General features: G+C 44.5%; 91 protein-coding genes, 4 tRNA genes, 3 rRNA genes and 2 pseudogenes (2 of these 100 only partly in view). 12 read left to right on the top strand and 88 right to left on the bottom strand.

Annotation, left to right across the window (positions count from 1 at the left end):
• The 33 genes from NQ565_RS05965 to NQ565_RS05805 form a co-directional block, all read right to left on the bottom strand.
• Positions 1-273: the 5' end (the start) of a hypothetical protein gene (locus NQ565_RS05965; RefSeq protein WP_005658218.1), read on the bottom strand. 1,617 nt of this gene lie to the left of the window's left edge; only the first 273 of its 1,890 coding nucleotides appear in the window; it begins with the start codon at positions 271-273; its stop codon lies off the left edge, out of view.
• A 23-nt stretch (positions 274-296) separates the two neighbouring features.
• Positions 297-2,099, bottom strand: a complete 1,803-nt coding sequence (locus tag NQ565_RS05960) for a BACON domain-containing protein (RefSeq protein ID WP_005658220.1) — start codon at positions 2,097-2,099, stop codon at positions 297-299.
• A gap of 24 nt (positions 2,100-2,123) precedes the next feature.
• On the bottom strand, positions 2,124-3,419 hold the full coding sequence (locus tag NQ565_RS05955) for a DUF4302 domain-containing protein (protein WP_005658222.1): 1,296 nt from the start codon (positions 3,417-3,419) through the stop codon (positions 2,124-2,126).
• Positions 3,420-3,431: 12 nt separating this feature from the next.
• Complete coding sequence (locus NQ565_RS05950) at positions 3,432-4,313, bottom strand: zinc-binding metallopeptidase (protein ID WP_005658224.1); 882 nt, start codon at positions 4,311-4,313, stop codon at positions 3,432-3,434.
• 28 nt (positions 4,314-4,341) lie between these two features.
• Entirely contained in the window at positions 4,342-5,916 is a 1,575-nt protein-coding gene (locus tag NQ565_RS05945) for a RagB/SusD family nutrient uptake outer membrane protein (RefSeq protein WP_040316380.1), read from the bottom strand.
• A 21-nt stretch (positions 5,917-5,937) separates the two neighbouring features.
• The gene (locus NQ565_RS05940) at positions 5,938-9,522 is read right to left on the bottom strand and encodes a SusC/RagA family TonB-linked outer membrane protein (RefSeq protein WP_005658228.1); all 3,585 of its coding nucleotides are present in this window, start codon (positions 9,520-9,522) and stop codon (positions 5,938-5,940) included.
• Between the two features lie 158 nt (positions 9,523-9,680).
• Positions 9,681-10,826 (bottom strand): FecR family protein, encoded by a 1,146-nt coding sequence (locus tag NQ565_RS05935; RefSeq protein ID WP_005658231.1) that lies wholly within the window; start codon positions 10,824-10,826, stop codon positions 9,681-9,683.
• Positions 10,827-10,906: 80 nt separating this feature from the next.
• Entirely contained in the window at positions 10,907-11,395 is a 489-nt protein-coding gene (locus NQ565_RS05930) for a sigma-70 family RNA polymerase sigma factor (protein WP_005658234.1), read from the bottom strand.
• A 157-nt stretch (positions 11,396-11,552) separates the two neighbouring features.
• Positions 11,553-11,762, bottom strand: coding sequence for an exodeoxyribonuclease VII small subunit (gene xseB, locus NQ565_RS05925; RefSeq protein ID WP_005658237.1), 210 nt, complete (start codon positions 11,760-11,762; stop codon positions 11,553-11,555).
• A gap of 8 nt (positions 11,763-11,770) precedes the next feature.
• The gene (gene xseA, locus NQ565_RS05920; RefSeq protein WP_005658240.1) at positions 11,771-13,018 is read right to left on the bottom strand and encodes an exodeoxyribonuclease VII large subunit; all 1,248 of its coding nucleotides are present in this window, start codon (positions 13,016-13,018) and stop codon (positions 11,771-11,773) included.
• Positions 13,019-13,050: 32 nt separating this feature from the next.
• Positions 13,051-14,424: a S8 family peptidase gene (locus NQ565_RS05915; RefSeq protein ID WP_005658243.1), complete on the bottom strand. Its 1,374-nt coding sequence runs from the start codon at positions 14,422-14,424 to the stop codon at positions 13,051-13,053.
• A gap of 37 nt (positions 14,425-14,461) precedes the next feature.
• Positions 14,462-15,529, bottom strand: coding sequence for a tRNA 2-thiouridine(34) synthase MnmA (mnmA, locus tag NQ565_RS05910; RefSeq protein ID WP_040316382.1), 1,068 nt, complete (start codon positions 15,527-15,529; stop codon positions 14,462-14,464).
• A gap of 379 nt (positions 15,530-15,908) precedes the next feature.
• Complete coding sequence (locus NQ565_RS05905) at positions 15,909-16,997, bottom strand: acyltransferase (protein WP_005658247.1); 1,089 nt, start codon at positions 16,995-16,997, stop codon at positions 15,909-15,911.
• 79 nt (positions 16,998-17,076) lie between these two features.
• Positions 17,077-18,993: a beta-L-arabinofuranosidase domain-containing protein gene (locus NQ565_RS05900; protein WP_005658249.1), complete on the bottom strand. Its 1,917-nt coding sequence runs from the start codon at positions 18,991-18,993 to the stop codon at positions 17,077-17,079.
• Positions 18,994-19,180: 187 nt separating this feature from the next.
• The gene (locus tag NQ565_RS05895; protein WP_005658250.1) at positions 19,181-20,539 is read right to left on the bottom strand and encodes a transposase; all 1,359 of its coding nucleotides are present in this window, start codon (positions 20,537-20,539) and stop codon (positions 19,181-19,183) included.
• 144 nt (positions 20,540-20,683) lie between these two features.
• Positions 20,684-20,824 carry a hypothetical protein gene (locus tag NQ565_RS05890; RefSeq protein WP_005658252.1) on the bottom strand — a complete coding sequence of 47 codons (141 nt, stop codon included), beginning with the start codon at positions 20,822-20,824 and terminating at the stop codon, positions 20,684-20,686.
• An 8-nt stretch (positions 20,825-20,832) separates the two neighbouring features.
• Entirely contained in the window at positions 20,833-22,317 is a 1,485-nt protein-coding gene (locus tag NQ565_RS05885; protein ID WP_005658254.1) for a glycoside hydrolase family 125 protein, read from the bottom strand.
• A 35-nt stretch (positions 22,318-22,352) separates the two neighbouring features.
• A complete protein-coding gene (locus NQ565_RS05880; RefSeq protein WP_005658256.1) occupies positions 22,353-23,357 on the bottom strand; it encodes a glycoside hydrolase family 43 protein in 1,005 nt (334 codons plus the stop codon).
• A gap of 129 nt (positions 23,358-23,486) precedes the next feature.
• Entirely contained in the window at positions 23,487-25,793 is a 2,307-nt protein-coding gene (locus NQ565_RS05875) for a GH92 family glycosyl hydrolase (protein ID WP_040316341.1), read from the bottom strand.
• A gap of 20 nt (positions 25,794-25,813) precedes the next feature.
• Positions 25,814-28,306: a glutaminase domain-containing protein gene (locus NQ565_RS05870; protein WP_005658259.1), complete on the bottom strand. Its 2,493-nt coding sequence runs from the start codon at positions 28,304-28,306 to the stop codon at positions 25,814-25,816.
• 58 nt (positions 28,307-28,364) lie between these two features.
• Positions 28,365-30,545, bottom strand: coding sequence for a hypothetical protein (locus tag NQ565_RS05865; protein WP_005658261.1), 2,181 nt, complete (start codon positions 30,543-30,545; stop codon positions 28,365-28,367).
• 116 nt (positions 30,546-30,661) lie between these two features.
• Positions 30,662-31,477, bottom strand: coding sequence for a DUF3823 domain-containing protein (locus tag NQ565_RS05860; protein ID WP_040316342.1), 816 nt, complete (start codon positions 31,475-31,477; stop codon positions 30,662-30,664).
• Between the two features lie 28 nt (positions 31,478-31,505).
• Positions 31,506-33,572, bottom strand: a complete 2,067-nt coding sequence (locus tag NQ565_RS05855; protein WP_005658267.1) for a RagB/SusD family nutrient uptake outer membrane protein — start codon at positions 33,570-33,572, stop codon at positions 31,506-31,508.
• Positions 33,573-33,602: 30 nt separating this feature from the next.
• Positions 33,603-36,773 carry a SusC/RagA family TonB-linked outer membrane protein gene (locus tag NQ565_RS05850; RefSeq protein ID WP_005658269.1) on the bottom strand — a complete coding sequence of 1,057 codons (3,171 nt, stop codon included), beginning with the start codon at positions 36,771-36,773 and terminating at the stop codon, positions 33,603-33,605.
• A gap of 18 nt (positions 36,774-36,791) precedes the next feature.
• Positions 36,792-38,246, bottom strand: coding sequence for a glycoside hydrolase family 76 protein (locus NQ565_RS05845; RefSeq protein WP_040316386.1), 1,455 nt, complete (start codon positions 38,244-38,246; stop codon positions 36,792-36,794).
• A 92-nt stretch (positions 38,247-38,338) separates the two neighbouring features.
• A complete protein-coding gene (locus tag NQ565_RS05840) occupies positions 38,339-40,180 on the bottom strand; it encodes an MSCRAMM family protein (RefSeq protein WP_005658271.1) in 1,842 nt (613 codons plus the stop codon).
• 524 nt (positions 40,181-40,704) lie between these two features.
• Positions 40,705-43,116: a hypothetical protein gene (locus NQ565_RS05835; RefSeq protein ID WP_231292999.1), complete on the bottom strand. Its 2,412-nt coding sequence runs from the start codon at positions 43,114-43,116 to the stop codon at positions 40,705-40,707.
• A 664-nt stretch (positions 43,117-43,780) separates the two neighbouring features.
• Positions 43,781-43,933: a hypothetical protein gene (locus NQ565_RS05830; RefSeq protein WP_005658276.1), complete on the bottom strand. Its 153-nt coding sequence runs from the start codon at positions 43,931-43,933 to the stop codon at positions 43,781-43,783.
• 300 nt (positions 43,934-44,233) lie between these two features.
• Positions 44,234-44,593: a hypothetical protein gene (locus tag NQ565_RS05825; RefSeq protein WP_005658279.1), complete on the bottom strand. Its 360-nt coding sequence runs from the start codon at positions 44,591-44,593 to the stop codon at positions 44,234-44,236.
• 11 nt (positions 44,594-44,604) lie between these two features.
• Positions 44,605-44,823, bottom strand: a complete 219-nt coding sequence (locus NQ565_RS05820) for a hypothetical protein (protein ID WP_005658280.1) — start codon at positions 44,821-44,823, stop codon at positions 44,605-44,607.
• A gap of 10 nt (positions 44,824-44,833) precedes the next feature.
• Positions 44,834-45,040 carry a hypothetical protein gene (locus NQ565_RS05815; RefSeq protein ID WP_005658282.1) on the bottom strand — a complete coding sequence of 69 codons (207 nt, stop codon included), beginning with the start codon at positions 45,038-45,040 and terminating at the stop codon, positions 44,834-44,836.
• 27 nt (positions 45,041-45,067) lie between these two features.
• Positions 45,068-45,547, bottom strand: a complete 480-nt coding sequence (locus tag NQ565_RS05810) for a beta propeller repeat protein (RefSeq protein ID WP_229127206.1) — start codon at positions 45,545-45,547, stop codon at positions 45,068-45,070.
• A gap of 3 nt (positions 45,548-45,550) precedes the next feature.
• Positions 45,551-45,694 carry a hypothetical protein gene (locus NQ565_RS05805; RefSeq protein WP_005658285.1) on the bottom strand — a complete coding sequence of 48 codons (144 nt, stop codon included), beginning with the start codon at positions 45,692-45,694 and terminating at the stop codon, positions 45,551-45,553.
• A 282-nt stretch (positions 45,695-45,976) separates the two neighbouring features.
• On the opposite strand from NQ565_RS05805, the gene NQ565_RS05800 reads away from it, so the two are divergent.
• The 4 genes from NQ565_RS05800 to NQ565_RS05785 all read left to right on the top strand — a co-directional run bounded on the left by NQ565_RS05800 (position 45,977) and on the right by NQ565_RS05785 (position 51,023).
• Positions 45,977-47,128 (top strand): IS110 family RNA-guided transposase, encoded by a 1,152-nt coding sequence (locus NQ565_RS05800; RefSeq protein ID WP_005654610.1) that lies wholly within the window; start codon positions 45,977-45,979, stop codon positions 47,126-47,128.
• A 489-nt stretch (positions 47,129-47,617) separates the two neighbouring features.
• Positions 47,618-48,673 (top strand): porin, encoded by a 1,056-nt coding sequence (locus NQ565_RS05795; protein ID WP_040316343.1) that lies wholly within the window; start codon positions 47,618-47,620, stop codon positions 48,671-48,673.
• Positions 48,674-48,709: 36 nt separating this feature from the next.
• A complete protein-coding gene (locus NQ565_RS05790) occupies positions 48,710-49,561 on the top strand; it encodes an exodeoxyribonuclease X C-terminal domain-containing protein (RefSeq protein ID WP_005658288.1) in 852 nt (283 codons plus the stop codon).
• Between the two features lie 103 nt (positions 49,562-49,664).
• On the top strand, positions 49,665-51,023 hold the full coding sequence (locus tag NQ565_RS05785) for a glycoside hydrolase family 28 protein (protein WP_005658290.1): 1,359 nt from the start codon (positions 49,665-49,667) through the stop codon (positions 51,021-51,023).
• On the opposite strand, the pseudogene NQ565_RS05780 reads toward NQ565_RS05785, so the two are convergent.
• Positions 51,024-51,806, bottom strand: a pseudogene (locus NQ565_RS05780) (metallophosphoesterase family protein); the annotation flags it as partial. It abuts the gene before it with no gap.
• Positions 51,807-52,092: 286 nt separating this feature from the next.
• Here NQ565_RS05780 and NQ565_RS05775 point away from each other — a divergent pair.
• A complete protein-coding gene (locus NQ565_RS05775) occupies positions 52,093-53,328 on the top strand; it encodes a site-specific integrase (RefSeq protein WP_005658293.1) in 1,236 nt (411 codons plus the stop codon).
• 20 nt (positions 53,329-53,348) lie between these two features.
• Positions 53,349-54,587: a site-specific integrase gene (locus NQ565_RS05770; RefSeq protein ID WP_005658295.1), complete on the top strand. Its 1,239-nt coding sequence runs from the start codon at positions 53,349-53,351 to the stop codon at positions 54,585-54,587.
• Between the two features lie 199 nt (positions 54,588-54,786).
• On the opposite strand, the gene NQ565_RS05765 is transcribed toward NQ565_RS05770, so the two are convergent.
• The 6 genes from NQ565_RS05765 to NQ565_RS05740 all read right to left on the bottom strand — a co-directional run bounded on the left by NQ565_RS05765 (position 54,787) and on the right by NQ565_RS05740 (position 58,047).
• A complete protein-coding gene (locus tag NQ565_RS05765) occupies positions 54,787-55,191 on the bottom strand; it encodes a GNAT family N-acetyltransferase (protein ID WP_005658297.1) in 405 nt (134 codons plus the stop codon).
• Complete coding sequence (locus NQ565_RS05760; RefSeq protein WP_005658299.1) at positions 55,188-56,108, bottom strand: DUF5712 family protein; 921 nt, start codon at positions 56,106-56,108, stop codon at positions 55,188-55,190. Before NQ565_RS05760 ends, NQ565_RS05765 begins: the two co-directional genes overlap by 4 nt.
• 4 nt (positions 56,109-56,112) lie before the next feature.
• Positions 56,113-56,697 (bottom strand): BfmA/BtgA family mobilization protein, encoded by a 585-nt coding sequence (locus NQ565_RS05755; RefSeq protein ID WP_005658301.1) that lies wholly within the window; start codon positions 56,695-56,697, stop codon positions 56,113-56,115.
• A 254-nt stretch (positions 56,698-56,951) separates the two neighbouring features.
• A complete protein-coding gene (locus tag NQ565_RS05750) occupies positions 56,952-57,302 on the bottom strand; it encodes a helix-turn-helix domain-containing protein (protein WP_005658304.1) in 351 nt (116 codons plus the stop codon).
• Positions 57,303-57,431: 129 nt separating this feature from the next.
• A complete protein-coding gene (locus tag NQ565_RS05745) occupies positions 57,432-57,842 on the bottom strand; it encodes an RteC domain-containing protein (RefSeq protein ID WP_005658305.1) in 411 nt (136 codons plus the stop codon).
• Positions 57,805-58,047 (bottom strand): hypothetical protein, encoded by a 243-nt coding sequence (locus NQ565_RS05740; protein WP_040316345.1) that lies wholly within the window; start codon positions 58,045-58,047, stop codon positions 57,805-57,807. Before NQ565_RS05740 ends, NQ565_RS05745 begins: the two co-directional genes overlap by 38 nt.
• A 116-nt stretch (positions 58,048-58,163) precedes the next feature.
• On the opposite strand from NQ565_RS05740, the gene NQ565_RS05735 reads away from it, so the two are divergent.
• Positions 58,164-58,934, top strand: a complete 771-nt coding sequence (locus NQ565_RS05735; RefSeq protein WP_005658310.1) for a LuxR C-terminal-related transcriptional regulator — start codon at positions 58,164-58,166, stop codon at positions 58,932-58,934.
• Here NQ565_RS05735 and NQ565_RS05730 read toward each other — a convergent pair whose 3' ends face one another.
• The 8 genes and pseudogenes from NQ565_RS05730 to NQ565_RS05695 form a co-directional block, all read right to left on the bottom strand.
• Positions 58,935-59,114 carry a hypothetical protein gene (locus tag NQ565_RS05730; protein ID WP_005658311.1) on the bottom strand — a complete coding sequence of 60 codons (180 nt, stop codon included), beginning with the start codon at positions 59,112-59,114 and terminating at the stop codon, positions 58,935-58,937.
• A 33-nt stretch (positions 59,115-59,147) separates the two neighbouring features.
• Entirely contained in the window at positions 59,148-60,311 is a 1,164-nt protein-coding gene (locus tag NQ565_RS05725; protein WP_016660807.1) for an IS4 family transposase, read from the bottom strand.
• A 95-nt stretch (positions 60,312-60,406) separates the two neighbouring features.
• Positions 60,407-61,591: an MATE family efflux transporter gene (locus NQ565_RS05720; RefSeq protein WP_005658312.1), complete on the bottom strand. Its 1,185-nt coding sequence runs from the start codon at positions 61,589-61,591 to the stop codon at positions 60,407-60,409.
• A 1-nt stretch (position 61,592) separates the two neighbouring features.
• Complete coding sequence (locus tag NQ565_RS05715) at positions 61,593-62,180, bottom strand: hypothetical protein (RefSeq protein WP_005658313.1); 588 nt, start codon at positions 62,178-62,180, stop codon at positions 61,593-61,595.
• Positions 62,181-62,438: 258 nt separating this feature from the next.
• Positions 62,439-62,672, bottom strand: a pseudogene (locus tag NQ565_RS05710) (metallophosphoesterase); the annotation flags it as partial.
• Between the two features lie 30 nt (positions 62,673-62,702).
• Positions 62,703-63,182, bottom strand: a complete 480-nt coding sequence (ispF, locus tag NQ565_RS05705) for a 2-C-methyl-D-erythritol 2,4-cyclodiphosphate synthase (RefSeq protein WP_005658315.1) — start codon at positions 63,180-63,182, stop codon at positions 62,703-62,705.
• A 157-nt stretch (positions 63,183-63,339) separates the two neighbouring features.
• Positions 63,340-63,957 (bottom strand): fumarylacetoacetate hydrolase family protein, encoded by a 618-nt coding sequence (locus tag NQ565_RS05700; RefSeq protein WP_005658316.1) that lies wholly within the window; start codon positions 63,955-63,957, stop codon positions 63,340-63,342.
• A complete protein-coding gene (locus NQ565_RS05695; RefSeq protein WP_005658317.1) occupies positions 63,957-64,613 on the bottom strand; it encodes a redox-sensing transcriptional repressor Rex in 657 nt (218 codons plus the stop codon). The genes NQ565_RS05700 and NQ565_RS05695 overlap by 1 nt, the downstream gene beginning before the upstream one ends.
• 169 nt (positions 64,614-64,782) lie before the next feature.
• Between NQ565_RS05695 and NQ565_RS05690 the strand changes: the two genes are divergently transcribed.
• Positions 64,783-65,142, top strand: a complete 360-nt coding sequence (locus NQ565_RS05690; protein WP_016661615.1) for a translation initiation factor — start codon at positions 64,783-64,785, stop codon at positions 65,140-65,142.
• A 90-nt stretch (positions 65,143-65,232) separates the two neighbouring features.
• Here NQ565_RS05690 and tsf read toward each other — a convergent pair whose 3' ends face one another.
• From tsf to NQ565_RS05615, 15 genes are all read right to left on the bottom strand, one after another.
• Positions 65,233-66,225: a translation elongation factor Ts gene (gene tsf, locus NQ565_RS05685; protein WP_005658319.1), complete on the bottom strand. Its 993-nt coding sequence runs from the start codon at positions 66,223-66,225 to the stop codon at positions 65,233-65,235.
• 126 nt (positions 66,226-66,351) lie between these two features.
• Positions 66,352-67,188 (bottom strand): 30S ribosomal protein S2, encoded by an 837-nt coding sequence (rpsB, locus tag NQ565_RS05680; RefSeq protein WP_005658322.1) that lies wholly within the window; start codon positions 67,186-67,188, stop codon positions 66,352-66,354.
• A gap of 177 nt (positions 67,189-67,365) precedes the next feature.
• Positions 67,366-67,752 carry a 30S ribosomal protein S9 gene (gene rpsI / locus NQ565_RS05675; RefSeq protein ID WP_004288304.1) on the bottom strand — a complete coding sequence of 129 codons (387 nt, stop codon included), beginning with the start codon at positions 67,750-67,752 and terminating at the stop codon, positions 67,366-67,368.
• Between the two features lie 6 nt (positions 67,753-67,758).
• Positions 67,759-68,220: a 50S ribosomal protein L13 gene (gene rplM / locus NQ565_RS05670; protein ID WP_005658326.1), complete on the bottom strand. Its 462-nt coding sequence runs from the start codon at positions 68,218-68,220 to the stop codon at positions 67,759-67,761.
• Positions 68,221-68,557: 337 nt separating this feature from the next.
• Entirely contained in the window at positions 68,558-69,049 is a 492-nt protein-coding gene (locus tag NQ565_RS05665; protein WP_005658332.1) for a DUF4488 domain-containing protein, read from the bottom strand.
• A gap of 156 nt (positions 69,050-69,205) precedes the next feature.
• On the bottom strand, positions 69,206-70,609 hold the full coding sequence (gene asnS, locus NQ565_RS05660; RefSeq protein ID WP_005658334.1) for an asparagine--tRNA ligase: 1,404 nt from the start codon (positions 70,607-70,609) through the stop codon (positions 69,206-69,208).
• A gap of 30 nt (positions 70,610-70,639) precedes the next feature.
• The gene (locus NQ565_RS05655) at positions 70,640-72,106 is read right to left on the bottom strand and encodes a pseudouridine synthase (protein WP_016661618.1); all 1,467 of its coding nucleotides are present in this window, start codon (positions 72,104-72,106) and stop codon (positions 70,640-70,642) included.
• Positions 72,107-72,237: 131 nt separating this feature from the next.
• A complete protein-coding gene (gene purB / locus NQ565_RS05650) occupies positions 72,238-73,584 on the bottom strand; it encodes an adenylosuccinate lyase (RefSeq protein ID WP_005658339.1) in 1,347 nt (448 codons plus the stop codon).
• A 151-nt stretch (positions 73,585-73,735) separates the two neighbouring features.
• Positions 73,736-73,810: transfer RNA gene (locus tag NQ565_RS05645), tRNA-Val, on the bottom strand.
• Positions 73,811-73,844: 34 nt separating this feature from the next.
• Positions 73,845-73,919, bottom strand: a tRNA-Val gene (locus tag NQ565_RS05640).
• Positions 73,920-74,049: 130 nt separating this feature from the next.
• Positions 74,050-74,610 carry a sugar O-acetyltransferase gene (locus NQ565_RS05635; protein ID WP_016661675.1) on the bottom strand — a complete coding sequence of 187 codons (561 nt, stop codon included), beginning with the start codon at positions 74,608-74,610 and terminating at the stop codon, positions 74,050-74,052.
• A gap of 29 nt (positions 74,611-74,639) precedes the next feature.
• Positions 74,640-75,272 carry an HAD family hydrolase gene (locus NQ565_RS05630; RefSeq protein ID WP_005658345.1) on the bottom strand — a complete coding sequence of 211 codons (633 nt, stop codon included), beginning with the start codon at positions 75,270-75,272 and terminating at the stop codon, positions 74,640-74,642.
• Positions 75,273-75,347: 75 nt separating this feature from the next.
• Entirely contained in the window at positions 75,348-78,575 is a 3,228-nt protein-coding gene (carB, locus tag NQ565_RS05625) for a carbamoyl-phosphate synthase (glutamine-hydrolyzing) large subunit (protein WP_005658348.1), read from the bottom strand.
• A gap of 355 nt (positions 78,576-78,930) precedes the next feature.
• A complete protein-coding gene (locus tag NQ565_RS05620; protein ID WP_005658350.1) occupies positions 78,931-80,070 on the bottom strand; it encodes a fimbrial protein in 1,140 nt (379 codons plus the stop codon).
• A gap of 53 nt (positions 80,071-80,123) precedes the next feature.
• Positions 80,124-81,287, bottom strand: coding sequence for an IS4 family transposase (locus NQ565_RS05615; protein WP_016660807.1), 1,164 nt, complete (start codon positions 81,285-81,287; stop codon positions 80,124-80,126).
• A 563-nt stretch (positions 81,288-81,850) separates the two neighbouring features.
• Here NQ565_RS05615 and trpS point away from each other — a divergent pair.
• Complete coding sequence (gene trpS, locus NQ565_RS05610; RefSeq protein ID WP_005658353.1) at positions 81,851-82,945, top strand: tryptophan--tRNA ligase; 1,095 nt, start codon at positions 81,851-81,853, stop codon at positions 82,943-82,945.
• Between the two features lie 76 nt (positions 82,946-83,021).
• Here trpS and NQ565_RS05605 read toward each other — a convergent pair whose 3' ends face one another.
• From NQ565_RS05605 to tig, 12 genes are all read right to left on the bottom strand, one after another.
• Positions 83,022-84,212: an OmpA family protein gene (locus NQ565_RS05605; protein ID WP_005658356.1), complete on the bottom strand. Its 1,191-nt coding sequence runs from the start codon at positions 84,210-84,212 to the stop codon at positions 83,022-83,024.
• Between the two features lie 131 nt (positions 84,213-84,343).
• Complete coding sequence (gene mutL, locus NQ565_RS05600; RefSeq protein WP_005658359.1) at positions 84,344-86,236, bottom strand: DNA mismatch repair endonuclease MutL; 1,893 nt, start codon at positions 86,234-86,236, stop codon at positions 84,344-84,346.
• 45 nt (positions 86,237-86,281) lie between these two features.
• Positions 86,282-86,572, bottom strand: a complete 291-nt coding sequence (locus NQ565_RS05595) for a hypothetical protein (protein ID WP_005658361.1) — start codon at positions 86,570-86,572, stop codon at positions 86,282-86,284.
• A gap of 4 nt (positions 86,573-86,576) precedes the next feature.
• Complete coding sequence (locus tag NQ565_RS05590) at positions 86,577-88,202, bottom strand: OstA-like protein (RefSeq protein WP_005658363.1); 1,626 nt, start codon at positions 88,200-88,202, stop codon at positions 86,577-86,579.
• Positions 88,187-89,554: a peptidylprolyl isomerase gene (locus tag NQ565_RS05585; RefSeq protein ID WP_005658365.1), complete on the bottom strand. Its 1,368-nt coding sequence runs from the start codon at positions 89,552-89,554 to the stop codon at positions 88,187-88,189. The genes NQ565_RS05590 and NQ565_RS05585 overlap by 16 nt, the downstream gene beginning before the upstream one ends.
• A 15-nt stretch (positions 89,555-89,569) precedes the next feature.
• The gene (locus tag NQ565_RS05580) at positions 89,570-90,412 is read right to left on the bottom strand and encodes a peptidylprolyl isomerase (protein WP_040316348.1); all 843 of its coding nucleotides are present in this window, start codon (positions 90,410-90,412) and stop codon (positions 89,570-89,572) included.
• 57 nt (positions 90,413-90,469) lie between these two features.
• The gene (locus tag NQ565_RS05575; protein ID WP_005658369.1) at positions 90,470-92,026 is read right to left on the bottom strand and encodes a peptidylprolyl isomerase; all 1,557 of its coding nucleotides are present in this window, start codon (positions 92,024-92,026) and stop codon (positions 90,470-90,472) included.
• 120 nt (positions 92,027-92,146) lie between these two features.
• Positions 92,147-93,622, bottom strand: coding sequence for an IMP dehydrogenase (guaB, locus tag NQ565_RS05570; RefSeq protein WP_005658372.1), 1,476 nt, complete (start codon positions 93,620-93,622; stop codon positions 92,147-92,149).
• A 103-nt stretch (positions 93,623-93,725) separates the two neighbouring features.
• Entirely contained in the window at positions 93,726-95,909 is a 2,184-nt protein-coding gene (gene recQ / locus NQ565_RS05565; protein ID WP_005658374.1) for a DNA helicase RecQ, read from the bottom strand.
• A gap of 174 nt (positions 95,910-96,083) precedes the next feature.
• Positions 96,084-97,328, bottom strand: coding sequence for an ATP-dependent Clp protease ATP-binding subunit ClpX (gene clpX / locus NQ565_RS05560; protein ID WP_005658375.1), 1,245 nt, complete (start codon positions 97,326-97,328; stop codon positions 96,084-96,086).
• Between the two features lie 2 nt (positions 97,329-97,330).
• The gene (gene clpP / locus NQ565_RS05555) at positions 97,331-97,993 is read right to left on the bottom strand and encodes an ATP-dependent Clp endopeptidase proteolytic subunit ClpP (RefSeq protein WP_005658378.1); all 663 of its coding nucleotides are present in this window, start codon (positions 97,991-97,993) and stop codon (positions 97,331-97,333) included.
• 133 nt (positions 97,994-98,126) lie between these two features.
• The gene (gene tig, locus NQ565_RS05550; protein WP_005658380.1) at positions 98,127-99,482 is read right to left on the bottom strand and encodes a trigger factor; all 1,356 of its coding nucleotides are present in this window, start codon (positions 99,480-99,482) and stop codon (positions 98,127-98,129) included.
• A gap of 674 nt (positions 99,483-100,156) precedes the next feature.
• On the opposite strand from tig, the gene NQ565_RS05545 reads away from it, so the two are divergent.
• Complete coding sequence (locus NQ565_RS05545; protein WP_004288279.1) at positions 100,157-100,405, top strand: RNA recognition motif domain-containing protein; 249 nt, start codon at positions 100,157-100,159, stop codon at positions 100,403-100,405.
• Between the two features lie 95 nt (positions 100,406-100,500).
• On the opposite strand, the gene lptB is transcribed toward NQ565_RS05545, so the two are convergent.
• A complete protein-coding gene (lptB, locus tag NQ565_RS05540; RefSeq protein ID WP_004288278.1) occupies positions 100,501-101,259 on the bottom strand; it encodes an LPS export ABC transporter ATP-binding protein in 759 nt (252 codons plus the stop codon).
• Positions 101,260-101,457: 198 nt separating this feature from the next.
• Between lptB and NQ565_RS05535 the strand changes: the two genes are divergently transcribed.
• The gene (locus tag NQ565_RS05535) at positions 101,458-102,201 is read left to right on the top strand and encodes an MlaE family ABC transporter permease (protein ID WP_005658388.1); all 744 of its coding nucleotides are present in this window, start codon (positions 101,458-101,460) and stop codon (positions 102,199-102,201) included.
• Between the two features lie 32 nt (positions 102,202-102,233).
• Positions 102,234-103,004: an ABC transporter ATP-binding protein gene (locus NQ565_RS05530; protein WP_005658390.1), complete on the top strand. Its 771-nt coding sequence runs from the start codon at positions 102,234-102,236 to the stop codon at positions 103,002-103,004.
• 252 nt (positions 103,005-103,256) lie between these two features.
• On the opposite strand, the gene der is transcribed toward NQ565_RS05530, so the two are convergent.
• The 12 genes from der to NQ565_RS05470 form a co-directional block, all read right to left on the bottom strand.
• Complete coding sequence (gene der / locus NQ565_RS05525) at positions 103,257-104,570, bottom strand: ribosome biogenesis GTPase Der (RefSeq protein ID WP_005658392.1); 1,314 nt, start codon at positions 104,568-104,570, stop codon at positions 103,257-103,259.
• A 45-nt stretch (positions 104,571-104,615) separates the two neighbouring features.
• Positions 104,616-105,497 carry a GTPase Era gene (era, locus tag NQ565_RS05520; protein ID WP_005658395.1) on the bottom strand — a complete coding sequence of 294 codons (882 nt, stop codon included), beginning with the start codon at positions 105,495-105,497 and terminating at the stop codon, positions 104,616-104,618.
• An 89-nt stretch (positions 105,498-105,586) separates the two neighbouring features.
• Positions 105,587-106,591 carry a beta-ketoacyl-ACP synthase III gene (locus NQ565_RS05515; protein ID WP_005658397.1) on the bottom strand — a complete coding sequence of 335 codons (1,005 nt, stop codon included), beginning with the start codon at positions 106,589-106,591 and terminating at the stop codon, positions 105,587-105,589.
• A gap of 120 nt (positions 106,592-106,711) precedes the next feature.
• On the bottom strand, positions 106,712-106,897 hold the full coding sequence (gene rpmF / locus NQ565_RS05510) for a 50S ribosomal protein L32 (RefSeq protein ID WP_004288267.1): 186 nt from the start codon (positions 106,895-106,897) through the stop codon (positions 106,712-106,714).
• A 12-nt stretch (positions 106,898-106,909) separates the two neighbouring features.
• On the bottom strand, positions 106,910-107,491 hold the full coding sequence (locus tag NQ565_RS05505) for a DUF177 domain-containing protein (protein ID WP_005658400.1): 582 nt from the start codon (positions 107,489-107,491) through the stop codon (positions 106,910-106,912).
• Positions 107,492-108,333: 842 nt separating this feature from the next.
• Positions 108,334-108,445 (bottom strand): 5S ribosomal RNA (gene rrf, locus NQ565_RS05500).
• Positions 108,446-108,529: 84 nt separating this feature from the next.
• Positions 108,530-111,410, bottom strand: a 23S ribosomal RNA gene (locus NQ565_RS05495).
• A gap of 112 nt (positions 111,411-111,522) precedes the next feature.
• A tRNA-Ala gene (locus NQ565_RS05490) sits at positions 111,523-111,596 on the bottom strand.
• 95 nt (positions 111,597-111,691) lie between these two features.
• Positions 111,692-111,765: transfer RNA gene (locus NQ565_RS05485), tRNA-Ile, on the bottom strand.
• A gap of 140 nt (positions 111,766-111,905) precedes the next feature.
• Positions 111,906-113,432: ribosomal RNA gene (locus tag NQ565_RS05480) — 16S ribosomal RNA — on the bottom strand.
• The 16S, 23S and 5S rRNA genes sit together here with 2 tRNA genes alongside, the layout of an rRNA operon.
• A 1,322-nt stretch (positions 113,433-114,754) precedes the next feature.
• Positions 114,755-115,093, bottom strand: coding sequence for a hypothetical protein (locus NQ565_RS05475; protein ID WP_005652346.1), 339 nt, complete (start codon positions 115,091-115,093; stop codon positions 114,755-114,757).
• Positions 115,090-115,343 carry the 3' portion of an FtsB family cell division protein gene (locus tag NQ565_RS05470; protein WP_005652348.1) on the bottom strand. 55 nt of this gene lie beyond the right edge of the window, so the window shows 254 of its 309 coding nt (coding positions 56-309); the start codon falls outside the window, past its right edge — the gene reads right to left on this strand; the stop codon is at positions 115,090-115,092. The genes NQ565_RS05475 and NQ565_RS05470 overlap by 4 nt, the downstream gene beginning before the upstream one ends.

Genomic DNA, 115,343 nt, shown 5'->3' with positions numbered 1-115,343 from the left:
AATAGCCCGTTGGATACTTGTCTCGGAGTTATCGGCCAGTATGCCTTCGTTAAGAATATCCTCCGCTGTAGGAGCCGTCTCGCCTTTTTTATAGCACATCCAAGCACATTGGTCTGCATGTTGGGGTGTGAGTGAGAACTCCAATGAATGACTGGTAGCTTTGATGGCGTTCAGGGTAGCAGCCGCCGGAACTGCCTTTTCATCATCGGAACATGATGAGAAAAACAATACCGATAGAATGGCTGATAAAATATAATATGTTAGTTTATTCATAACAAACGTCTTTTTAATGTGATTTATTGGGGATTATCCATATCGGTAACCTTAGAAGTGAAAGTACATACATAACGCTGTCCTTCCGTATCAGTAAGGTCTATCTTAAAGGTATATGCTTCACCGGATTTGTCGACTTCCACCTTGCCTGATTTAAATTTACGGGTAGTGAAACCATACGAATAGACTGAGATTTCACTGAATTTGCTGTCCAACGTTCCGACAGCGCCATCGTTACCGACGTTATAAGTTCCGGCGGGAAGAACCTTCTCCCCCACAGCTGCACGCAAATCAAGGGTTATTTCTGTATCCCAATTATTGAATGCAGCCTTGAGATAGAATTGTCCATCTACTGCGCCGTTAGGAAGTATGCGTTTCAGTTGTTCTATACTATTAACCTGAATTTGCAGTTCATCGAAAATGGCAAATCCTTTTCCTGATATTTCCCCCTCATACGTAGCATTTACTTTGCTGCCATCCTCCAGTATGAATTCCATGCTGATTTCATACTTTTGGGTTTCCGTATTAGCATTCAATTTCATTGCACCAGATTGGATACCTATCTTTTCTTCTCCTTTCATAAAGTATGTGTAATCGATATTCGTATCAATGCAGTATCCATCTTCCGCCCCTACCACATAAGTACCGCTTTTGGTATATTTATAATCTTCACCATAAATCTCAAGTGCAAGTGTGTAGTTCCCGTCACTGAACGTGATATCATCAGTACGCCCATAATTGGAACCCTCGGCCGAGGTAAATGCAACGTTATACGTCTTGACTATCTCTTGCGCTTCCCCGTTGGGTTTCAGCATCAATTCTTGCAGCAGATCCATGGCTCCCGCCAATTCGTCATTCTCATCCATAGCAGCTATGGCTATACTCTTGATTTTTAATCCGATTTTCTGGTCCATTTGCGGAGTCAAGACCCAATCCCCGTTTTCCAGTGCGCTGGGGGCTAACGTAAAGCTTATATCCGGATTCAATCCCCATTGATCGTTTTCAAAGATTACGCCCAAGTAGAGTTTAAAGCCATTAGCTGTCTTCAGAAATTGTCCGCAAGGCACGTTGAGCACACCGTCTTTAAGGACTCCTTTGAAAGTAAGTTCTGCATTCTTGAATGAAACAGTTACCTCATTACTCTCGGCTATAACACTTACTTCATCCTGTGTGGCAAATCCGTCCCTATTCTTAAAATCAGCTATCCAAGAACGGTTGTAAGAACTCCTGGAATACTGCATAAAGCTATACTCTTTAGCCAAACTACCGGATTCCAGCGTCACTTTACCCAATCTTTCCAGACTTTCTGTGTTCTCATCAGCCAAGATGTAATACCCATTCTCTGCTTCTTCGTAACTCAACCAGGTTTGGGCTTCTTCACTGATGCTCACCGTTATCGGCATTTCACTTTCAAAACGGATAAACTGTTTGAAAGCCTTGTTTTCGGCAAAAGAGAAAAAATCGTCAGTCTTATAGTTTGTAATGATACCCATCTGTGTGATGCCTATCTTGGCAGACGATTCGCCCATGACCAGTGAGATGGTGGCTGTACGGGTTTCCATTTCGTCGTTGGGAGCTATGTAGAAGCTTACCACTCCATTACTGCACGCCTTGATGGTACACCATTCTTCATTGGAAGTAGCCGTCAGAGTAGGATCAGCGTTGCCCACCTCAATGGTTCCATCACCACCAACAGATTTGAAATCAACCGTAGAAGACGTTATTTGCAGTTCTACCGGTGGCAGATATTGGGTATCGTCATCGTTGCAGGCACCTAAGAACAAAGAGCATCCTGCGATGAGTAGATAGATGATATTCTTTTTCATATTCACTTCTTTTTTTAATGTTTGTTATTTGGAAGCCGCTTGCTGTGTAAATGTACGAAAGAATCCTGTCACATAAGCCAATTGCAGGACATCCTTACCTGTGTTATTGTCTATTGCCACAAAAGAGTCGCACAAAAACTTGCCCCACATACCGTTATCCTGCAAGATGACGGTTTGGGTTACATCTTCCAAATGGCTGTCTCCAGGGTTGGGCGCTGCTTTTTCCTCCATGTAACCTTCCATACCAACACCCTGTGTCTGGCTCAAATATCCTCCTCCCTGCAAAGTCCATGGTACTAAGACAATGCCATCAGGCAACATTTGGTATTCCAGACTGATACTACCGGCCACTGCATTGTAGCGTATGCGCATATCAAACGGCAATCCTTTCATAAGATAACTTTCATTGAACAATTCTTCTTCCAGTGTTACAGGTAGCATGGTATTTCCTTGGTAATACACAAAAAAGTATTCACCGATGTATTTCTCATAGCGGGAGTAAGTTTTGGGCAATTCTCTGGCACGTATAGTTACTTTATCGTCTGTGAAGCTCATGCTACCCTGTTCCCAGCGCAACTCTTTCACATCCAAGGTAGCTAGCGACAACGGTTCATCGAAACTGATACCTTCCGGTGTATAGTGAAAAGGCAGATTTACCTGGCTGCCATCGGCATTTTCCAAGATAAATTTGCGATAACGCTGTGTCACTGTGTATTGTATCACTCCGTCTATCACCACCTCATAAGCGGCTGGATAAGCCTCATTGGTAATCTGTTTAACGCTTTGCAAGTAATCTTCCCAAGCTACATTCTCCGGCAGCGGATGCATTATCATTTTGTTACCGGTCTTCTTACCCTTCAACACCACTTCGTCAGAGGTACAGGACAAGATAAGAAAGTCACTGTCTCCCTCCATACCCATACCATCTTCGCCTATACCCAATGCATTGGAAGGCTCTGAGAAAAAATGGAATATTTCATTGTACGTACTAAACGTCAGCATGGGTCCGGCACTATTCACCATATCATAAGCACCTGTACTCACCTTATCGGGCTGGAAGAGATCGCATGACACATCGGCAGTGCCCTCTTTATGAAAGCGTATCAGCATAGTGTATCCCCCATAAGCCTTAGTAGCGGCAGGATAGTAATTCAGCACCCATCCGTTACCGGCAGAACGCAGTACTTCCTGATACTCGGCGATGGACTGGTTGATGCGGTTGGCGGCCGATTGGTCGAAAACATCGTCCACTTCAGAGGTACATGCTCCTGCTCCAATCAATATTAAAGCCAATATCCATAGATTATATATCTTTTTCATATATATGTTCTTTTAGTTTAATTCTGTCAAATCAATATATTTCACTTGTTCGGAACGGCGCTGTACAATATCGCGCAATTTGTCCAAGTCAATATTCCAGACTTCATTCATGTAGTTTCTCACAATTTCCATCTTTTGGTTAATGAATGTGGCTCCCTCATCGGCTATTTTCAACTGTTGTTGCCACCAGGCAGCATCATGGGTCACATAGTTCGCTACCAGCTCGGCAAAGTCCTCATGTACTTCCGAACCACCGTAGGCCGTAATGAATCCCATGCCCAAAGCCGCTTCATCACTGACATTCACCCATCCGTTACCAATATATTTTCCACTGGACACAGCATAGAAGTCTTGCGGAAATTCGATGGTCTGATGCAAGATGTGTGAAAATTCATGGTGCATGGTACTGAAATACCAGCGGTTCATCATCTCTACATCCACGCTGTTCGGGTTCAGAGCGTTGATATTATACAGAGTTACTTTCAAACCGCCTTCTGCCGTACCCAAGGTAATCTTTCCGTTATCATAAGCCGGAGAACCTATCAAATGAATCATCTTAGGACCATATGTACATATAAAATCGCGGTTGTTTCCCTGAACTTCTACATAGGCATCAATCCACAAGTATTTTACCAATTTGGCCATGGCTACTGATTTGGACAATTCGGCCGGTGCCAAGTTATAGTCGGTATCCGATTCCTTGTATTCGAATTTATATTTAAAATCGATATTATAAGGGGTGACATAGTTATCGAGCAACCATTCATCGAATGCCGTACGGTATGGAGTCATGTTGTCGAAGCTGCTCTCCTTTGTCAGGTCATCTTCGTTGCAAGCAGTGGCACCGCCGATAAGGGCTGCCGCCATCAGAAAATAGGTTATATATTTTTTCATATGTTATCGTATTCAGTAGATTATATACTTAGTATCTAGGATTTGGTTCCATGCCGGCAGTGATGACATCTTGTGGAAGTTGGATGGCGCGTCGCGGGTCTTCTTTTCCCAACACAATCGGACTGTTGCCGGCACGGTTGTGCGAAAACTCTATGCCATAGCGTTTCAGGTCAAACCAGCGAAGTCCTTCCTGCATGGTTTCCAAACGGCGCAGTTGCAAGATGAGTTGGATAAGATTCTCTTCCGTACCGGGCTCTACGGTAAATCCTTCAGGGTTAAGACGCTTTTTCACACTGCGTTCCTTGTCTTTGGTAACAATGGTGGGCTGATAAGGCAGGCTATTGTAGAAATTATTAACCTCTTGCTCTGTCAGATCGTGTCCTTCGTCCTTACTCAGCGCACTATGGCTTTCTATCCAAAAGTTTATGTCTTCCAAAGCCTTACTATAGTCAGGGTTATCACTCAACACATAAGCCTCTGCACGGCATAGTAGGGTTTCATCTACCGAAAACGGTACTGCTACCGTGTGCGGGTAGTACAGGCCATTGGCCTTGTCTACGTATTCAAAGTACAATTTCAGTTTCGGGAAAGGATTTTTCTGTACTACACTGAGGATGAAAGTACTCATAACCAGTCCACCCCTCCAATGCCAGGGACCGTCTGCGTCAATAGTCTCGTTAGTATAGATTGGGGTTCCGTGTCCGTAGCGTTTCAAAGTATTATAAGGACCTGTAATGATAGGTACTTGCGACCCTAAAGCAGCTAAAAGCAGATTGGCCGGTTTCTTTTCAGACACGTATTGGTTGCTGATGTCGTCCACCAAACTTACTCCGCCGAAATCAGCCTCCCAATTACGCAGTGCTGTGACCGGATTGCTGCCGATGGCAATGTTGGCACATTCTATCACCTTATCCCATTTTTGGTAATAGAGATAAAACCGTGCAGCAAAAGCGTTGGCTGCTTTACGGTTGAAGTGATACTTGGGAACCTCATAAGCAGCATCTTTAATGAGCGGAAGTCCAGCTTCCAAGTCAGCAGCAATCTGTTCATACGTATTCTTCAAGCTGCCTCGTTCAGTATTTTCCGGATAGACGCTGTCACCGGTCCGAGTACGGTAGGGTATTCCCAAATGACTTTCTGCCGTATTCGGATTATAAGGCATACAGAATACATTAGCTAATAGAAAATGGGAATAGGCGCGGCACACCAAAGCTTCGCCCCGTTGCGGATTGAGGCTGGCAGGCGAACCTAAGTTTTCGATACCTTCCAATGCCATATTAGCCGAAGCAATAGCAGCATAACATCCTTCCCAAAGGGCATAGGGACTATCGTAACTACTAATGCTGGGAGAATCCCACAAATAAAGTTTTTCGATGAGTTCGTCCGTATCAAATTGTCCACCGTTATCCATCACGTTATCCGATGACAACTCGCCAATCAACAGCGGAAGAGTAGTTGGGTATGCCGAAACCAACAGTGGAGATATTTTGTCGGTACTGTTGATTTCCGTGCGGCTATCGGGCAGTGTATCCAAAAAATCACTGCAAGAAGAGAATGCCAGCAATGAAACGGATAGCAAGGTTATGAATGATTTATTTTTCATGTGATTCATTATTTAAAAAAATTAAATGCCTAAGCGAATGGTAAAAGTGAACTGTTTAGCCATGGGAACGGCCACACCACCTGTGTTAAAGAATTCGGGATCCTGCCCGTTTAATTTGTCGTCTGCATAAAGCAAGAACAAATTAGTTGCCTGCAGTTTCAATCCTAAATTGGAAATTTTTAACGGTTCAATCCACTTCTTGGGCAGGTCGTATGAAAGCGAAATCTCTTTCAAACGGATAAAGTCACCCTTTGCGATGCGGTCACTGGAGTAATTATAAGCATTGTAGGCACGGCTCAGATAACTGTCGTTCACATTCATATACTTATCTGCTATCACCGGAATATTGGTACGATGCTCGTCGCCCGGCCTCATCCAACGGTTCTTGAATTCTTTCGGCATAGCATCAAGGTCGGTATATTGGTTGCTAAATACCGGATCCAAACGGATGACATTGCCAAAAGAATAAGTGATAAACACATTCAGTTTCAGACCTTTGTAGCTGAATACATTTCCCAAACTACCTGTAATGGTAGGATCTGTAGTACCTTCATAAATCAGGTGTGATTTGTTGTTGCGCTCCTGGAAGTTGATGTTGCTTGTGGTCAATTCGCCATTTTCATTAATGAAAGTAGGCAGACCTTCTTCATTCAGTCCACGGAAGTCGAGCGAAAACAAACTTCTTACCGGATAGCCTTGCATGGCAAATCCATATCCGCTCACCATGTCCATTACCGATGAGAATGCCTCCAAATCGGTTACCTTGTTCTTGGTTTTAGAGAAAATGAAGTCAGTGTTCCACTTGAAGTCCTTCTTGGCAATGTTACGGGTAGAAAGAGTCAGCTCTATACCGTGCGAACGCATGCTTGCCACATTGGCATACTTGCCAATTTCTCCATCCAGACCGGTAGTACTCAACCATCCTATCAGGTCATAGTTCTTGCGTTTGTACCAATCCATGCTGAAGTTGATACGGTTATCCAGAAAACCTAAATCGATACCCAGATTCAGTTCATGTTTCTTTTCGTAAGTCAGTTCAGAATTTTTGCCTTGTAGGATGCCCAGTCCCGACTCCATGACATCGGCATTGGGACGCCAAGGATTATAACTGCTCACCATTGCCAGCGAGTTACTCACAAAGGCAGGACCACGGTCGGCAGTCAGCGAGTAACTTGCTTTCAGCGTCAAGTTAGATAATATGGAATTCAGTTTGCTGAACCAAGTTTCTTCGTGCGCATTCCAAGCACCGGAAATATTCCATGTAGGCAACCAGCGAGCCGAACGGCTTTTACCTAGTTTGTTGGAACCTTCGTAACGCACTGTACCGTTCACGGTATAGCGTCCCTTCCATGAATAAGTGCCGGTAGCGAAAAAAGCCACTTGGCGTGCTTTGGTTTCGTCAACAGTATTATAAGGTGTATTTTCCTCGTTGCCTTGCTTGAAGAACAAATAGTCGTAACTGGAAAGCATACCCATGCCATACTGCATACCTGCACCGTTAAACCACACTTTGCTGCGGTCTGTGGCATTTAGTTCCATACCACCGAAAAAGTTTACGATATGATTTTCGTTGAATACATCATTGTAACTGACGGTACTACGCAAGTCATAGCTCGACATAGTATATTTCGTATCGCGATAGAAACCGCCTACGGGCAGTACCGATTCCGGTAGAGTATTGATTTTGTCAGGATCGGTATAGAGCCACGGATTGGCTTGCTGCATGGTAGCGTCATCCATAGCCCTATAAGCCCATGCCTGATTAGAATAATCTTTCACATAATGGTTTTGGGTAGTAGATGAGTACTTGTAAGCCCCCAATATGCTCAATTCTACCTTTTGAATAGGCTTCCATTTCATTTCACCCTGGAATCGCATATCAGTAACTTTTAAATCCATGTAGTTGTTATCCAGCTCGTGGAAAATATTAAACGGTGCATAGTTACGTACGTAGTATTCATTGGGATCCAATGTGCGCGAAGTATTCAGCGCAAATGAGTAAGGATTGATGTCGAAGTCACGTTTCACCTCACCACTTACGGGATCAGCTTGCGAACCAAGAGTACCGGGAGCCTGCTGCTTGCGAAAAGATGCATTCCCGATAAGGTTAAGTGTAAGGTTTTTGAAGATATTATACGTAGAATTAATGTTAGCCGTATAACGTTGCACTTTGCTCCTCTTAGTCCATCCCGGGTCGTTCATCACACTGATGGAAGTATAATAAGAAGCCTTGTCTGTACCGGTAGCCATACTCACAGCATGATTTTGTGAGATACTATTGCTGAACAACAGGTCGAACCAGTCGGTATTACGGAACTCGGCCTGCTTCAGATAAGCCCCCCGTGCTTCAGGCGTATTGGCTAAACCAAATACACCGCCTGTTGCCGAATATTGATTAATGAGATGATACATTTTACCATAGACACCACTCTGCGAAGCACGATAAGAATCAACAAAACTCAGGGAACCGTTTTGCTCCATATTCTTGTATACATCCATTTGCTCTTGAGAGTTCATGATGTTGAAATTGCTATAACTGGGTTTCATGCGCATGGTAAACTCACCTGTATAACTGATTTTGTTCGTACCTGATTTACCTTTTTTGGTAGTTACCACAATCACCCCTGCCATAGCACGTGCACCATAAATGGAGGTAGCCGAACCATCTTTTAGAATTTGAAAACTCTCAATATCATCGGCATTCAAACCGGCAATAGCTGAACTGATCAGAGTCTCAGCATCACCTGAGGACAGATCGTCAGCACCTATCTCAGCTACATCTTCCATGATAACACCATCTACTACCCACAGCGGCTTGGAACTTCCGTAAATGGAAGTTGCACCACGCACACGAATCTTAGGCGCCGTACCGAAAGTACCGGATACATTTTGCACAGATACACCTGCCGAACGTCCTTCCAGACCGCGACTGATATCTGCCATACCATCCATTTTGATGTTTTCTGCTTTCAACTGGTCGGTAGCACCGGTAAACATACGTTTATCCATACGCTGCATACCCGTCACAACAACTTCGGACAGCGTCTGTACATCCGATTGGAGAGTCACTTTCATAGTCGGCGAAGGAGAAAGCGACTGAGGAAGCATACCGACATAAGAAAACTCCAACTTGGAACGACTGGAAACATTAGGCAATGTAAACTTACCGTCTATGTCTGTCAGCACACCCGTAGAAGTACCTTTCACCATAACGGTAGCTCCAATAAGCGGCTCACCGTCATCGGCAGACAGCACAACGCCGTTTACCGTATACACTTTAGCCTGTTTGGAAGGACCTTTTGTTGTAATGGTAATAAACTCCTTATCGATAGTATACTCAAGTTTCTTACCAGAAAGCACAATATCCAAAATTTCCCGGATATTCTTATCCTTGATGGCACCGCTATACGTATATGACTTCACATCATCATACGTAAAAAGGATTTTATAACCTGAAATTTTGCTCAACTGTTTAAATACAGAAGACAACTCTTCATTCTTAAACTCTACTGTAAGTTTCTTCTCACCTACCTGAGCTTCCGCACAGAACGGAAGACAAAATAGAAAAAAGAAAAGCGGAAATAATAAGTACCTCTTTCTTCTCATACGTTTATTTTTAATAATATTAGCGAAGCTTCATTTATTAATAATACGTATGACTTGAATAACAAGATACCTTTTTACCTTATTTTTTTCAATTCATGAAACTTTTTCTCTAAAAAGCATCTACAATATGGAAGAAATTACACAAAACATGCCTCCATCTAGTCAACATAGACCGTATTCTCACAAAGTGTTAACGTTACTTTTTTTAAACGGTTCATCAAACGAATTGTTTCTTCAATACCACCCTGACGATTGGACATAAAATGTATGCGATATGTCATGGCTTCTTTATTTCTAAATATAACGTTCACATTATACCAACGTCCAATAGACTTCATAATATCCGCCAAAGTCAACTCATCAAAATAAAAATATCCATCTTTCCAATAAGTATAGGCCTCACTGTTTACTTCCTTCACCTCAAACTGCCCATTGGAAAGAAGTATGGCATCTTTACCTGGTTCCAAATCCACAAAACGTGCATTTTCATGGCTGCGAACCTGTACCTTACCGCTAATCAGCGTTACATGGCTGTCTTCGGCTGTATAACTTTTCACATTAAACTCCGTTCCGAGAACCTTAGTTTGCAAATAATCCGTCTTTACAATAAAAGGTTTTGTATCTTTTGTAACTTTAAAATACGCTTCTCCTTCAAGAAAAACCGTACGCTCCCTTTCTATAAAAGCTGTAGGATAAACCAATTTACTATTGGCATTCAGCCACACCTCCGTACCATCACAAAGAATCAATTTGAATGTCTCGCCTCTGGGGATTACAATAGAATGAGTCTGTAACATCTTTTTCACTACCGGAACGGAATTCCTCGCTAGATTAGTATAATCAAGAGTCCGCCGTTTTTCTACTTGTTTGTTTTCTTTTTTAGGCTCATCATCCAAAAAGAATTGCTTGCCGTCATTTAATTCCAAAACAATACGCTGTTCATTCGGATCCGCAGCAAATACCGTGACAGATTTAGGCGGGGCAACCGGTATATTAAATAAATAATTAAATGAAACAAAAGCTCCTACCAGGATAGCTGCTACCGAACTGCTCCATATCCAAAACATCTTAAGATATTTTTTCTTATTCTGTCTACCTTTCAAACGAGCTAATTCAGCCTCCACATCAACCATACCGGAAGCCTGGCACTTATGCAAAAGATATCTGACATCCATCAAATCCTTACAGGCATCTAATGTCTCCACATCTTTCAAATCCTCCCATTTCTTGTCAGAGCTATCGGATGAACTCTCCATTAAATCCAGTGCTTTATCAAATTCAGATGTACTATCTTGATTACTCATAAATCCGCTAGTTTAGTTAATACCTTATTATAAATGCGTTTATAAAACTTATTTTGAACCGTTTAGCCTATTTTTTATATTTATTTAGCAAATTCCTCACGAATAGCCTTCAAGGCTTTAACAATATGTTTTCTAACCGCACTTATGCTTATATTCAATTCTGCGGCTACTTCTTTATACTTCTTCTCATGTAGATAGCACTCTTCCAGGATATGCCTCGTATGCGGGGTCATTCCATCCAACACTTTCTGAATCTTCATCATACGCTCGTCTTGCTCCTTGAACTCCACTTCTGTATAATTTTCATACAATTTCTGAGAGAATTCAGCATAAGCATAATGTATATCCTGATGTCTCAGATAGTCGATAGCACGATTGCGTACATATATAAAGAGATACGACTTAGCTGTGGCCTTCTCTATCCTATCAAAATTCTTCCATATATATTCAAAAGCATCGCTCGCTATGTCACGGCTTACTTCCCAATTATTAATGAGAGAATGTGCATAGGAATAAAGAGAGACATAATACTCTTTAAAAAAGAAATCAAAGTCGGCAAAGTCCTCCACCCTTTTACAATTTATTATTCATCTTAAACAATTTTACCAGCGAAATTAATTATTATCATAATACAAAAAAAGCAGAATTAACTCTTTTAGCGTCCAAAAAAGTTATATAATATTAATACATCAAAAATCAAGCTAACAAAAAGCCACTCAAGGTTATTTAGCTTTCCTGCTTGTCCGATAGAAGTTTCTGGACCTCACGGTCTGCCTTAGTCAACTTATCACTGCAAAAAGCAATGATTTCATTTGCCTCCTTTATCTTTACGGCAAGTTCATCTATTTCCAGTTCATTGTTGTCTATCTGACTGACAATTTTCTCCAACCGTTCCATCGCTTGGGAATAAGTCTCTTTTTTCTTGGGTGCAGGCATAGGATTATTTATTTTTTTGACAGTTTATTTGTTACTACTGAAACCACTTCTCCTTTATACAGGCGAGTGATAATTTCATCACCCTCATTTAAGAGAGAAGCATTCTTTATTGCTTTTCCGTTTTTCAATGTAATGCTGTAGCCACGGGCTAATTGCTTTTCCGGAGAAGCATCCGCCAGCCGTTGTTGCAGTAACTCCAGCCGATGATGCTGACGAAACAAGGAGGCTGTTACAGCTTGTACAATGTCTTTTCGGACGGTAAGCAAAGTTAATTTTGCATCCGAAATGCAACCATAAGCAGCAGAGGGAATACGATTCCTGTATGATACTAACTTCTGTTGCTCTTGTACCAGCAAATTCCGGACACCATCGCATAGGCGGGCAGCCAGCGATTCCAATTCATCGGCAGCCTCATTCATGCAGTCTATCAGAAATTCGGCAGCAGCTGTGGGAGTCTTGACACGGGTATGGGCCACGGAATCGAGAACCGTATCATCGCGTTCGTGTCCGATACCCGTGATAACAGGCAAAGGAAACTGCGCACAGGCAGCCGCGAGCAGATAAGTATCAAATCCGGAAAGGTCGGAAGTTGCCCCACCGCCCCGGATAATAACTACTACATCAAAACTGTCCGAACGGGAATTTATCTTATCCAAAGCAGACAAAACGGATTCTTCAACACGATCACCCTGCATCAATGCCGGAAAAAGTTCCGTATAGAAGTAAAAACCTCCCGGATTATTCTGCAACTGGTGGCAAAAGTCACCGTATCCGGCAGCGGTTGGGGAAGAAACAACCGCAATACGCTGCGGCAAACGAGGCATTCTCAATTCTTTATTTAAAGTAAGTACCCCTTCTTCTTCCAATTGTTTCAAAATCTCTTTACGGCGACGGGCCATATCACCCAAAGTATAGGTGGGATCTATATCCTGTACTGTAAGGCTATATCCATACAGTTCATGGAAACTGACGGTCACTTGCACCAGCACTTTGATGCCCGAAACAAAAGCCTGTCCCGTAGCTTCCTCAAAATAAGGTTTCAACAAACGAAAGACGTTCGACCATATCGTTCCTCTCGCCTTAGCTATCAGACTATTACTACGGGCATCTTTCTGTACGAACTCCAGATAGCAATGTCCGGTGCTGTTGGTACGTACATCACTCAATTCAGCCTGTATCCAATAGGCATCAGGCAAACATTGCTCCAAGCTGCGACGCACCAGCGCATTTAATTCGTATAGTGATAAGGCATCCATTCTTTAAATATAAGTATGCAAAGTTCCTGTCCTTACTTCATTTTTAATTTATAGCTATTATATGCTTTCCACATATCCGGCACGCCATAACCGTAGATATTATCCGGATAGTCGGCACGGTCACCGGAAGCACGGACTAATTCAAGCAACTCTTTCGCTGTCAGCCGGGGGCATGCCTGCCATAAACAAGCCACCATTCCACACATGACGGGCGAAGAGAAAGAAGTCCCGTTTGCCTTACCCTGATTTCCGTCCGTGCGAATCACATCCGCTCCTTCGCCCACAGCTACAACATCCGGTTTAATCCGGTTATCAGCCGTGTTGCCGATAGAGGAAAATGGCGCCAACACCGCCTGTTTGTTGATAGCGCCTACCGTCAACACATTATCAGCATCTCCCGGCGGGGTTATTTTTTTCCAAGACCCCATTCCCGAATTACCGGCACTGCACACCAGTACCATACCCTTATCAGCTATATGCGAGGCTTGACGCGACATCAAGGCATGATGTCCGTCCAAATCACGATATTTGTAATTTTTCGATTTGTCATCGAACGCATAATACCCCAAAGAAGTATTAAGCACATCAACTCCCACACTGTCGGCAAACTCTACGGCAGCAGCCCAATAATCCTGTTCCACCAAGTGTTCGGAAGCCTCATCCTCACTGCGGAACAGCCAAAAGGAAGCTTCCGGTGCAGTACCTGTCATAATTCCCGGCTGATTCATTCCAATGCAGGAAAGCACACTCAGTCCATGACTGCTTGCCGCAAATAAATCCGCCTGAGGATTGACAAAATCTTTCATGCCCAAGACACGGATATTCCGCATAGCCGTTATCTTATCCAGATTATGAAATCCGGCATCAATCACGGCAATCGTCATTCCCTGCCCCCTGAATCCGGCATCATGCAACTTATCTCCATTGCTCAACTGAATTTGAGTGAGAGCAGGACCGTAAATACTGTCTGTATATATCTTCGGCTCATTGATTACAGAATCGCGCATTGCATCCCCCATTCCTTCATTCATTTTCGGAGCAGTCCATACTTTCTCCGTAGCGCGTACAAACGGCAATGCGGCAATATGTTCTATCAAAACGGAATCATTGCAGGAAACCGTAACAAAATTTTCCCATTTCCCTACAACTACAATATTCACTCCTTGTCTGCGTATTTCATCAATATACTGACGGCAAACCGGCAGGTCGGTGGAATCAACCGCCAGGTTCTGTTTTTGACGTCTTGCAATGGCTTTCTCCGAAAGGAACTGTTCAGGATGCTCCAATGAATAAACGGTAGCTGCCTTGTCTCTTAAACTAATACGGTATTTCAACGTATCTTGCTGTGCCGACGCACTTGCCAGAAACAACACTAAAGCTGAAAGAATAATCAATCTCTTCCCCATTAATCTCTTTTTATTTTCAAATTTCAGTTTTTAATTTTTAAATATACATGCCGATACCACGTTGTGAAGCAATGAACGAACCGCCTACCACCCTTTTTCCAATATAGAATACAGCTGATTGTCCGGGTGCAATGGCAGATGCTTCCGTCTCAAAATGCACCAGCAATCGCCCGTCTTCCAGACGCTTTACCGAACAAGGTATCGGTTTGCTCCGATAGCGGATGCGAACCGTCAGTTCCCCGCTTCCAAAAACTTCCCCCTCATCAATCAGATTATCCTGTTCCGCAAGCATATATTCCGCTTTGAGCTGCTCGGCATCTCCCAACATTACGGTATTCTTCTGCGGATTTATTTTCAGCACATAAGCTGGTTTTCCCAATGCGATTTCAAGTCCTTTCCGTTGCCCGATGGTATAGTAAGGAAAGCCCTTATGCTCTCCCAGCTTCACTCCTTCCGAATTGACAAACCATCCCGGGCCTACTTCATTGTCTATCTCCGGCGAATGCTCACGCAGGAAGTCCCGATAATCTCCTTTTATGAAGCATACTTCCATGCTCTCTCCTTCCTCGGCTTTCGGTGCATAGCCTTTATCCCTCAGATAATCGCGCACTTGCATCTTGGTATAGGTTCCCAACGGGAAAAGACAACGTCGCAAGACATCCTGCCCCAAGCGCCAAAGGAAATAAGACTGGTCTTTCTTATCGTCATCCCCGGCAACTATATATATTTTCCTATTCTGCTCTTCCAGACGGGTATAGTGCCCGGTAGCAATATACCGGCAATTCAATTTATCCGCCCACTCCGTTAGAATGCGGAACTTGAACAGAGGATTGCACATCACACAAGGATTGGGGGTACGCCCCTGCCGGTATTCATCGATAAAGTTCTGAACGATAATCTGCCGGAAAGCCTCACGCTCATCTGCCACATGGTGTTCAATTCCCATACTGTCGGCAAGGTTGCGGGCTTCCGCCGGTTCGTTTCCCCACACCCACATGGTGAGACCGACTATCTCATAGCCCTGTTCCCTCAACATCAGGCAAGTGGCGGTACTGTCTATACCTCCGCTCATTCCCACCAATACTCGCTTTTCGGATTTGTTCATATTCTGCCATTCATTCATATAATCTGCAAAAGTACACGTTTTCAAGCAGAATACACAGCTTTTCAGCTAAAGAGAGAGTATTTTCATCCTCCACCGCCTTCACCTTCTTCCTCAACCTTTCTATTCATCGTCTTTTTCGGTAAGACCTCTTTCCTTCGCACTACCGCACCTCATAGGTGTTCCGGTATTTTCTTATCAATTACGCATCTGTCCTTGATTATACTTCCTTCCCTCTTAGCATAACCATTTATGAATCAACAGATGATCAGTGCAAAAAATGCAGCCATTTTGCACTGATGATCCCCCCCTACTACAGTGAAGTTAGCAGCAGGCAATTGACAGCTCCCAAGCCTTCAACGGGAAAGCGAACGCAAGGAGCTTACCCGATAATCCACTTACTGCCCGGTATCAACGAGATGAGCTTGGTTACCACGAAACAACTGATAAATGTACATACCGCTATTACCGGAATGGCAGCCACAGTGGGTAATCCCAATGTAGACTTAAACACCGATACCCACAAGCCAAGCCAGAAAATGTGCATAAGGAACATGCCGTAGCTGAGTTTAGACATTTCGGCAATGATGCGCGGAGGCTGCGGAATGCTGATACAGCCGAACAACAAAAATGTGCCTGCCGTCAACGCCACGCAATTAAGGGTACAGAAAGCCCATCCCACCTCAATGACCGGTGTAGAATGCACCACTCCCGGAACAGCCTGGACATAGAACGACCATATGATAGCCGCCGCGCCGACCAGCATAAGCAGGAAACCGACCCGCAGACGCAAGGAGCGCCCCCAAGTAAGATGCACGCGGATATAATGTGCCAGCACAAGATAACCTAAATAACCCGAAAAATACCATAACATGTGATATTCGTTCCAGAAACACTGTCCCCATACTTCACCAAACCAACGGTTGAGGAAAGGTATACAAGTAGAAATCAGAAACAGTCCGATGAAGAAACGTTCTTCTTTGGCCGAAACCTTCTCCAGCCACGGTGAGATGACCGGAATGAACAGATAAAGACTTATCAACGGATACATAAACCAGAAGTGCCCGGCAAGCGCAGGAAAGTTCAGCCAGATACGTGAAAGGTCGTTCAGAGATTGTTCGCCGTCTATCTGTCCCCACAACATGGGCAACGTGCTATATAGTACCATGAAAAAGACGAACGGCGGCATGATTCGCAGGAAACGTTTGCGGTAAAACTGCCAACAGCTCTGTCCTTTCTTCATCGGTGCAAGCAGGTAAGCCGAAACAATCATGAACAGAGGTACAGACATACGAGAGAAGCCATCATAAACTGATACCCACAACCTATCGGCCTCATTCTGAAGGAAAGACTGCGGTCCTACCATATCTGTAGAGCCGGCAGCTCCATAAAAATTCTCGCTGGCATGAACCAACATGACCAAGAAGCACGCAAACACGCGCACGTAATCCAAAAAAGCAATACGTTTCATTTTATTTTAAGTTTTCTATTTATGCAAATCAAGAGTTAAAAGTGTCTGTACTTCACTCCTATTCGCATCATTCATCAATTTATTCTCTTGTATTCGGGAACGCAGATATCCTTAACCGCGCAGCTCCCATAGGGATGAGTGTGATTTCTTCTTTATCGCCTCTCACTGCATCCTCTTCGGGCAACACACCACACAACCCGGTTTCATCTATTTTCCATTCGGGAACCAACCGACCGACAGCCTTCACCTCCAAAGGTACATTGGCCACTGTAAAAGGGTAGTCGTCGGCTGGCCATGATTTACGGATCACCTCGAAGTGCTTCAAAGGTTCTGTCTTGTCCAACACCAGCGAATAATTCCACGGGCTGCCGGGATATATCTCAGTAGTGGGCCATTTTTGAGAGTCAGCATCTTTCTGCCATTTAGAATCACCGATGGCCGTTTCGCGGCTGTCCTTCTCTACATATTTCTCTGCAATCTTAAGAGAGAGCGTGAGAGGACCGTAATCCACACTTACGCTGTTTTTATTGACCTGCCAGGTGCGCATGGACAAAGACATCGGAAACGTCAATTCCACACGGTCTCCATCCGACCACTCGCGATGAATGCAGAGATACTTTCCTGCTACGGGAACCGCATCCACTTCCTCACCATTCACGCATACTTTCGCCTTTTGAGTCCATGAAGGGATTCGGAAATAGAACGGAAAGACGACTTTTCCCTCGGTAGAGACAGAAAAACGGATGTCTTCCTCAAAAGGATAATTCGTTTCTTCATGCAAAGTGATTTTCTTTCCATCAGCTACTTTCACCACAGCTTTGCAAGCTGCATAAAGAGCCGTTGCCACTCCATTGTCGGGAGTTGCCAAAACCAGATGTTCGGCAAAGTAGGGCCAGCCTTGTGCATGATTGTGCTGACAGCAACGACTGCTGAAAGGATTCATCGAAAGAAACGGTCCGCGATTGTCGATGCCCGGATGATGATTCTTGGAATCACTGACGACATGGTTCGGGCAAGTGATGTAACGCAACGCTTTAAAATCCGGCATCACGGCAACCGGATAAGAGTTAAATGCCACTTCTTCGCAATGCTCGGCCCATAAGGGGTCGCCCGTTATGCGAAGCATAATTTCATCGGAAGCCATCTGCTCAACCAGCCCGCAGGTTTCCACCCCTTGGCGGGGATCAATATATCCCAAACGGGCATTCTCATCTGCCCCGAACATGCCACCGGGCACTTGCCCGAAAGTACGACGAATCAGTCGATGGACATTATAAGAGGCTTTCAGCATAGCAGAATCACCAGTCTGCATATAATAAGTGGCAGGCTCACGGAAACATTGGGCAATGTTTACGTTGTGCCAGTTAGGCAAAGAGGTCGACTGAGTCCAGTCCGCAGTGTTGCGATGAATCTTTTCGGCCAATTCGAGCAAAAAAGCATCTCCCGTATGGCTGTAAAGCCAGTAAATGCTGATGATATTATCACCTCCACGACTATTCTCCCAAAAGTCTTCCAGAAGTCGGTCGTCGGGAACCGTCATCTGCCATTTAAAGTAGTTTGTCATTAGGTCTATGACACGCTGGTCTTGAGAATACTCGTAATAAGATTGCAGGCACCAAAGCATAATCATCTGTGCCCAAAGTTCGCGTTTCCCATTGCGTTCGTTAACCGGGCCGAAATAACCGTCCGGCTGGCGACTGGCAAATACGCCTTCGATCCAGTATTTGGTTTCTTCTATCATCTTCGGATCATTCAGAATATATGCCAAACTGCTATACCCTTTGAGCCAATAGGGAACCTCCTCCCAACCATGGTCCCCACCGGTCGTAAGCCAAGCATTGTCATCCTTTTCCAACCAAGCGCTGATTTCCCCTAAATGTCCGGTCAGGCCGTCGCGCTGCAACTCCAGAAACTTCCTTACCCACCCCTCGGGACGGATGCTGCCTACTGGCAATTTTATAAAGTTCAATGGCCGAAGCGGGGCACGATAACCCATATAATTAGGGATATTCAGTAAATGTCCCTAAAAAATAAGATGGCATATGAAGATGATAGGGCATGACCACTTCATATGTCATTCTTATTGCCATTTTTCCGTGCTTTCTCACATAATTCTATCCGACAGGAAATGACGTTCCGGAAGAAGTCTGATGACCTCTTCTGATTCTGTGAGTAACATCATATCATGCTGCTTTAGCTGTTTTGTTTCTGATTTTTTCTATCATCAGTATGGCATTTGCCGTATGTATTCCAAAGAAAATCCACAGTATTTCCGTCTTCCTGTTTCTGGCCTTTATCCTTGAGAGCGAGTAATGTTGCTTCTGAGTGCCGAAGCTTCCTTCAAGCCGTGTGGCCCTTTCTTTTGAGAGTTCGCTTCTAAGCACCTTCCTCAAAGGCTCATCTTTGGCCGCCCTTCCCTTGCGCACAAAGGATGTGGATATCCCATATTTTGTACAGAACTTTCTGTTGGCATTATTGGCATATATGGAATCGGTAGCCACACATCTTACCCTTACATTCATAAGCTTCTGCTGCATACGGATACAGTCCTTCAAGCGTATACCCTCATTGAATGCCTTGAACGATAGGTGTTCGATGAACGATATGCCGTCTATCTGTATATTATTGACCTTTGCACCAAACTCGACGGACTTGGTTTCCTTGCCTCTGACGATGGGACGTACATAATGACGGTCAATGCTGACGATACGGTCACTGACTTTCCGCCCTTCAAACATTTCCTTTTCCTGTACAAGGACCTTTCTGATGGTGGAAAGACGCTTATGGTAATCCTGGGTATATCGGAGTAAAGCACCGTACTCGCTATGGATCCCATCCCTTTGACTGAGGAGCTTTTCAAGAAGCTTGATCATACGGCGCTTAAGCATTCTTGTCCTTGAAGCTCTCCTCTTTCTTTTCTTGCAGTAGGACAGATAGGATTCCTCCACATTCCTGTATTTGTTGCGCGGACGCCTTATGCCCAGCTCCCTGCAATGCCGGCATATATGCCTGTAGAGCCATTCGAGGCTTTCCCAAAGAAGTTTCATGTCCGTAGGAAAACGCATGTGGCTCTCATAGCATGTGGCATCGGTCATGCAGACGTGAAGGTTATCAAGATAAGGTTTCCAGTGTGAAGCCAGGACCTCCTGGAAAGAATCAATGTCAAGGCGGGATGCTATCTCATTACGGATGGCACTGACTATCTTGAAGTTGGTTATGGGAAGGGACGGGGGGATCATAATTCCACAGAAAATCTGGTAGTGTATGTTCCCGTTCAGATGTTCCACCAGTTGCCTGTCGGAGAATCCGGTGTATTCCTTCAGGACCATAAGGGCGATCTTTGCGGAAGGACTGAATATGTTCCTGCGTCCCAGGCGCCGGTCCGACAGGCCTGCGGCTTTTGCCATACATTCAAACGGAAAGACCGAATGAAGCTTGCCAAGCTCACTCTCATTAAAACTCTTGCGGTATTTTTCCAGAATATCAAATTCTGTAAAACCCAAAGTAGGGTGAATTTCTGAAATATTTTGTATCTTTGCCATATCTTATTAGTTTGGATATTTCCCCCGTTTTGGCCGTCAAACCTTATTTTCGGGGGAATACCTAAAGATACAAAAAAGCCAACTAATTCGCAATACTTTGTGTATGAATTAGTTGGCTAATTTTGTAATATTTAATGAATGTCCCTAATTAGTATTGACAGCATGTATATTCGGCCGGTCAACCACCGTCACCGTACCAGCAGAAGAGGCAGAAGTACAAGCCATAACCGAAATTGCCAATGTCACAAAAAGGAGGGCAGCCACCCATGTATATAAGTTCTTCATGCTATATCTTAATCAATGCTATTCAATAAATCCACCTTTCCTTCATTAACCAACTTCAATATCAACTCACCGAAAAGGGTGTTCTGCCAAGCAAACCAAGGGCGGGTGAAGTTGGTTGCATCATCCTTATGGAACGACTCGTGCATGAAGCCCGTACCGGCATCCGTATCCATCAGCATCTTGATGCAAGTTTTGATTTCCGCATCATCCTGGCTTGTGAAAGCTTTCATCATAATGCTCATGGGCCACACCATATCATAGCCGATATGCGGTCCGCCTATACCCTCACCGGCTTTGCCGCTGAAGAAATAAGGATTGCTGTCGCTCCACACAAAACGGCGGGTATTCTGATAAATGGGGTCATTGATGTCTACATCTCCCAAATAGGGCATGGCAAGCAAGCTGGGCACATTGGCATCGTCCATCAGCAAATGATTACCGAAACCATCAACCTCGAAAGCATAAATGGTACCAAATTCAGGATGATTGTAGGTTGCATAACGTTTCAAAGCCATTTCCACCTCATTGGCCAAGGCACGGCAGTCGGCAGCCAAAGCAGTCTCCTTGTTCACTGTTTCCAAAATCTCGGCAGCCTTACGCAAGGAAGTGACAGCAAAAAAGTTGGAAGGTACAAGGAACTGAAGCGTTGTGGCATCGTCCGACGGGCGGAAGCAGGACACGATGAGTCCCACCGGACGGACAGGAGCACCCAGACCATCATTGTTCAGCGTATCGAGCGCACGCTCCGTCTTGCGTTGAAATTTGTAGGGACCGGCACCCTCTTTGCGCTGCTGCTGACAAAAAGTAATATAAATATTGCGGATGGCTTCCAGCCATTCAGCACCGAAAACCGAAGTGTCACCCGTCACCTGCCAGTAGTGATAAGCCAACCGTAAAGGATAACAAAGCGAGTCGATTTCCCATTTACGTTCATGCAGTTCGGGCTTCATGTCAGTAAGGTCACTCATCCAATGTCCATCGGGCAGCGCACCATCGTTGTAAGCATTCGCATATGGGTCGATATTGATACATTTGAACTGGCGTAGAATAACACCGGCCAACATCTCTTTCAGTTTCGGGTCGTTGTTGGCAAGCTGCACATATGGCCATACTTGCGCTCCTGAGTCACGCAACCACATAGCATGGATGTCACCCGTATACACAAAAGTATCAGGCTTTCCATCGCTACCTTTGCGGAAGTGCACAGTAGTATCCAGCGTATTTGGAAAACAGTTGGCAAACATCCAGGAAAGCTTGCGGTTCTTCAAAAGTTTCTGTACACGGACAATCTCTTTCTCCACGGCAGTGGAACGGAAAAGTCGTTGTTTCTCTTTAGGACGGTTAGAGGTATAGTTACCGGCAGATGCCGTATTATCCTGCACGGCCACAAAGCCCGCATCGGCAAGAAGGCAGCTACTATTGACAGCCTGAACCATCCCGGCAGCCGCAGCCAGAACAAGACTGAAACAAATCTTTTTGGAATTAATACTCATATTTCTTCTATATAAATTTGAATTGAAAATTGCTATTAGTCAAGTGGAGTTTTGGTAGCTTTCACTCCCTCGAAAGTCATGCGCACCGGTTTTATCTTTCCTTTTTTGTCAAAGTACATCCGGTCAATGCAGGTGGCACGGCTATTTGCTGCCGTTTCTCCCAACGGGCGACGGTGGTAAATGATGTACCATTCATCCTTACCTTTTCCACGCACCACTGAATGATGTCCGGCACCGGTAGCCACATCGACATCCTGCTGAAGAATGATTCCCTCGCGATGGAACGGCCCAAAAGGAGAGTCGGCAATGGCATAGGCCACACGGTAATCGGGACTTCCCCAACCGCCTTCCGACCACATGAAGTAATACTTTCCGTTACGTTTCAACATGAAAGGACCTTCCACATAGTCCTGAGGAGTAACTTCTTTATAGACTGTGCCATCATCAAAAGGAACGACACTAAGTAAATCGGGAGACAGTTTCACGATGTTGCAATGCCCCCATCCACCATAGTACATATAGTAAGTGCCATCGTCATCACGGAACACAAACTGGTCAATGGGCTGTGCGCCATTCACAATTTTATCAATCAGGGGCTTGCCCAGCACATCTTTGAAAGGACCTGCCGGATTGTCTGCCACAGCCACACCGATACCGCCAATCTCAGAGTTGTTCTGTATATCGTTCCCTCCGAAAAAAAGATAATAGCGGTCATTGGCCTCGATGACAGCCGGCGCCCACAAAGCACGGCGCAACCATGGGATATTTTCCTTTGAAAGCACGCGTGGATGTTTGGTCCAATGCACCAAGTCGGACGAAGAATAGGCATCCATAAAAGTCTGTTCATCATAAGGAGCGGAATATGTAGGATAAATCCAGAACTTCCCGTCCAGAACTACCCCCTCAGGGTCGGCATACCAACCGGGAAAAATCGGATTGCCGCTACGTTTCTTTTGAACTTCTTCACCGGATTGCGCATAAACAGAAGAAGAGGAACAAAACAATGCCAAGCAGTAAATAGTAAGTTTCTTAAGTTTCATGGTAAATAGGGGTTTCAAACAGTGATTTATCGTAAAAAAGAGAGGGTGTGTCAAAACGTTTTTCAGCTATCACTCCGTCAGACATTCGGCACACCCTCATCATTAATTGCTATGGTTTTGGCTTTGAGGTCACTTCTTCTTTTTAAGCGTTTTCGAGAAGGAGTAAGGAGCATCTTCCTCTCCTGTCCCACGCTGTTTGTTGGGCACATTGTCCATAGTGAAGCGCAGTGAGGAGCCGTTCGTCAATTGCTCGTGTGTCAGATAGTTGCGTGTATAATCAACGCCGTCCACAGTGAGTTTCTGCACGTAGCGGTTGGTACGACTATTTTCAGGAGCTTCAATCGTCACAGTCTTACCATTTTCCAAATGCAGACGCACAGAACGGAAAAGAGGAGCACCCAGCACATACTGGTCTGTACCCGGACAGACGGGATAGAATCCCAAAGCTGAAAACACGTACCAAGCAGATGTCTGTCCGTTGTCCTCATCACCGCAATAGCCGTCAGGATTGGCATTGTACATACGCTCCATAACCTCACGCAGCCAGTACTGCGCCTTCCACGGCTGGGAGGAATAATTATAGAGGTAAATCATGTGCTGTATAGGCTGGTTGCCGTGAGCGTAGTTACCCATATTCATGATCTGCATCTCTCGAATTTCGTGGATGACACTGCCATAATAACTTTCGTCAAATACAGGCGGCAACACAAACACGGAATCCATTATCTGGTTGAAGGAGTCCTTGCCACCCATCAGGTCAATGAGTCCTTGCGGATCGTGGAAAACCGACCATGAATAATGCCAACTGTTTCCTTCGGTGAAGGCGTCACCCCACTTCAAGGGATTGAACGGCGATTGGAATGTACCGTCTTCATTCTTGCCGCGCATCAACTTATGAACAGGGTCGAAAAGATTCCGGTAGTTCAGCGCACGTTTGGCAAAAGGAGCCAGTTCTTTCTTCGACTTGCCGAGCGAAAGTCCCAGCTGGTAGATGCACCAATCGTCATAGGCATACTCCAGCGTACGGGCTGCATTCTCGTTGATCCCCACATTATAAGGCACATAACCCAGCTTGTTGTAATACTCATGTCCCAAACGTCCGGTAGAGGAAACCTCGGGATGCACTTTCTCCGTACCGTTCTTCACAGCTTCCCATAATGTCTCGATGTCGTAACCGCGCAGCCCCTTCAGCCAAGCATCTGCCACCACAGAGGCAGAATTGTTACCCACCATGCAACCACGGTGTCCCGGACTGGCCCATTCGGGCAGGAAACCGCTCTCCTTGTAAGTATTGGCCAACCCTTCCTGCATCTTGACATTCATGGATGGATACATCAGGTTAAGGAAAGGGAAAAGACAACGGAAAGTATCCCAAAAGCCGGTGTCGGTAAACATATAGCCGGGCAGCACCTCACCATTATAGGGGCTGTAGTGCATTACCTGACCTTGCGCATCTATCTCGTAGAAACTGCGTGGGAAAAGCACCGAACGGTAGAAACAAGAGTAGAAAGTACGCAGACGGTCGAGGTCGGTATCCTGCACTTCAATGCGGCCCAGTACCCGATTCCATTCGTCACGCCCGGCTTTCGCCACCTCTTCAAGCGTCCGGTCACCCAGTTCCTTCAAGTTCAACTCGGCCTGCTCGTGACTGATGAATGAGGAAGCCACACGTACATTCACCTGCTCGCCACGGAGGGTATGAAAACCGATGATGCCACCAGCATGATTGGCACCTATCTCGGTAGTACGGGAGTCAATCTTTCCGTCCTTCACGGCAGCAGTATAAGTAAAAGGCTTATCGAACTGCAATACAAAGTAGTTCTTGAAATTGCTTGGCACACCACCACTGTTCTTGGTGGTGTAGCCTATGATTTTCTTTTCAGCCGGAATGATTTTCACAAAAGAGCCATTGTCCATGGCATCGATCACCACATAGGCTTCCTCCGTTTCAGGGAAAGTGAAACGGAAGGCAGCGGCACGCTCGGTAGGAGCAAACTCCGCCGTCACATCATGATCGGCAAGATAAACTTTATAATAATAAGGAGTGGCGGTCTCGGCTTTATGAGAAAACCAACTGGCACGCTCATCCTGGTCAAAAGCCACCTTTCCGGTGATAGGCATAATGGCAAACTGTCCGTAATCGTTAATCCACGGACTGGGCTGGTGTGTCTGCTTGAATCCGCGAATCTTGTCGGCATCATAAGTATAAGCCCATCCATCCCCCATAGTACCGGTCTGTGGTGTCCAGAAATTCATACCCCAAGGCATTGCCACAGCAGGATAAGTGTTGCCCGTAGAAAGGGCATGCTTGGATTGTGTGCCAACCAAGGTGCTGACGTAATCAACAGGAGTAATCGGCTCGCCAACCGGCAGTAAGGCCGCCTGCATACCGCCTACAAGAAGGAGGGCGGTTCCCCATGCAAAAAGTCTTTTCATTCGTTTAATAGATTTTGTCATTATTTATTTCCAATCAGCTTGCCTTCAAGCATTTTCATGTAATATCCGCCTACTACCGAGCGGGCCTTGAAGCCACGCCAGTTGGGCTTGTCGGTAAACACCCAGTCAGACATAGGCACGCGGTCTATCGTTTCGTTCATGAATTTATGCAGGGGGACGATGAATTCACGGAAAGTGGCTAGGTCAGGAGCCATTGTCGCAGTCCACATGATCCAGTCGGTCTTGGTATAAGTCTCACGACTGTCTAGAGGCAAACCATAAATATTCTGCTTCGTCAGATAATAAGGTATCTCCATTTCTACAATTTTTGTGTCAAATATGTTCATTCCGAGCAATTTATCCCAGACAAGGTTGTACTTCTGGCTCCAGGTACCCGGCTTGTCAAAGGTCAGACGATAATGGTCACCGTCGTTGGCCATACGCTCCCACTCAGCCGCCATCTGACGGGCCTTCGCTGTATAGCTTTCGGCAACATCCTTCTTACCGAGCATTTCGGCCAACCGACCATAAGAGGCCACCCCTAAAATTGCCTTGATGGAAAGATTCGTGTTATGGGCAAAGTGTCCGGCGAAGTCATCGGTACAGAGCTGGTTCTCAGGATCGAGTCCCTTTTCCACCAGATAGTCGGTCCAGGTGGTGAGCACTTCCCAATGTTTGGCCGCATAGCCGGCATTGCCCTCTACGGCAGCAATGGCAGCCGTAAGAATCAGCATGTTTCCACTCTCCTCAACCGGCATATCACCTCCGTAAACCTGTCCGTTGGCAAGAGGATAGGTACCCAAATCATGGGCGGCGAAGGGCTTAGTCCATTTGCCACTTTCACTATAATGGAAGATACCGTTCATCATGCCTTTCTCCAGTTCAGGATTATAGATCAGATAGAGGGGAGCCGAGGGGTAGGTCAGGTCCACCGTATTGATACAGCCGTTACTATTGTTTTCCTTCGACAACCACAAAAGGTCACCATTGGGGGCTTCCACCAGCTTGTGGGCGGCAATGGACTGACGGTAGGCCAACGCGCAGAGTTCGGCATATTCCTTGCCGCCTACAGCAGAAGCATCTTCCATTAACTTTTTATCGAAGGCATAGCAACGTGTCAGCAACTCGTCATACTCATTGTAGGCGGCCAGCATTTCCGACTCGATGGTACGGTCGCCTTTCGAGTTCCAGTAAGGACGCAAGTTTGTACCGAAGTATTGGATGGAATAGATGTCGTCATATCCCAGCATTATCTTGTCGGTGACCTTCCTCACTTTACCATAGTCACGCACCAAGGCCATATTCCCGTTTCCGTCCTCACCCGCAAGCGAAGCTGAATTAAAGGTGCCGTTCACGAAGTTCTTGCGCAGTTCGGAACTGTTGCCAATGCTGTATGCTGTGTTTTCTTTACCGGCAACCATGTAGAAATATCCCCAGTCAATGCGAAGGTCATCGCCCTGCTTAGCCAGGATATTCTGCTCTTTGCTTCCGCTCTTCAAGTAAAGCAGTCCGTCAGCTTCATATCCCTCGCTTGCAGATTGCTGGTAAGGCTGGTCGAGCGCCCAGCGCGGCGAGGCCTCAAAGTACACCTCCACATCGTGTTCCTTGCCGTCACGGGCAGCAACACTATAAGTAAGGTAATTCACGGGGCGGCTCAGCAGCTTCAGGTCTTTCATGAAAAGAGGTGCCGTGAAAGTGACTTTCAAGTCGACATCACCACAGGTAAAAGCGTAGTGTGTCTGCATGGGCTGCACGTCGGCAGAGGTCTGCACGGCTGTGTTGCCAAACACGGTTTCCTGATGTTTCGGAATCTGCAGACCAAAGTCGAGCAGACCGTTGCCTACCGGATTGATACACTCGGCGGCAATGATGTTGTCTCCTTGTTTCAAAGCAGCCAAAGCCTCATCAGAAAGTTTCACGACCTTGTTCTTATTGCATGTGGTTCCGGTACTGTGTATCTTCACTCCGTTGATATAGAATACGGCATCATCATCATTGGAGAATTCCAGATAGACAGGTATGCCGGTCAAATCGTGGTCGATATTTACCGTACGGCGCACCCAGATATTGCGGGTTCCCCATTGAGTCTTGGCTGTAGGTTCATTTTCTTTGGTACCAAAGGCACCACGGTCCGACTTCCATCCGGAATCATTGTAATCGGCAGATGCCCAGTCGCCAGCGGGCTTGTCTGTGACATACCGTCCAGTCCAGTCCCCTTGCTGAGAGGTGGGCACGATTGCATTCATCTCCAATTCTTCAGTCCCCATAAAACGGTAGGAAACACCGTCTACCTTCACCACGCCAATCAGAGGGAAATCCTTACCCGTCCAGTGGCGAACGGGGCTGTCATAAAGGTTATCGCTCATGGACCATGCACTGGCATAAGGGTCGATGGTAACAAGCGGGTAGGCTGGAGCTCTCAAGTCATTCTTGACGACTTCATAAGACATATCCTTGTCACTGCACGCAAAAAGGCATGATGCCAACAAGGGGTATAAAAGCTTTTTTCTCATATCGTTATATAATATAATTGTTTATGTTGTTAAATGCTAAAAAATAAAAGGTCCGAGATTACCAGCAAAACTTCACCGATACTCCGTCAGGATTATTCTCAAACTCTATCAAATAGGTATGACTTGCTGCATGCCAACGCTTGGTATCGAAAACTTCTTTGCCATCGACTGTTACACTCTTAGGACAACTCGGCAACAGTACCCGCGATACGTTTGAAGTCTCGGCAGGACTTTTCGCCACATAGGAGTACCAGCCTTTTCCGCATTCTTCCTGTTCTTCGCGACTTGCCGAAGCCAGCACTTGAGGCTTCTTCTTACCGGCTACACGTTCTACATTCAGCAACAAGGCTTGCTCACCCGGATTTATCTGCTTGGAAGTGTATATCGGTAATTGGGGATCAAAAAGGTCAATCAAACATCCTTCCACAGTAAACGGCTCGTCGCTCACACTCTCTTCAAGCACAGCAGCCAAGTCGTAATCTCCCCTTTGCAGATAGAAGTTGTTTTTGAACTCCAGCTTTCCCGCTTTCGCGTTCTGCTCGTACATCCGGGCCACAAGATACAAAAAATATTTGTCACCACCCTCATGCAGGACATAATCTTTAGGATCGGTACGGATAACACATACAGTTCCCTTACCGTAACTGTATTCTCCCTGATTCGGCCGGGCAGGAAGCCCCATCTGCTCAAAAAGATGTGCGGAAGGGGTAGCATAGTTATACCCATTGGTATTCCACCATTCCCTTACATTCTGGAAAGGGTCGTTGTCCATTCCACTATAAATCAATACTCCCCCTTTCTTCACCCAATCGGCTATGTGGCTGTGCGCTTCAGGCTCAAGCGGTTTCATGTTTGCATAAGTCATCAACAACACTTTTGTGCCAGCCAATGCTTCCTTATAGCCGAGGTTCTCGATGTGGACGGTCTTGACGGGTACCCCTCGTTTGAGCAAAGGCAACGCCTGACCGTAGAAGTTCGCCAATTGAGGGTCTTCATATCCGTTGTGTGTAGGGAAACGCTGGAACATCAAGGAGTTTGCCATCAGTACGCTGAAGCCTTTACTTCCAGTCAGTTCTTTATCAGTCAGAGGCATACGGTTCAAGGCATTAATCATCACCTGCATCTGTGTGGAATAGAAACGGGGAATACGTTCTTTCTTGTCGCTATTGGCACTTGTGCGATATAGTCCTTCGTAAATACGTTCCGGCCAAGGCATCACTTCGTAATCGGCTATATTGGGATAGAGTAATTGTGCAGTAAAGGTAGCCTGATAGTTTTTCTTATAATCTGCCCAGTCACGCGGCCAGTCTTCAATAGGGTCGGTCAGAAAGAACATCTTGCGACCGGTAGGAGCAGTCATTGATTCCATAGAACCATACTCCAGATAGGCAGTCTCGAATACACGCTCACGTTTGCGACCGTCAAAGAAATTCGGCTCACGCGAAGTTCCGGTCCACACCTGAGCAATGTAACCGTCCACACAAGGAAGTGAGGCAAGGCTTGCTTCTGGACTGACAATCTGCCATTGCGAATAGTTCACCAGCGAGTGGGTGGGAACGTAGCACTTCACGTCCATCCCTTTGCTTTTACCATATTCTTTGGCAAAAGTGAAAACTTCATTCAGTGCACGATAGTACAAGTAATACTTGAGCTTGTTCGACAGGTAAGTATTTTCCGGAGACTCGTGTTGCGGTCTCCACTCGAAGCCATAGTATTTTTTCCATTCCTTCTTAAAAGACTCACTGTAACCGGCTCTTGCCCAAAATTCAGGCTCTTCCATGAAGATGGCATCCACACCGGCGTCGATTACCCTCTTCACATGTCTCTCTTTCAGATAACTTAAAAAATTCTCCGATGGTACGATATAGGGCACCATGTGACCGTGCCATATCGTGTCTCCTGCCTGAGTGACCTGACCCTCGTCCAAATGCCATTTTCCATCCCATTGTCCGGTAAAATAGTCCTGATATTCACCCCAAGCAATACCGGTCATAAAGTGTATGATATATCCACGCTCCTTCCAAGACTTCACCCGCTCCTCAAAAGATAATTTGCGTGATTTATCCGAAGGATTTCCTCCTACTCCATACACCATCACCGCATCGGCCCTATTGTCTATAGAAGGCTTCCACTCGCGTGAGGTTTGAAAAGTGGTTTTAACATTGTCCTTGGTCTGAGCATCTACAGAGATGCCTATTGCCAAGACAGCCAAACTTATCAAAAAATGTTTTTGCTTCATATTGGTTTCTTGTTTTTATGGTATTAATCATTGTCTTTGCCACTATAATGGCAAAGGATTGCCCAACAGCCGAGGCTTTTGCTATAGTGCCAAAGCCTCGGCTGTATGCCATCAAGCTATGGAATAAGTACTTCCACCGGCTCACTGTAGTTCCAACGGCGTGTGCCGCTACCTACAGGTGTGTCGTAGTTAATACGTGCGGCAGCGCGTACAAATACTTTGCGGCCCGAAGGTATATTGCCGTTAGACTGGACAATAACTTCCTTACCCAGTAAATCCTCGAAACTCTTACCTTCATAGTTGATACTGCTCGACCAACGCTCGTCGCGCGCCCGATAGCCCACTGTATTTGAATAGCTTACAAAGAACTGAATATCGGTTACATTCAAGTATTCGTCTTTCCAATTGCCCATTGGCTGGATTTTTTCACGGAAAACTTCATCCGACACACCACGTGTCACGCGTACTTGTGCCTTGATGACCCCATTGCTCACCTGCGGATCACCTACAAACTCAACGTTCAGAAAGGGCTGTACTTCAAATTTCACTTTCGTTGTACCACTAATTTCAGTATTGACGGAACCATCATGGAGCAAGGTACCGTCTGTGTTTTCACGTACCAATGGAATGAACGGGCCGTCGATACGGACATTATACTCACCTTTGAAAAGCTTCGTGTTTTGGAATGTACCGTCCATCATACAGTAAAAATCAGGATTATGTTGCACATTGTCGCCCCAACTCAATTCGGTTAGACGAACACGGATACCTTCACTGCCCTGATCGGTCAATACACGCTTACCAGTTGCTTCATCTACCACTTCGCCCCAAATTGTTTCTGCTGGTTCCTCATAATTGTCTATTTCGAACATGCTGCATGAGGTTAACGTGAACAAGACGCTGAATAAGCTATAAAATATTGTCTTTTTCATACATTTTAAGTTTTTTAATTATTGAGTTTTATCGATTAGGCTGCTGGTCGATTACAGGACTCTTTGACACCTCACCGTCCGGAATCGAGAAATAATAGTCCACCGGAGTGTAACCAAAGTCCTTGTCACCGGCAGTCGTATAGTTGAAACAAACATCAAAGAACCACTTGCCGGTCGCCGTCGAATAGAACGGATAGATACCACGGAAACGATAACGAGTCGTGTTGCTGAAACGATCCTTATTGCGTTGCTCACCCCAAAATCCATCGCGACCTTCATAGTGATTCACACGCCAGCGACGCAAGTCCCACTTGGTCTTATGTTCGAAAGCCAACTCCTTGCGACGTTCCTTGCGGACAATATCACGGCTGTCTGTTGTACTAGTCAGCGAGGCAGTCAACAACTGGGCACCGGCACGCTCACGAATATCATTGATGGCTTTCGTTGCTACACTCAGCATATCTGTACCATCAGGAGAAGAGACGCTCGCTAACGAAAGCTCCACAGCAGCCTCGGCTGCATTCAGCAACACTTCGGCATAACGCATCAAAATAAAAGGTTGTGCACTATTGCCTTCCCGAGGAACAAATGCAGGATCAGGGTTCAACCATTTGCGTGCCAATAGACCAGTCATTGCGCTTCCACCATCTTCATAGAAAGGACCGTTCTGACCGGCAGCCGTCATCGTAGAACCGTCGGGCAGGGTCACAATTTCCTGCTGATCTTCAGGTTTCGGACTGAGATAAAGTGTTTTGGGTTTGTCTTTATAAGCACTCAGATGATTGTACTTGGTAGTGGCAGCACCATACGAATAGTCACTAAGAAGCGGTTTGACAGGCGCGGCCCCCGTATAAACACCGGCATAAATCTCAATTTCCTTACCCTTGAACACATCACCGGGGAAGATGACGTAAGCACGCAATCTAGGTTCAGCATTCTTGTAATAGTCCATGGGACTATCATACATAACGTAGTTACCTTCGGTACAAGAATTGCCTGTCGTCACCTTCAGGGTACCGTCGGGGTAACGGTCGAAACCATCAAACAACTCAACAAAGTCTGCTGTCGGACAAACACCACAGTTCAGCGGAGCCTTAAAGGTGAGCGGCAAGTTGTAAGAATCGTAAGCATGAGTACTGGTGGGGTAAACGTACTCCTTTACATAGATGTTCTCAGGATTATTGCTAAGATCGGAGAACATATCCACCATATTCTGATATTGTGCTTCCGGATCATTAGCAGCCCATTTCTTCTTGTAAAGTGAATATACATCACTTTTAATCACCTCGGAAGCAGCTTTGTAGGCTTCAGTGAAATACTTCTTGGAAGCCTCTTGCCAGCGGTCCTCATCGAATCCGATCACGCGTACTCCCGTTTTGGCACCTAAACCGGTCAAACGTCCGTTTACCGTTTCATTATACTTAGCTACACTACCGGCATAGAGCATAGCTTCTGACTTGAAAGCCAATGCTACATACTTATTACTGTAACCACTCTTGGGGCTACTAGGCATCATCAATTCAATGGCCTTGTCATAATCTGCCAAAACCTGGTCCCATGTTTCTTCCTCACTGGCACGGGGGACCTCCAAATTTCCGTCTCCAGGATATTGGATGACTTTTGTCACCAAAGGGATACCTCCAAAACGACGGGCCATGGCGTAGAAAACTGTGGCACGCACATAATAGGCTTCGCCCAAATAGTGGTTGTAAGTAATCTCTGCATAGGAACTCTGATATTTCGGCAGGTTCTCAAGCAGGAAGTTGGCGTCGCGCAACAATTCAAAAGCCTTGCCCCAGTAAACATTTTCTTCACCGGTAAACGCACAGCAAATACCATCCCGGTTCATGGCTTCACCAGTACCGTCAATACCCATGGCACTCAACCAGCCATTAAAGTTCATCCCCCGTTGTGGGAGATACTTAAAGTCTTCCCATGGCATATTGCTATACAAACGTGCCATATAGATGTCCATACCTGACTCGTTGGAAAGCAACGACTCGGAAGTCACGATATTTTTGGGAGTAATATCCATATCGACACATGAAGTGGCGAGAGTCATACACAGCATCGCGGATATCAGTTTATGTCTCATATTTATTATTTTTTAGGTTTATATCATTAATTAGAAAGAGAGGGAAACTCCCAGTGTATAGGTCTTGTTTAACGGATACATACGTCCCAAATCATCATCGGGATGCTCAGGGTCTACAAATTTCACACCCGTAAATGTCAGCAGGTTGTAAGCATTGGCATAAATGCGCAGACTGGCATTGGGAATCTGTTTCAATTTCGGGAATGTATAACCCAGCTCGATACTCTTCAGACGAAGGTAAGCAGTACTTACACGATTGAAAGCTGAATTGTTTTTCGCCCAACGGCCTGTATAAGCGTAATGACCGGAAGTCCAGACAGTAGAAGGGTCATAGGGATCGGCTTTCGGGTCTACGGGATGCCAGCGATCAAGAAATTGTGTCAATGCACCACCACCGTTCTTACCCCAAATTTCATGCAAAGGCTCTTTGTACTCCATAGAGCCCAGCGCAGAGCCTTGCAACAACATGTTGAAGTCGAAGTTCTTCCATTGCAAGCCGGCATTCAAACTGAACTGCAACCATGGAGTCTGGTCTAAGGCAAACGGATGTTCGTCCTGACCGTTAATCTCACCGTCACCATTCCAGTCTTCATATTTGTAGTCACCCGGCAGAATGTCACGTTCCTTGTAACCCGGATAGCTCCAAATATCGTTCCAACTGGTGTAGCGTCCGGCAGAAGTATAACCAAACTGTACTCCTTGATAACGGTTTGTCAAGTTATCATTACGCCAACGGTCGTAGGAGTTAGCCCAAGGGCCTTTTTCTGAAGCAGTCAGGTATTTCTGACGGGTTACGGTAGCAATACCTTTCAGATTATAGGCCACTTGTCCAATCTTGTTACGATGAGTCAATTCCAATTCCATACCGAATTGACGGTCACTATCCAGATTTTCACGTGGAGCAGAGGCACCTACCACTGTAGGCAAGTCACCGGTACGGCGAGCGAAACGGCCAGTACGCAGACGGTTAAAATAGTCGAACGAAACGCCCAGCAGACCGTTCCAAGCTTCAAAATCGAAACCCACGTCGAATGTCTTCGACTTGAACCAAGTAATATTCTCATTAGGTAATGCCATCGGACTTGCCGCACTGATGAACTTGCCACCGAAGATATAGCCCGGCGAATAACCGTTATAGTCGCCATTAGATATGTTACCGCTAGTTGCAGGATAAGTGTACCCCATAGCCCAGTCATAATTCAAGTCACCATCATCACCCAGCACACCGTAGCTGGCACGCAGCTTCAGCTGATTGACAAACTTCAAAGCATCTATGCTTTTGAAGAAAGGTTCTTCGGATACTCTCCACCCAGCCGATACTGAAGGGAAGAAACCCCATTGATGTCCTTTGGCAAACTTGCTGGAACCGTCGTAACGGAACTGTGCTTCCAGCAGGTATCGGTCGGCAAACGAATAATTGACACGACCTATCAAAGCTTCGTTGGCTTGTTCATACAAATCATTATTACCAGTCTGCATAGCGCCGATCTGTCCTTCAGTCACACCAGCCAGCAGGTAAGGCATAGAGAATGCCAGGTCGCGAACAGCGTAGAAGTTGTCACCGTTGCGCTTCTGTACCTCCCAACCGACAACACCACCCACATGGTGGACATCGTTAAAGGTGCGGTCGTAGTTCACTGTGAATTGTCCCAGCATCTGTGATTTGTCATAGAACTCGCGACGCATGTTGCTGGGCGAGCTTTCGTTATAGACCTTCTGATTGTAGGTGCCGGTCTGCTCGTCATAAGCATACTGGTAGTACTCTTTACGGAAAGTCTCGTTGTTATCGGCACGATAATCGTAACTGAACATAGCTTTGGCAGTCAATCCCTTCAATACCGGTGTGTATTCACTGAAATCTACCGTCAAAGTAGCCGAGGACTGGAAATATTTCTGCTTGTACTTCTTGTAACCGGAAATATCGGCTGTCATCATAGCCACAGTATTCTGTTCCATGTCCAAACCATTGTAGTTCAACATCGTCCCTTCAGGATCAGCGTATGCAGGATAAAGTACACCTTGTCTCCAATAGTTACGAATGATATCCTGTGCGCTGCTGTAAGGCGTATTGCGTTCGTCGGAGATGCCACTTACACCAAGTTCGAATTTTATACCTTTAGCAACTTCAGTTGAAATGTTGGAACGCAGGTTGAACTTATTATAATTCAAGTCTCCCGAACGGAAGATACCTTCCTGGTAAAAATAGCCCATACTGATATAGAACTTAGTCTTCTCGTTGCCACCGGAAATGCTGATGTCGTGTTGTGTCTGTGGAGCCACATTAGAGATAATCAAGTCATTCCAGTCCGTCGTACGGCGCGTACCGTTACGGAATGCTTCAAAGCTCTCTTCGCTGAAGACCCATGAACCGCCATTAATGTTATTCATCGACATTTCGTTGAACAGCGTCATAGATTCATAAGGATCACACAGTTCAGGCATACGTGAAGGTTGTTGGAAAGTGTAGGAGCCATTGTAAGAGAATTCCGTTTTTCCTGCTCCTCCTTTTTTGGTGGTCACCAACACTACACCATTGGCTGCACGTACGCCGTAAATAGCAGCAGAAGCATCTTTCAACACAGAAATATCATCAATATCCATTGCATTCAAACGCTGGAATTCTTCCGTACTCCGAGGGATTCCATCGATGATAATCAATGGAGATCCCATACCTCGAATATCGAAACTGTTATTGAAAGTTCCGGGCTCAGAACTCTTCTGCCATACGCGCAAACCAGGAATACGTCCTGTCAGCATATTCTGCGGATTTTCGTTCTTGGTCTTTATCATATCCTGCCCTTTGACGGCAGAAACAGCACCCGTCACCGATCCGCGGCGTTGTGTTCCGTAACCTATCACCACTACTTCGTCTATCATCTTGGAGTCAGTCTGCATAATGATGTTGATAGTGGTGCGTCCATTCACTTTCTCTTCTTTGTCCTTCAATCCCACATAAGAGAAACTGAGAATACCATCTGCAGGAATACTGATGGTATAACGTCCGTCAATGTCGGTAATGACACCTATAGTGGTGCCCTTCACCATGACAGCAGCGCCAATGACAGGTTCATTGGTGTCATCCATAACTATTCCTGAAACGGAAATAGAGTTTTGTGCGAAAACACCTGCCGGAATCAGCATCAGAAGGAATGCTATTACCACGCAGGATAATCCTTGTCGCATCTTGCTAAAATTCTTCATAGTCCATTAATTTTAAAATTATTTCTTGCTCCATTCATAATTCGCCAACACTGCATATTCGGCGGCAAAAGCAAAAGTGAACATTCCTTCCACGTTGTTCTTGTTCTTTTCAGCTTTGTACCACCCCACCAGCAGATTGGTGGGAAGCATATGTTTGTATTGATAGTTTTCGTAGGCATAATCCAGATTATTCTGGAATGCCTCGATACAGCTTGCGGCAGCAGTGTAGGTTGAATAAGCATCCACATACCCACGCATCAGTACACCGTTGAACCAGTTACAGAATCCGCTGACATCAAATGTATAACAGCCCGGTTTGGCTGCTTCAGGTTTGGCAAAGTAAGCAAAACTATTATCGGTCAATTCTGCCAAATCCGTCTGATAAGTCGCATCGCTTGTAACTCTGAAAAGGTCGGCAGCACCGGAAAGCATCGTACCACTATTGTAAGTGATGGCCGGACCTACACGATCACGCAGTTTGGAACCAGTCCGATAGCGTTCACCATCAATGGTAACATATTTTATGTCCGGTGAATCATAACCACCCATCATATCGTCGTACACCCCGTCTGGTCTCAGCAAATGTTTCTTTTGCCAATCGTAAACAGCTTTGGCAAAATTCAAGTAATAGTCAGATTTCTTCTCAGTACGTAGCTTGCGACTGTTGTCGGCAGCCACGTAGCCATAGGTCACTTCGTCGGGTTTTCCTTTGTAAATTTCGTGCAGCCACACCAGAGGACTGACAATAGGGCCATTACTGCAAGAGTGCTTGGTGATATACCCCGGTCCCCACGTAATGCCTCCCAATGGACTACCTTGCTCATCAAGGGTACAGTCCCAACCGTCAAGCACGTATTCTGTCAGGTATTCTGCCTTTTCCAGATAGCGCTGTTCACCAGTAATATGATAGGATTCCAACAGTTCACGCACCAGCCACATCTGGTCATCGTAAACATTGAGGGTACCTTCCACTTGTGCAGCTCCCTTGCCGTTGCCGCGGTTTACACCGTATACCGTCCACTGTTTAGTCTGCGTATAAGAGGTCAGCGTAAAAGTACCTGCATAAAACTCCAGATTGTCATAAAGTTGAGCTAAAAGTTCCTTGTAGCGGTTAAAGTGAGAGTCATAAAGAGCCGTCTCTCCCTTTGTCTTCCCGGTCTTCATGGCTTTCATCGCAGCATTCACGGCCTCAATGGAACTAGTGTACATCCACACACTGCCCAACTCACTGGAACGGTTTCCGGTATAAGGGTTATAATAACGTGACATAGCCATGCCCGTACCTGTAAAATAGCACTCTACAGCATTGTCAATCAGCTCTATGGCACGTGCCACATTCTGCACCGGCAGATTGCCTGGAACATACATACCTCCGTTGTCCGGCTTTTCATCAACAGCAGAGTCATTACTGCAAGCCACTAACGTCAATAAGAGCAAAGTCAATAAAGTAAATAAATTTTTCATTATATTCATACAATTAGTTTCTTCAGTCCCCATCTCTCCCCTCATAAGATACAAAAGAAGATAAAGAGGGAAAAACAAAAAAATTAAATATCAGCAGTTTGTCACTCCATTGTGATGTCACGCAGCACCAGTTTGTTCTCATCGCCGTTCTCTTCTCCCTTAAAGACACCAATAGTCAACATTACATCTTCTCCGTTGAACTGAGACAAATCATAGACAAAATCGGCATATGCCTCCGGATCCCCCTTTCCTCCGGCCTGATGGATAAATTTCCAGCAACCGTCGGCAGCAGCCTCAGCAAACTGAGCCGTATGGGATGCAGGTGCCAAATGTACGACAGTTCCGTCCATACGGATAGCTGTCACCTTGAAGAAGGTAGCATTCGTTCCACTGAAGTTGCGAGTCTTCAATGTCATCCTATCACACCCAGACACAATGGAGAATTTGGCATAGAAATAAGATTCGGGAACGGTGGTACTTACGTTGTTTCCGCTACGTGTCTTTATCAGATAACCTTCGGAAGGGAATACCTCAGGATCTTTACTGAGCGGCATATACGACCACTCGGCACAAATATGGTCCACCTCGCGCCATGCACGATAGGCGTCCACATAGTTATCGCGATTTCCTTCAACAGGACTCAAGCCAGTGAACTTCAACTTCATTTGCGGCATGGTAGAGCGTACCATTTCCCGGGTCATCTTCCAACCATCCAACTCTTCGACCGATGTTCCGGGCAACCAGCCCCATCCTTCAATGGCTTCTTTAGCAAAAGCGATGCGGCGCAATACCAACTGCTTCCAGTAATCACCAGTCTGAGCACGGAATGTACCGATGGCAATGATTACTTCCTTACCGATGTATTTGCTCAAATCTACCGGAACAGAAGTGTAATTTTCCGAGGCATAGGTTCTGACATCACCCACCATCTCAGCCTTCGGATCGGCAGCAGTCAGGTCTACCACCTGCACGCCATAATATACCGGAGCAGCTTCGTCGGCACTGTGCGTACGGATTTGGAGGGTCATCATGTAGTTATCTTCTGTAATCAGCTTGCTTCCGAATACAAAGGAATCGAACATCTCCAAGTCAGCAGGATTCTTGCGGTCCTCTTCATTGTTGCGAATGCGGAGAGTGGTTCCTTCGTTCTGCTCTTCCCAGTCGCCACGGAAGTCCATTGTACACATGTAGTTACAAGCCCAATCCCAGTGGGGATAGCTTTCAGCATTTCGTCCGCCACGGTATTCGTTATAATACCATTTTTCTGCAGCTTTCAAATCATCAAGAGTTAGTCCGCGCAATATTTCCGTCCCACCCATGCGAACTTCTATAGTGGCAATGCCATCCACAAAGTCAGCTATAGCTACCTTCTTCGCGATGGAAGCATAGCCTGCTTTGGTAAAAGTAACGGTGTAGTCTGCCAATGGCAAATTACCAATTTCAAATGTACCGTCGCTTCCGGTGGTGGCAGTCTGTGTGGAGCTGATGCTGACCGTCACTCCTTCCAACGGAGTATTTCCCTTTCCTGCATCAACTACTTTTCCTTTGATTTTTGCGGCTGCATACTCCATTTTAGGGCTGACTTCAGCCACTTCTTCTTCATTGAATTTTCCTGCCACAACGGTAACACTTACCGTCTGGTAATCGGCTTTCGTAAATGTAATGATATGTGTACCTATTGAAATGTTTTCGAGTGTATATACACCCTGCGAATTTGTCGTGGCCTGAGGACCGTCCGGTGCAGCCGTTATACCGGAACCATCGACTAAAACTGTGACCCCTTCAAGAGGGGAAGATAAATCATCTGTGACGACACCCGTCACTTTTCCATAAGATAAAGCCTTTCCGCTCGTATCATCGTCCGAACAAGAGCTCGCCATGATGACCATACTTATAAGCATGGCCATCAGTCCAAAAACTTTCAGCTTTTTCAACTGTTTCATAGCTTAAATTATTAATTAGAAGTTAATATAACAAAGGAACCGATGCCAATCGCCCACATCAGCCTCAGGGTGTTACAAACCGCCCCTTTAGTTGCAAATTTGATTCCATATGGGTTAATTTTAGGATTAATTTGGGTATAATAGCATAAAAAAAACATTAATCTAGATCATTTTAACCCATAAAAGAAAGTACAGATTTCGCCTAACACTTTAAGCCACCAAAATAGTGCCGCGAATAAAACAATTATCGTATAAGTCCTACTAAATTTTTATTTTCAACAGCCCATTTGTCCTCATTTAGCATATTGAATTCATTGATTTTGGAAGCCTAATTATCAGAGGAGAAATAATGAGCTATCTCAGTATACGACTGCGATAGCCTACATATGTGCCTGAACTCAAAAATATTTTATAAATACTTTTCAATTGCATATAAGAAGAACCACAAGAACTCCAGGAAAGCAGACTGAAAAATAAAAGAAAAAACAAAGACAGAAAATACCGGATGCAACATATCGGGAAAGCTAATTCCAATAAAGGCTGAAAGGAGTAGGGTAATCTTCCCCCGTATGTTTTTTGTATTCTGCCACAAATCTTTGATAAGTACTAATAGCAGCATTTTCATGCTTAAGCATGAAAAGTGACTTGATGCAACAAGACAAGGCTGTTTCGTTCACCGGATCAATATTGAATTCCGCTTCAGCCAAGCTCATAGCTTCCGAATAATCCTGAGCCTCAAAAGCCTCTTTCATCAACTGTAAAACAAGTACTTCCAGGCGGCACTCCACATCTTGCTTAAAACCGTCGAACAACGGATCGTCCATAAAGCCGACAAACTTGCCACGCCCTACAATATGCAGGAACTCTTGCCGACAATCCTCTACCCGGTTTTCAGCAACTATCGCCATAAAACGCAGATAGTCACAATAAAAGACAGAAGACAGCGTGAAACGAAAACATCCTTTCTCATAAACCAGTTCTATACCATCCAGTTCTTTCAGAATCTTGCGCAAATGATTGATGGCTACTCCACGCGAGTTTTTCACTTTATCTTTTGGCTTGTCGGGCCATATCAAGTCGCTCAGTTGTTTGGAAGAAATTCCGTTGGCATCGCTATAACGCAAAATGAGACAGAATATTTGTTTGATACGCAAGGAAAACATATAAGAGATGTTACGACCACTCCGGTCGAAAACGGAAAAATCACCGAATAAATACATACAGTTGGCAGTTCTCGCATCTACTGCCTGCCTCTCCATCTTAGTGATATCAGAAGCATCAGGAAGCTGTTCCTTGTCTTGTCTTACAGCTTTACCGACCTCGCCCTTACCGGAGTTTCGACGCCACTTGTACACTATCCATACGCCTCCACCAACTACAGCCGCGACCGCCAGCACTAGCCATACACGTGAAACACTTCCTCCACCGTTATTCGCAATATATTTTTCAAGAGAAACCGGTGGAAAGAGTAACGAATAAACAGAAAATTTGGAAGAGACGTCATCACGTGTTTCCTGCACGGTCACAAAAAGCCTGCTTAAACGCTCGTTATAATAAAGACGAGCATTTGTCGTAATTTTATCAGAGTAAATGGGGATGGAATCACCCAATATCTGACAGCTGCCATCTTTTACAAGAAAACGATAGAGACGCAAAAACGAGTTAGACACACTCTCGGGATAACGCAAGACATAAAAACAAGAATCATTCTGTATCAGCATATCCTGCACCGGCACCACATTGGGCTGCCCTTCCGAAATATCCCAAAGTTTCTGCACATGCATCTCTTGCAAATCCACCTTATAAAGATCGTGAAAATAACGGCGGCCTATTACCTGGTCACCCGACTCATTACCCATACCGCCAAAAATATAGACAGAATGGTTACTGTCCAAATAACCGGCCGAAGAGAAATAACGGGGACAAAGAAAATCACCGGATAGAGAGCCAAGTGTATCCCAACGCGCTTCTTCCGGATCGAATATATAGAATTTATTATTGTAATACATATTGCCGAAACCACCGAAGATGGTGTAACGCTTGCGGACTGCATCATAATAGGAACAATGATGATGCAACTGCATGCTGAGCCGGCTGTAGCTCTCTACTCTCCAGCCCAACGTATTCAGGTCCAGACTTGCTATCATAGGCTCCGCATCCCCATTCTCTGTATATACCTCGTAGACATATAACCTTTCACTGGCACTGTCAAAGAAACTACCGGCAAGAAACAACTTCACAGGACACCGTTCGGTAAAAGCCTTGGCAGAAATATTTCCCGTCTCCACATTGTAAACAAACAACGAATCACGATTGAAATAATAAATCTCATTTCTACCAATATTATAACAAGAACCTGCTTCTGAAGCCGACGCAAAACCGCCCTCCCGCTTCCAGTGAAAGGCCTCATTAATCAGCCACACCGGATTTTCCACTTTACCGTAAAGAATCCCTTCCCGGTCACAAACCGATTCTCCTTCCGCCTCATCCAAGGGAAACGTGTAAGTGTGGTCAGCATGCACAACCAACTTATCAATAGCTATCTCTGGAACGTCAATAATGTGGTCGCTCTTACCGAACACTATTTTCGGGCTGAACTCATCGGCAAGTGCCACACCCTTGCATACTTTTTCCTGATCATGAATCTTGAGAGTAATCTCATCCTGCTTCAAGTTAAAGGCTATCTTCACCCTGAACCAATGGGATTTCATTGCTCCAGCCTTATTGACAGGCAAGGCTATCAACACACACTTCCCCTCTTGATTCAAACGGAACAAGATATCATTGCCACGAAAATCAAAAAAAAGATTGAAAATCTGTCCTTCATCCTTCCCCTTAACACGCAAGACATAACCGACGCTCTCGGTAGAATACAAAGCTATATTGAACTCCAAGTCAAAATAGTCTCTGAAAGAAGGATAACTATGAGCAAACACATCATAGGATGTTCTTTGATCGATAGGACTGGCTGCGCCACGAAATCTTAATCCGTATGCGGAAACCAGTTGGGTAGTGCAAAGGCCAATTATAAAAATGATATATCTATACAAGTGTACCATTAGGTTTCATTTAAGGTTATGCAATACCATCATCAAACACCAGCCAACATTTATTAACAAATGATGGGAAGATTGGAATGCAAATATATTAAAATATAAACGAACGAAAAATATTTTCTTTGAAAAAGTAATATATCATACAGTCACAAGACTTTCCAAACGGATGTTGAATAAATTTATACTAAATGAAAAGACAATATTCGTAAGAGAAAAGATTATGGAGGTAATGACTGCAAATACCGAAATGACGGCAGTAACCTACAGTACATAATGACAATATAAGAAACTAAAAGTCCGTATCATCTCAGTGCCCATAAAGGCAGCAGATGTACGGGCTTGATGAAAAGCAGACACAAAGGAGATTACATGAACTGCATGAAGAAAAGCTATGATGCAGGTACTCCCATCGCAATTCCTCGGCCATATTCCTGCATATCACCGCAAATATGCAATACCAGGCCATATTGATGGGCATCATCGTTGATACGTACCCAAGAGTTAGCCGTATCGTCGAAATGGAAGAAACCATATTGCCCGTTGATTACGCCATCAGATAGATGGCAGGATAATCATTACCCGGCTTTGCCTTGCCGAAACCAAAAGTATAGATGGTACGTACCTTATCCAAAACACGGAAATCAAATTTTTCTGAAGCGGCAGAGCAGTACAAACCATCATAAGCTGCAATCCACAAATCTTTTTCACGACCAGGAGTAGCATAGATACGGTCTTGCCCTCCACGCGGATCTCCTCTTCGTATGGTAGCACCGGCATTACCGCATTGGACCCTTTAACCGTTAAATTCAATGTGTCAGCATGAAAAGTCATCTCACCATCCTCACTGCTATACAATATTTCGGCCACAGCATCTACAGCATAAAAACGTCGGGAGTCCACCTTATCTGCTATGACGCGGATATTCTTAGGCAAACCACGGCAAACTTGCCAAGCCCCCCTTATCACGAGTCAGATAAGCCTTCGAGCGGTCGGGGGTTCAAATCCAAGAAGAACCGTCTGCTGCCACGGTGATATGCCCATTACGAGACTTCTCCGTTGGAACGGTGGCACACATAGTCCAGCGTCTGCCCCCATCTTCTGAATATGAGATAGTCTTTGCATCCGGCTGATGGCCGAACAGTGTACCAACCCTGACTATCAAATCCTGCTTCAGCCAGGCGCCTGTCACTCCATTCGTATTTCCGAAATGAGGATTGGCATGGCTGCCCAACGAATCGGGTCGATTGAGGTCGAAATGCGTAAAGCCACCATAATCACCGATACCGGAAATCAGGCGCGCCCCTTTTTGGGGAGCATAAAGTTCGAGAGACACGGTTTCTTCGATACTGGCAGACATGATACTCTATTTCACCGGTCCCCACGTTCTACGGCAGAGAGGTTGAAGGTTTCCCAACCACCGAGACCGGTGGTAAACATGGCATCTTCAGCGTCGACAGGATCTATCTCAATATCGAACATCCAATGCAGGAGGGGGACTTTTGTATAGGGAGCCTTAGAATAATCATACGCATATCTTGTCTTGAAAATTGGTTTCCAGTTCTTGCTACCGTCGACTGTACGGAACATCTCATCACTCTTATAACTGTGTTTGCCCCCAACTGTGCATACTGGCAATCATATATTTCGGATTACAAGCGTCCACTGATACAACCGCATAGCCAAATCCCGCCTTTTCGCCACCAGGCAGTCTGACGGGAGAAATGTCTGTCCATTTGCCTTTACGGATATCGTATTTCCACACACCTCCATCCCCCCATCTGGCTTGGACCGGAAGTATCCCCATACGTCAGAATCAATTGCCCGTTACTTATCAAGACCATATACGTGGGGCGGTACTGCACTGGCTGTCCCCCAACCGGCTGCCAACTTTCACCATAGTCGTGGCTAACGAACAGATTTTCCTTACCCTCAATGACACTGCCACATAAATATTACGGGTATCACGCTCATCTTTAGCATCTTGTACATCGTAAGCAATGCCACTGCCGCGATTCCCCCATGCGGCACGGTCGGCAAGATTGAACTTCTCGGAAACATCCGAGAAAGACGCTGCCCGTGCCCAACTCCTCCCCTTATCCGTACTGCGCCACAAGCCATGCAAACGGGTTCCCATATAAATGATATTCACATTCTGCGGGTCTACCATCATCCGTTCCCCATTACCACGCCCATTCTCGTTGCCACCCATCGTAAAAGGCACATCAACACGAGCAAAGGTTCTGCCACCATCATAAGAACAGAGTATGGCCCCATTAGAGCTACTGGTATACGTACCGCAGGCAATATACACGTTCTATGGATTCTGCGGGTCAATAGCAATGCTCTCCACCCCCTGCAGATTGCTTTCATCCAGACTTATCCAGTCCAACAAGGGCATCCACTGGCAGGAAACAGCATCCCACCGATAGGCCCCTTCCATATCGGTACGCTCTTCCATTCGTAAGAAACGGAATTCACCGGAGATATATCTTGGGCAAGCATTGACATGCCCCCAGCATCAAACTTATTCCTACTAAAAACAACTGTCTTTTCATAAGCATCAGAGTTCTAAAACAAACATTCTTGATATTTTCTTCAAATTTAGATATAAATCACGATTTATATGCCAGTGGGATATGAAAAAATCAAGACCACCCCTATCTTTATGGCGTGGAGGTCTCAGTGTGTGAGCCTCAAAATAAATGTTTCACGAGCTCTTAGTCTCAAAATGTAATAGCCTATGCGGATAGTATGTGGTCTTGACGTACACAAAGATAGTGTATTTGTTTGTATTCTCAACGAAAAAGGTGAGAAATTTGAAGCCAAGTACGGTGTTTTGACACCTGAACTGGAAGAGCTGCATCAACTTCTCCTTACTCATGAAGTTAAGGAAGTTACTATGGAAAGCACCAGTATTTACTGGTATCCCATCTGGCGCATTCTCAGTGACATAGAATGTCTGAAGTTGGTCAACCCCTACTTCATCAAGCAGCTTCCCGGCAGAAAAAGTGATGTCCGTGACGCTGCCTGGATAGCCGAATGTACCATGAAGGATCTCATCCGTGGCAGTTTCGTGCCGGATGAGATAGTGCAGCGCATGCGTCAGTATAACCGACGCATTTTTGACTTGAACAAGGAGAAGGTCTATAAACTGACCAAACTGGATGCCTTGCTTCAACGTTGCAATATCCGTATCAGCAACTACGTATCTTCTACAGACAGTAAGAGCTACAAAGATGTGGTGAAATTGCTTTCCGAAGGAATTGTCAATGCGGAAAAGCTGACGGAGGCCATCCATGGACGGACGGTGAACCGTGTCGGAAAAGAAGTAATTACAGCCGCTCTGACAGGAGTTGTCAATGAAGTGGACATAGACCTGATACGCCAGTACCGGGAGGAAATCCTTATGGATGACAAGCATCTGAAAGAGTGCCAGGAAAAACTGACGGAAATCTGCAGGAAAGAGTTCCCCAGGGAGTTCGATAATCTTCAGACGATACCCGGTGTAAAGGAACGCTCGGCAACCTCCATACTCTCTGAATTAGGGGCCGACATGAAGATGTTTATTACAGCGGCTGCATTGGTGTCGTGGTGCGGGCTCAAACCACGGAATGAAGAAAGCGCAGGAAAAATCAAATCACGAAGAATCACACATGGTAACAAGTACATCAGAAAGACTATGATTGAATGCGCATGGGGAGCCAGCCGGACACAAAACTGTTTTTACTCGAATTTCAGTTACACACAAACTGTCGTCAGAAGGAAGAATGCCATGAAAGTGAAAGTGGCCATAGCGCGGAAAATGCTTGTTGTCATTTGGCACGTGTTGAGTGATGGTGTTCCATACAATGATTATAAGAAGCCTGAAGCTATTGCAGAAGGCAACTCATAATATACCGCTTATTGTAAGGCCAGTATCTTTGTGGTAGCATAGACTCCGTTTTGCAAATTGACTGATGCTTTAAGCGGCTTAGAATGCCAGTGTTAGGAAATAAAGCCTGAAGAGGAAAATGATACTTTTTATATTGTATATCTGACTGCTCTTGATAGAACGGTCAATACATTCATGCTCATTAACACCATAAACTAAGTAAAGGAGCCATAAAGACAGGGGTAATCTTTATCTTTTCATAGAGGAAAGATAGGAATATTTCATTGATATTTCAGACTGAAGCTTTTGTTACAGTGTACATATAGCACTAACAACCAACATTTTAATAAAAGCAAGAAACTAAATTAAACCATAAAAATATTAAAACGACACCTATCACAGTTCTTCTCTCCAACAGTTTTTGTAACAACAATGCAACATATATGACACAAAAACACAACACGCATGCCCGAACTTTGTCACCGACAAATCATTCGACAACAACAGATTATGAAAAAAAGTGCATTGACAGTACTGATTGCCCTGCTGCCATTGGCCGCAACTGCCCAGACGCCCTCCATCAACGGGAACGGAAAAAAGATTGAAAAGGAGAAAATGGAAAGCAAAGACTACCTGCCAAAAATCCACGGAACCATCCGCGCCAAATACGAATATCAGACCACCATGGGTGCAGGACGTTTCGAAGTACGCAATGCCCGCGTCAGCGTGACGGGTAACGTATTGCCCAGCGTAGCCTACAAAGCAGAAATAGACCTCTCCGACGAAGGTCAAATCAAGATGCTGGATGCCTACGCCCGGCTTTTCCCGACAAAAGGACTGACAGTCACCACCGGACAAATGCGCGTCCCCTTCACCATCGACGCCCACCGCTCACCGCACCAGCAATACTTCCCCAACCGGTCGTTCATCGCCAAGCAAGTGGGCAATGTACGGGACGTGGGGTTCATAGTAGGATATACCCTGCCCACCAATATACCTATCACCGTGGAAGGAGGACTTTTCAACGGTTCCGGCCTGACCAATCAAAAAGAATGGCATAAAGAAGTGAATTATTCTGCCAAAGCCCAATTTCTTTTCACCAAAGGGCTGAACCTGACACTGAGCATACAGAGCATCCAACCGGAAGAAATACGGGTGCAATCGTACGACATCGGCGCTTACTATGAGTCCGACCGCTTCCATATCGAAGCGGAATATCTGTACAAGCAATATTCCGACAATGCTTTCAAAGATGTGCAAGCCGTAAACACATTCATCAATTACGACCTTCCGCTGCGTAAAATATTCAATAAAATGTCTTTCCTGCTACGCTACGACATGATGACAGACCAAAGCGACGCCAAGACCACCGATGAAGAAACCGGCGCATTGGTCACCACCGACTACAAACGCCAGCGGCTGACAGGCGGTATCACCTTCAGCCTCAGTAAAGCATTCCGCACAGACCTGCGCCTGAATTATGAAAAATATTTCTATGCCAACAGCAGTATTGCAAAAGAATCTGAACAAGACAAAATAGTATTGGAATTAATGGTACGATTCTAAAAAAATTACATATCTTTGGAATAAGCAAATTGATGTATGACAAATCCGCTTATTCCGGGCATCACTGCCGCAGAACAAGACGTGTTGTATCAAAAGCTAAATGAATACAACCAGAAAAAAGCTTCTTTCAAAGAGGTAGGCGCCTATCTTGTGGTATTGCCAAGAGCAGATTGTCCCCGATATTCACTTTGGATTTACTCCCCTCTGCCCGAAAGGCAATCCATATTTTACATATTCGACCTGAGCGAGGATATACACGAAGCCTTACGAATGGCAAGCACCTTATGTTACTACTCCCCCCGTCCTCTGTCGTTAGTGGAGTATAATGCCAAACGAATGCAGAATAAGGGCGACGATATTATCTCGTTCGGCAAATATCACGGACATTATCTGCACGAAATCCTGCGGATAGACCCTGGCTATCTCACCTGGATAGCTTTCAAGTTCACTCCCCGAATTCCTAAACAGGAACGCTTCGCACAAATCGCCCGGATATACCATTCCGTATACATTGACATCCTGCAACGGAAAGCCAAGCAACCGCCTGCCGGACGCTTTCTCGGGAAAGAAGGGGAAAAAGTGACAGATCTGACCCTGACCGTTCTCAGTGTCCGGCTGGAGGACGACCCCTACAAGACACAAGTCAGGGGTACGACCCCTTACTTCTATGTCCGGCAAATACTAAGGCTGAAAGACACCTCCGGAAATCTTGTGACTTTCCGCGTCAACTCCCGCACGGCAAGCAGGCATTCGTGCCAACTATCCGCTGTGGAACATGCTTACCGGATGGACGAAACCGTCCATATAGCCTCGGCACGCATTGCCGGTACGTACACCATCGGAAAAAACAAATGGACGCGACTTAATTATGTAAAATTTCATCCATAAGACCGAATCCGGTCAAAAATTCCATTTCAAACATCAATTCATCCACCCCTTACCGAAAAGAAACCCGTATTTTTGCTCCATACATATTTAAATACGTAATGCCATGAAAAAACAAACTGCACTTTGGTGCTTATCCCTCCTATTGGTGATGGGAGCCTGCACCACATCCTCCTCCCGGAAAACGGCCGGAGAATGGGCAAAAGTACCCGGAATACTAAAAAATATCGTACCGCCCGTATTCGCCGATACTGTTTATGATGTAACCGACTACGGAGCAAAGAGCGATACAACTTTCGACAGCTGTCCCGCCATCCTCCAAGCCATCAGTCATTGTAACACGAACGGTGGCGGTACCGTACTCATTCCCGCAGGAAATTATTTCATCAAAGGAGCCATCACGCTGAAAAGTAACATAAACCTGCACATCGCCGAAGGAGCACGTCTGGAATTCTCTACCGAAGCCGCCGACTACCTGCCTATGGTACTGACAAAATGGGAAGGAACAGAATGTTTCAACTACTCCCCCTTTATCTACGCATACCAATGTACGAATGTCGCGGTAACCGGCAAAGGAACTATCGACGGAAACGGTTCGGTGACTTTCAACGGCTGGCATGCCATACAGGGTCCTGCCGTAGACCGCCTGCGCCAGATGGGTATCGATTCCGTTCCTGTATACCAACGCGTATTCGGAGAAGGACACTATCTGCGTCCCTGTATGATACAATTTTACGGTTGCAAGAACGTATTGGTAGAAGATTTAAAAATTTACGATTCTCCCTTCTGGATCATTCATCCCGTATTTTGCGACAACGTAACCGTACGGAATGTATATATCGACAGCAACAATTACAATAATGACGGCTGCGACCCGGAATCCTGCACCAATGTACTGATAGAAGGTATGGATTTCAACGTTGGTGACGATGGCATCGCTATCAAATCAGGGCGCGACCAAGACGGCTGGCGCATCGGTCAGGCTACGGAAAATGTTATCATCCGCAACTGTCATTTCGCACGTTGGGCCATCACTGTCGGAAGCGAAATGTCGGGCGGAGTACGGAATATCTATATTGAGGACTGCAAGATAGACAGTTGCCGCAACGGTATATATTTCAAGTCCAACCCGGACAGAGGCGGCTATTTCGAAAACCTGAATATGCGGCGCATCGAAGCCGATGTCTGCCTGTGGGGTGTTATCAATTTCCGCACGAACTACCACGGATACCGGGGTGGCAATCATCCTACACTATTCCGCAACATCTGCATTGAAGATGTAACCTGCAACCGCGTGGACAGCGTAGCGCTCATGGCTAACGGACTGCCTGAAGCTAAACTGCACAACATCACCCTGCGGAACATCAACGTGAAAAAAGCTCCCAAAGCGATACAAATGGAGAATGTGGTGAACCTGACGCTGGACAATGTAGTAGTAAACGGAGAAAAAGTAACTGCCCCCTGATTACTTCTCTCCAACTGGCGGACGCTTACGCCAATCGTCTTTCCGGTAGCTGTCCGGATAAACCGTTTTGTCTACAATCTCCCCGCCTTTGGTACGAATCCAGGTAGTGAATGTGCGGACGTTTTCTTTCATCAGAATAACACGGGCACCATTCGGCAGGTGGTTATACTCCGTATTTCCACCTGTAAAACGCCCGTAAGCCAACAGGATGCCGTGCCACATAACGGAATAATCATTATCATGGTCGTGCCCCACAAAGGTACCCATTACATCACCGGCTTCTTTCATGGCGGCAAACATGCCGGTATTCAAGAGCGGAGCACAAGCCTTTTCCATACGCGTGCCTATCAATATGGCACTCTCATCAGCCGCAGCCTGATTATATTCGGGTAGGGGAATATGGAAAAAAGCCAGGGCAGGCAAAGGCTTTCCACCATTTCTTTCCGTATAAGCAGCGCTCTGGCTACGATACCAGTTTACCTGATCAAGGGTAAACCAGGCATATCCTTTCACATCCGGCAACCGGGAGTAGGAGTGCGAATCCATACAATACAACAAAGCTGCATCACGATTACTGTCGGAAGCCTGCAATGCAAGCACGTAGTCGGGGGAATCGGCCTCACCTCTTTCCGGCTGAATATTATAAGGAACAGAGCGAACGACATCATATAATTCGGCACGCGTCTTATCCTGTTCATTATCATGGTTGCCAAAAGTCACAACAAAAGGAATTTTGCGGGAAGAAGCACAAGCAAGTACCGTACGCATGGCTGTTTCTGCCGGCTGAGAAAACAAGCAGTGTAAAAGGAGAAAGAGAGAAAAACACGGTAATTGATTGACAGATAGAAATGTATGTCTTTTAGTGTCTTTGGGTGTCCGATAGTAAAATTGCAGGAAAAAGCAGATTAGTGCATACTTTCCGTTTCTTATCCGTTACCCATTTAGACAGGCGAAAAACACGGCAATCTAATGACGTTAAACGTCTGATTATAGCACTGTTTGTCTGCGGTTTACATTGTTCGAATAACTCACAAAGAAAGTAATTTTACGAACTAAAAATGTGAGCGTTATGAACAACGAACTTAAGGTATCCTTTTACCTCAAACGAGAGGGTAACACGGAGAGAACAGAACCAAATCCCGATGCTGTTTTTCCGATTGTCGGGAAAATCATCATCGGTAACACCATCGCACAATTCGGCTCAAAGCTGAAAATTGGAGAACGGCTTTGGAATGTAAAATCAGGTCGGGCAATCGGCAAAAGCCGTGTAGCTATTGAACTCAACAGAGAGATTAATAAAATTAATCTCTCCATACACGCACACTACAAGGACATTTTGAAGCGAACCGGAAAAGTAACCGCTATCGAAGTGAAGAACGCATTTCAAGGGATTGCCACTGCACAAAAAACACTGCTTGTCCTGTTCGGTGAAATGATGGAAGATTTCAAAGGGAGAATAGGTACTGACAGGGCACAATCCACCTACAAGCAGTATGAAGTCCTAAACAAGCAGCTTAAGCAATTTCTTCGGGAAGAATACCATGTAGAGGATATTCCCCTAACTGAGTTAGATTTACCTTTCATCGAAGCCTTGAATTTCTTTTTCCGAGTAAAACGCAAGATGAAGCCGAGAACCGTTAAGGCTCGGATTGTCTTGTTAAATAAGTTGATACGTTTGGCATTGCATCGAAGAATTATTACCCGTTCACCTTTTGACGGCTTTGAATTAGAAAAAACGGAGCTTAAAAACAAATCACTCACCAATGACGAATTGGATTTGCTTATGAAAACTCCCCTTAAATCCGGTACACAGCGGTTTATCCGTGATATGTTCCTGTTTTCGACCTTTACAGGCTTGGCGTATGCAGACCTGCATAAACTCTCTTGGAAAGATATTATTACGGAAGATGATGGTAGTTTGTGGATTTCAGCCAACAGGCAGAAGTCTCAAACAGTGTTCAATGTAAAACTATTGAATATCCCTATCCAAATCATGGAGTATTACAAGGGGCTTGCTCCCGATGGAAAAGTATTCCCGTCCATGAGTTTAGGACAGGTCAATGTTGGTCTGAAACGAATTGCAAGAAATTGCGGTATTAATCGGGTATTATCCTACCACGTTGCAAGATACACGTTTGCCTCTCAAATTTGTCTTTCACAAGGCGTTCCAATAGAGAGTGTTAGTCGAATGTTGGGGCACAAACATATTCAGACTACCCAACGTTACGCACGTCTTAACAATGAGAAGATAGGCAATGATATGCAACAACTATCCGCACGCCTTGCCGCTAAATTCAACTTTTAATAATCCAAAATAGAGATATTATGCAAAACAATAGAAGTACTTTCGCTATACTTTTTTACCTAAATACCAGCAAAAAGAAAAAATCAGGCAGCTGCCCTATCATGGGGCGTATCAGTGTGGACGGTAAAAGTTCGGCTTTCAGCACAGGTTTAGAACTATCACCTGAACAGTGGGATGCCAAACTGGGAATAGCCATAGGCAAATCAAAAGAAGAAACAACTATCAACAAGCGGATAGAAAACTATCGGACTGAACTTATCAGGCATTATAAAACCTTATTGGAAAACAAAAGCTACATTACTGCTGAAATCTTGAAAAACGCCATTAAAAGGATTGGGATTAGGCAAAACAGCCTGATACAAGAGTTTGCAGCTTTGCTTGAGGAAAAACGTCAGTCTGTCGGTATTTTGATAGTGGAAACCACTTATGCACATCTTAACCGTGCTTATCACCATTTGAAAGAGTTCTTACAATACAAATACGGAGTAACGGACATTCCCTTTACCCAAGTTGATTTTGATTTTATAGAATCATATGTTTACTATCTGAAAATCAACTTGCAATTTAGTGCAAGCACAACCAATAATACAATTAAGCCATTACGTAGAATTGTAATGCGAGCCTTAAACAAAGGGTTAATGTATCAAGACCCATTCTTTGGCTATCGTCCGCAAAGGATAACCATTACACGAAAATGGTTATCAATGGATGAGATAGAACGATTGATGCAAGTAGAGATGAAACGTGAGAGTGCCAATTTTATCCGTGATATGTTTTTATTTTCGACATTCACGGGGCTTGCTTACGTGGATTTGAAGAACTTACGGCATGATAATATTGTACGGCAAGAAGATGGTAAACAATGGATTGTTCTGAACCGTCAAAAGACCGGAACGACTTCTAAGATTCCACTACTTGATATTCCGTTACAGCTTATCGAAAAATACTGGGACACTGCCTTTGCTGGCTTTGGTGGAAGGGTATTTAGATTATGCACAATAGAAAACACTGATATTCAGTTGAAAAAGATAGCTAAAGCAGCTAAGATTGATAAACGGCTGACCTACCACATGGCAAGACATAGCTATGCAACCCTTTGTCTTTCAATGGGTGTTCCAATAGAAACGATTAGCCAAACATTGGGACATCGAAGTATTACCACTACTCAAATCTATGCGGATATAACCCGTACCAAGATTAATGAGGACATGACAAATTTAGCGGAACGGATTGAGGGGAAATATGAATTGACAAAGTAAGCATCTCACCCCAACCAACATATTTTTTCCTTTTTTTCTCTGATAAGCATTACTTATATGGAGAGAATGAATAAGGCAATGCTTTGGGGGAATTTACTCTTTTTGTGAAGCAAAAAGGAAGAAATTCCCCCAAACCCGTAGGGCTTGGCATTGACGTTTCAGGCTCGGAATATACCTTTGTGTTCAGAGAAATAAAGGATTATACCTTTGAAAAGTAATCTATTAAACTGCATACGGCTATGGCGAAGTTTTCGCCATCAATGGAGTAAAAACCCAACTTCTTGGCAAATGCACTGCTTTTGTCGTTGGCACACTCGATGCCGATATGATTAAAACCGTGTCGTTGGGCTACTTCGGTCAGAAATTGAAGTAGGTGCGTTCCGTGTCCTGTCCGTTCTTTACTAAAACTCAATCGGGCAATAATCAGGCAATCAGGTGGAAATTTGCTTTCAACCTTTCTGATACGCAAATACAAATCTACTCGGCTGTTTCTTCGGGTGGTAATAACATTATCCATTGTCAGATAGACAAGCGATTTACAATATTTGAAACGCTCCATCAGGTAGCAATCTATATCGGCTCTTAGTTCTTCATATTCAATCATCGTTTTATTCCTTTCTTCTTTTTCTTCTTGCGTTTCTGTGCCTGTAATTCTTCTGCCAGTGTTGCATCGTAATTATTGCCATCTCCCAGTGAAAAGATAGATAATATAGAATCACCACCACTATTATTTTGTTGATTGTAAGACTGTTTGTTCTCTGCTTTGCTATCAAGATTGCAAGAAATTATGTTTTCTTTTTCACTGGATTGGAATACTTCTTTTTTCTTTTCGCCAGTGAAGTTTTGTTCCTGTAATTCAAGTTGTTCAGAGATAGAGCCGTTCTTCATCGTATTGTGGTAGTCAAACGATTCTGATAATTGGCGGTTGTAGCCGAATAGCTTATCAAAGCCTTGTTCTGTCTGTTGGAATAGATTCACACGGTCAAAACCACCCGTAACCGTCCCTTTCTTGGTGTCTTTATGATTGGTAAGTGGTGATAGTTTCTTTTTGTTGGCTTGGTCTTTCCGGCTCACAATCAAATGGCAGTGCATATTCAGTTCGTTGTTGGAACGGCTACGGCTGAAATGTATCTTGCCGTAAAACTTTACATCCTCTTCGGATAATCCTTTGTTGAAGTTCTTGGCATATTCAGGGATAAATACCTCTCGGATATATCGTTTCATGGCTTCGGCTTGTTCCTGTTCGGTATTACCCATTGACCGAAGCTCGTTTTCCGATGGGCTGACATGGATAGCGAAAAACTTTGCATCTGTTTTTAGGAGTTGCCCTATATTGGTATCTATATCCTTAATAACCTTTGATTTGTAGATGTTATCATCCGTCAGGTTGAAAAAGCCATCGGTATAGATACCCTGTTGCATCCGTTCCATATCTTCATGCTCCATGTATAACGCTAATTGTCGGCTACTACCTGCATTGTTGTATGTTCCGCCCGATGGTGGGGCAAAATCTATGTGCATGGCTCTATGTGTTTATCAGATTGGTAATTTCAGCCTTTAGATTCTCTTTCCTCTTGCTATCCATCACACCGCAAGCGGATAGTTCTGAATAGAGTTGTATCAGGTTCAACAGCTTCTTATAATCCCGTTGGTGTATTTGATACAGGGCGTTAATCTGTTTGGACTGGTTGTTTATCATATCAGCATGTTTGCCAAACTGCTCACTTATATTTTTGAGTACGGCTGTTTGCTTCTCCCTATTGGCTTCCATCTGTGAGAGGATAAGCGTTTCCAATGTCTTGCCAATGGTATCAAAGCGAATGGCAATAGAATTGGCGGTGCGTATCATGGGATTTAGTTGTTCTTCCTCGTAGTGTCGGATGAAGCGGATTATATCATCCTGTCGTTTGTTTATCTTCGCCAGTTCCGATTTTACGGATTCGGGGGCTTCTGATGGGTTGATACATGCTTTATCAATATAGACAAACGCCAACCTGACTATTTCCCCTTTTTTCAGTGAATAGCGTTTGCATAGCTTATCTATTAGCTTTCCCGTCTGTCGGTCTATGCCGATGGTGGTAAGAGTGGATATATTACTGGTCTTATCCATGATTATAACTTTTTTATAAAGAAAGTAAGATTCATTCAGTTGATTATAAGCGAAATAAGTTTTAGACTTATAATCACTGTTATAAACGGTTACTAACGTAACCCATTAAAGCCGAAGGCTTTGCCCCGCAGGGCAAGAGGGAAGAACAGGACTTGTCCAGTTCCCTCTTGCTTCATTTAGCGAAATGAGCCGAGCCACAGGGCGAGGTGGTTTCTGCTAAATGTGGAGCAATGGCACTCAATCAGGCGGTAATATTACCCACCTTGTTTTGCGTCGGTTTGCTTATCAAGCTGATTTTCCTTTTTGAACCGTTCATAGGTCTTACAATCGGCATTTTCTTGAACAAACGCCCGAATGTCGGATGCACGGTAGTAGGTTTTGTGTCCTATCATAAAGTAAGGTAGTTTGCCACTTGACCGATACCGTTGCAGGGTTCGGGTAGATACTTTCAGCAGGAAAGCTAAATCCTGATTATCGAGAATCTTATCATTTTCGCCCAATACGTTGTCGGTATTGATTAGGGATTGTAGGTTCTGACCTATCTCGCCCAGTTTCTTCGATAGCTTCTCCATCCACTTGTCGAAGTTTTCATTGTCTATATACATTTTGCTTCATTTTTTAGTTTAACATTATTGCTTTCAATCGATTGATGAAGCAAAGTTCGGCAAACGGATGCAAATAAGTTAGGGGAGTACCAGTGGTACTCTCCTATAAATAGTTGGTAAGTTATTGATTTACAGATAGCCTTTTTTCTTACTTTCTTCGGCAATGGCTTTGCGAAGTGTATCTAAAAACTCGGTTACTTTGGATGGCTTACGCTTAATAACACTTTCGTGCTTTTTGTGGATGTTACCCAACTTGATATTGAAAAGATACTCAAAGGTTCTACCGATTTCTGTAAGTGGTGATTCTGTCCCAGTGTGCGTAACCACTCTTTTAGATAGGAACAATCCGCTAACCATCTCCATAATTTCAATAAGATAGGTTTCGTCGGTGAGAAAGAGAGGAGAAAGTGGAAGTTTCGTTTTCCGTTGTAGGAATTGTGTTGGGTACTTAATGCGTAGGTTTAGTATTCTAATCTCTGTGCTAATAAGCTCTATTGCTTCATTAATCAGAAAGGACAAGGCATTTTTCCCCCTGCTCAAATTGTGAACGATACGATTTGAGCCTGTTCAGTCCAAAGGAGAAGTAACGTAACAATACTACATAATCCTGTTCGTTTATAGAGATGTCAGCCAAATGATTGGCAAGTTCTTGCAATGCTGCCGTAAAATCGTTTACGGCAAACTCTTTCGGTGAGCATTCCGACAATAGTCGAAAAAATCTCTGTTCGGATAATTGAGTAATCATATTTATATCAATTAAGAGTGAATGTAAAATGATTATTTGGCAACAATGTATTACCTTTGTACAAAGGTAGTTGACTGAAGTGGAATCCGAAATAGCTATATATAGCTACATTGATTATGAAAGTATTAGATATAACCAGAGAAGAGATGTGGGCAAAACAATCTCTGCACCCACACGAAATTGATTATTCGGTGTGGGATACAGACAGAGCGATGTTGCAGCAAATGGCAAAAATAAGCCGTAGTTGCACTTTTGTTGTGGATGTATACAAATGTAAGTACACCTTTGCTTCATCAAATTTTGCCGATTTACTGGGTTATGATAGTCGTAAAATAGAGATGATTGAGCATTTTGACGATGATTATCTTGAATCTCGTATTCACCCCGAAGATTTATTCAACATGAAATCCATTCAGGTCGGCTTGTCTCAATTTATTTATAATCAACCGATAGGAGAGAGAAATAACTATAAAAATATTTTCAGTTATCGTGTTCTCAATACCAAAGGACAATATATCAATGTAACGAGTAAGCAGCAAGTTTTGGAGACTTCTGATAGCGGTAAAGCGTGGCTTATATTGGGTGTGATGGACATTGCTTCCGACCAAAGACCATTAGATGGCGTAAAATGTACGGTTCTGAATCTAAAAACAGGAGAACTGTTTTCTCCATACACCTCAGCAGAAATCAAACCAGAACTCACAAACAGGGAAATAGAAATCTTACAACTGATAAAGCAAGGCTTGTTAAGTAAGGAGATTGCCTATACACTGGGTGTCAGCATCCATACCGTGAACATTCATAGGCAAAATCTACTCAGAAAACTGGGTGTTCAGAACTCTATCGAAGCTATTAATATTGGTAGTAAAACAGGATTGATTATTTAATCAAATCTGTTTTTGTCTCCAGTTACCACGTAGCAAATAAATCACCGACAAGGTTAATATTGCCAAAGCATATATATGCTCCGAAGTCCACAGCAATGATACATTGGGGGCGAAATAATCCAAAGCCTTTATGTACAGAATGTAAACAGCAAGAGCCAATAACCCTATTTTTAGTGTCATTAGTGTCCCGTTAAAATGGGACGAGTTAAACAATTAATCAAAAAGCCCCGGAATCAGGGGATCATTTAGATCTTTGACATCATTGAAATTAGTCTTGTCGAACAGGTCACGCAAGTGGGTTTTGTCAGTCAATGATATGCTGAGAATTTGTAAAACTTCATAGGTTGAACGTTTCAACTTCATATCATGTTGGACAATAGCCACAAGACAGTACGTGATAATAGCCACACTGATTTGTATGCGAACAGCGTTCTCTGTTGTGCCCCAGAATTTCTTTATCTTGAGATGCTGCTTGAGCCATTTGAAGAACAGCTCGATTAACCATCTTTTCTTATAAAGATCGGCGACATCCAGTGCAGAAAGTTGTTTTGCATTCGTCAAAAAAGTGAACTCACGGTCATCCTCTTCGTCGTAATATCGGACGAGTCTGAATGACTCAGGATATTTTTTCTCGGAGAGATATCCGGTCAGTTTCACTTCCGCATCTGTCATTATGTTCTTTGGCATTCTTCGCTTCCATCTGACTGTCTTATACTTTAAGTTCGTCTTGGCTCTGACAACAAAGAAAGAGTCTGTAAGATGTATCCTATAGAGTTCTTTAAAGGAGTCATAAGCCCTGTCGAATATATAATAAGCATTTGGTTCATAATGGATTGAAGACATTGCTGTGGAATCATGCTTTGATGCAGTAGTTACAGTATAGAAGGCAGGAACTTGTGCTTCAATGTCGTATAAGACATGAGCTTTCACCCCTCCTTTCTTGCTTCGGAACTTTGCCCATGGGAATGTTGCAAGACACAACGGAATCGTTGTTGAATCAAACGCATATTTCTTTCCGGAAATGTCAAGGATGTTGGTCGTCCGCTTCTCGCAGGCTTCCTTCATCATATAGAATGCAAAGTCTTCGAAGATTCTGTAATCACGGTTCTGGTTCGCTGTCGCAAGAGTTGTCTTGGCTATCGGTTCACGACCTAAACCAAGATGATATTGCTTGGCCCTATGCGCCTCGAAAGCAACGACTAAGTCTCGCAGGCTCTCACGGTTACTCAGTTGTCCAAACATCATCGCGAGCATCTGATTCCAGCAAGTGAAATGTTTCACATATCTGTTGCCATCATACTTGCGAACATAGTTGTTGAACTGAGTCCTGTTCAGAAAAGCGGTTAATTGAGAGAATACGTATTTGTCTTGGAACATAGCAGCCATTTGTATTAGACTGCAAAGTTGCAAAATCAAGTCCGTTTCATTTCAAAAAACCGTGTAATTGACTATATTTCAATAATTTCAAAGAACTATTTATCCACTTTTACGGGACAGTAGTGTTTTAGTGTTATAAATGTGTTCCCCGTTCCCGATATGGCACAATATAAAACAAATGCCGGAACAGATAGCAAAAATGAAGATAGCATAATATACAATGGTGATAACGATTCTTGAATCAAAACGGTGTTGTCGGTATATAGCTTTAGAAAGAGGTCAGGAAAAATAAATCCTACCAACATCAAGGGGATACAGAAGTAATAGCACATCTTTATAACTCTTCGGCACAGAGATAAAACCATATTTTGCCTGCCTTCACCAATTAGGTTGCTCACTAATGCACTCCCCGTTGAAGCAAACGCCTGTACAAGCATAAATGGTACAGCCGAAATACTTCTCACAATGTTGGATGTAGCAAGTGCTGTTTCCCCGATGTGTTCTATAACCACAAAAAAGATTAGCCACGAAGCAAGCGATAAGAATGATTGTAACATTGTCCAACTGGAAAGATGCAAAATTCGTTTCAAATCGTGCCATTGACGTTTGATATTAGAGATTCGCTCGAACAGACGACCGTTTGTCGTAAATCGGTAATATAAGATAAAAACAAAGGCTGCCGAAAATTCTGCGATACACGAACCCATACCTGCTCCCTCAATTCCGAATGCAGGAAAACCAAATTTTCCAAAGACCAAGACATAATTACATATGACATTCACAACTACCATCGTTAGCGAGCATACCGACAATATTTTCGTTCGGGTAATTCCGATGTAATACGCCCTAAATGCGACAATGATAAAAGCGAAAAGCAGTCCGTATATACGCCAGTTGAGATATAAGAGTGCTGCCGAATAAATCTTTTCGGACTTGATAACTTGATGCAGTATCGGTGGCAAAGCAAATTGAGATGCAATAATAATAATACCAGCCAAAAGAATCAGGAAGTAAAAACCTGTTGAAAATATGGTTGTTACCTCTCTATTTTTCTTCTCTCCGTTGAGCCGTGCAATAAGCACCTGTAATCCTACCCCAAAACCCGAACCAATCACAAACAGAATAAGATAACAAACTCCGGCAATTGCCGAAGCTGCTAATTCCGTCTCCCCAACATGACCTAAAAAGGCAGTATCTGTAATTCCTATGATTTGTTCTACTAATAGGCTCAGGAGTACGGGTAATGTGATACGACAAATATTCTTATAGGATATATCCATATTACGGCATCCACTCGATTACGCCATCGGTAGGATTGCTTTTTATCCACTCTGCAAACTCGGTATAGGTACGCACACCACCTTGAATTACCGCCTTATAATAGAGGATACCCATAATTTTCTCCGTTTCAGGAGTTTCGTATTTAAGTCGCAAGATTGCTTGGCGAGTATCTTCGGTTAAGAGTGCGGAGATACGCTCTGCAACTTTCTCAAAGTAACCGTCATAAGTAGAGCCTTTTTCAATATGAATCATATCCAACTGCCAAAGGTTTTTACACTCGTCCTCATACCAAGCGTGCCATTCGATACATTTTTCGTCTGTATCTATCAGATTCCCGTACTCAATGCGTTTGATGCGTGGATGCTGTGCCAGCTTCGTCATTACTGAAAAACTGTCGGCAATATCCAAACATTCAGTATAGATATGAAAATCAATGTCCCTATGTTTTACCAGTAGCCCCGTTTTTAGTGAGCCAACAAGGTTGATAGTTGCCCCTGCATCTTGCCAAATACCCATAACATTGGTATCCCTGATAATCTCCCACGCTTTTTGCTGATTCTCTGTTGCAATTTCTTCAATTTGCTTCATATTTCCATTTTTTAGATTGCAAAGATAGCGGTATTCTGCTTATGTTTAAATAGTTATTTATAGCTATAACGAAGATTGTTTAATTTTAAATTTGGCAATCCAGTTATTATAGTTATTTTTGTAGTGAGTTATTTGAAGCAATGGTAAATCACAGCAAACTAAAGAGTTTCGCTCATTTCTACATCGTTACCCATTGTTCTACTCTTCTTCTTCAAAAATCTATTATTCAATAGATTATAATCACATTTCTTGTTACTTCGCATACACCACGTCACCGGTAAATACAACCAGGTCGGGATGTTCTGCATCAAGCACTTCATTGATACGCTTCAAGGCAATATCCGAGGCAGGATTACCATATTGGAAATGCACGTCGGTAAACTGCACTATTTTGAATTCCCCGTTTTTATCGAATTTCAAGGGCTTTATCTGTGCCCGGCAGAACATTACGGACAGCAGTACCATACAAAGGGTCAAAGCAAATTGTTTCATAGTATTTTCTGATTTTGATTCGGAGTTCGTTTATTCTTTAACTATCAAGACAGTTGCATAAGCCGATATTCCCTCTTCCCGTCCTGTAAAGCCCAACTTCTCCGTAGTGGTAGCCTTCACGGATACATCGTCTTCATCAATCCCCAACACAGCAGAAAGAGTCTGCTGCATGGCGGGTATATGAGTTTTCAACTTGGGTCGTTCCGCACAGATTGTCGCATCAATATTACCAACGGAATACCCTTTACTACCTATCAGGTCCACCGTTTTCTTCAACAATATCTTACTATCTATATTTTTAAATTCGCCTGCCGTATCGGGAAAGTGATAGCCTATGTCGCGCATATTCGCCGCACCCAGCAATGCATCGCAAATAGCATGTATCAGCACATCTGCATCCGAATGTCCCAAGAGACCTTTCTCATGCTCCAGGCGTACACCACCCAACCAAAGTTCTCTATCTGTCACCAGCCGGTGAACATCAAAGCCAAAACCAACACGTATCTTCATATCTTTTCAATTATATAATAAACGTGCTAAAGTAGGCATTATTCACTATCGGCTCAAAGATATTCTGCTATTTTTCCTTAATGAGAGGGATTACGTACCTAAATACAAACAGCAAGTCTTACAACCTAATACAAAGAGTATGAAAGAGCTGACGAAATCAGCGGATATGAAAATCGAGCAGCTTTTCCCCGCCTAAATAACCTTGCAAATGCTGACCGACACTGACGGGTCCTACTCCGGCAGGGGTACCTGTAAACAGTAAATCACCAATCTTCAAAGTCATAAAACGACTGACATAGGCTATTATATCGTCTATCTTGAAAAGCATGTCTGCCGTATTGCCACGTTGTACTTCACGGCCATCTATATCGAGATGGAAATCCAAATTCTGCAAGTCTCCACCGGCTTGTTCCAAAGAAATGAACGTACCGATAGCTGCTGAGTTGTCAAACCCTTTGCACAGCTCCCACGGGTTACCGGCTTCACGGAATTTCCGCTGCAAGTCACGGGCTGTAAAATCAATGCCTACCGTCACCGCATCATAATAACGATGCGCAAAACGGGGAGCTATATTCTTACCTAACCGACAAATACGTACCACAACTTCCGTTTCGTAATGAACTTCATGGGAGAAGTCGGGAACAAAAAACGGCTTGCCGTCTTTCAAAATAGCCGAGTCGGGTTTCATGAAGATAACAGGTTCACTATTCTCCTGAGTATGCCCAAGCTCCTTATTGTGCTGTGCATAATTCATCCCTACTGCTATGATCTTCATCACCTTATCTCATTAAAATTCAAACGGTTAAACATTACTGCCAGATGTGCATACAACGAAGTGTTCTGAACCACTATATCTTCCGGCACACGGATACGGAACGGAGTAAAATTCCATACGGCTTTAATGCCGCCTGCCACCATCGTATCCGTAATTTTCTGCGCAATCTCAATAGGTACTGTCAGCACACCGATATTGACGTCATATGCCTGCATTTTCTCTTCAAAATCATCGGAATGATAGATTGGAATGCCATTCAATGCTGTCCCTACCAAATCGGGATTTACATCAAATGCTGCCACAATCTCCAGACCGAAATGGTTCAAACCGGAATCTCGCAGCAATGCACCACCCAAACTTCCCACACCGAAAAGAAATGCTTTATGTATATTGGTAAATCCCAAAAAATCTTCCAGCACGGCAATCAGCGTATCTATCTCATACCCCACACGGGTACGGCCGGAAATATTGACATATGACAAGTCCTTCGCTATCTGAGAGGCATCAATATTGATTTCTTTGGAAATTTGAGTAGAAGAAACGAAACGCTCCCCTCTTTTTCTAAGCAATTTTACATTGGAAAGATACCACGGAAGCCGGCGCAAGGTAGGTTCCGGCACCTTTGTAGAGTCTTTCTTTTGTAACTGACTGTTCATAGCTTTTCCTTTAAGTTCTCAATATTATGACTGACAAAAGTAGTGCTTTTTTTCCAATCTATAATATATCTATGACAAAAGGTTAACATTATTTCTACCTGTGATTGCAAAGTTCCTTGTAAAACCGTATTTTTGGACTCCTTTTGTGAGAAAATTAAAACAAGTATATATGGCTAAGAAACCAAAAGAGAACGATTGGAAAGACAGGCTGAATGTAGTGTATTCAACCAACCCCGACTTCAAATACGAATTGGACGATGAAGAAGAGCAAACCACTCTCCAACCGTCCCAACAACGTCTGCGCGTACAATTGGACCGCAAGAACCGGGGCGGTAAAGTTGTAACTCTCGTTACCGGATTTATCGGTACGGAAGACGATTTGAAAGAACTGGGCAAATTCCTTAAAAGTAAATGCGGTGTGGGAGGAAGCTCCAAAGACGGAGAAATCATTGTACAAGGAGACTTTAAGCAAAAAGTACTGGAATTACTAAAGAAAGAGGGGTATACACAGACCAAAACGGTGGGATAACTCACTGCTGCTTTAAAAACATAATAAAGAAAAACGGTCGCTATGGATATTTCCATGCGACCGTTTCCATATATTTACATCCGTACGGAATTATTCAGCACGCAAAGTGAAACGCTTGAAATCAACGATTTTCAATTCAGGGTCAGCTTCTTTCAGCACTTCTCTTACAGTCTTCTTGCCATCCATGATATCTTCCTGGTTCAGCAGGCAAACTTCTTTCAGGAATTTACCCAGACGACCTTTAGCAATATTCTGAATCATCTGTTCCGGCAGGTGTGCAGCTTTTTCAGCAGAAACTGTAGCAATGATTTCTTTTGCCTTTGCTACGTCTTCAGCTGTAATCCATCCCTTAGCCATGTTGCTTTCCATGTGGTCTTCGCTGTCAACGTGAGCAGGGTTGATGCCGGCTTTCTTCAAAGCAGCCTCAACAGCCTTCTGTACTTGTTCGGCTTTTGTCTTCTCGATAGCAACTTCGATTTCTTTCTGCTTAACTTCTTCAGAAACACCGTCTTCGTCGATAGCCAGCGGATTCATGGCAGCAATCTGCATGGCCACTTGCTTAGCCAACTGTTCGTCAACATTCTTGTTGAAAGCAACAATCGTGCAAAGACCGTTTCTGTTCATGTGGTTGTACACAACCGTAGTTGCACCCTCTACAGTCAGATAACCGTCGAGTTCCATCTTCTCGCCTGTGATACCGCTACGGTCGGTTACTGCATCCTGTACAGTACCGTTACCCATCGGCAGGGCTTTTACTTCATCCAACGTCTTGCACTTATTGGCAACGGCAAGGTCAAGGATATCCTGAGTCAGTTTCACGAAGTCGGCATTCTGAGCTACGAAGTCGGTTTCGCACTTCAAAGCGATGATAACGGCAAAGTCACCGGTAGTCTTAGCCAAAACGCAGCCTTCAGAAGCTTCACGGTCTGAACGCTTAGCAGCAACAGCCTGTCCTTTTTTACGGATAATTTCCATTGCCTTATCGAAATCGCCTTCTGCATCGTTCAATGCATTCTTGCAATCCATCATACCAGCACCGGTCATTTTACGGAGCTTGGTTATATCAGCCATACTTACAGCCATACTATCTTTCCTTTATATTTTAGTTAATAAATATCGTTCTAAAAAGCGAAAAAGAGCTGAGAATAGAGAATTGAGAATTGCTGTAAAGTAACTCTCAACTTTCAATTCTCAACTCTCCACTATGAATTAAGCCTCTTCGTCTTCCTTAATGAAAGCGGCAGCTTTAGCTGCGTTGATTGCTTCCTCGTCAGACTTGTCGAGTCTTGCTTTTGTAGCTTTCTTCTTGCCTTTGTTGGCAGGAGCCTCACCGGCAGCTTCCATGTCTACCTTCTCAGCCTTACGTTCTTCCAAACCTTCCTGCATAGCAGCGCAGCAAGCATCCAAGATAACTTCTACCGACTTGGTAGCGTCATCGTTTGCCGGAATAACGAAGTCGATATTCGTAGGATCGGAGTTGGTATCAACGATACCGAATACGGGAATACCCAAACGGTTGGCTTCGCGAACTGCAATATTCTCCTTCATTACGTCGATAACGAACAAAGCAGACGGCAGACGAGTCAGGTCAGCGATAGAACCCAACGTCTTGTCCAACTTGGCACGTTGACGGGAGATTTGCAGGATTTCTCTCTTAGAGAGGTTAGAATAAGTACCATCGTTAGTCAGCTTATCGATAGTAGCCATCTTCTTCACAGCCTTACGGATTGTCGGGAAGTTGGTCAACATACCACCCGGCCAGCGCTCGATTACATAAGGCATATTTACAGATGCAGCCTTGTCGGCAACCACCTGCTTAGCTTGTTTTTTAGTAGCAACAAACAGGACTTTCTTTCCTGATTTAGCGATTTGCTTCAAAGCTTCAGCAGCTTCGTCAATTTTAGCAACCGTCTTGTTGAGGTCAATGATATGAATACCATTGCGCTCCATGAAGATATAAGGAGCCATTGCAGGGTTCCACTTTCTTTTCAAGTGACCGAAGTGACAACCGGCTTCCAATAATGTATCAAAATTAGTTCTTGACATTTTGTTTTAATCTTTAAATCGTTTACTTTCTTTTTTGTTTTTTCTAAACCAACCGCCGGGTAGCCTATCCGAATGAAGAGTCCCGGTAGTTTAGATACTAAACGCTTTTTCAGTTGAGAGTTGAGAGGTGAAAGTCGAGAATTAAGCAACTTGTCCGCCCCAACCGTTCTCCAACTCTTAACGTTTACTGAACTGGAATCTACGACGAGCTTTCGGCTGTCCCGGTTTCTTACGTTCAACAGAACGGGGATCGCGAGTCATGAAGCCTTCAGCACGGAGAGCAGCTTTATCTTCAGCATTGATTTTCACCAAAGCGCGAGCAATTGCAAGACGCAATGCCTGAGACTGTCCGGTGAAACCGCCACCGCAGAGGTTTACTTTGATGTCGTACTTTTCAGCAACACCCAGCTTGTTCAACGGTTGTTTAACTACATACTGAAGAATGCTTGATGGAAAGTACTCTGCGAGGTCTCTCTTGTTAATAGTAATCTTTCCAGTACCTTCGCTTACGAAAATACGTGCAATTGCACTTTTACGTCTGCCTAATGCATTTACTACTTCCATTATCTCTTATTTAAGTGCGTTAATATCAATCATTTTCGGGTTCTGAGCATCATGCTTGTGCTCGCTGCCGGCATATACATACATATTGCCCAGCAATTTGGCGCCCAACTTATTTTTAGGCAGCATACCCTTTACTACTTTTCTCAGCAACTTGTCATCACCGTTCGGTTTTGCCTGCAAACGAGCAGGAGTGATTTCTCTCTGACCGCCGGGATAGCCTGTGTATGACAGATATACCTTGTCATTCCACTTGTTACCGGTTAATTTTACTTTGTTGGCATTGATAATGATTACATTATCGCCGCAATCTACGTGAGGAGTAAAGTTAGGTTTATACTTTCCTCTCAACAGTTTCGCAACTTTTGCGCCCAGACGACCCAATACCTGGTCTGTAGCGTCAACAATGACCCATTCTTTAGTCACTGTAGCTTTGTTTGCAGAAATGGTCTTGTAACTTAAAGTATCCACTCTTAATTGTTTTTTTAAATGTTACTACTAAATTTTTGCTTCACCACGAATCAACCGCCTCGGACAAAGGGAGATTAATCCGCTATGAATTAAATGCTTATCCTTATGAGATAATAATCGGCTTGCAAAGGTACGGATTTTCTTATAACTGGCAAACGTTTTCTTCTTTTTTTTGATTTGCACTTGGCTGATATACAACAAAAAGAAATTCTCTTCCGAGGAAATACAGATTTCCTCGGAAGAGAATTTCAAAAGTTCCCGCCCGCACACGCAAACACTTATAAACAGAAAATTTTCCGGATTTGCGCAAGGGACATAAAACAACATTCGTTTTATACTACCGAACAATGTCTACCGGAAACGCGGATGGCATATTTACCCGTTTCCATGTTTCATGGAACCATGTATTCAGTTCATTTCCGTTTAAATCTTTTGCGATAAAGTATTTCAGGTACATCACACCTCCCTCACCCATTTCAAATTCAAGGATATTGTCCTTATTATCCAACATAGGCAGATGGATGTTCCTCTCGATACTTTCCTTATAGGCTGTACCCGATATTTGCCGATAGGTACCATACCCTGTAATAATGGCATCTGCACCGGGCCGTATCGTGAAGTTAACAATGCGACCGTCATCGCTCAGTACCTTAAATGTATTACTCGGCTTCAATGTTCCGGGAATTTCCGGATTTTCAGACACATAATGACACAACTGCCAAATACCTTCCAGATGCGCCGGCTCAAAAGCAGCCTTATCCTGCGCCCGGACTCCTGTTACCGCAAGCAGCACCACTGCCAGCATGGTAAAGAAATAATTCTTTTTCATATTCGTATGATATTGGTTAACGCTATGCCATTCCTATTGACACAAATATAAAGATTTATTTCGAGAAAATAACAGTTTATCCGATAAAAAAGCCCGCATAAACCAAAGTTTATGCGGGCTTATCCGTCAAGGATATTTTATTTCGTTCTTCGGCGGTTAGAACTCCGCATTGCGCGGAGTACGCGGGAACGGTATCACGTCACGAATATTAGTCATACCGGTTACAAACAGCAACAGACGTTCAAAGCCCAATCCGAAGCCTGAGTGCGGGCACGTACCGAACTTGCGGGTATCAAGATACCACCACATATCTTTCATCGGAATATGAAGTTCTTCAATGCGGTTCATCAGTTTAGCATAATCGGACTCACGCTCGGAGCCGCCGATTATCTCGCCAATCTTCGGGAAGAGCACATCCATAGCACGTACCGTTTTACCATCGTCGTTCTGCTTCATATAGAACGCCTTGATTTCTTTCGGATAATCCGTCAGGATAACCGGACGCTTGAAGTGGTCTTCCACCAAATAACGTTCGTGCTCGGAAGCCAGGTCGACCCCCCAGTATACAGGGAATTCAAACTTATGCCCCTGTGCTACGGCTTCTTCCAGAATCTTAATACCTTCCGTATAAGGCAGACGAACGAAGTTTTCTTTCAGTACACCTTGCAAGCGCTCTATCAAACCCTTGTCAAACATATCATTCAAGAACTTCACATCATCGGCGCAGTTATCCAAAGCCCACTGTACGCAGAACTTGATGAATTCTTCCGCCAAGTCCATGTTATCGGTAATGTCATTGAACGCAACTTCCGGCTCCACCATCCAGAACTCAGCCAAGTGACGGGGGGTATTGGAGTTTTCCGCACGGAACGTAGGCCCGAACGTATAGATAGCGCCCAACGCCGTAGCGGCAAGTTCACCTTCCAACTGACCGGAAACCGTCAGACTCGCCTGCTTTCCGAAAAAATCGTCATCGTAGATAATAGAACCGTTTTCGTCTTTCTTCAAATCATAAAGGTTCATCGTAGTAACCTGAAACATCTGTCCGGCTCCTTCGCAGTCGGAAGCCGTAATGATAGGCGTATGAAAATAGAAGAACCCTTTCTTATGGAAGAATTCATGAATAGCAATAGCCATATTGTGACGGATACGGAACACAGCACCGAATGTATTCGTACGAGGACGCAGATGGGCTATCTCGCGAAGGAACTCCATAGAGTGCCCTTTTTTCTGCAAAGGATACGTATTATCACAAGTACCCAACACTTCAATTTCACGTGCCTGGATTTCAGCTGTCTGACCGGAGCCTACCGATTCCGTCAGCACACCGTTCACGCTCAAACAAGCTCCTGTGGTAATTTCTTTCAGCATCTGCTCATCGAAGTTTGCCAAATCCACCACAATCTGCACATTATTTATTGTAGAACCGTCGTTCAGCGCGATAAAATTAACTTGCTTACTACCTCTGCGGGTACGAACCCAACCTTTCACGTTGACCATAGCGCCAAAATCCTCGCGCTTCAGCAGGTCAACAATCTTTGTTCTACTAATCTTTTCCATAAAACAGTTATTATAACTTGATTATATATATTATTCGAAAGAGCCCATGCGCAGGAAGTTCACCTCTTGTTCCGTGAGGTAACGCCACTCGCCGCGACGCAAGCCTTTCTTGGTTAAACCGGCAAAGAATACACGATCCAGCTTCACGACCTTGTATCCCAGCGATTCGAAAATACGACGCACGATACGGTTCTTACCGGAGTGGATTTCTATGCCCACTTCATCTTTTTTGAAATCATCCGTATAGCTGATAGCATCTGCCTGGATTTCACCATCGTCCAACTGAATACCGGCTGCAATCTGCTCCATATCGGCTTTAGTCAGATTCTTATCCAAATGCACATGATATATTTTCTTTTTCAGATACTTGGGATGGGTCAGCTTGGAAGCCAGGTCGCCATCGTTCGTCAGCAACAATACTCCCGTAGTATTACGGTCCAGACGACCTACCGGATAGATACGTTCGTCACAAGCACCTTTCACCAAGTCCATTACAGTACGACGCGCCTGCGGGTCATCGGAAGTTGTCACCGTATCTTTCGGCTTGTTCAACAGGACATATATCTTACGTTCGATGCTGACCGTCTGGTCGTGAAACTTCACTTCATCGCCACGCTTAATCTTAGTACCCAATTCCGTAACCACTTCTCCGTTTACAGACACTACGCCTGCCGTAATAAACTCATCCGCTTCACGACGCGAGCATACACCGGCATTAGCCAGAAACTTATTCAAACGAATCGGTTCGTTCGGATCGACAAACTGTTCTTTATACTCTATCTGTTTCTTCTTACTGTACTTGGCATTGGGATCGTAATCTCCCGTACGGCGAATCGGGCGACTGTAGCTGTCTCTGTTGCCATAAGGGCGTTGAGGACGGTCACCGTTCGAGTTATAGCGCGGACGGAAAGGGCGGTCACCACCAGCATTGTTACCATAAGGACGCTGAGGACGGTCGCCACCTTCACTGTTATAACGGGGACGGTAAGGACGATCACCGCCAGCATTATTACCGTAAGGACGCTGAGGACGGTCGCCACCTTCACTGTTATAACGAGGACGGTAAGGACGATCACCGCCGGTATTGTTGCCGTAAGAGCGCTGAGAACGGTCGCCACCTTCACTGTTATAACGGGGACGGTAAGGACGGTCACCGCCGGCATTGTTACCGTAAGAGCGTTGAGGACGGTCGCCACTTTCACCATTATAGCGAGGACGGTAAGAACGGTCGTTGTTATAGGAACGCTGAGGACGGTCGCCATTTTCCGCATTCGGATTAAAGCGCTGACGGTAAGGACGGTCACTGCTGTACGAACGTTGCGGACGGTCGCCATTTTCACTATTAAATCTCGGACGATAAGGGCGGTCACCATTTTCACGGTTATAAGACGGGCGACTATAGCTTCCCTCTCTGTTAAATTGGTTACCATCACGGCCGGCGCCTGAATTCTCCTCTGAAGAAGAAGCATCACGCCAAGTTTCATTTTCTGTACTCATTGTTTTATTCGAATAAAATTAAACCTACTGGCCTCACGGCCATTCTTTCTTTATCTCTAATTACCTTTATTTTAGCTTATAACAAATTCCGGATTAAAAAAGTTGAAATCTCCGGTTTCCCTTGTCGCTTCTTAAAGCCCCGTATATGTATGGGGAGTAATTGCACGTAATTCTTTCTTTATATCTTCGCTTACATTCAATTCTTCTATGAATTCCTTGATAGAATTCTCTGTGATAGCCTGATTGGTACGTGTCAATGCTTTCAGCGCTTCGTAAGGATGCGGATATGCCTCACGGCGCAGGATTGTTTGAATGGCCTCGGCCACAACACTCCAGCAGTTATCCAAATCGCGATAGATAGCCGTTTCATTCAACAGCAGCTTGCGCAATCCTTTCAATGAACTCTGAATGGCTATTATGATATGTCCGAACGGAACGCCCACATTACGCAATACGGTAGAATCCGTCAGGTCGCGCTGCAAACGTGACACCGGCAACTTCACAGCCAGATGTTCAAGGATAGCGTTTGCTATGCCCAGATTACCTTCGGCATTTTCAAAATCAATCGGATTCACCTTATGCGGCATTGCACTCGAACCAACCTCACCAGCCTTGATCTTCTGCTTGAAATATTCCATGGAGATATACTGCCAGAAGTCACGGTTCATATCAATCATCACCGTATTAATTCGCTTCATCGCATCGAAGATAGCAGATAGATTATCATAATTGGAAATCTGAGTCGTATATTCTTCGCGCTCCAACCCCAGTTTCTCTGCAACGAACTTAGTACCGAAAGCTTTCCAGTCATATTCCGGATAAGCCACATGATGTGCATTGTAATTTCCCGTAGCACCGCCAAACTTAGCAGTAACCGGACAAGCCTTCAATGCAACCAGTTGGCGTTCCAAACGATATACAAACACCATTATCTCTTTTCCCAGACGAGTAGGAGAAGCCGGCTGTCCGTGCGTTTTGGCGAGCATCGGAATATTCGCCCACTCTTCAGCATAAGCACGGAGTTGCGCTATCAATTCCTCTATCTGCGGATAATATACCTGTTCCAATGCCTCTTTTACAGACAAAGGAATAGAAGTATTGTTAATATCTTGTGAAGTCAGCCCGAAGTGGATAAACTCTTTATAGTCGTCCATTCCGCCTAACTTATCAAATTCTTCTTTCAAAAAATATTCAACAGCCTTCACATCATGGTTAGTCACGCTTTCAATATCCTTGATACGTCCGGCATCGGCTTCTGAAAAATTACGGTAAATATTTCTCAAAGTTTCGAATACATCCTTATTCACCCCTTTCAACTGAGGCAAAGGCAGTTCACATAAGGTTATAAAATATTCCACTTCAACCTGTACACGGTATTTTATCAGTGCGAATTCTGAGAAATAGGCAGCCAAAGCATCTGTCTTGCCCCTGTAGCGACCGTCAATCGGGGAGATTGCGGTAAGTAAATCAAGTTCCATACGTCGTATTTATGATAATTATCGGATTGCAAAATTACGGCTTTTTTCCGAGTAATCAGGTATAATGGGGAAATAAATTAAAAAAATGAAGTTTCAGAATAAAAAAATAGCTTTGCATACTATATACAAAGCTAAAATCCGCAACAATGTGTGGGCGTTGACGGATTCGAACCGCCGACCCTCTGCTTGTAAGGCAGATGCTCTGAACCAGCTGAGCTAAACGCCCTTTTGATAAACGAAAGTGCTTGTTTTTTTTTGTGTGGGCGTTGACGGATTCGAACCGCCGACCCTCTGCTTGTAAGGCAGATGCTCTGAACCAGCTGAGCTAAACGCCCGTACACTTCCGTTTCAAAAGCGATGCAAAGGTACAGCTTATTTTGAAATTACCAAAACTTTCGCCATTTATTTTTCAAGTTTTTTTTCACACAATATTAACTACTATTGAATTTCAAGCAATTAGCCGCATCACTTTTTTATATCATTTTTGCGGATTACCTTTGCCGGATTCCCAACAGCCACACAATCGGACGGAATATCTTTGGTCACTACACTTCCCGCACCTATAATGCAACGGTCGCCAATAGTTACCCCGGGACAAATAACAGCGCCACCGCCAATCCAGCAATCTTCACCTATCGTCACCGGATAGGCATACTCCTGCTCTACACGCCTCTCCAGATAATCAAACGGGTGTTGAGGGGTATAAATCTGCACACAAGGCCCTATCAGCGTATATGCCCCAACAGTGATATAGCCACCGTCCAGAAAAGTACAATTGGAGTTGATAAAGACATGTTCCCCAAGGCGGATACCATCACCATGATCGCAACAAAAAGGCGGGCAAATAGTGGCAGAAGCTGGAATACCGGGTATCAATTCTTCCAATACGCTCCGGCATTCTTCCTCATAACCGCTCATAGCGTTCAGCTTCAGCAACAGTTTTTTCGCACGTTTAAAACGCTCTTGAATTTCCGGGGAAGCCGTATTCGCCAATTGTGAACTCCGCATTTTATCTACCTCATCCATATTCTTATCCATTTTTATTGTACAATATACTACAAGCCATTACATATATGCAGCAATGCCGTCAGTTTCTCCATCCAGTCTTCATCGGGAGCCACATGCAATCCGCGTATGCCAAGCGCTTCCGCCGCCTTGATATTCTTTAAACTATCATCTACAAATATCGTTTCTTCAGCTTTCATACCGTCAGCAGCCAATGCTTTCAGGAAAATATCCGGTTCAGGCTTGTAAGCCTGCATTTCATAGCTGCAAAACAGCGTATCAAAATAATCGCTTATCGGTTTATGTTCGTCACTGAACTTATCACTGCGGGTAAAAGCCATAATAAACGGATTAGTATTGCTAAGCAGGCAAATGTGATATTCCTCTTTTAACTTCAATAAATTGTGAAGCCGGTTCAGAGGCACATCACGTATAAAGCCCAGCCAGCAATATTGCGCCTCATCCCAACCGACAGATTCGCGCCCGGCAGCCTCAGCCATTCTCCGGCAAAACTCACCGGCATCAATCTTTCCCGTCTCTACATCCAGGAAAAATCCCTTTTGGCCGTATTCTCCCATATACTCATCCGTATTCACTCCTGCTTCACGAAAACGGCGGAAAGCCTCTTCCGAATTCTGGCGGAATATCACACCGCCCATATCAAATAATATATTCTTTATCATATACCAATGCTTATTTAAGGAAAACGGACACCCGTTGCCGGATGTCCGCTTTATTACAATAATATATCAACCGGCTTATTTATATTCCTGCCAGCTCTTGATTTGGATATCTTCCATCTTCATCTCACAGAAAGCTTCAATGAAAGCACCTGCCAGACGGGCATTCGTAATCAACGGAATATTATGATCGATAGCACCGCGGCGAATCTTGTAACCATTGGTCAGCTCGCGTTTAGAGTGGTTCTTCGGAATATTTACAATCAAGTCGAACTTATGTTCGGCAATCATTGTCATTACATTATTCTCCGCATCGGCACGTTCATCCGGCCAGAACACAGCTTCGGTGCTTACACCGTGCGCATTGAGGAATGCAGCGGTACCTGCCGTAGCGTAAATCTTATATCCCTTCGCAAAAAGCATGCGGCTGGCATCCAGCAAGTCCACTTTCGATTTCATTGCACCGGAAGAGAACATCACACCTTTTTCTGGACGCGGAATCTTGAAACCGGTAGCAATCATGGAATTCAGCAATGCTTCGGAGAAGTCGTCGCCGATACAGCCTACCTCCCCCGTAGAAGACATATCCACGCCCAATACCGGGTCTGCGTTATGCAGGCGGGAGAATGAGAACTGGGAAGCCTTCACGCCAATCCAGTCGATGTCAAACGCCGACTTGTCCGGACGAGAGTAAGGAGCATCCAGCATAATCTTCGTGGCCGTCTCGATAAAGTTACGTTTCAGCACTTTGGATACAAACGGGAAACTACGTGAAGCACGCAGGTTACATTCGATAACTTTCACCTCATTGTTACGTGCCAGGAACTGGATGTTGAAGGGACCGGAGATATTGAGTTCCTTTGCAATCTGACGACTGATTTTCTTGATACGTCGTGCCGTAGCGAAGTAAATTTTCTGTGCCGGGAATACCAGCGTAGCGTCACCGGAGTGCACACCGGCAAACTCAACATGCTCGGAAATGGCATATTCCACCACCTCGCCGTTCTGTGCCACGGCATCGAACTCAATCTCTTTCGTATTCTGCAGGAACTGGGAAACCACTACCGGATATTCCTTGGAAACCTCGGCAGCCATTTTCAGGAAGTTCTCCAATTCTTCTTCATCGTAGCATACATTCATTGCAGCACCGGAAAGCACATACGACGGACGCACCAATACCGGATAGCCTACTTTCTCAACGAAGCCCTTCACATCTTCCAGACTGGTAAGTTCCTGCCAAGCCGGCTGGTCGATGCCGAGCTGGTCGAGCATGGCAGAGAATTTGTTACGGTTCTCTGCACGGTCGATAGAAACAGGCGAAGTGCCCAATACAGGAACAGACTGACGATAGAGTTTCATTGCCAGATTGTTAGGAATCTGACCGCCTACGGATACGATTACGCCGCGCGGCTGTTCGAGGTCTATAACATCGAGCACACGTTCAAAAGAAAGTTCGTCGAAGTACAGACGGTCGCACATATCGTAGTCGGTAGATACAGTTTCGGGGTTATAGTTAATCATGATGGATTTGTACCCCAACTTGCGTGCAGTCTGGATAGCGTTCACCGAACACCAGTCGAACTCAACGGAAGAACCGATGCGGTAAGCTCCCGAACCCAATACAACTACCGATTTTTCATTCTTATAATAGTTCACATCATACCCTTGTACGGCATACGTCATATAAAGGTAGTTCGTCAGTTCCGGATGCTCGGAAGCGACGGTATTGATACGTTTCACAGCCGGAAGAATACCCAGCTCCTTACGACGGGCGCGTACCATAAGGTTTTCCTTTTCCATATTACCTTCCGGATTCAGTACGAAACGTGCAATCTGGAAGTCGGAGAAACCAAGCACTTTCGCTTCACGCAGCACATCGGCAGGAATATCCTCCACCTTATTATATTGTGAGAGTTTATTCTTATAGTCTACAATGTTCTTCAGTTTGCCGAGGAACCAAGGGTCAATCTTCGTCAGCTCAAAGATACGGTCGATTGTATAGCCTTTTTCCAGAGCCTGGGCGATAGCGAACACACGCAGATCGGTGGGGTGAGCCAATTCGTGATCCAAATCTTCGAATTCCACACTATCATTACCCACAAAGCCGTGCATGCCCTGACCTATCATACGCAAACCTTTCTGGATAATTTCCTCGAAAGAACGGCCGATAGACATGATTTCACCTACAGACTTCATGCTTGAACCGATTTCGCGAGACACACCTGCAAACTTCGTCAAATCCCAACGGGGAATCTTACAAATCAGGTAGTCCAATTGCGGAGCTTCGTAAGCAGAATTAGGAGTTCCCATTTCACCGATTTGGTCGAGCGTATAACCCAATGCAATCTTGGCGGCAACAAAAGCAAGCGGATAACCGGTAGCTTTGGATGCCAATGCAGAAGAACGAGACAAGCGGGCGTTCACCTCGATTACGCGATAGTCGTTGGTTTCGGCGTTGAATGCATACTGAATGTTACATTCACCCACGATGCCGAGGTGACGGATACACTTGGTAGAAAGTTCCTGCAACATCTTCACCTGTTCGTCGGTAAGCGAGCAGGTAGGAGCAACCACGATAGACTCACCGGTATGGATGCCCAGAGGGTCGAAGTTTTCCATACTTGCTACGGTGAAGCAGTGGTCGTTGGCGTCGCGGATTACCTCGAATTCGATTTCTTTCCAACCTTTCAGGGATTCTTCCACCAGGATTTGCTTGGAGAACGTGAAAGAACTTTCAGCCAGTTTGACAAACGCTTCCTCGTCCGGACAGATACCGCTGCCCAAACCACCCAAAGCATAAGCCGAGCGTACCATTACCGGATATCCGATTTCGCGGGCAGCTTTCAAGGCATCTTCCATGCTTTCCACAGCGTGGCTCTTCGGAGTTTTCATAGGAATCTCATCCAGCTTCTTCACAAAGAGGTCGCGGTCTTCCGTGTACATGATAGCCTCTACCGAAGTACCCAACACACGCACGCCGTATTTCTGCAAAGTACCGTTCAGGTAAAGTTCCGTACCGCAGTTCAGCGCAGTCTGTCCGCCGAAAGCCAGCAGAATGCCGTCCGGCTGTTCTTTTTTGATGATTTCTTCTACGAAATAAGGAGTTACCGGCAAGAAATAAACTTTATCGGCAATACCTTCTGATGTCTGAATTGTAGCAATATTCGGGTTTACCAATACCGAACCCACACCTTCTTCGCGCAAAGCCTTCAAAGCTTGCGAACCGGAATAATCAAACTCTCCGGCCTGACCGATCTTGAGCGCACCCGAGCCCAAGACAAGCACTTTCTTCAAATTCTTTTCCATATTCTCTTATTGTCTATTTAAGTTCATTCTTCACATTCCGGCACAAAAAAAATGCGTTACCCCGAATAAGGATTAACGCATTACCAAAGAACTAAAAATATCGTTTTCGGAAAAAGAGAAACCGACAGCCAGCGAATGAAATTCATTCGAACGTAGGTTATATGTACTTCTCTTTTCCTGCGATTGCATAGTTATCTCTAAAATTTCTGCAAAGTAACGACTTATTTACGATTTGAGCAAATTAATCAGAAAAATAAATTTATTACCTGAAAATAGCAGTTACTTTTGCAACCGGTCACACCGGTGAGTATCGCAACCGGTACACTGGAAATATAAAGAGTGTTATACAATGAAATTAATGAAAAGATTTACTTACGGTTACGGGAAACCATTTGGCAGATGTAATCACATAGGTCATATTACTATGAACTATCGGCTTTTCCGGATCGAGCGAACCGGCACCGCCACCTCCCGCTACATTACCGCCCAAATAAATCTCTACTGTGTAATGTTTCCCTGCCTCGATAGTGTATCCGGCATCTGCTTTTGTAAATTGAATCGGATAATAAACAGGAGTCGGAACATTACTGCCTATCGTTCTTATTTCCGACTGAATGGAAAGGATGGTCGGTTTACTCGTACCGTTATTGGCAAATGTATAAAAATGATTGAAAACCGTACGGCCTTGATTCAGTGTGAAAGGAGTGAGTACCGCATCTTTCAAAACAGTAGATTCTGTGGCGGAACCGGCAGAAAAAGAACTATAAGAAACATCACCTGAATAGAACTCGGTCTGAACCGCTTTTTCCGTATCGGTACCAAAGAATTTCCCACTTTTACCGGCAAACAGCAATGCAACACTTTTATCTGTAATCTCAATATCGCCACCGGTACGGTTCTCACGTTCGTCTTGAACAACCAGTTCTATCTTTGCCGCAACAAAGTTTAGCGAAACAATAGTGCCACCATATATATAACCGTCCGGAGAAGTAGAAAAAGAGACATCATTCACTCCGGACATCCAAAGATTATCTTCCGTCTGAGTTGTCACATTGCTATTTTCCATTAAATCACCGGTAACTGCCAGAAGTTCTGCTTCTGTTTTTACATTGGCAAAGGGACTGTCGGCAAGAGGACCGACATTGGCTATTATATACACTTTTTTGGCAGCAGTTGTTCCAAAACCAAGTCTTGGCTCCTCGACGTCGCCGGGCTGATTAGGATCAAAACGCACATAAAAAGGGGTACTATCCAAAGCACCACCCTCACGGAAAGTAAATGCGACATAATCGTTAATTACAGCATCGGTAGTGGCAGCAGCGCCCGCAGCTCTGGATTGTGCCAAATTGTTGCCCGCACCTACTACTTTAATCGAAATAACGGCTTTTTGTCCCGGAGCATTGTTATCCAAATCGATGATTTCTTCTTTGGAGCATGAGAATATGGCTAAAGTCGCAAAAGCCACCACTAAATAAATTGCATTCTTTTGTTTCATAATTTTCTTAATTACATCATTAGTGTCCCGTTAAAATGGGACGAGTTAAACAATTAATCAAAAAGCCCCGGAATCAGGGGATCATTTAGATCTTTGACATCATTGAAATTAGTCTTGTCGAACAGGTCACGCAAGTGGGTTTTGTCAGTCAATGATATGCTGAGAATTTGTAAAACTTCATAGGTTGAACGTTTCAACTTCATATCATGTTGGACAATAGCCACAAGACAGTACGTGATAATAGCCACACTGATTTGTATGCGAACAGCGTTCTCTGTTGTGCCCCAGAATTTCTTTATCTTGAGATGCTGCTTGAGCCATTTGAAGAACAGCTCGATTAACCATCTTTTCTTATAAAGATCGGCGACATCCAGTGCAGAAAGTTGTTTTGCATTCGTCAAAAAAGTGAACTCACGGTCATCCTCTTCGTCGTAATATCGGACGAGTCTGAATGACTCAGGATATTTTTTCTCGGAGAGATATCCGGTCAGTTTCACTTCCGCATCTGTCATTATGTTCTTTGGCATTCTTCGCTTCCATCTGACTGTCTTATACTTTAAGTTCGTCTTGGCTCTGACAACAAAGAAAGAGTCTGTAAGATGTATCCTATAGAGTTCTTTAAAGGAGTCATAAGCCCTGTCGAATATATAATAAGCATTTGGTTCATAATGGATTGAAGACATTGCTGTGGAATCATGCTTTGATGCAGTAGTTACAGTATAGAAGGCAGGAACTTGTGCTTCAATGTCGTATAAGACATGAGCTTTCACCCCTCCTTTCTTGCTTCGGAACTTTGCCCATGGGAATGTTGCAAGACACAACGGAATCGTTGTTGAATCAAACGCATATTTCTTTCCGGAAATGTCAAGGATGTTGGTCGTCCGCTTCTCGCAGGCTTCCTTCATCATATAGAATGCAAAGTCTTCGAAGATTCTGTAATCACGGTTCTGGTTCGCTGTCGCAAGAGTTGTCTTGGCTATCGGTTCACGACCTAAACCAAGATGATATTGCTTGGCCCTATGCGCCTCGAAAGCAACGACTAAGTCTCGCAGGCTCTCACGGTTACTCAGTTGTCCAAACATCATCGCGAGCATCTGATTCCAGCAAGTGAAATGTTTCACATATCTGTTGCCATCATACTTGCGAACATAGTTGTTGAACTGAGTCCTGTTCAGAAAAGCGGTTAATTGAGAGAATACGTATTTGTCTTGGAACATAGCAGCCATTTGTATTAGACTGCAAAGTTGCAAAATCAAGTCCGTTTCATTTCAAAAAACCGTGTAATTGACTATATTTCAATAATTTCAAAGAACTATTTATCCACTTTTACGGGACAGTAGTGTAATTACATATTTAATAAATTAATTTTCCATTGCTGATCTTCTGATTTTTCACCTGTCTACGTAACACAGATGAAAATTGGAAATCAACTCAAAACAAACCGGACTTTTCTATTCATTTTCGCTATATATACTTTACCCATGTTTTTTTGATGCTACAAAATTAATATCTATATTTGAGTATCTAGTTATCCAAATTAATCAATCTGTTATCCAAACTAACCAATCTGTTATCCAAATTAACCACATGCCAAAATTTAGTGCTGTTTTTTACATTTTCTCCTCTATCTCATAGAATACAGAGAATAAAATGACGAAGAATCTCTTCGCTTGTTAAGGAAAAGAGGATAAAGTCCGAATCCACTTTGACAGAGAAGAAAATATCGGTATCTTTGCAGATAACTTATAAACTTTCAGTGAAATAAACAAAAGATACAGATATGGCAAAAGAAAAAATCATCCTTACGGGCGACCGCCCCACGGGACGCCTGCATATCGGACATTATGTAGGCTCATTAAGACGCAGAGTGGAGTTGCAGAACTCCGGACTGTATGACAAGACGTTCGTGTTCATAGCCGATGCACAAGCATTGACAGATAACATGGAAAACCCGGAAAAGGTACGTCAGAACGTTATCGAAGTAGCTCTCGACTATCTGGCTTGCGGATTGGATCCTACGAAGAGTACCATCTTTATCCAGTCACAGATTCCGGAATTGTGCGAACTGACATTCTATTATATGGACCTTGTCACCGTATCGCGCCTGCAACGTAACCCGACGGTAAAGACGGAAATCCAGATGCGCAACTTTGAAACAAGTATTCCGGTGGGGTTCTTCACCTACCCTATCAGCCAGGCTGCGGACATCACGGCGTTTCGCGCCACCACCGTTCCCGTTGGCGAAGATCAGGAACCGATGATTGAACAAGCCCGTGAAATCGTACGCCGCTTCAACTTTATCTACGGCGACACATTGGTAGAACCGGAAATCCTTCTGCCTGACAATGCAGCCTGTCTGCGTCTGCCGGGTACAGACGGAAAAGCCAAGATGAGTAAGTCTTTGGGAAACTGTATCTACCTTTCCGATACAGCCGACGAGATTCAGAAGAAAGTGAAGAGCATGTACACCGACCCCGATCATCTGCGCGTACAAGACCCGGGCAAGATTGAGGGAAATACCGTATTTACTTATTTGGACGCTTTCTGCCACCCCGAACACTTCGAACGTTACCTGCCCGACTATCCTTCTCTGGAAGAACTGAAAGCCCACTATCAACGTGGTGGTTTAGGCGATATGAAAGTGAAAGGCTTCCTCAACAATATCATGCAGGAAACGTTGGAGCCGATTCGTAACCGCCGCAAGGAATTCGAAAAAGATATTCCGGCTATCTACGATATGCTGAAGAAAGGCTGTGAAGCGGCACGCGAAACAGCCGCAGCGACATTGGACGACGTACGTCGTGCCATGAAGATTAACTATTTCGATGATGCGGAACTTATCGCAGAGCAGGTAAAGAAATTCAGCGCGGAATAATCTCCGCGCGGCAAGGCATAAAAGAAAGGGCTGTATCCGCCACCGGATACAGCCCTTGTTCTTTTCTATTTATCTGTTAGTTAGCAGATTTCACTAATACCACACGGTTCAGAATCGGTTGTCCGAACTTGTCGACACCACCATCGGCAGAAATTTTCAAGCGGTTGGCAGGGATACCGTAATCCTTTACCAAAACATCCACTACAGCCTGTGCACGTTTCAAGCTCAGCTCTTTGTTGAATTCAGGAGTACCTGTTGCAGAGTCGGCATAGCCGTTTACGGTATAGGTAGTGTTCGGGAACTCTTGCATCTGTTTGGCCAGATAAGAAATGTTCATCACCTCACGCGGAGATACTTCGGCAGAACCAATCTTGAAGAATACGGTACGTGGTGCGATATTCGGATCGGTAACGACAACTTCAGTTTCAGCAACTTCCATCGGTTTGTTCTGTGCAGCGGTCAGGGCCGACTCCAACTGTTGATTGGCAGCAGCCATTTCAGCTATCTGCTGTTGCATGGCAGACAGTTCAAGAGCAGAAATCAATTGTGGGGTCGGACGGTTGAAACCACGTTTCGGGAAGTGGTAAGTCAAACCAAGCGTTGCACTGAACACACCATCATATCCCTTACCGGCAACTGTTCCGTCAAATTTATCTTCGGCTCCCATTGCACTAAGTTCCAGATTAATGTCTATTGCATTTGAAATGCGAAAGCGGTTAATGATACCGGCATTCAGAGCAAGTGCCTGACGGTGAGGCTTCGTATAGTTATGAGTGAGACCGGCACCCAAATAAGGAATGATTTCATATACACGGTCTTCGTTGTATCCGCCAAACAAGGCATTCAGGTTGAACATTACATCACCGTGGAAATTCATGTAATCAAAGCGTTGCTTGTACGAGCCATTCGCACGCTGAGTACCCTTTACATAATCAGCAAAGGGGTCCATGGTAAAGCCTTTTGCCTGAAGGCCGCTATACTGCAAACGTAATCCGAGTCCCGGAGTAAACCATTTACCCACAGAAATATTCATCGTGGGACTAATGCGCTTTCCGAAATCACCCAACTGCTGGTCGTTATCTCCATACATTACCGATGCACCGCCACCGATAGAGAAAAACCAGTTGCTCCAGAATGGATTTGTGATTACCTGGTACTTATCCTGTACCTGAATAATGTCAACCTGCTCTACAACAACAGGTTTTTGTTGTGCCATAGTGGCAGCAGATACGCCGGCCAAAGCCAGCAACATTAGAATCTTTTTCATATACCTTAAAATAGTTAAGTTGGTTAATTAAATTCTTTATCATTCAAACTGATTAATTAACGCCGACAAGACTAAAAGGTTCTGAAAAAAAGATTTTTTTTAATTGTTATGGATAAATAATGTACAAATCATCATTTCTGGAACAACTTTTCAATATCCTCTTCCCTGATAGTGGAAAGCACCGTACGGCCATCAGGCGTATAGTTGGGCGTGGAACAGGCAAAAAGGCTGTCTACCAAATTGGACATCTCATCATTGCTCAGCACCTGTCCGTAAACGATAGCTGCTGCACGCGCCAGTGTCAGCGCAAGGATTGTCCGGACTTCTTCCTTGACGTCACTGCCTTTCTCCATGGCGGTATGTACCATATTGCGCACCAGTTCTACCGGATTCAACCCCTCGATGCCGGAAGGAATACCATTGATAGCGTAACTGCCGCCACCTAAAGGACTGAAGTCGAAACCGACTGCCGCCAAATCGTCCGACAGACTTTCCAACACCGCAGCTTCGGAAACTGGCAATTGAATCAATTCCGGAAATAACACCCCCTGAGATACTCCCTGCCTTTGGCGAATTTGAGTCATGTACCGGTCGAACAGCACACGGACATGCGCACGGTGCTGATCTATCAACATCAGGCCGGATTTTACGGAAGTAAGGATAAAACGTCCTTTGAATTGCAAATGCTGTGCCCCCTTCTCCATGGAAGAAGAATCACCGGAGTACAAAGAAGAAGATTGGGAAGCGGGCTCAACGGCTTCCGTTACAGCGGAAACCGCCTCCTCGAAAGCAAGCGGTTCTTCCTCGACAGGCTCATTCATTCTACTTGCTTTCTCCAAACCGGAATACAGTCCCTCCCACTCTACACTTTGGCGCGGATAACTTCCTCCGCTGCTATAAGAAGAGGCAGAGGAAGTCTTGAAAGGATTGAAGTCCGCATTATAATGCACCTTAGGCGGTTCGATGGGACGACTCTGCTCAAATGCCGGAATGTCAGGCATGCCCTCTGTATCAAAGTCTATGGACGGTACAGCATTGAATTTTCCAAGCGATTCCTTCACAGCCGCTGAAAGTATCTGCCAAATAGCCTGCTCGTTCTCAAACTTGATTTCCGTCTTTGTAGGATGAATGTTTACATCTATATTCGCAGGGTCTACCTCGAAATAGATGAAATAGGATATCTGTTCGCCGGCAGGAATCAGTTGCTCATAGGCATCCATAACTGCCTTATGAAAATATGGATGGCGCATATAGCGGCCGTTCACAAAAAAATACTGGTGCGCACCTTTCTTACGGGATGCCTCCGGCTTTGCCACAAAACCGGAAACTTTTATCATCGTCGTGTCTACATCCACCGAAAGCAACTGCTGGTTCAACTTCTTACCGAATATGGCGAGGATGCGCTGGCGCAACGGCATGACAGGTAAATTGAACAACTCCGCATCATTACTATACAGATAGAAAGCAACATCCGGATGCACCAAGGCTATGCGCTCAAACTCGGCTAGAATATTGCTTAATTCCGTTGAATTTGCTTTCAGAAACTTACGGCGGGCAGGAATATTGAAGAATAGGTTCTTCACTGAAAAGTTACTTCCCTTAGGACAAGAAACAGCCTCCTGACTCTCTACTTTAGAACCGGCAATAACCAGACGCGTACCAAGTTCTTCACCGGCCGGGCGGGTTTTCAACTCTACCTCCGCCACCGCCGCAACAGACGCCAGCGCTTCACCGCGAAAACCCATTGTACGTAACGCAAACAAATCAGAGGCCTCACGTATCTTGGAAGTGGCATGACGCTCAAAGGACAGACGCGCATCCGTTTCGGACATTCCTTTTCCATCGTCAATAACCTGGATGCAGGTCTTTCCGGCATCCGTTACCAAAACATGTATTTCGGTGGCTTCTGCATCAATCGCGTTTTCTACCAATTCCTTGATGACAGACGCCGGACGCTGAATCACCTCTCCGGCAGCAATCTGGTTCGCAACCGAATCGGGCAGCAAATGAATGATATCGCTCATGATAAGTATAAAGTATAAAGTATGAAATAAAGGGTACAGAAAAAATTAGATAATACCGTTGGTAATGGCATACCACAAATATATCAGCAATGCCACAACCACCAGTATCACCCCCAGATGCACCGGTCTGCGTCCGCTTTCCTTACGACGTTTCAGATGGGTAGTGCCTTCAATGAACTTCCCCCGGATATCTTCGGGCGAAAATTCCTTTTCCGGCAACATGCCTAACTCGCGTTTGGCATCTTCCTCCATTTTGGCCAGTTTCTCTTTCCGTTCATCTACATAAATGTATGAATGATGAAATCCCCGCGGCTTACGCATTGCAAACATTCCCATAGCATTATTTTTTAGTTCGTTTTATATGCATATCTCTTGGCGAAGTTAAAGGTTTCCGGTCACTTTTCTGCAATGTTTCACCCGCTTTTTTACCCCGCCACTCAAAGATGTCATCCTTGTTCAAGGGACGAATATAATCAAACCACACAAATGAAGGAAGTTTCATCTTGTCGGCCGGTATTTGGTCCATAGGATACAATATGCCGTTGGACTTGCCTATCAATGCAGCTTCTTCCATTTTACGGTCTTTGAGATAAATACGCAGGAAACTGCCTTCGGCATAGTTCATGCCAATCATTGTACTGTCTTTCTCTTCCGGATAGAACACAATCAGGACATTACCGTTCACATCTACCCGGCGCATATCTCCGTCCTGGAAAAAAGCTTTCATCTCCTTGCCTGTCACTTGGTTATAATGGATAGAATCTTTCTGTTCCACAGCCAGCGCCTGATTAATGATGTGCGCCCAGTCGATGGTGCTGTCGTTCATGTAGACCTTTACCTCCTCACCGAGCAACTGCTGCGCACCGTGCCACAAAACAGGGTCGGTATACATCGTCAAACAGGAATCCTTGGAATTATAAACCAAAGAATCGCACACTGCCTGCACATCTGTGCGGTAAGCACGCACCTTGTGATAAACACGCATTTCACGATAGGCAGAGTCTGTATTCATGTGGTACGTTACCAAACGCAGTGTATCACCATGCATAAAAAGACTGTCACCCTGAGAATAGTCTATAGCAACGGCACGTTGGGTAGCAATGGCATTACCGGTTAGCTCATTATAAAAACAGTAATTGCCGGTAAGCATATTCTTGTTCACCGTATCATTCATCTGTACGTTATCGAAAGCTTCACCATAACCCAGCTTGCGGTCATAGAAAAGACTGTCTCCGGTAAGTTTCTTGCCTTCATTAGTCAAAATGGAACGGTCCAACAGCTCTGCTTGCTCGGATACGGTATTGTATTCTCCACGCTCCGAATAGATATGGTTCTTATCACTGACTATGTCAGAAGGCCCCAAAATCGTAGCGATTTTGGACTCCGTACTGTACTTTAACGTATCGGAAGTCAGGACAAACTTCGGATTTACCAATTTCACTTCATGGTTGAACACTGCCAGTTTGGTTGCCGGGCTGTATTCTCCCCATTCGGAAGTCAGGACATTTTCTTCATCGGTCAGCGTACCGCCGTCAAAGTAATATCCTAAATTATACAGACGGTCATAGTTCAAGCTATCCGTAGTAAGTTCCGTATTGCGGTTAATCATACGGACATTCTCACGCAGCATGGCAAGCTGGGACATACCGTCATAATACAAGTAATCACCGTATATGAACAAAGTGTCTCCCTGCTCCATACGAACATTACCGAATGCTTCCACAGAGTTAATTTTCTCGTAAATCAGAGCACTGTCACAAAACATGTACATACTATCGTGCTTCATCCTGACCGAGCCAATCAGCACCTGCACATCAGGGCGCAACTGCTGATCCGCCTGCGCCTCATCGGCATAAAGCAAATCCACACGTTTCTTTTTCTTGTCAGGCTCACTTTTCCTGTCCTGCGCGCTCAACAAACAAACGCCGAACAAACATACCAAACCAAATATCAGTCTTTTATCCATCCCGGATACTTGAATGTACAGTTTCTCCAATTTTCGTTGATGCGAACGTAAGTGTGTTTCTGCTTTTCACGAATCCACTTGTCCAGCATCTCATCCCGACGTTTCTCCAGAACAATCTCTTTCAGGTTCTGGTAGTCATCGGCAACGGTAGCCTTATGTCCATTGGTACGGCTCTTCAACTTCACGATAACACATTCTTCTTTTCCGGTTTTCTGCGGAATCATGGTAAATGCCTCAGAAATCTCGCCAACTTTCATCTTGTCTACCACTTTTGCAATTTCAGGCGGCAGCTCCTGCATCTCGAATTTGGAGGTATTGGTATTGGGGTTGGGCAGCAAACCGTGATTATTGCGTGTATCCTTGTCTTGTGAAAGCACCGATGCCGCTTCCTCAAAAGAGAACTTCCCGTTACGAATATCATCGGCTATAGAGTCCAGACGAGCCATACCTGCTGTCAAAGATTCTTCCGGAATATGCGGTTTCAGCAATATATGACGGGTTTTAATACGGTCTCCACGCTTCTCTATCAACTGAATGATATGAAAACCATATTCGGACTCCACTATTTTAGAGACCTTATTGGGGTCTTGCAAGTTGAAAGCAACATTGGCATATGCCGGATCCAGCATACCACGTCCGGAAAACTCGATTTCGCCACCGCGAATGGCAGAACCACGGTCTTCCGAATACATACGAGCCAACGTAGAGAAACTGGTCTCACCCTTTGTTATACGGTCGGTAAAATCGCGCAAGCGTTTCTTTACGTTTTCTATTTCTTCCAAAGGTACTTTCGGCTGCTGGGTAATTATCTGCACCTCCACCTGCGTCGGTATATAGGGAATACTATCTTGCGGCAGATCTTTGAAATAACGACGCACCTCGGCCGGCGTAACTTTGATTTCACCAACCAGTTTCTGCTGCATCTTCTGTACTTTCAACCCTTCACGGGCATTTTCCCGCAATGTTTCACGAATCTGACTGGAAGTTTTATTGAAGTATTCTTCCATCTTTTCACGTGAACCGATATTGCTGATATACATATTTGTCATATAATCCACACGCTGGATGACTTCGGATTCGGAAACTTCAATACTGTCAAGTGCCGCCTGATGCAAGAACAGCTTTTGTACGGCTATCTCTTCCGGTATCACACAATAGGGGTCCCGGTCGAACTTACGTCCTTCGTACAAAGCGCTCATACGAGCTTCTTCCACTTCGGACTTTAATATAGCCTCGTCGCCCACTACCCACACGACCTCGTCAATCACATTGTCTTGTCCATAAACGGTAGAACCGGCTAACAGCGTCAAGGCAAATAAAACTACAAACTTAAAGTTCATACACATCTTCATTCTTGGTATCTTATACTAATAATACTTAATTTTATCTTTTTTCTCCGCACGCTGATACAAATCTTCTTTCACCTGCTTCATAAAATTCACCTGCTTCATGTTCAGCATCATATCCTTCACCTGACTACGGGCAAACTCATACGGTTCCTGTTCTCCCACAGCACGATAATCGCTCACATTCAGAAAATAATGAAAAGCCGTATCTTTCAGTTCCACGTAGCGGTTCTTATTCAGATATTCTCCGGCATCGGGCACTTTCAGCGGCATCAAGTCCATCACTTCGGTTATCGGAACCCACTTGTCATAAAAATACTCGTACTTCACGGCATTCTGCAGACTGTATTTTTCCAGATGCTCTACGGCCTCGCGGTTTTCGGTCCTGTACCAACGGCGAACACTGCCCAGTTGAGGGGCTGTGAGGGGAACTTTGATAAACAATCCCTTTATCAAAGGACTCTCTACCTTAAAAAGCTCTTGATGCTTCTCATAATAATCAGCCAGTTCCGTTTCCGAAATTTCTTCAGAAAGAGTTTGGTTTATCAGCGCCTGCTGGTATGCATGCATAATCAACGCCTTCCGGTAATTCTCCACCAGTTTGTCAATCTCTCCGCTGTTGGGAATATTACTCTGCGCCTTCTCATACAACAGCACATCTTCTGCCCAGTTACGGATGTAATGCTCCGCAAACAACAGGCTGTCATCTTTCGACAATCCTGCGGGAAGCACCGCCTGCAGGTCTTCATGGTAAAGGAAGTTACCATCCAATTCCACTAACGGTGTTCGCCCTCCATGATCGTGCTGTTCCTTGCACGAGCTACAGAAAAGAAGGATTAAAAGTCCCAAACAGGTTGTTCGCATTACCAGCTGATATTTACTACATTTTAAGGTACGAAGATACGGCTTTAATCGGTTGCATCAGTGATTATTAACGGTTTTTAAAACCTCTTGGTTAATTTCAACCTTAGCCGAGGTGCGCAAACGGGTTATCCACTGCTTCTCCAGACAATTCCGATAATCAGTAACCACCCTGTCTTTTACTTCCCGATAGTCATCCGGCGCTTTCACCTTCTTACCCAGCACGGCAGTAAAAGGGAATGACACCATAGGCGCTGCGTCCTTGCCCTTAAACACCAAATCATCGACATATACATTGTCACCGGAAGCGAATGTTCCCTGCTCCGCCTGTATCTGAGGCTGTGCACCGGCATTGAAAGTCAACCGAATCGCATCTTTCCATTCTTCTTCCGGCAGACTCTTCAAAAATTTACGGGCTTGTTTGACAATACGTTTGCTTACTCCGTGCAGAACAATACCTTTATACCGCTGTTCCCTCCACTGATAGTCGGAACGATGTTTTTCAAAATAAGTTTGCAGACCGGCCTCATCTGACTCGATTCGTTTCTGGATTTCCTGTCCGGTGATTTTATCCAGCAACAAGCGGTTCCTATACTCCTCCACCTGATAACGTAATTCCGGATATTTCCGTTCCAAACATACATTTTCATAATCAAGTACAGTTTTCATTACAAAAGCATCCAGCTGCCTGCGTATACCAGCCGGATATGCTACTGCAAAACAGATAAAGTCATTTCCCGTATAGCTCTTTCCTGCCAATGTAAACAGCGTACGTTTTGTTTGTCCTGTACGTATCAGTTCGTCCATACCCGTTTTGTCGGGAGCATACCCATATTCTTTCTTCAGCTTCTCCACCTGTGCTTCAACTCCCCAATCAGTCCCGTGGCGATAAGCCCGACAAACCTCCATTCCATTCTTCACATCGTCAAAAGACGGCATTTCCATTCGCTCAATAACTTTCACAATATGAATGCCTTGCGGCGTAAAAAAAGGTTGGGACACTTCGCCTGCCGATAACTCAAAAGCTACATTCTCAAACTCTACCGGCATTTGCAGCCAACTCACCCAAAATGGCTGTTTCTCATCAGAAAAACGTTTTACGCAGGCATCAAAAGCCTCGGGTGTCTGATTCCTCCGGAGATATTCGTAAATGGAGTCCATGCCGGCAACTGCTTTACGCAATGCATGACCGGATACATTTTGAGGAAGATACTTAAAAATATGACTCACACGGACGCGTCCCGCATGATGACCGGCTTTCATTTTATCATACAACCGGCGGGCTTCATTTTCAATGACAGCCGTATCTGTCAGATACGATTTTATCAACCGGTTGCGGTAATTTTCAACCTTCTCACGAAACGAAAGAGCCGTATCCAAACCGGCTGTCTCGGCAGCAGATACTTTCAGTTTGAAGTCTGCAAACCGCTCCGCATACTTTTCCGGTGCAACATACCCGGAAGCAAACGATGCCGCATCCTTGTTATAATAATACTCAAACTCAGAACGCAGCACATCCTTTCCATTGACACGCATCAGCACCGGGTCCTGCTGGGAAAAAGCAAACCAGCTCACTCCGGAAAAAATCATCACCAAACAAGTCCTTATCATAACCATCTGTCTAAAATAGGCAAAACCAATAAACAAGCAAGTTCACAAAGATACAATATCATAAACAAATAATGCCCGAAAAGTATAATTTACTCTCCGGGCATATATCTTTATGGATGAATATCCTTATTCGGGACGGCTATAATTCGGAGCCTCGCTGGTTATCGCAACATCATGCGGATGGCTTTCCAACACACCGGCATTGGTGATGCGGGTGAATTTGGCATCATGCAGCTTCTCTATATTGGCAGCGCCGCAATATCCCATACCTGCACGCAAACCGCCGGTCAGCTGATAAATCACTTCATACAAAGTTCCCTTATAAGGAACACGGGCTGCAATGCCTTCCGGCACGAGCTTCTTCACATCGCTCGTTCCGCTCTGGAAGTAACGGTCTTTAGAACCATGCTCCATGGCTTCCAAAGAACCCATGCCGCGATAAGACTTGAATTTACGTCCGTTGAAAATAATCGTTTCACCCGGAGATTCTTCTGTTCCGGCAACCAATGAACCAATCATAACAGAGTAACCGCCGGCAGCCAAAGCCTTCACGACATCACCGGAATAACGCAAACCGCCATCGGCAATCAAAGGAATACCTGTGCCTTTCAGTGCCTTTGCCACATCGTACACGGCAGACAACTGAGGAACACCTACACCTGCAACGACACGAGTGGTACAAATGGAGCCCGGACCGATACCAACCTTTACTCCGTCCGCACCGGCCTCAACCAATGCCTTGGCAGCCTCTCCGGTAGCGATGTTGCCTACTACTATATCAATATTCGGAAAACGCTTCTTAGCTTCTTTCAATTTTTCTATTACATACATGGAATGCCCGTGCGCCGTATCAATTACAATAGCATCTGCTCCGGCATCGACCAATGCCTGCATACGCTCCAATGTATCGGCTGTCACACCCACACCGGCAGCCACACGAAGACGGCCTTTGCTATCCTTGCAAGCCATAGGTTTGTCTTTAGCCTTGGTGATGTCTTTATAGGTAATCAAACCTACCAGTTTATTGTCTTTATCGACCACCGGCAACTTCTCGATTTTGTGCTCCTGCAAGATTTGAGCAGCAGCTTCCAAATCGGTTGTCTGGTTGGTGGTAACGATGTTGTCTTTCGTCATCACCTCATCGATACGCTTGTTATGGTCTTTCTCGAAACGGAGGTCACGGTTGGTTACGATTCCCACTAAATGTCCTTCATCGTCCACTACCGGAATACCGCCAATCTTATACTCGGACATCAAGCCCAATGCATCAGCTACCGAAGAACCTCTCTTGATTGTTACCGGATCGTAAATCATACCGTTTTCGGCACGTTTTACAATAGCAACCTGACGGGCTTGCTCCTCAATAGACATATTCTTATGAATCACGCCAATACCGCCTTCACGGGCAATGGCAATAGCCATTTTCGCTTCGGTAACAGTGTCCATAGCGGCTGTTACAAACGGAATTTTCAACTCAATGTTACGTGAAAACTTAGTCGAGAGTTCGACTGTTTTAGGAAGTACCTCAGAGTAAGCAGGGATTAACAGAACGTCATCGTAAGTCAATCCGTCCATTACAATCTTATCAGCAATAAATGACATAGGGCTATGCGTTTAAAATTTATTGCGTGCAAATATACGGTTTTTATTCCATTCCGTATATTTACACGCAATATTTTTTTCTTTTTTTATCGCAGCCCGAGGATTAATTTGCCATTTCGGAGATGAACTTAATACGTACCAAACGTACTTCTTCTTCTGTAAAATCATCCCCCAGCTCATCCAAAGCATCATCGATATTATCCGTAGTAGATTCTTTGAAATAGTCGTATATATCCAACAGATGGTCTTCGTCCATAATATCTTCCAGGAAGTAGTCGATATTCAGTTTCGTACCGGAGTAGACAATAGCTTCTATCTCATCCAGCAACTCCTCAAACTCAATACCTTTTGACATGGCGATATCGTCCAAAGCCACCTTGCGATCAATAGCCTGAATGATAGCGACCTTCATCTTAGACTTGTTGGCCACGGTACGTACACGCAAATCTTCCGGACGTTCTATCTCGTTCTCCTCACAATGGCGTTTAATCAGCTTACAAAACTCTTCACCATAACGCTTCGCCTTGCCGGCTCCTACCCCCGGAATATTCTGCAACTCATCCAAAGTTATCGGATAAATAGTTGCCATTGCTTCCAAAGAAGGGTCCTGGAATATAACATAAGGCGGTACTTCCAACTTCTTGGAGAGCTTCTTACGCAAGTCTTTCAACATGGAATAGAGAGCCGGGTCTACCGCACAGGCGCCACCGCCGCGTGCCGGTGCTTCTTCCTCCACTTCCTCGAAATCATTATCTTCCGTAATCTTAAAGGATTTAGGATGCTTCAAGAATTTCTTACCTGCATCCGTTACTTTCAACAAGCCGTAGTTTTCGACTTCTTTGGTCAAATAACCGGCAATCAATGCCTGGCGGATAACAGCATTCCAAGTTTTGTCTTCTTCTCCCATACCGGAACCGAACACTTCCAAATCTTCATGCAGATGCGCCTGCACTTCCGAAGTTTCTTTTCCCTGTATAATATCTATAATATAGTCTGCTTTAAAATTTTCTTTTACCGCAAGAACAGTTTCTATTACGGTGCACAATAATTCCTGAGCTTCCACTTGTTTTTTCGGATTTAAACAGTTGTCACAATTTCCACAATTTTCTTCCGTATATTCCTCACCGAAATAGTGTAGCAACGTTTTTCGGCGGCAAACGGACGATTCGGCATACGCAGCGGTTTCCAGCAGAAGCTGCTTGCCTATTTCCTGCTCTGCAACAGGCTTGCCTTGCATAAACTTTTCCAGTTTCTGCAGGTCTTTATTGGTATAAAAAGTAATACACTGTCCTTCGCCTCCATCTCTTCCGGCACGTCCGGTTTCCTGATAATACCCCTCCAGGCTTTTCGGAATATCATAGTGAATCACATAACGCACATCCGGTTTGTCAATACCCATACCGAAAGCAATCGTGGCCACGATCACATCGATTTTTTCCATAAGGAAATCATCCTGATTCTGTGTTCGTGTGGCCGAATCCATTCCAGCATGATAGGCACGGGCATTAATCCCGTTTGCCTGAAGTATCTCGGCAAGTTCCTCTACTTTCTTCCGGCTCAGGCAATAGATGATACCCGACTTTTCCGGATTGTTCTTGATGAACTTGATAATATCCTTATCTACGTTTGCAGTCTTGGGACGTACCTCATAATAAAGGTTCGGACGATTGAAAGACGACTTGAACACCTGCGCTTCCACCATACCCAGATTCTTTTGGATATCGTGCTGCACCTTTGGTGTGGCGGTTGCAGTCAATGCAATGAGCGGAGCTTTCCCGATTTCATTGATAATAGGACGGATACGGCGATATTCCGGTCGGAAGTCATGTCCCCATTCAGAAATACAATGGGCCTCATCTACGGCATAGAAAGAAATCTTAACCGTTTTCAGGAACTCCACGTTCTCTTCTTTTGTCAAAGACTCCGGAGCTACATACAGCAGTTTCGTCCGCCCGGCAAGGATATCGGACTTCACCTGGTCTATCGCACTCTTGTTAAGGGAAGAATTGATGAAATGAGCTATTCCATCCTCCTCGCTGAAATTACGCATCGCATCGACCTGATTCTTCATCAGGGCAATCAGAGGAGAAATCACAATGGCCGTGCCGTCCATCAACAAAGAGGGTAACTGATAGCACAAAGACTTTCCACCGCCGGTGGGCATCAACACGAAAGTATCGTTACCCGCCAACAGATTCTGTATGATTGCTTCCTGATTTCCTTTAAAAGTGTCGAACCCGAAGTAGTTCTTCAGCTGGTCTGTCAAATTAATCTTCTTCCCTGCCATGATTCATTAGGTTGTTTATTGAGTTAAGCTATTAATAACGCCGCTACATGACGTTTCTTATTTTCAAGAACTCTAACAAAGTTATAAACAACTTCTTAAATTTCAAGCATAATCCGCCGAATATTTTTCAATAAAACACAAAAAAGTCTGCTTTATTTGTATTACCTTTTGATTTTAAGCATTTTGAAGTCTTGCCATATTCGCTTTTTCCAACTGGGCACGGGCATAGTCCAAAGTTACTGTAAAACCATCTTTGTGTTCGGAAGGGATTTCAAACATCGCATCCATCATAATGGTTTCTACGATGGAACGCAAACCGCGAGCTCCCAGCTTGTATTCAATAGCTTTGTCTACAATATACTCAAACACCGCATCTTCAAAAGTCAGCTTCACACCATCCATTTCAAACAACTTGACGTATTGCTTGATTATGGAATTTTTCGGTTCCGTCAGAATGGCACGCAATGCCGTACGGTCCAAAGGATTCAAATAGGTCAATACCGGCAGACGACCGATGATTTCGGGAATCAGGCCGAACGATTTCAAATCCTGCGGAGCAATGTACTGCATCATATTATTCTTGTCGATGGCCGCCGTATTGCGCACCGCCCCATAACCCACGACATTGGTATTGAGGCGTTGCGCTATTTTCTTCTCGATGCCGTCGAATGCACCGCCGCAAATAAACAATATATTCTTGGTGTTCACCGGAATCATCTTCTGGTCGGGATGCTTACGTCCTCCCTGAGGCGGAACATTCACGACCGAGCCTTCCAGCAGCTTCAGCAATCCCTGTTGTACGCCCTCGCCGCTTACATCACGGGTAATGGAAGGATTGTCGCTTTTACGGGCTATCTTGTCTATTTCATCTATAAACACAATGCCTTGCTCCGCTTGCGCTACGTTATAGTCCGCCACCTGCAACAGACGGGTAAGGATACTTTCGATATCCTCGCCTACGTAACCGGCTTCCGTCAGCACGGTTGCATCTACGATAGTAAAAGGTACATGCAACAATTTGGCAATGGTACGGGCAAGCAAAGTCTTACCGGTTCCGGTACTGCCCACCATGATGATATTGGACTTTTCAATCTCCACATCATCATCCCCCGCTTTCTGCAGCAGGCGCTTATAATGATTGTACACAGATACCGACAGGAAACGTTTCGCATCATCCTGCCCGATAACATACTGATCGAGAAAATTCTTAATCTCTACAGGTTTAGGAAGTTCTTTCAGATTCAGTTTCGTAGCGCCATCACCTTTTTTGGCATCCAAAGCCTCTTGAGTAATCTCATAGGCCTGGACAGCACAACTATCGCAGATGTAGCCGTTCATCCCCGTTATAAGGAAGCCGACCTCATCTTCCGAGCGTCCGCAGAAACTGCATCTGTTCTTGTTTCGTTTAGAGTCTGCCATATTTATTTCTTTGTATAGACTTGGTCTATCATACCATACTCTTTGGCTTCCTGCGCCGTCATCCAATAGTCGCGGTCGGAGTCGGCCCACACCTTATCAAAAGATGTATGCGAATGGTCGGCTATGATAGTATAAAGTTCTTTCTTCAATTTTTGGATTTCACGTGCCGTGATTTCAATGTCCGAGGCTTGTCCTTGTGCGCCGCCCATCGGCTGGTGAATCATTACGCGCGAGTGCGTCAGTGCAGAACGCTTGCCTTCTGCTCCGGCCACCAGCAACACTGCCGCCATACTGGCAGCCATACCGGTGCAGATGGTGGCTACATCGCTGCTAATGAACTGCATGGTGTCGTAAATGCCCAGTCCGGCATATACCGAACCACCCGGCGAGTTGATATAGATAGAGATGTCCTTGCCCGGGTCTACAGAATCCAGATACAGCAATTGAGCCTGCAGGGTATTGGCGGTATAGTCGTCTATCTGCGTACCGAGGAAAATGATGCGGTCCATCATCAGGCGGGAGAATACGTCCAATTGAGTTACATTCAACTGACGCTCTTCCAGGATATAGGGATTTAAATACCCGGCTTGTGATTTAATCACATCATCCAGCACCAAGCTGTTCATTCCCAAATGCTTGGTAGCGTATTTTCTAAAATCATCCATTGTCTTTCTCTTTTTAATTTTTTAATGTGAATGCAAAGAAACGAAAAAGAACACAGAGACACAAAAAAACACAGAGTTATAGTTTGTCAAACTCTGTGTTCTTTATAAAAATCAGCGGCTTCCCGCCAAAATCTTATTCAAACATCTTGTTGAAATCCGCAGCCGAGATGTTCTTGTTCTCCAACGTTACCTGCGTTTTCAAGGCTGAAGCCAGTTTCGTTTCAACAACACGGTTCACCAGACCTTCGATGCTTTCTTTCTTCTTCAGCATTTCTTTTGCATAGTTGTCGAGGATTTCTTCGGGCACGCTCAGCATACCATACTGTGCAAACTGTGCACGGGTAGTTTCCTTTGCCATATTAAGGATGTCATCCTGTTCAACTTTAATATCGTTGGCTTTCACCAGTTGCTCTTTAATCAGATGCCAAGTCAGTTCTTCGATACTCTTGTCGTAATTGTCTTCTACGAATTTTTCGTCCTTGTCCTGGTTGTTCAAACGCATGATACGCTTGAGCAACGCATCCGGGAATTCCAATTTACCGACTTTTTCCATCAGCATCTTACGAACATCCAACAGGAATTTATAATCGCTGTCAGCTACAAACTGGTTGGCGATAACCTCTTTCACTTTGGCACGGAATTCTTCTTCGGTCTTGACAACGCCTTCGCCAAATACCTGATCGAAAATCTCCTGGTTCAGCTCACCTGCCACGAAACGGGTAATTTCCTCTACCTGGAAGCTGAAGTTGGATTTCATTTCGGCAGCAGCTTCTTTGTCTACCTTCAGCAGCGAAGAGAGTTCGGCTGCATTGCCATCCCATGCTGTATAAGGATTGAATACGAGTACATCGTTTACCTTTGCATTGGCAAAGATGGCTTTCTGGTCGTCGTTCTTCATATATGCCGGCATCATAACGGCACCTTCCACCTGAACGCCACCTTCTTTGGTGTTGCCTTCTGCATCCAGTTCGGCGAGCAGACCCTTCAACATATCGTTGTCGGCATAGGCGTCTACCTTTTCGTACTTACCGTTACGCTGCGTATAAGCCTTCACCTGGTTGTCAACCATTTCTTCGGTTACATCGATCGTATAGTAATCTACTTTATCGTCTGCAGCAACCTCAGCTTTGAATTCCGGAGCCAAAGCAATGTCGAACAGGAATTCAAATTCTTCCATTGTATCGAAGTCGATAGCTTTCTGCTTGTCTTCATTAGGCAGAGGCTCGCCCAAAATATTCACCTTATTATCTTGGATATACTTATATACGGAATCAGAAAGAAGCTTATTAACCTCTTCAGCCAATACCGACTTACCATACATTTTCTTCACCAGGCTCATCGGAACCATGCCTTTACGGAAACCGGGGATTTGAGCTTTCTGACGGAAGTTCTTCAATGATTTGTCTACCTTTTCCTGATAGTCTGCTTTCTCAAGCTTTACAGTAAGCAGTGCGCTTACTTTGTCAATGTTTTGCAATGAAACGTTCATTCTGACAATTATTTATTTGATTTATACTTTATTTCATTCTCCAATTTGAGCGTGCAAAATTAACGTTAATCTTTTAATTATCAAAAAACACAAGCAATTATTTCCTTTGCCTCCCCTACCGCCAAAACTTTTCCATCCCGTTTCTTTAATGCAGTACCTCCGGGCAATCTTCCCAATACCACCGCTTGATAGCAGGAATACCACACTGTGGTAGCTGTCGTACCAAAGGGTGGTAGCCGTCGTACCAAAGAGTGGTAGCCGCCGTACCTTAGTAAGGTACAACGTGTACCAAAGGAAGAAATTATTTGGTACACATGTCATAAATCAGCGAACACCCCTGAACAAGGGAATAAGCCCGTATCAGGAAAACATATTGCCGGCAGGCAAATACAACAAATCCATTAAAATCAAAGAAATATATAGATGAGCGGGGCATTCTTTCCGCCTTATGGCAAGAGAAATAAAAATAATTGAGAAAAAGTATTGTATATCCGAAATTAATGTGTTCCTTTGTCGCAGAATGATGGCATATTAGTTTCTCGATTTCCATTACATGGTTTTTACTTCCGTTGAAAAAACGTTTTTGTAAACTCTCTGTCGTTGCAATCCTTTTATTATTCGGCTGTCTTTCTAAGAGAGTTTTATTCATTTTTATATTATTTACATTTTTCGTTATGAACATTTATGTTGGAAACCTTAACTACCGAGTTAAGGAAGATGACCTGCAAAAGGTTATGGAGGACTACGGCACAGTATCTTCTGTTAAATTTATCATGGACCGCGCAACCGGACGTTTCAGAGGCATTGCATTCGTAGAAATGGAAGACAGCGCAGCTGCCGCCAAAGCTATCTCCGAACTGGACGGCGCCGAATTCTTCGGTCGTCAGATGGTGGTAAAAGAAGCAAGACCTCCGAAATACTAATCATATAGATTAAAGGAGAAAATAAGAAAGACCGTCTTGGACGGTCTTTTTTATTGTTATAGGCTTATTGTTATATGCTGCTGCAAAAACCGGCTCTACACCATAAAGTCCTTGCGACGAAGCACAAAACTGTTACTCAAATACTTTTCGCGTACAATCTTATTCTCGGCAAGCTCTTCGGGCGTACCTTGAAACAGGATTTTTCCTTCAAACAGCAGATAAGCACGGTCGGTGATGCTCAAGGTTTCCTGCACATTGTGGTCGGTTATCAGAATACCGATATTCCGGTCTTTCAACTTCCAGACAATCTGCTGAATATCTTCCACCGCAATAGGGTCTACTCCGGCAAACGGCTCGTCCAGCATAATGAACTTCGGGTCGATGGCCAAGCAACGGGCAATCTCCGTACGACGGCGCTCGCCACCGGACAACTGGTTGCCTTTATTCTTACGGACCTTTTGCAAACGGAACTCTGCAATCAGACTTTCCAGCTTATCTTTCTGATAGTCCAAAGGCTTGTCCGTCATTTCCAACACAGCCGCAATATTATCTTCCACACTCATCTGGCGAAACACCGATGCTTCCTGCGCCAAATAACCGATACCAGTCTGCGCCCGTTTGTATACAGGGTATTTTGTTATATCCAAATCATCCAAAAAGATGCGTCCTTCATTGGGAGTTATCAATCCTACGGTCATATAGAACGAAGTAGTCTTACCGGCACCGTTCGGTCCCAGCAATCCCACAATTTCTCCCTGCTTTACGTTGATAGAGACATGGCTGACTACCGTACGCTTTCCGTACTTCTTCACCAAATCCTCTGTCCGGAGCACCATTTTGCTTTCTTCTTCCATAACGCTATGTCACCACAATTATATATACAGATTACTATCAGTCCTCAATACTGCCGTTTCTTCCCCAGATTACAATCGTCTTCATCCTGGTTTCAGCAAAAATACTGTGCCATTCGGCGTAATCTGTGGTGAAACTGGCGCAAATGTAGCAAAAATAAGCTGAAATAGTGTACATTTGCAGACAAATACTTACGAGTCATGATTAAAGCACTTAGAACAGTAGGAAGATACATCATATTAATGGGTCGTGTTTTTGCCCGTCCGGAACGCATGCGTATGTTCTTCCGCCAATACATCAATGAGATAGAACAACTGGGCGTAAACTCCATCGGCATCGTATTGCTAATATCATTTTTTATCGGAGCCGTTATTACCATACAAATCAAGCTGAACATAGAAAGCCCTTTCATGCCACGCTGGACGGTGGGATATGTCACCCGCGAAATTATGTTGCTGGAGTTCTCGTCCTCCATCATGTGTCTGATATTGGCAGGCAAAGTAGGCTCGAACATCGCTTCCGAACTTGGAACGATGCGGGTTACCCAGCAAATAGACGCTCTTGAGATTATGGGTGTCAATTCTGCCAATTACCTGATATTACCTAAGATAGCGGCAATGGTGTCAACTATTCCTCTTATGGTAACGTTCAGTATATTCGCCGGCATCATCGGTGCTTTTTGTACATGCTGGTTCGGCGGTATCATGTCGGCCGTAGATTTGGAATACGGTCTGCAATACATGTTTGTAGAATGGTTTATCTGGTGCGGCATCATCAAGTCTCTGTTTTTTGCCTTTATCATTGCCAGCGTATCGGCATTCTTCGGTTATTCGGTCGAAGGAGGGTCTATCGAAGTAGGTAAAGCATCTACGGATTCAGTGGTATGCAGCAGTGTACTGATTCTGTTTGCCGATCTCATACTGACCCAGTTGCTAATGGGCTGACAAGTTGATTCTAAATTCAAAACTAAGTAGGAATGATTGAACTGAAAGGACTTTGCAAGTCATTTGAAGAGAAAGAGGTACTGACGGATATCAATGCCACATTCGAAAACGGAAAGACCAATCTTATTATTGGCCAGAGCGGTTCCGGAAAAACCGTACTGATGAAATGTATCGTAGGCCTGCTGACACCCGAAAAAGGTGAATTATTATACGACCACCGCAATTTCCTTACCATGGGAAAGAAAGAGAAGAAAGCCCTGCGCCGCGAAATGGGGATGATATTCCAAAGCGCCGCCCTGTTCGACTCGATGACGGTACTGGACAACGTTATGTTCCCCCTCAACATGTTCAGCTCGGATACCTTGCGCGACCGCACGCGCCGTGCCATGTTTTGCCTGGAGCGCGTAAACCTTATTGAAGCGAAAGATAAATTCCCCGGTGAAATCAGTGGCGGTATGCAAAAACGCGTTGCCATCGCACGCGCCATTGCCTTGAACCCTCAATATCTGTTCTGCGATGAACCCAATTCCGGCTTGGACCCCAAGACGTCGCTCGTCATTGATGAACTGATACAGGACATTACCCGTGAGTACAATATGACCACCCTTATCAATACCCATGACATGAACTCTGTAATGGGTATCGGAGAAAAAATTATCTACATTTATGAAGGGCACAAAGAATGGGAAGGCAGCAAAAACGATATTTTTACATCTACCAATGAGCGTTTGAATAATTTTATTTTTGCTTCCGATCTCTTCCGTAAAGTGAAAGAGGTTGAAATACAAAACATAGAAGGCTAAGGCTGTAAGAACAACTGTATTCCTAAAAAAAGTGTCCGGGACCACCGCCCCGGACACCTATCCTCATAAAACCAGTTAATAGAATTGATGTATATCATCACGATATATTTTTATTGCAGCAACCAAAGGTAGCAGCAATCTCAATTACAGCTACAAAATTAGGTAAAACAATCTAATAAAAAAGCAAAAAAAAGACTGAGTCAATATGAACCAGTCTTTTAACTTTTTTATCCAATATATACAGGCTTGTTTTTACTTCTGCCGTATATATACATTTATCGGTGTCCCCGTCAGATTCCATTTCTCACGCATTTTATTTTCAAGGAAACGTCTATATGGTTCCTTTACATATTGCGGCAAATTGGCAAAATAAACGAAAGAAGGAATTTGCGTATTCGGCAATTGCGTAATGTATTTTATTTTGATATACTTACCTTTGATGGCAGGGGGCGGATAAGCCTCGATAAGCGGCAACATCTCTTCATTCAAGCGGGCAGTCGGTATGCGTATCATACGGTTCTCATATACAGTACGGGCTTCTTCCAATACTTTCAGGATACGCTGTTTAGTCAATGCCGAAGCAAAAATTATCGGAAAATCGACAAAAGGAGCAAAACGGTTGCGGATTGCATTCTCAAAAGTTTTCATTACTTTCACCGTTTTATCTTCCACCAAATCCCACTTGTTCACAACTACCACCAGCCCTTTAGAGTTTTTCTGGATAAGTGAGAAGATATTCAAATCCTGACTCTCGATACCGCGTGTAGCATCCAGCATCAAAATGCAGACATCCGAATTTTCGATAGAACGGATAGAGCGGATAACCGAATAATATTCCAAATCTTCGTTCACCTTGTTCTTCTTGCGAATACCTGCCGTATCTACCAAATAGAAATCAAAACCAAACTTATTGTAACGGGTATAGATTGAGTCACGGGTCGTTCCCGCTATTTCCGTCACGATATTGCGGTCCTCACCGATGAAAGCATTAACGATGGATGACTTTCCGGCATTCGGACGTCCCACTACCGCAAAACGGGGAATATCCTCATCCAGAATTTCATCAGACTCTTTCTTGAAATTCTCAACGATAAGGTCCATCAAATCGCCCGTACCGCTACCGGTCACTGCCGAAATACAGTATGGATCACCCAAACCCAGACTATAAAATTCGGGAGCATTATATTGCAACTCATTATTATCGGTCTTGTTCGCAACCAATAAAACCGGCTTTTTGGTACGGCGCAAAATGGAAGCTACCTGCAAATCCAAATCCGTCACTCCGTTCATCACATCCACTACGAACAGAATAACATCCGCTTCGTCCACAGCCATTAACACCTGCTTGCGTATTTCCTCTTCAAAAATATCATCTGAGTTCACAACCCAGCCACCGGTATCTACAACCGAAAATTCGCGCCCCAGCCATTCGGACTTTCCATATTGGCGGTCACGTGTTGTTCCTGCCTCTTCGTTAACAATAGCCTGTCTTGTTTTGGTCAGGCGATTAAATAATGTAGACTTTCCCACATTGGGACGTCCTACGATTGCAACTAAATTTCCCATAGGTTACACTCTTTGTTTTTTGCGACTGTCACAGTCGTATGAATATTAGTCCAGCTGATAACCGAAGTTACGCAGTTCCTTGTCCGAACTGCGCCAATCCTTGTCAACCTTCACAAATGTCTCCAGGAATATTGTTTTCCCGAAGAATCTCTCCAAATCACGGCGAGCCTCGGTGGCCACTTTTTTCAGGGCCTTCCCCTGCTTACCGATGATAATACCTTTCTGCGAATCACGTTCAACGTATATCACAGCATTGATATGTATCTTCTTTTCTTCTTCCTTGAATTGCTCTACAACAACCTCTACCGAATAGGGTATCTCCTTGTCATAATATAACAGTATCTTTTCGCGGATAATCTCGTTTACAAAAAAACGGGCCGGTTTGTCCGTCCACTGATCCTTATCGAAATAAGGGGGAGAATCCGGCAACAGCTCCTTTATCCGCTTCATCACGTAATCCACATTGAACTTGGTGGCAGCCGAAATAGGAATAATCTCTGCGTTCGGCAACAATTCTTTCCATGCCTCCACCAGTTCCACCAGCTTTTCCTGATTGCTCAAATCAATTTTATTGACGAGCAACAATACAGGTACTTCCATGCGGCTTACTTTCTCCACAAAATCATTATGCTTGTCAGGTGTCTCGACCACATCCGTCACATACAGCAACACATCTGCATCTGTCAATGCCGAAGAGGAGAAGTTCAGCATAGACTCTTGCAATTTATAAGTAGGTTTCAGTACGCCCGGCGTATCCGAAAATACAATCTGCATATCATCCGTATTATATATACCCATAATCCGATGACGGGTGGTCTGCGCTTTGAAAGTGGCGATTGAAATACGCTCACCTACCAGTGCATTCATCAATGTAGACTTACCTACATTGGGATTTCCCACAATATTGACAAAACCTGCTTTATGCATAATCCTCACGTATTTGAATTGAGACAAAAAAACGCATCGAATCGAAATAGGATGCGTCTTTTTATCATATTTTGTTTGTAACGGTTACATTACTGTTTCTTACCGTCATAACCCCATTTCACGTAAACAGCTCCCCAGGTAAATCCTGCTCCGAATGCCGTAAAGATAAGGTTATCTCCTTTCTTCAGTTTCTCTTCAAAGTCCCATATACAAAGCGGAAGCGTACCTGCGCTCGTATTACCGTAGCGGTCGATATTTATCAGCACTTTCTCATGAGGAACTTCCAAGCGGTGCGCCACAGCATCGATAATGCGCAGATTGGCCTGATGGGGAACCACCCAGTCAATCGTATCTTTTGTCAGATTATTCTTTTCTGCAATCGCAGCGCTTATATCCGACATGTTGGATACTGCATACTTAAATACCGTGCGACCCTCCTGATAAAGGTAATGCATGTGATTGTCTATCGTGAAATAAGAAGGAGGACAAACAGAACCGCCGGCTTTCAGATGCAGGAAAGGCAATCCCTTTCCGTCTGTTCTAAGCATAGCATCCATAACGCCCAGTTCTTCTGTTGTCGGTTCCATCATAAAGGCAGCCGCACCGTCACCGAAAATCGGACAGGTAGCACGGTCTGTATAGTTCACGATTGACGACATCTTGTCTGCACCTACAATAATAACTTTCTTGTATCTACCCGAACGGATAAAGTTCGCAGCCGTCTCCATCATATAAAGGAAACCGCAACAAGCGGCAGACATATCAAATGCAAAGGCATTTTTCAATCCAAGCTTGTCGCACAAGATAGATGCAATAGAGGGGAATTGATAGTCCGGAGTGGAAGTAGCGACAATCACCAGGTCGATGTCATCCGGATTGGAACCGGTACGCTGCATTAATTGCTTTGCAGCCTTGCGTGCCATGTATGATGTGCCCAAACCCTCTTCATTCAGGATGTGTCTTTCCTTAACTCCGATACGGGTCATAATCCATTCATCATTGGTATCTACCATTTTGGATATCTCGTCATTTGTCAAGATATAATCAGGCACATAACCGCCGACTCCTGTAATTACTGCATTTATTTTTTCCATTAATCTTGTTTACTTATAAAGATACTTAAACAACGGCAGTCTAAAAAGGTTTGTTCATTGAATGCTACAAATCTTTTCAGACGCCCGATATTCAAGTATAAGTTTAGTCAAACTGCCCAATTAAACAGCAGCTTCTTTCTCTACTGCCAGCTTACCACGATAGTAGCCACATGCACCACATACAGTGTGATATACATGCCATTCACCGCAATTCGGACAAATAGCCAGTGTAGGAGCTACTGCTTTATCATGAGTTCTTCTCTTTGCAGTTCTTGTTTTTGACTGTCTTCTCTTAGGATGTGCCATTTTCTTTAATCTTTAATTGTTATCTAATATTTTTTTTAATTCGTCCCAACGCGGGTCTACCGCTGTTTCCGTATCATCATTTGCAAGTTCATCGCTGTCCTCCGAAACAAAAGAATCTTCATCCATCTCATCATCCGGGGTAGTACGCAAATGCTTGCTCAATTTACTACTCATAGCCTTGTTGCATTTGCCCGGAGCGTGTACATGCTTCATCGGGATTGCCAAGGCTATAAACTCATACATGAACCACGCCACATTGATTTCTCCTTCTTCTTCAGGAATGACAATCAGATTATCACCCTCTTCGGCATATTCATGTCCAAACTTCACCAGCAACTTATCTGTAGAACTTACCAGCTGTTCCATGTCATCCAAACAGCGATCGCATGGAACCCACACCATTCCGTCTGTCTGAAAATTCAATTCGAAAGCACGAGATGTTTTCTTTACAACCAAAACAACATTGACTTTGCCCTTCTGCACTTCCGGACCGTCAATATTAGCGAAGAAAAGGTTATCCAATACAAATTCATATTTGCATGAATCTGCCTGCATACCTTTCAAATCGATTTTGTATTTATCAAACTTTCCCAAAGCTTCTTTTATTTATTCGGGCGACAAAGATACAAATAATTATCCTCATTATGTAGTAATTAGAACAAAATATTCACTTTTTATATTCATTTCACCCTGTTTCGGTCACCGATAAGACTGATTTATATGGTATAAAAGGAAGCGTAACAGTACACAGAGAGTGAAATATTACTTTTCACAACAGAGAATACAAAGGATTCTTTCAGGCATAAAAACGGAAAGACATGAAAACATGCTTATCAAAAAGGCGATAGGATACAGTTGGAATATAATGCGAAACCGGTAATTTCAGGCAAAAGAGCATAAATCCCCTAAAAGCAGGGACACAGCTTAGCCTGCTCTTACGCCTGTATAGCAAATCTTCTTTATTAAAGGGATAGAGTGAAGTAAAGGATTAGCTCAGTGCCCGAAATACGCTGTGATACGGATATGATAAGATATAAGTTCCGGCATTCCTATGGGATACTCATTCGGTACGGGAAAGGAAAGGGAAATTTCAAAACCTGTTTAAAGAGATATAAATAAAACTTCTCCTCACATAAGAGACAGAGCATTTTTTCAGAGATAAGAACAGAAAGACATAAGAGGAAATGCTTGCCAGATATATGATGTGATACGGGTATGATACGATATAGTATCCTAAAAGCAAAGAAAGAAAAAACACTTCACAAGTATAAAAATAATCCCCACTAAAAATCTGCTGACCCCAAGAAAGCAAGCAAAACAAAGAAAAGAAAAGAAAAGCAAAGCAAGCAAAACAAGGCAAGTATAAGGCAAGGCAGACAAAATAACCCGAAAACAAGAAAGCCCCTGCATCTTCCGATACAGGGGCTTCTCTCTAAAAACGGCGACTACCTACTCTCCCACTGTTACGCAGTACCATCGGCGTGACTGAGCTTAACTTCTCTGTTCGGAATGGGGAAGAGGTGGAACCTCAGTGCTATAGTCACCTGAATAAGGCAGACATGATGTAAAAAGTAAAGACTAACCGGTAATGAAACCGGTAAACTGAACGTATATACCACCCATACACGGCAAAACTAAAAGTGAACGGGCAATTAGTAATGCTCGGCTATGACATCGCTGCCTGTACACCTGCATCCTATCAACGTCATCGTCTATGACGACCCTAAGAAATCTAATCTTGTGGCTGGCTTCGTACTTAGATGCTTTCAGCACTTATCCAATCCCGACTTAGATACCCGGCAATGCACCTGGCGGCACAACCGGTAAACCAGAGGTCAGTCCAACACGGTCCTCTCGTACTAGTGTCAGAGCCACGCAAATTTCATACGCCCACGATAGATAGAGACCGAACTGTCTCACGACGTTCTGAACCCAGCTCGCGTGCCACTTTAATGGGCGAACAGCCCAACCCTTGGGACCTTCTCCAGCCCCAGGATGTGACGAGCCGACATCGAGGTGCCAAACCCCTCCGTCGATATGAGCTCTTGGGAGGGATCAGCCTGTTATCCCCGGAGTACCTTTTATCCTTTGAGCGATGTCCTTTCCATACAGAAACACCGGATCACTATGCTCTAGTTTCCTACCTGATCGACTTGTTAGTCTCCCAGTCAAGCGCCCTTATGCCATTACACTCTGCCGACGGTTACCAATCGTCGTGAGGGCACCTTTAGAAGCCTCCGTTACGCTTTTGGAGGCGACCACCCCAGTCAAACTACCCACCAAACAGTGTCCCCGCAACCGCGGGTTAGAACTCAAATAATCAAAGGGCCGTATTTCAACAGCGGCTCCACAAATACTGGCGTACCTGCTTCGAAGCCTCCGGCCTATCCTACACATCAATTACCCAAATTCAATGTTAAGCTATAGTAAAGGTTCACGGGGTCTTTTCGTCCCATCGCGGGTAATCGGCATCTTCACCGATACTACAATTTCACTGAGCTCACGGTTGAGACAGCGTCCAGATCATTACACCATTCGTGCAGGTCGGAACTTACCCGACAAGGAATTTCGCTACCTTAGGACCGTTATAGTTACGGCCGCCGTTTACTGGGGCTTCAATTCAATGCTTCTCTTGCGATGACATCTCCTCTTAACCTTCCAGCACCGGGCAGGTGTCAGGCTGTATACTTCATATTTCTATTTTGCACAGCCCTGTGTTTTTGTTAAACAGTTGCCTGGACCGATTCTCTGCGCCTCAAGTCACCCTGAGGACCCTTTATCCCGAAGTTACAGGGTCAGTTTGCCTAGTTCCTTAACCGTGAATCACTCAAGCGCCTTAGTATATTCAACCCGACTACGTGTGTCCGTTTGCGGTACGGGTACCACAAGGATTAAGTTTAGCGGATTTTCTCGGGAGTATGCTTACATGCACTATTGGATTGTCCCGAAGGACGCTCCATACTATCAGGTTCGACTCTTCCTGCGGATTTGCCTGCAGGAATCAACATCTACACCCTTTAACGGACTATTCCGTCAGTCCGCGGCACTGTCACTGCTCCGTCTCCACGTCACTCCTTGAGGTAGTACCGGAATATTAACCGGTTCTGCCATCGGCCTCGCCGTTCGGCTGAGCCTTAGGACCCGACTAACCCTGATCCGATTAGCGTTGATCAGGAAACCTTAGTCTTTCGGCGAGGGGGTTTCTCACCCCCTTTATCGTTACTTATACCTACATTTGCTTTTCCACACGCTCCAGAAAGGCTCACGCCTCGCCTTCAACGCTGAGTGGAATGCTCCCCTACCGATGTTTACACATCCCAAAGCTTCGGTAGAATACTTAATGCCCGATTATTATCCACGCCAAACTCCTCGACTAGTGAGCTGTTACGCACTCTTTAAATGAATGGCTGCTTCCAAGCCAACATCCTAGCTGTCTTAGCAATCTGACTTCGTTAGTTCAACTTAGTATTCATTTAGGGACCTTAGCTGTTGGTCCGGATTGTTCTCCTTTAGGACATGGACCTTAGCACCCATGCCCTCACTCCTGACATAGAACTGACACGCATTCGGAGTTTGTCAAGACTTGATAGGCGGTGAAGCCCTCGCATCTTATCAGTCGCTCTACCTCATGCCAGTATAAGTCAAGGCTGCACCTAAATGCATTTCGGGGAGTACGAGCTATCTCCAAGTTTGATTAGCCTTTCACCCCCACCCTCAGGTCATCCAGAAGCTTTTCAACGCTTATTGGTTCGGTCCTCCAGATGGTGTTACCCATCCTTCAACCTGCCCAAGGGTAGATCACTTGGTTTCGCGTCTACTCCTTCCGACTGAACGCCCTGTTAAGACTCGCTTTCGCTTCGGCTGCAGGTCTCAAGACCCTTAACCTTGCCGGAAAAAGTAACTCGTAGGTTCATTATGCAAAAGGCACGCCGTCACTCGTAAGAGCTCCGACCGCTTGTAGGCGCATGGTTTCAGGAACTATTTCACTCTTCTGTTCGAAGTGCTTTTCACCTTTCCTTCACAGTACTGGTTCACTATCGGTCTCTCGGGAGTATTTAGCCTTACCGGATGGTCCCGGCTGATTCACGCAGAATTCCTCGTGCTCCGCGCTACTCAGGATACCACTAGGCTTCGACTGGCTTCGTATACGCAACTATCATGCTCTATGGTTGAACTTTCCAGAACATTCTACTCACCAGTTTTCTTGCCACAACGTGGTCCTACAACCCCACATATGCCGTAACATAGGTGGTTTGGGCTGGTCCCCGTTCGCTCGCCACTACTAGGGGAATCATTATTTATTTTCTTTTCCTGCAGGTACTAAGATGTTTCAGTTCCCTGCGTTAGCCTCCAACTTGGTTGGATGATTGGTCTTCAACCAATCGGGTTGTCCCATTCGGAAATCTCCGGATCAAAGGTTATTTGCACCTACCCGAAGCTTATCGCAGCTTATCACGTCCTTCATCGCCTCCGAGAGCCAAGGCATCCGCCATGCGCCCTTGCTTACTTTTAGTCTTACCGACAACGTATGGTCGATATATACTTTCAGCTTTAACTTTACTTTTTTCTGTTACATCATGTCAAAGATCGTTTGAGAATATTCCGATTTAACGGAATCTCAAGAGTGGAGAATAACGGATTCGAACCGTTGACCCCCTGCGTGCAAAGCAGGTGCTCTAGCCAGCTGAGCTAATCCCCCGAGATAGTGGTTAGTAATAGACGGTCAGTGATTGGTAATTAGTAATTAGAATTAGTAATTAAGAATCGTCTGTGTCTCTCACCAAGACTATGTCGTAGTCCCAGGCAGAGTTGAACTGCCGACCTCTACATTATCAGTGTAGCGCTCTAACCAACTGAGCTATAGGACTGTCAGTCAAACCCTAGCCCGAAGGCTCGGCTTCTACTTTCTCTTTATATTATTAATAAACAATCTTCGCAGTACAAGAGGTTCTTATGGAGGTAATCTCTTTAGAACCAACTTTTCGTCTTTTTCTGAGCGTCGCTCCAGAAAGGAGGTGTTCCAGCCGCACCTTCCGGTACGGCTACCTTGTTACGACTTAGCCCCAATCACCAGTTTTACCCTAGGACGCTCCTCGCGGTTACGTACTTCAGGTACCCCCGGCTTTCATGGCTTGACGGGCGGTGTGTACAAGGCCCGGGAACGTATTCACCGCGCCGTGGCTGATGCGCGATTACTAGCGAATCCAGCTTCATGGAGTCGGGTTGCAGACTCCAATCCGAACTGAGAGAGGCTTTCGGGATTAGCACCACGTCGCCGTGTAGCTGCCTTCTGTACCCCCCATTGTAACACGTGTGTAGCCCCGGACGTAAGGGCCGTGCTGATTTGACGTCATCCCCACCTTCCTCACATCTTACGACGGCAGTCCGGGTAGAGTCCCCAGCATAACCTGATGGTAACTACCCGTAAGGGTTGCGCTCGTTATGGCACTTAAGCCGACACCTCACGGCACGAGCTGACGACAACCATGCAGCACCTTCACAACTGTCCGAAGAAAGAACCGTTTCCGATTCAGTCAGTTGCAATTTAAGCCCGGGTAAGGTTCCTCGCGTATCATCGAATTAAACCACATGTTCCTCCGCTTGTGCGGGCCCCCGTCAATTCCTTTGAGTTTCACCGTTGCCGGCGTACTCCCCAGGTGGAATACTTAATGCTTTCGCTTGGCCGCTGACTGTATATCGCCAACAGCGAGTATTCATCGTTTACTGTGTGGACTACCAGGGTATCTAATCCTGTTTGATACCCACACTTTCGAGCATCAGCGTCAGTTACAATCCAGTAAGCTGCCTTCGCAATCGGAGTTCTTCGTGATATCTAAGCATTTCACCGCTACACCACGAATTCCGCCTACCTCTGTTGCACTCAAGGTCGCCAGTATCAACTGCAATTTTACGGTTGAGCCGCAAACTTTCACAACTGACTTAACAACCCGCCTACGCTCCCTTTAAACCCAATAAATCCGGATAACGCTCGGATCCTCCGTATTACCGCGGCTGCTGGCACGGAGTTAGCCGATCCTTATTCATACGGTACATACAAAAAGCCACACGTGGCTCACTTTATTCCCGTATAAAAGAAGTTTACAACCCATAGGGCAGTCATCCTTCACGCTACTTGGCTGGTTCAGACTCTCGTCCATTGACCAATATTCCTCACTGCTGCCTCCCGTAGGAGTTTGGACCGTGTCTCAGTTCCAATGTGGGGGACCTTCCTCTCAGAACCCCTATCCATCGTAGGTTTGGTGGGCCGTTACCCCGCCAACTGCCTAATGGAACGCATCCCCATCGACAACCGAAATTCTTTAATAATCATCCCATGCGGGAAGACTATGCCATCCGGTATTAATCTTTCTTTCGAAAGGCTATCCCAGTGTTGTCGGCAGGTTGGATACGTGTTACTCACCCGTGCGCCGGTCGCCATCCATCAAAGCAAGCTTTGATGATGCTGCCCCTCGACTTGCATGTGTTAAGCCTGTAGCTAGCGTTCATCCTGAGCCAGGATCAAACTCTTCATTGTAAAAGTATTGTTAATCATTCCATATAGGAACGGTTGTTGCTCTGTTCAGGACGCTCGAATTTAAAAAGTATCTATTACCTATTTAATAAGTAATGACGGTTCTTTTTATTTTACCCAAGACCGTTTCTTTTTTGAGAAACAAGTCTTGCTCTTGTACTACTTGTATTGTTTATGTAAATCTCTTCAAAGATCGCTTCTTTTATGTCGGCTTTCTTTTCAGGAAAGCGGATGCAAAGGTAAAAACTTTTAAGTATATCTTCCAAATATTTTCGGAAGTTTTTTTTTCATCTTTCCTTTTTCCCGTCATCTCTCTTGCGAAAGGGAGAACAAAAGAAAGATTGTTTTACCGACCCGGATTCAAGAAAAAGTGTGTCAACCAACGCTGCTTACTTTTTGAAAGCGGGTGCAAAGGTAAGAACTTTATTTCATATCTTCCAAATGTTTTCGGAAGTTTTTTTTCATTCTGCTTTTTCAAAAGGAAATATTCAGAAAGAAACAAGCCCCAAGCAGAAGAAATAGGTAAGAGTTCCTACACCGTTCCTGTCAGAATGTCAAAACATCGCTGCTCCCGTTCTCGAAAGCGGGTGCAAAAGTAGGACTTTATAACATACACACCAAATATATCAGGGGATTTTTTCGAGTTTCTCTTGAACATTTTTATAAAACGCTGATTGACAAATGTGTTGAAGAACATATTTTTTAAGGAGGATGAAAAGCCAAACAAAAGGGACACATTATAATATATGCGCATGCGCGTGGAAAGAAACAACGGAAGGCTGAAAGAAAACACGGAGATACGGAAGGGCATTGTATGACACCCGGGTCTTGACATGTTCGACACCCGGGTCTCGGCACGTCTGACACCCGGGTCTTGGTATGCACGACACCCGGGTGTCGGACACAAGAAAAAGGCTAACAGGACTAACGGCACAGGAAGAAAACAATACGGACACATACAAGGAAAAGAAATACAAACAGAAAAACGGCAGAGAAAAAGATACAAAAAAACAACGGCACAGCAAAAGAACAGACACATAAAAAAGGAGAAAGGCGGCTGACAGCCTGGAAAACACGAAGCAAGCCACAACCCAACAAACCTGTTAAAGAAAGACGCACGTTGTATTAAATGTTAACAGAAGCAACAGTCTCATAAACCGTGTTACCAAACAACAGATTTCCAGAAAAAATATTGGATAATACCAGGAATAGAATAACTTTGCAATGTGTTTTTCATAGTATTAGATTTAAGGTTAACAAAAAGATTGGCTGTCTGGGAGAGATAGCCTTTTTTTTATGAAAACCATCCTCGTGTTTTCATGCAATCATTGTTCTTTAGCCTCTTCCTGCGGGATGCGTATGGATGTATAAAGCTCAAGAATAGCAGCGATAGTCAGTGAAACAATCCACTCATTACCACGCGTAAAAAACATAAAAGCTCCGGTAAGCACCAACAACAATGCACCAAATATTTGCTGGCGTCTCAGACGCCTAATAGTAGGAGTTTTATATTGCGAAGGTGAATTTATTTGCGCCAAAGCAACAAATGTAGCACCTACCGTATATATATAAGGCGAAAGTTGCCAACCTGTGACATAAACGGCAGCTCCTATCAGAAGCATTACGGCTCCTACAACAAAGAGGGCGGGTATCAACTGTTTCATTCTTCTATATCTTCTTGGAATACATAAATATCTTCATTGGGTTTCTTCATCAGATACTTTTCACGGGCTATCTTCTCAATAGCTCCTGAATCGACCGCAAGTTCATTCAGACGACGGGTATTCTCCTCATATTCCGCACGATATCTATCTATCTCCCCGCGCAAACGCGTTTCCTCACGATAATACCCCAAACGACGCACAATGCTGTTTTCATCCAGAAATCCGACAAGTACGACAAACAGCACAAACG

Source organism: Bacteroides stercoris ATCC 43183, from assembly GCF_025147325.1.
In the GTDB taxonomy this organism is placed as follows: Bacteria; Bacteroidota; Bacteroidia; order Bacteroidales; family Bacteroidaceae; genus Bacteroides; species Bacteroides stercoris.
This window is presented reverse-complemented; position numbering and strand designations above follow the sequence as displayed.

Bases quoted from the DNA above. Each gene is read 5' to 3' on its own strand.
- NQ565_RS05960 (WP_005658220.1), bottom strand. From the start codon at position 2,099: ATGAAAAAGAATATCATCTATCTACTCATCGCAGGATGCTCTTTGTTC.
- NQ565_RS05955 (WP_005658222.1), bottom strand. From the start codon at position 3,419: ATGAAAAAGATATATAATCTATGGATATTGGCTTTAATATTGATTGGA.
- NQ565_RS05950 (WP_005658224.1), bottom strand. From the start codon at position 4,313: ATGAAAAAATATATAACCTATTTTCTGATGGCGGCAGCCCTTATCGGC.
- NQ565_RS05945 (WP_040316380.1), bottom strand. From the start codon at position 5,916: ATGAAAAATAAATCATTCATAACCTTGCTATCCGTTTCATTGCTGGCA.
- NQ565_RS05940 (WP_005658228.1), bottom strand. From the start codon at position 9,522: ATGAGAAGAAAGAGGTACTTATTATTTCCGCTTTTCTTTTTTCTATTT.
- NQ565_RS05935 (WP_005658231.1), bottom strand. From the start codon at position 10,826: ATGAGTAATCAAGATAGTACATCTGAATTTGATAAAGCACTGGATTTA.
- xseB (WP_005658237.1), bottom strand. From the start codon at position 11,762: ATGCCTGCACCCAAGAAAAAAGAGACTTATTCCCAAGCGATGGAACGG.
- xseA (WP_005658240.1), bottom strand. From the start codon at position 13,018: ATGGATGCCTTATCACTATACGAATTAAATGCGCTGGTGCGTCGCAGC.
- NQ565_RS05915 (WP_005658243.1), bottom strand. From the start codon at position 14,424: ATGGGGAAGAGATTGATTATTCTTTCAGCTTTAGTGTTGTTTCTGGCA.
- mnmA (WP_040316382.1), bottom strand. From the start codon at position 15,529: ATGAACAAATCCGAAAAGCGAGTATTGGTGGGAATGAGCGGAGGTATA.
- NQ565_RS05905 (WP_005658247.1), bottom strand. From the start codon at position 16,997: ATGAAACGTATTGCTTTTTTGGATTACGTGCGCGTGTTTGCGTGCTTC.
- NQ565_RS05900 (WP_005658249.1), bottom strand. From the start codon at position 18,993: ATGGGTTATCGTGCCCCGCTTCGGCCATTGAACTTTATAAAATTGCCA.
- NQ565_RS05895 (WP_005658250.1), bottom strand. From the start codon at position 20,539: ATGGCAAAGATACAAAATATTTCAGAAATTCACCCTACTTTGGGTTTT.
- NQ565_RS05890 (WP_005658252.1), bottom strand. From the start codon at position 20,824: ATGAAGAACTTATATACATGGGTGGCTGCCCTCCTTTTTGTGACATTG.
- NQ565_RS05885 (WP_005658254.1), bottom strand. From the start codon at position 22,317: ATGAGTATTAATTCCAAAAAGATTTGTTTCAGTCTTGTTCTGGCTGCG.
- NQ565_RS05880 (WP_005658256.1), bottom strand. From the start codon at position 23,357: ATGAAACTTAAGAAACTTACTATTTACTGCTTGGCATTGTTTTGTTCC.
- NQ565_RS05875 (WP_040316341.1), bottom strand. From the start codon at position 25,793: ATGAAAAGACTTTTTGCATGGGGAACCGCCCTCCTTCTTGTAGGCGGT.
- NQ565_RS05870 (WP_005658259.1), bottom strand. From the start codon at position 28,306: ATGAGAAAAAAGCTTTTATACCCCTTGTTGGCATCATGCCTTTTTGCG.
- NQ565_RS05865 (WP_005658261.1), bottom strand. From the start codon at position 30,545: ATGAAGCAAAAACATTTTTTGATAAGTTTGGCTGTCTTGGCAATAGGC.
- NQ565_RS05860 (WP_040316342.1), bottom strand. From the start codon at position 31,477: ATGAAAAAGACAATATTTTATAGCTTATTCAGCGTCTTGTTCACGTTA.
- NQ565_RS05855 (WP_005658267.1), bottom strand. From the start codon at position 33,572: ATGAGACATAAACTGATATCCGCGATGCTGTGTATGACTCTCGCCACT.
- NQ565_RS05850 (WP_005658269.1), bottom strand. From the start codon at position 36,773: ATGAAGAATTTTAGCAAGATGCGACAAGGATTATCCTGCGTGGTAATA.
- NQ565_RS05845 (WP_040316386.1), bottom strand. From the start codon at position 38,246: ATGAATATAATGAAAAATTTATTTACTTTATTGACTTTGCTCTTATTG.
- NQ565_RS05840 (WP_005658271.1), bottom strand. From the start codon at position 40,180: ATGAAACAGTTGAAAAAGCTGAAAGTTTTTGGACTGATGGCCATGCTT.
- NQ565_RS05825 (WP_005658279.1), bottom strand. From the start codon at position 44,593: ATGTCTGCCAGTATCGAAGAAACCGTGTCTCTCGAACTTTATGCTCCC.
- NQ565_RS05820 (WP_005658280.1), bottom strand. From the start codon at position 44,823: ATGTTCCGTACAGTCGACGGTAGCAAGAACTGGAAACCAATTTTCAAG.
- NQ565_RS05815 (WP_005658282.1), bottom strand. From the start codon at position 45,040: ATGGGGATACTTCCGGTCCAAGCCAGATGGGGGGATGGAGGTGTGTGG.
- NQ565_RS05805 (WP_005658285.1), bottom strand. From the start codon at position 45,694: ATGGAAGAGCGTACCGATATGGAAGGGGCCTATCGGTGGGATGCTGTT.
- NQ565_RS05800 (WP_005654610.1), top strand. From the start codon at position 45,977: ATGCGGATAGTATGTGGTCTTGACGTACACAAAGATAGTGTATTTGTT.
- NQ565_RS05795 (WP_040316343.1), top strand. From the start codon at position 47,618: ATGAAAAAAAGTGCATTGACAGTACTGATTGCCCTGCTGCCATTGGCC.
- NQ565_RS05790 (WP_005658288.1), top strand. From the start codon at position 48,710: ATGACAAATCCGCTTATTCCGGGCATCACTGCCGCAGAACAAGACGTG.
- NQ565_RS05785 (WP_005658290.1), top strand. From the start codon at position 49,665: ATGAAAAAACAAACTGCACTTTGGTGCTTATCCCTCCTATTGGTGATG.
- NQ565_RS05775 (WP_005658293.1), top strand. From the start codon at position 52,093: ATGAACAACGAACTTAAGGTATCCTTTTACCTCAAACGAGAGGGTAAC.
- NQ565_RS05770 (WP_005658295.1), top strand. From the start codon at position 53,349: ATGCAAAACAATAGAAGTACTTTCGCTATACTTTTTTACCTAAATACC.
- NQ565_RS05765 (WP_005658297.1), bottom strand. From the start codon at position 55,191: ATGATTGAATATGAAGAACTAAGAGCCGATATAGATTGCTACCTGATG.
- NQ565_RS05760 (WP_005658299.1), bottom strand. From the start codon at position 56,108: ATGCACATAGATTTTGCCCCACCATCGGGCGGAACATACAACAATGCA.
- NQ565_RS05755 (WP_005658301.1), bottom strand. From the start codon at position 56,697: ATGGATAAGACCAGTAATATATCCACTCTTACCACCATCGGCATAGAC.
- NQ565_RS05750 (WP_005658304.1), bottom strand. From the start codon at position 57,302: ATGTATATAGACAATGAAAACTTCGACAAGTGGATGGAGAAGCTATCG.
- NQ565_RS05740 (WP_040316345.1), bottom strand. From the start codon at position 58,047: ATGATTACTCAATTATCCGAACAGAGATTTTTTCGACTATTGTCGGAA.
- NQ565_RS05735 (WP_005658310.1), top strand. From the start codon at position 58,164: ATGAAAGTATTAGATATAACCAGAGAAGAGATGTGGGCAAAACAATCT.
- NQ565_RS05730 (WP_005658311.1), bottom strand. From the start codon at position 59,114: ATGACACTAAAAATAGGGTTATTGGCTCTTGCTGTTTACATTCTGTAC.
- NQ565_RS05725 (WP_016660807.1), bottom strand. From the start codon at position 60,311: ATGTTCCAAGACAAATACGTATTCTCTCAATTAACCGCTTTTCTGAAC.
- NQ565_RS05720 (WP_005658312.1), bottom strand. From the start codon at position 61,591: ATGGATATATCCTATAAGAATATTTGTCGTATCACATTACCCGTACTC.
- NQ565_RS05715 (WP_005658313.1), bottom strand. From the start codon at position 62,180: ATGAAGCAAATTGAAGAAATTGCAACAGAGAATCAGCAAAAAGCGTGG.
- ispF (WP_005658315.1), bottom strand. From the start codon at position 63,182: ATGAAGATACGTGTTGGTTTTGGCTTTGATGTTCACCGGCTGGTGACA.
- NQ565_RS05700 (WP_005658316.1), bottom strand. From the start codon at position 63,957: ATGAAGATCATAGCAGTAGGGATGAATTATGCACAGCACAATAAGGAG.
- NQ565_RS05695 (WP_005658317.1), bottom strand. From the start codon at position 64,613: ATGAACAGTCAGTTACAAAAGAAAGACTCTACAAAGGTGCCGGAACCT.
- NQ565_RS05690 (WP_016661615.1), top strand. From the start codon at position 64,783: ATGGCTAAGAAACCAAAAGAGAACGATTGGAAAGACAGGCTGAATGTA.
- tsf (WP_005658319.1), bottom strand. From the start codon at position 66,225: ATGGCTGTAAGTATGGCTGATATAACCAAGCTCCGTAAAATGACCGGT.
- rpsB (WP_005658322.1), bottom strand. From the start codon at position 67,188: ATGTCAAGAACTAATTTTGATACATTATTGGAAGCCGGTTGTCACTTC.
- rpsI (WP_004288304.1), bottom strand. From the start codon at position 67,752: ATGGAAGTAGTAAATGCATTAGGCAGACGTAAAAGTGCAATTGCACGT.
- NQ565_RS05665 (WP_005658332.1), bottom strand. From the start codon at position 69,049: ATGAAAAAGAATTATTTCTTTACCATGCTGGCAGTGGTGCTGCTTGCG.
- asnS (WP_005658334.1), bottom strand. From the start codon at position 70,609: ATGGAAAAGATTAGTAGAACAAAGATTGTTGACCTGCTGAAGCGCGAG.
- NQ565_RS05655 (WP_016661618.1), bottom strand. From the start codon at position 72,106: ATGAGTACAGAAAATGAAACTTGGCGTGATGCTTCTTCTTCAGAGGAG.
- purB (WP_005658339.1), bottom strand. From the start codon at position 73,584: ATGGAACTTGATTTACTTACCGCAATCTCCCCGATTGACGGTCGCTAC.
- NQ565_RS05635 (WP_016661675.1), bottom strand. From the start codon at position 74,610: ATGGATGAGGTAGATAAAATGCGGAGTTCACAATTGGCGAATACGGCT.
- NQ565_RS05630 (WP_005658345.1), bottom strand. From the start codon at position 75,272: ATGATAAAGAATATATTATTTGATATGGGCGGTGTGATATTCCGCCAG.
- carB (WP_005658348.1), bottom strand. From the start codon at position 78,575: ATGGAAAAGAATTTGAAGAAAGTGCTTGTCTTGGGCTCGGGTGCGCTC.
- NQ565_RS05620 (WP_005658350.1), bottom strand. From the start codon at position 80,070: ATGAAACAAAAGAATGCAATTTATTTAGTGGTGGCTTTTGCGACTTTA.
- NQ565_RS05615 (WP_016660807.1), bottom strand. From the start codon at position 81,287: ATGTTCCAAGACAAATACGTATTCTCTCAATTAACCGCTTTTCTGAAC.
- trpS (WP_005658353.1), top strand. From the start codon at position 81,851: ATGGCAAAAGAAAAAATCATCCTTACGGGCGACCGCCCCACGGGACGC.
- NQ565_RS05605 (WP_005658356.1), bottom strand. From the start codon at position 84,212: ATGAAAAAGATTCTAATGTTGCTGGCTTTGGCCGGCGTATCTGCTGCC.
- mutL (WP_005658359.1), bottom strand. From the start codon at position 86,236: ATGAGCGATATCATTCATTTGCTGCCCGATTCGGTTGCGAACCAGATT.
- NQ565_RS05595 (WP_005658361.1), bottom strand. From the start codon at position 86,572: ATGGGAATGTTTGCAATGCGTAAGCCGCGGGGATTTCATCATTCATAC.
- NQ565_RS05590 (WP_005658363.1), bottom strand. From the start codon at position 88,202: ATGGATAAAAGACTGATATTTGGTTTGGTATGTTTGTTCGGCGTTTGT.
- NQ565_RS05585 (WP_005658365.1), bottom strand. From the start codon at position 89,554: ATGAAGATGTGTATGAACTTTAAGTTTGTAGTTTTATTTGCCTTGACG.
- NQ565_RS05580 (WP_040316348.1), bottom strand. From the start codon at position 90,412: ATGCGAACAACCTGTTTGGGACTTTTAATCCTTCTTTTCTGTAGCTCG.
- NQ565_RS05575 (WP_005658369.1), bottom strand. From the start codon at position 92,026: ATGGTTATGATAAGGACTTGTTTGGTGATGATTTTTTCCGGAGTGAGC.
- guaB (WP_005658372.1), bottom strand. From the start codon at position 93,622: ATGTCATTTATTGCTGATAAGATTGTAATGGACGGATTGACTTACGAT.
- recQ (WP_005658374.1), bottom strand. From the start codon at position 95,909: ATGGCAGGGAAGAAGATTAATTTGACAGACCAGCTGAAGAACTACTTC.
- clpX (WP_005658375.1), bottom strand. From the start codon at position 97,328: ATGGCAGACTCTAAACGAAACAAGAACAGATGCAGTTTCTGCGGACGC.
- clpP (WP_005658378.1), bottom strand. From the start codon at position 97,993: ATGGATGATTTTAGAAAATACGCTACCAAGCATTTGGGAATGAACAGC.
- tig (WP_005658380.1), bottom strand. From the start codon at position 99,482: ATGAACGTTTCATTGCAAAACATTGACAAAGTAAGCGCACTGCTTACT.
- NQ565_RS05545 (WP_004288279.1), top strand. From the start codon at position 100,157: ATGAACATTTATGTTGGAAACCTTAACTACCGAGTTAAGGAAGATGAC.
- lptB (WP_004288278.1), bottom strand. From the start codon at position 101,259: ATGGAAGAAGAAAGCAAAATGGTGCTCCGGACAGAGGATTTGGTGAAG.
- NQ565_RS05535 (WP_005658388.1), top strand. From the start codon at position 101,458: ATGATTAAAGCACTTAGAACAGTAGGAAGATACATCATATTAATGGGT.
- NQ565_RS05530 (WP_005658390.1), top strand. From the start codon at position 102,234: ATGATTGAACTGAAAGGACTTTGCAAGTCATTTGAAGAGAAAGAGGTA.
- der (WP_005658392.1), bottom strand. From the start codon at position 104,570: ATGGGAAATTTAGTTGCAATCGTAGGACGTCCCAATGTGGGAAAGTCT.
- era (WP_005658395.1), bottom strand. From the start codon at position 105,497: ATGCATAAAGCAGGTTTTGTCAATATTGTGGGAAATCCCAATGTAGGT.
- NQ565_RS05515 (WP_005658397.1), bottom strand. From the start codon at position 106,591: ATGGAAAAAATAAATGCAGTAATTACAGGAGTCGGCGGTTATGTGCCT.
- rpmF (WP_004288267.1), bottom strand. From the start codon at position 106,897: ATGGCACATCCTAAGAGAAGACAGTCAAAAACAAGAACTGCAAAGAGA.
- NQ565_RS05475 (WP_005652346.1), bottom strand. From the start codon at position 115,093: ATGAAACAGTTGATACCCGCCCTCTTTGTTGTAGGAGCCGTAATGCTT.